This window comes from Streptomyces diastatochromogenes, from assembly GCF_002242805.1.
GTDB classification, from domain to species: domain Bacteria; phylum Actinomycetota; class Actinomycetes; order Streptomycetales; family Streptomycetaceae; genus Streptomyces; species Streptomyces diastatochromogenes.
In genome coordinates this window covers 1-115343 of record NZ_MCGQ01000027.1, presented here as the reverse complement: position 1 = coordinate 115343, position 115343 = coordinate 1, and the positions used below count along the sequence as shown (strand labels likewise).

General features: G+C 71.4%; 97 protein-coding genes, 4 pseudogenes and 2 riboswitches (1 of these 103 running past the window's edge). Of the genes and pseudogenes, 48 read left to right on the top strand and 53 right to left on the bottom strand.

All coding sequences use genetic code 11. The features are described 5' to 3' along the window. Positions 1–852: the 5' portion of a serine hydrolase gene (locus tag BEK98_RS29595; protein ID WP_094219750.1), read on the bottom strand. It extends 84 nt beyond the left edge of the window; the window shows 852 of its 936 coding nt (coding positions 1–852); it begins with the start codon at positions 850–852; its stop codon lies beyond the left edge, outside the window. Continuing rightward, positions 849–1847, bottom strand: a complete 999-nt coding sequence (locus BEK98_RS29590; protein WP_094219749.1) for a LysR family transcriptional regulator — start codon at positions 1845–1847, stop codon at positions 849–851. Before BEK98_RS29590 ends, BEK98_RS29595 begins: the two co-directional genes overlap by 4 nt. Before the next feature lie 131 nt (positions 1848–1978). On the opposite strand from BEK98_RS29590, the gene bla reads away from it, so the two are divergent. Together bla and BEK98_RS29580 are read left to right on the top strand one after the other, a co-directional pair. Next, entirely contained in the window at positions 1979–2902 is a 924-nt protein-coding gene (bla, locus tag BEK98_RS29585) for a class A beta-lactamase (protein WP_094219748.1), read from the top strand. A gap of 211 nt (positions 2903–3113) precedes the next feature. Next, a complete protein-coding gene (locus tag BEK98_RS29580) occupies positions 3114–4682 on the top strand; it encodes a carbohydrate-binding protein (protein ID WP_094219747.1) in 1569 nt (522 codons plus the stop codon). Between the two features lie 53 nt (positions 4683–4735). Here BEK98_RS29580 and BEK98_RS29575 read toward each other — a convergent pair whose 3' ends face one another. The 3 genes from BEK98_RS29575 to ppk2 all read right to left on the bottom strand — a co-directional run bounded on the left by BEK98_RS29575 (position 4736) and on the right by ppk2 (position 8561). Then, positions 4736–6733: a glycoside hydrolase gene (locus BEK98_RS29575; RefSeq protein ID WP_094219746.1), complete on the bottom strand. Its 1998-nt coding sequence runs from the start codon at positions 6731–6733 to the stop codon at positions 4736–4738. A 208-nt stretch (positions 6734–6941) separates the two neighbouring features. Further along, on the bottom strand, positions 6942–7670 hold the full coding sequence (locus BEK98_RS29570; RefSeq protein ID WP_244202058.1) for a hypothetical protein: 729 nt from the start codon (positions 7668–7670) through the stop codon (positions 6942–6944). A gap of 87 nt (positions 7671–7757) precedes the next feature. Further along, complete coding sequence (gene ppk2, locus BEK98_RS29565; RefSeq protein ID WP_094219745.1) at positions 7758–8561, bottom strand: polyphosphate kinase 2; 804 nt, start codon at positions 8559–8561, stop codon at positions 7758–7760. Between the two features lie 164 nt (positions 8562–8725). Here ppk2 and BEK98_RS51155 point away from each other — a divergent pair, with 164 nt between their 5' ends. Next, positions 8726–9067 carry a helix-turn-helix domain-containing protein gene (locus tag BEK98_RS51155; RefSeq protein WP_094219744.1) on the top strand — a complete coding sequence of 114 codons (342 nt, stop codon included), beginning with the start codon at positions 8726–8728 and terminating at the stop codon, positions 9065–9067. 39 nt (positions 9068–9106) lie between these two features. Here the strand turns inward: BEK98_RS51155 and BEK98_RS49130 are convergent. The 3 genes and pseudogenes from BEK98_RS49130 to BEK98_RS29550 form a co-directional block, all read right to left on the bottom strand. Beyond that, a pseudogene (locus BEK98_RS49130) lies at positions 9107–9200 on the bottom strand. 94 nt (positions 9201–9294) lie between these two features. After that, positions 9295–10866, bottom strand: coding sequence for an amidohydrolase (locus tag BEK98_RS29555; RefSeq protein ID WP_094219743.1), 1572 nt, complete (start codon positions 10864–10866; stop codon positions 9295–9297). 26 nt (positions 10867–10892) lie between these two features. Then, positions 10893–12353 carry an APC family permease gene (locus BEK98_RS29550; RefSeq protein ID WP_094219742.1) on the bottom strand — a complete coding sequence of 487 codons (1461 nt, stop codon included), beginning with the start codon at positions 12351–12353 and terminating at the stop codon, positions 10893–10895. Positions 12354–12575: 222 nt separating this feature from the next. Between BEK98_RS29550 and BEK98_RS29545 the strand changes: the two genes are divergently transcribed. From BEK98_RS29545 to BEK98_RS29535, 3 genes are all read left to right on the top strand, one after another. Continuing rightward, the gene (locus BEK98_RS29545; protein WP_094219741.1) at positions 12576–13199 is read left to right on the top strand and encodes a TetR/AcrR family transcriptional regulator; all 624 of its coding nucleotides are present in this window, start codon (positions 12576–12578) and stop codon (positions 13197–13199) included. Positions 13200–13284: 85 nt separating this feature from the next. Continuing rightward, entirely contained in the window at positions 13285–13884 is a 600-nt protein-coding gene (locus BEK98_RS50220; protein ID WP_244202057.1) for a hypothetical protein, read from the top strand. A gap of 140 nt (positions 13885–14024) precedes the next feature. Then, positions 14025–14213, top strand: coding sequence for a hypothetical protein (locus BEK98_RS29535; protein ID WP_094219805.1), 189 nt, complete (start codon positions 14025–14027; stop codon positions 14211–14213). A gap of 22 nt (positions 14214–14235) precedes the next feature. Here the strand turns inward: BEK98_RS29535 and BEK98_RS29530 are convergent, their stop codons facing one another. Together BEK98_RS29530 and BEK98_RS29525 are read right to left on the bottom strand one after the other, a co-directional pair. Next, a complete protein-coding gene (locus tag BEK98_RS29530) occupies positions 14236–15783 on the bottom strand; it encodes a N,N-dimethylformamidase beta subunit family domain-containing protein (protein ID WP_425276631.1) in 1548 nt (515 codons plus the stop codon). A gap of 197 nt (positions 15784–15980) precedes the next feature. Beyond that, complete coding sequence (locus tag BEK98_RS29525; protein ID WP_094219740.1) at positions 15981–16982, bottom strand: aminoglycoside phosphotransferase family protein; 1002 nt, start codon at positions 16980–16982, stop codon at positions 15981–15983. Between the two features lie 219 nt (positions 16983–17201). Between BEK98_RS29525 and BEK98_RS29520 the strand changes: the two genes are divergently transcribed. Continuing rightward, a complete protein-coding gene (locus tag BEK98_RS29520; protein WP_094219739.1) occupies positions 17202–20252 on the top strand; it encodes an FG-GAP-like repeat-containing protein in 3051 nt (1016 codons plus the stop codon). Positions 20253–20293: 41 nt separating this feature from the next. Beyond that, positions 20294–21541, top strand: a complete 1248-nt coding sequence (locus BEK98_RS29515) for a cation:proton antiporter (protein WP_094219738.1) — start codon at positions 20294–20296, stop codon at positions 21539–21541. 55 nt (positions 21542–21596) lie between these two features. On the opposite strand, the gene BEK98_RS29510 is transcribed toward BEK98_RS29515, so the two are convergent. Then, positions 21597–23414 carry a phospholipase C gene (locus BEK98_RS29510; protein WP_094219737.1) on the bottom strand — a complete coding sequence of 606 codons (1818 nt, stop codon included), beginning with the start codon at positions 23412–23414 and terminating at the stop codon, positions 21597–21599. Positions 23415–24346: 932 nt separating this feature from the next. Next, positions 24347–25078, bottom strand: a complete 732-nt coding sequence (locus BEK98_RS29505) for a dienelactone hydrolase family protein (RefSeq protein WP_094219736.1) — start codon at positions 25076–25078, stop codon at positions 24347–24349. Between the two features lie 298 nt (positions 25079–25376). Between BEK98_RS29505 and BEK98_RS29500 the strand changes: the two genes are divergently transcribed. Then, positions 25377–26075, top strand: coding sequence for a hypothetical protein (locus tag BEK98_RS29500; protein ID WP_143684176.1), 699 nt, complete (start codon positions 25377–25379; stop codon positions 26073–26075). Between the two features lie 285 nt (positions 26076–26360). Here BEK98_RS29500 and BEK98_RS29495 read toward each other — a convergent pair whose 3' ends face one another. Further along, a complete protein-coding gene (locus BEK98_RS29495) occupies positions 26361–27233 on the bottom strand; it encodes a sigma-70 family RNA polymerase sigma factor (RefSeq protein WP_143684175.1) in 873 nt (290 codons plus the stop codon). Continuing rightward, a complete protein-coding gene (locus BEK98_RS29490) occupies positions 27226–27417 on the bottom strand; it encodes a hypothetical protein (protein WP_094219733.1) in 192 nt (63 codons plus the stop codon). Before BEK98_RS29490 ends, BEK98_RS29495 begins: the two co-directional genes overlap by 8 nt. Before the next feature lie 384 nt (positions 27418–27801). Between BEK98_RS29490 and BEK98_RS29485 the strand changes: the two are divergent. After that, a pseudogene (locus BEK98_RS29485) lies at positions 27802–29498 on the top strand (ISAzo13 family transposase). 628 nt (positions 29499–30126) lie between these two features. Here the strand turns inward: BEK98_RS29485 and BEK98_RS29475 are convergent. Then, the gene (locus BEK98_RS29475) at positions 30127–30663 is read right to left on the bottom strand and encodes a hypothetical protein (RefSeq protein ID WP_143684174.1); all 537 of its coding nucleotides are present in this window, start codon (positions 30661–30663) and stop codon (positions 30127–30129) included. A 281-nt stretch (positions 30664–30944) separates the two neighbouring features. Next, positions 30945–31067, bottom strand: a pseudogene (locus BEK98_RS48670) (IS5/IS1182 family transposase); the annotation flags it as partial. Between BEK98_RS48670 and BEK98_RS51350 the strand changes: the two are divergent. Beyond that, positions 31012–31320, top strand: a pseudogene (locus BEK98_RS51350) (transposase family protein); the annotation flags it as partial. The pseudogenes BEK98_RS48670 and BEK98_RS51350 overlap by 56 nt on opposite strands. Before the next feature lie 807 nt (positions 31321–32127). Here BEK98_RS51350 and BEK98_RS29460 read toward each other — a convergent pair. From BEK98_RS29460 to BEK98_RS29445, 4 genes are all read right to left on the bottom strand, one after another. Then, positions 32128–32547 carry a Fic family protein gene (locus BEK98_RS29460; protein ID WP_107428300.1) on the bottom strand — a complete coding sequence of 140 codons (420 nt, stop codon included), beginning with the start codon at positions 32545–32547 and terminating at the stop codon, positions 32128–32130. A gap of 140 nt (positions 32548–32687) precedes the next feature. Next, positions 32688–33893, bottom strand: coding sequence for an iron uptake transporter deferrochelatase/peroxidase subunit (efeB, locus tag BEK98_RS29455; RefSeq protein WP_094219801.1), 1206 nt, complete (start codon positions 33891–33893; stop codon positions 32688–32690). Continuing rightward, positions 33890–35086 (bottom strand): EfeM/EfeO family lipoprotein, encoded by a 1197-nt coding sequence (locus BEK98_RS29450; protein ID WP_094219730.1) that lies wholly within the window; start codon positions 35084–35086, stop codon positions 33890–33892. The genes efeB and BEK98_RS29450 overlap by 4 nt, the downstream gene beginning before the upstream one ends. A gap of 102 nt (positions 35087–35188) precedes the next feature. Beyond that, on the bottom strand, positions 35189–36484 hold the full coding sequence (locus BEK98_RS29445; protein WP_094219729.1) for a ThuA domain-containing protein: 1296 nt from the start codon (positions 36482–36484) through the stop codon (positions 35189–35191). A gap of 229 nt (positions 36485–36713) precedes the next feature. Here BEK98_RS29445 and BEK98_RS29440 point away from each other — a divergent pair, with 229 nt between their 5' ends. Together BEK98_RS29440 and BEK98_RS29435 are read left to right on the top strand one after the other, a co-directional pair. Continuing rightward, complete coding sequence (locus tag BEK98_RS29440) at positions 36714–37100, top strand: hypothetical protein (protein ID WP_143684172.1); 387 nt, start codon at positions 36714–36716, stop codon at positions 37098–37100. Between the two features lie 7 nt (positions 37101–37107). Then, entirely contained in the window at positions 37108–37758 is a 651-nt protein-coding gene (locus BEK98_RS29435) for an alpha/beta hydrolase (RefSeq protein ID WP_094219727.1), read from the top strand. A gap of 29 nt (positions 37759–37787) precedes the next feature. On the opposite strand, the gene BEK98_RS29430 is transcribed toward BEK98_RS29435, so the two are convergent. Continuing rightward, positions 37788–38546 carry a polysaccharide deacetylase family protein gene (locus tag BEK98_RS29430; RefSeq protein WP_094219726.1) on the bottom strand — a complete coding sequence of 253 codons (759 nt, stop codon included), beginning with the start codon at positions 38544–38546 and terminating at the stop codon, positions 37788–37790. Between the two features lie 284 nt (positions 38547–38830). Here BEK98_RS29430 and BEK98_RS29425 point away from each other — a divergent pair, with 284 nt between their 5' ends. The 3 genes from BEK98_RS29425 (at position 38831) to BEK98_RS49125 (ending at position 41367) form a co-directional block, all read left to right on the top strand. Beyond that, positions 38831–40057 carry a glycoside hydrolase family protein gene (locus BEK98_RS29425; RefSeq protein ID WP_094219725.1) on the top strand — a complete coding sequence of 409 codons (1227 nt, stop codon included), beginning with the start codon at positions 38831–38833 and terminating at the stop codon, positions 40055–40057. A 37-nt stretch (positions 40058–40094) separates the two neighbouring features. Beyond that, positions 40095–41054, top strand: coding sequence for a prolyl aminopeptidase (pip, locus tag BEK98_RS29420; protein WP_094219724.1), 960 nt, complete (start codon positions 40095–40097; stop codon positions 41052–41054). Between the two features lie 136 nt (positions 41055–41190). Continuing rightward, complete coding sequence (locus BEK98_RS49125; protein WP_167444285.1) at positions 41191–41367, top strand: cold-shock protein; 177 nt, start codon at positions 41191–41193, stop codon at positions 41365–41367. 17 nt (positions 41368–41384) lie between these two features. Here the strand turns inward: BEK98_RS49125 and BEK98_RS29415 are convergent, their stop codons facing one another. Beyond that, the gene (locus BEK98_RS29415) at positions 41385–41774 is read right to left on the bottom strand and encodes a RidA family protein (RefSeq protein ID WP_094219723.1); all 390 of its coding nucleotides are present in this window, start codon (positions 41772–41774) and stop codon (positions 41385–41387) included. A 72-nt stretch (positions 41775–41846) separates the two neighbouring features. Here BEK98_RS29415 and BEK98_RS29410 point away from each other — a divergent pair, with 72 nt between their 5' ends. Next, on the top strand, positions 41847–42740 hold the full coding sequence (locus tag BEK98_RS29410) for a LysR family transcriptional regulator (RefSeq protein ID WP_094219722.1): 894 nt from the start codon (positions 41847–41849) through the stop codon (positions 42738–42740). Positions 42741–42767: 27 nt separating this feature from the next. Here the strand turns inward: BEK98_RS29410 and BEK98_RS29405 are convergent, their stop codons facing one another. Continuing rightward, positions 42768–43538 carry an isoprenyl transferase gene (locus tag BEK98_RS29405; protein ID WP_094219721.1) on the bottom strand — a complete coding sequence of 257 codons (771 nt, stop codon included), beginning with the start codon at positions 43536–43538 and terminating at the stop codon, positions 42768–42770. Between the two features lie 120 nt (positions 43539–43658). Here BEK98_RS29405 and BEK98_RS29400 point away from each other — a divergent pair, with 120 nt between their 5' ends. Then, positions 43659–44627, top strand: coding sequence for a TAXI family TRAP transporter solute-binding subunit (locus BEK98_RS29400; RefSeq protein WP_244202056.1), 969 nt, complete (start codon positions 43659–43661; stop codon positions 44625–44627). Here BEK98_RS29400 and BEK98_RS29395 read toward each other — a convergent pair. From BEK98_RS29395 to BEK98_RS29360, 8 genes are all read right to left on the bottom strand, one after another. Beyond that, positions 44618–46000, bottom strand: a complete 1383-nt coding sequence (locus BEK98_RS29395; protein WP_244202055.1) for a sensor histidine kinase — start codon at positions 45998–46000, stop codon at positions 44618–44620. The two genes, BEK98_RS29400 and BEK98_RS29395, sit on opposite strands and share 10 nt — an antisense overlap. Further along, positions 45997–46689, bottom strand: coding sequence for a response regulator transcription factor (locus BEK98_RS29390; protein ID WP_094219719.1), 693 nt, complete (start codon positions 46687–46689; stop codon positions 45997–45999). Before BEK98_RS29390 ends, BEK98_RS29395 begins: the two co-directional genes overlap by 4 nt. Before the next feature lie 70 nt (positions 46690–46759). Next, positions 46760–48124 carry an MFS transporter gene (locus BEK98_RS29385; RefSeq protein WP_208643267.1) on the bottom strand — a complete coding sequence of 455 codons (1365 nt, stop codon included), beginning with the start codon at positions 48122–48124 and terminating at the stop codon, positions 46760–46762. Between the two features lie 151 nt (positions 48125–48275). Next, the gene (locus tag BEK98_RS29380; protein WP_425276633.1) at positions 48276–48608 is read right to left on the bottom strand and encodes an LmrA/YxaF family transcription factor; all 333 of its coding nucleotides are present in this window, start codon (positions 48606–48608) and stop codon (positions 48276–48278) included. 85 nt (positions 48609–48693) lie between these two features. Further along, positions 48694–49443 carry a GNAT family N-acetyltransferase gene (locus BEK98_RS29375; RefSeq protein ID WP_094219717.1) on the bottom strand — a complete coding sequence of 250 codons (750 nt, stop codon included), beginning with the start codon at positions 49441–49443 and terminating at the stop codon, positions 48694–48696. Positions 49444–49721: 278 nt separating this feature from the next. After that, positions 49722–50942: an FAD-dependent oxidoreductase gene (locus BEK98_RS29370; RefSeq protein WP_167444284.1), complete on the bottom strand. Its 1221-nt coding sequence runs from the start codon at positions 50940–50942 to the stop codon at positions 49722–49724. 215 nt (positions 50943–51157) lie between these two features. After that, positions 51158–52069: a hypothetical protein gene (locus tag BEK98_RS29365; RefSeq protein ID WP_094219716.1), complete on the bottom strand. Its 912-nt coding sequence runs from the start codon at positions 52067–52069 to the stop codon at positions 51158–51160. 109 nt (positions 52070–52178) lie between these two features. After that, positions 52179–52613, bottom strand: a complete 435-nt coding sequence (locus BEK98_RS29360; protein WP_094219715.1) for a hypothetical protein — start codon at positions 52611–52613, stop codon at positions 52179–52181. 187 nt (positions 52614–52800) lie between these two features. Here BEK98_RS29360 and rox point away from each other — a divergent pair, with 187 nt between their 5' ends. Next, on the top strand, positions 52801–54228 hold the full coding sequence (rox, locus tag BEK98_RS29355; RefSeq protein ID WP_094219714.1) for a rifampin monooxygenase: 1428 nt from the start codon (positions 52801–52803) through the stop codon (positions 54226–54228). Positions 54229–54243: 15 nt separating this feature from the next. Here rox and BEK98_RS29350 read toward each other — a convergent pair whose 3' ends face one another. From BEK98_RS29350 to BEK98_RS29330, 5 genes are all read right to left on the bottom strand, one after another. Further along, positions 54244–55392, bottom strand: coding sequence for a permease (locus BEK98_RS29350; protein ID WP_094219713.1), 1149 nt, complete (start codon positions 55390–55392; stop codon positions 54244–54246). 58 nt (positions 55393–55450) lie between these two features. Then, entirely contained in the window at positions 55451–56710 is a 1260-nt protein-coding gene (locus tag BEK98_RS29345) for an MFS transporter (RefSeq protein ID WP_094219712.1), read from the bottom strand. Continuing rightward, on the bottom strand, positions 56707–57789 hold the full coding sequence (locus BEK98_RS29340; protein WP_094219711.1) for a PLP-dependent cysteine synthase family protein: 1083 nt from the start codon (positions 57787–57789) through the stop codon (positions 56707–56709). The genes BEK98_RS29345 and BEK98_RS29340 overlap by 4 nt, the downstream gene beginning before the upstream one ends. A gap of 116 nt (positions 57790–57905) precedes the next feature. Then, positions 57906–58349, bottom strand: coding sequence for a hypothetical protein (locus tag BEK98_RS29335; RefSeq protein ID WP_143684171.1), 444 nt, complete (start codon positions 58347–58349; stop codon positions 57906–57908). A 39-nt stretch (positions 58350–58388) separates the two neighbouring features. Beyond that, entirely contained in the window at positions 58389–59663 is a 1275-nt protein-coding gene (locus BEK98_RS29330) for a hypothetical protein (RefSeq protein ID WP_094219709.1), read from the bottom strand. Between the two features lie 341 nt (positions 59664–60004). Between BEK98_RS29330 and BEK98_RS29325 the strand changes: the two genes are divergently transcribed. Together BEK98_RS29325 and BEK98_RS29320 are read left to right on the top strand one after the other, a co-directional pair. Further along, the gene (locus BEK98_RS29325) at positions 60005–61612 is read left to right on the top strand and encodes an MFS transporter (RefSeq protein WP_094219708.1); all 1608 of its coding nucleotides are present in this window, start codon (positions 60005–60007) and stop codon (positions 61610–61612) included. A gap of 207 nt (positions 61613–61819) precedes the next feature. Continuing rightward, positions 61820–62794 (top strand): Lrp/AsnC family transcriptional regulator, encoded by a 975-nt coding sequence (locus BEK98_RS29320; RefSeq protein WP_167444283.1) that lies wholly within the window; start codon positions 61820–61822, stop codon positions 62792–62794. A 36-nt stretch (positions 62795–62830) separates the two neighbouring features. On the opposite strand, the gene BEK98_RS29315 is transcribed toward BEK98_RS29320, so the two are convergent. From BEK98_RS29315 to BEK98_RS29290, 6 genes are all read right to left on the bottom strand, one after another. After that, complete coding sequence (locus BEK98_RS29315; RefSeq protein ID WP_094219706.1) at positions 62831–63754, bottom strand: RNA polymerase sigma-70 factor; 924 nt, start codon at positions 63752–63754, stop codon at positions 62831–62833. Further along, positions 63751–64683, bottom strand: coding sequence for an NAD-dependent epimerase/dehydratase family protein (locus BEK98_RS29310; protein WP_094219705.1), 933 nt, complete (start codon positions 64681–64683; stop codon positions 63751–63753). Before BEK98_RS29310 ends, BEK98_RS29315 begins: the two co-directional genes overlap by 4 nt. A 103-nt stretch (positions 64684–64786) precedes the next feature. After that, on the bottom strand, positions 64787–65281 hold the full coding sequence (locus BEK98_RS29305; RefSeq protein WP_094219704.1) for a MarR family winged helix-turn-helix transcriptional regulator: 495 nt from the start codon (positions 65279–65281) through the stop codon (positions 64787–64789). A 97-nt stretch (positions 65282–65378) separates the two neighbouring features. Then, on the bottom strand, positions 65379–66209 hold the full coding sequence (locus BEK98_RS29300) for an LLM class F420-dependent oxidoreductase (RefSeq protein WP_094219703.1): 831 nt from the start codon (positions 66207–66209) through the stop codon (positions 65379–65381). Next, positions 66206–67216: a zinc-dependent alcohol dehydrogenase family protein gene (locus BEK98_RS29295; protein WP_094219702.1), complete on the bottom strand. Its 1011-nt coding sequence runs from the start codon at positions 67214–67216 to the stop codon at positions 66206–66208. Before BEK98_RS29295 ends, BEK98_RS29300 begins: the two co-directional genes overlap by 4 nt. Positions 67217–67325: 109 nt before the next feature. Beyond that, positions 67326–67631 (bottom strand): ArsR/SmtB family transcription factor, encoded by a 306-nt coding sequence (locus tag BEK98_RS29290; RefSeq protein ID WP_094219701.1) that lies wholly within the window; start codon positions 67629–67631, stop codon positions 67326–67328. Between the two features lie 270 nt (positions 67632–67901). On the opposite strand from BEK98_RS29290, the gene BEK98_RS29285 reads away from it, so the two are divergent. The 10 genes from BEK98_RS29285 to BEK98_RS29240 all read left to right on the top strand — a co-directional run bounded on the left by BEK98_RS29285 (position 67902) and on the right by BEK98_RS29240 (position 79553). Beyond that, positions 67902–68900, top strand: coding sequence for a TIGR03571 family LLM class oxidoreductase (locus tag BEK98_RS29285; protein ID WP_094219700.1), 999 nt, complete (start codon positions 67902–67904; stop codon positions 68898–68900). Positions 68901–68953: 53 nt separating this feature from the next. Next, positions 68954–69967 carry a zinc-dependent alcohol dehydrogenase family protein gene (locus tag BEK98_RS29280; protein ID WP_094219699.1) on the top strand — a complete coding sequence of 338 codons (1014 nt, stop codon included), beginning with the start codon at positions 68954–68956 and terminating at the stop codon, positions 69965–69967. Between the two features lie 85 nt (positions 69968–70052). Next, complete coding sequence (locus tag BEK98_RS29275) at positions 70053–70976, top strand: LysR family transcriptional regulator (protein ID WP_094219698.1); 924 nt, start codon at positions 70053–70055, stop codon at positions 70974–70976. A 140-nt stretch (positions 70977–71116) separates the two neighbouring features. Then, the gene (locus tag BEK98_RS29270) at positions 71117–72490 is read left to right on the top strand and encodes an MFS transporter (RefSeq protein ID WP_094219697.1); all 1374 of its coding nucleotides are present in this window, start codon (positions 71117–71119) and stop codon (positions 72488–72490) included. Between the two features lie 46 nt (positions 72491–72536). Further along, entirely contained in the window at positions 72537–74183 is a 1647-nt protein-coding gene (locus BEK98_RS29265) for an acyl-CoA dehydrogenase family protein (RefSeq protein WP_094219696.1), read from the top strand. Continuing rightward, positions 74176–75363, top strand: coding sequence for a CaiB/BaiF CoA transferase family protein (locus tag BEK98_RS29260; protein ID WP_094219695.1), 1188 nt, complete (start codon positions 74176–74178; stop codon positions 75361–75363). Before BEK98_RS29265 ends, BEK98_RS29260 begins: the two co-directional genes overlap by 8 nt. Before the next feature lie 2 nt (positions 75364–75365). Then, complete coding sequence (locus BEK98_RS29255) at positions 75366–76544, top strand: acyl-CoA dehydrogenase family protein (protein WP_094219694.1); 1179 nt, start codon at positions 75366–75368, stop codon at positions 76542–76544. Positions 76545–76638: 94 nt separating this feature from the next. Further along, on the top strand, positions 76639–77436 hold the full coding sequence (locus BEK98_RS29250; protein WP_094219693.1) for an SGNH/GDSL hydrolase family protein: 798 nt from the start codon (positions 76639–76641) through the stop codon (positions 77434–77436). A 27-nt stretch (positions 77437–77463) separates the two neighbouring features. Continuing rightward, positions 77464–78873, top strand: coding sequence for a DUF3533 domain-containing protein (locus BEK98_RS29245; RefSeq protein ID WP_094219692.1), 1410 nt, complete (start codon positions 77464–77466; stop codon positions 78871–78873). A gap of 101 nt (positions 78874–78974) precedes the next feature. Then, positions 78975–79553, top strand: a complete 579-nt coding sequence (locus tag BEK98_RS29240) for a PadR family transcriptional regulator (protein ID WP_094219691.1) — start codon at positions 78975–78977, stop codon at positions 79551–79553. Positions 79554–79574: 21 nt separating this feature from the next. Here the strand turns inward: BEK98_RS29240 and BEK98_RS29235 are convergent, their stop codons facing one another. From BEK98_RS29235 to BEK98_RS29220, 4 genes are all read right to left on the bottom strand, one after another. Continuing rightward, a complete protein-coding gene (locus BEK98_RS29235; protein WP_094219690.1) occupies positions 79575–80444 on the bottom strand; it encodes an HTD2 family dehydratase in 870 nt (289 codons plus the stop codon). Positions 80445–80459: 15 nt separating this feature from the next. Beyond that, positions 80460–81053, bottom strand: a complete 594-nt coding sequence (locus BEK98_RS29230) for a thiamine pyrophosphate-dependent enzyme (protein WP_094219689.1) — start codon at positions 81051–81053, stop codon at positions 80460–80462. Further along, a complete protein-coding gene (locus BEK98_RS29225; RefSeq protein WP_094219688.1) occupies positions 81050–81592 on the bottom strand; it encodes a phosphonopyruvate decarboxylase in 543 nt (180 codons plus the stop codon). Before BEK98_RS29225 ends, BEK98_RS29230 begins: the two co-directional genes overlap by 4 nt. 75 nt (positions 81593–81667) lie before the next feature. Then, the gene (locus BEK98_RS29220) at positions 81668–82615 is read right to left on the bottom strand and encodes a LysR family transcriptional regulator (protein ID WP_094219798.1); all 948 of its coding nucleotides are present in this window, start codon (positions 82613–82615) and stop codon (positions 81668–81670) included. Positions 82616–82744: 129 nt separating this feature from the next. On the opposite strand from BEK98_RS29220, the gene BEK98_RS29215 reads away from it, so the two are divergent. From BEK98_RS29215 to BEK98_RS29195, 5 genes are all read left to right on the top strand, one after another. Next, a complete protein-coding gene (locus tag BEK98_RS29215; protein WP_094219687.1) occupies positions 82745–83944 on the top strand; it encodes a CaiB/BaiF CoA transferase family protein in 1200 nt (399 codons plus the stop codon). Positions 83945–83991: 47 nt separating this feature from the next. Beyond that, positions 83992–85158: an acyl-CoA dehydrogenase family protein gene (locus BEK98_RS29210; protein WP_094219686.1), complete on the top strand. Its 1167-nt coding sequence runs from the start codon at positions 83992–83994 to the stop codon at positions 85156–85158. Positions 85159–85313: 155 nt separating this feature from the next. Then, positions 85314–86315, top strand: a complete 1002-nt coding sequence (locus BEK98_RS29205; RefSeq protein ID WP_094219685.1) for a LacI family DNA-binding transcriptional regulator — start codon at positions 85314–85316, stop codon at positions 86313–86315. Between the two features lie 122 nt (positions 86316–86437). Further along, positions 86438–89287, top strand: a complete 2850-nt coding sequence (gene uvrA / locus BEK98_RS29200) for an excinuclease ABC subunit UvrA (RefSeq protein WP_094219684.1) — start codon at positions 86438–86440, stop codon at positions 89285–89287. Further along, complete coding sequence (locus BEK98_RS29195; RefSeq protein WP_244202054.1) at positions 89284–90303, top strand: RNA polymerase sigma factor; 1020 nt, start codon at positions 89284–89286, stop codon at positions 90301–90303. Before uvrA ends, BEK98_RS29195 begins: the two co-directional genes overlap by 4 nt. 17 nt (positions 90304–90320) lie before the next feature. Here the strand turns inward: BEK98_RS29195 and BEK98_RS29190 are convergent, their stop codons facing one another. Together BEK98_RS29190 and BEK98_RS29180 are read right to left on the bottom strand one after the other, a co-directional pair. Then, positions 90321–90917: a hypothetical protein gene (locus BEK98_RS29190; RefSeq protein WP_094219682.1), complete on the bottom strand. Its 597-nt coding sequence runs from the start codon at positions 90915–90917 to the stop codon at positions 90321–90323. A gap of 352 nt (positions 90918–91269) precedes the next feature. Then, positions 91270–96420, bottom strand: coding sequence for an HD domain-containing protein (locus BEK98_RS29180; RefSeq protein ID WP_244202053.1), 5151 nt, complete (start codon positions 96418–96420; stop codon positions 91270–91272). Between the two features lie 132 nt (positions 96421–96552). Between BEK98_RS29180 and BEK98_RS29175 the strand changes: the two genes are divergently transcribed. Next, on the top strand, positions 96553–97920 hold the full coding sequence (locus BEK98_RS29175; protein WP_094219680.1) for an MBL fold metallo-hydrolase: 1368 nt from the start codon (positions 96553–96555) through the stop codon (positions 97918–97920). A 182-nt stretch (positions 97921–98102) separates the two neighbouring features. After that, positions 98103–98849 carry a sulfite exporter TauE/SafE family protein gene (locus tag BEK98_RS29170; RefSeq protein WP_094219679.1) on the top strand — a complete coding sequence of 249 codons (747 nt, stop codon included), beginning with the start codon at positions 98103–98105 and terminating at the stop codon, positions 98847–98849. 34 nt (positions 98850–98883) lie between these two features. Here the strand turns inward: BEK98_RS29170 and BEK98_RS29165 are convergent, their stop codons facing one another. Then, positions 98884–99171: a metal-sensitive transcriptional regulator gene (locus BEK98_RS29165; protein WP_094219678.1), complete on the bottom strand. Its 288-nt coding sequence runs from the start codon at positions 99169–99171 to the stop codon at positions 98884–98886. Between the two features lie 82 nt (positions 99172–99253). Between BEK98_RS29165 and BEK98_RS29160 the strand changes: the two genes are divergently transcribed. The 5 genes from BEK98_RS29160 to BEK98_RS29140 all read left to right on the top strand — a co-directional run bounded on the left by BEK98_RS29160 (position 99254) and on the right by BEK98_RS29140 (position 104051). Then, entirely contained in the window at positions 99254–99841 is a 588-nt protein-coding gene (locus tag BEK98_RS29160; protein ID WP_094219677.1) for a rhodanese-like domain-containing protein, read from the top strand. A gap of 288 nt (positions 99842–100129) precedes the next feature. After that, the gene (locus BEK98_RS29155; protein WP_094219676.1) at positions 100130–102316 is read left to right on the top strand and encodes an MMPL family transporter; all 2187 of its coding nucleotides are present in this window, start codon (positions 100130–100132) and stop codon (positions 102314–102316) included. 113 nt (positions 102317–102429) lie between these two features. After that, positions 102430–102574, top strand: a riboswitch (cobalamin riboswitch). A 35-nt stretch (positions 102575–102609) separates the two neighbouring features. Continuing rightward, entirely contained in the window at positions 102610–102831 is a 222-nt protein-coding gene (locus BEK98_RS29150) for a CbtB domain-containing protein (protein ID WP_086692985.1), read from the top strand. Positions 102832–102852: 21 nt separating this feature from the next. Continuing rightward, a complete protein-coding gene (locus BEK98_RS29145; RefSeq protein WP_094219675.1) occupies positions 102853–103605 on the top strand; it encodes a CbtA family protein in 753 nt (250 codons plus the stop codon). Positions 103606–103697: 92 nt separating this feature from the next. Beyond that, a complete protein-coding gene (locus BEK98_RS29140) occupies positions 103698–104051 on the top strand; it encodes a hypothetical protein (protein ID WP_094219674.1) in 354 nt (117 codons plus the stop codon). A 6-nt stretch (positions 104052–104057) separates the two neighbouring features. Here BEK98_RS29140 and BEK98_RS29135 read toward each other — a convergent pair whose 3' ends face one another. The 3 genes from BEK98_RS29135 to BEK98_RS29125 form a co-directional block, all read right to left on the bottom strand. Next, positions 104058–104636 carry a histidine phosphatase family protein gene (locus tag BEK98_RS29135; protein ID WP_094219673.1) on the bottom strand — a complete coding sequence of 193 codons (579 nt, stop codon included), beginning with the start codon at positions 104634–104636 and terminating at the stop codon, positions 104058–104060. 128 nt (positions 104637–104764) lie between these two features. Then, entirely contained in the window at positions 104765–107074 is a 2310-nt protein-coding gene (metE, locus tag BEK98_RS29130; protein ID WP_094219672.1) for a 5-methyltetrahydropteroyltriglutamate--homocysteine S-methyltransferase, read from the bottom strand. A 168-nt stretch (positions 107075–107242) separates the two neighbouring features. Further along, positions 107243–107413, bottom strand: a riboswitch (cobalamin riboswitch). Positions 107414–107564: 151 nt separating this feature from the next. Next, positions 107565–108359 (bottom strand): IclR family transcriptional regulator, encoded by a 795-nt coding sequence (locus tag BEK98_RS29125; RefSeq protein WP_094219671.1) that lies wholly within the window; start codon positions 108357–108359, stop codon positions 107565–107567. Between the two features lie 355 nt (positions 108360–108714). On the opposite strand from BEK98_RS29125, the gene BEK98_RS48065 reads away from it, so the two are divergent. Continuing rightward, positions 108715–108888, top strand: coding sequence for a hypothetical protein (locus BEK98_RS48065; RefSeq protein WP_208643265.1), 174 nt, complete (start codon positions 108715–108717; stop codon positions 108886–108888). Continuing rightward, positions 108881–110659 carry a bifunctional sugar phosphate isomerase/epimerase/4-hydroxyphenylpyruvate dioxygenase family protein gene (locus BEK98_RS29120; RefSeq protein ID WP_094219796.1) on the top strand — a complete coding sequence of 593 codons (1779 nt, stop codon included), beginning with the start codon at positions 108881–108883 and terminating at the stop codon, positions 110657–110659. Before BEK98_RS48065 ends, BEK98_RS29120 begins: the two co-directional genes overlap by 8 nt. 275 nt (positions 110660–110934) lie before the next feature. Here the strand turns inward: BEK98_RS29120 and BEK98_RS29115 are convergent, their stop codons facing one another. After that, the gene (locus BEK98_RS29115; protein WP_167444282.1) at positions 110935–112242 is read right to left on the bottom strand and encodes an MFS transporter; all 1308 of its coding nucleotides are present in this window, start codon (positions 112240–112242) and stop codon (positions 110935–110937) included. A gap of 292 nt (positions 112243–112534) precedes the next feature. Between BEK98_RS29115 and BEK98_RS29110 the strand changes: the two genes are divergently transcribed. Genes BEK98_RS29110 through BEK98_RS29100 form a run of 3 tightly spaced genes read left to right on the top strand, consistent with a single transcriptional unit; the run spans position 112535 to position 115289 of the window. Then, on the top strand, positions 112535–113173 hold the full coding sequence (locus BEK98_RS29110; RefSeq protein ID WP_094219669.1) for a helix-turn-helix transcriptional regulator: 639 nt from the start codon (positions 112535–112537) through the stop codon (positions 113171–113173). 11 nt (positions 113174–113184) lie between these two features. After that, a complete protein-coding gene (locus BEK98_RS29105; protein WP_094219668.1) occupies positions 113185–114123 on the top strand; it encodes an ornithine cyclodeaminase family protein in 939 nt (312 codons plus the stop codon). Continuing rightward, positions 114120–115289 (top strand): DSD1 family PLP-dependent enzyme, encoded by a 1170-nt coding sequence (locus BEK98_RS29100; protein ID WP_094219667.1) that lies wholly within the window; start codon positions 114120–114122, stop codon positions 115287–115289. Before BEK98_RS29105 ends, BEK98_RS29100 begins: the two co-directional genes overlap by 4 nt. The last annotated feature ends 54 nt before the right edge of the window (positions 115290–115343 follow it).

Genomic DNA, 115343 nt, shown 5'->3' with positions numbered 1-115343 from the left:
CGCGCGGGTGAGCGCGGCCAGGGCGACCCGGTCTCCGGACTCGGCCTCCACGACCCCGATCTCGTGTCGTAGGTGGAGGAAGGTGCCCGTCTTGCCGCTCCACCGCAGCGTGTCCGCGCGCAGCTCGCTCGCCAGCCGCTGGGTGAATACCTGGAAGCCCATCAGGCGGCGCAGCTCGGCCGTCGCCAGGGGCTGGGAGATCTCGTCCGTCCACACGTGCTGCAGCAGGTCCACGAGCGCCGAGGCCGAGCCCAGGTTGGCATGGGCCGGGTCCAGGGTCTCGATGGTGTGCCGTCCGGCACGCTCGTCGCGGACGGCCAGTTCCAGCGCGAGCGAGAAGTCGTTGCCGGCAGCTCCGGCCGCGCACTCGTACATGTGGTTCATCCGGTGCCGTACCCGTATCCCCGCGCACCCCCACGCCCGCAGGCGGGTGTCGACCTCCGCCACCGGCACCAGGTCGAACAGGGCGTCGGCGGCGGCGTTGTCGCTCACCGAGAGCATCAGGAGGAGGAGGTCGCCGACGGCCACGGTGGCCGGGTGCCGGAACGCCGCGAGTCCGGTGGGACCGATGCTGCTGGTGGCCGGGTCGACGGTGACCGGGCGCGCCGGGTCGAGTTCCCCGGCCGCGATCCGGTCCAGCACGACCAGGGCGAGCGGCACCTTCACCACCGAGGCGAGGGGCATCGCCTCGTCGACGTCGAAGCCGAGTTGCTCGCCCGAGTCCAGGTTGCGGGCGAGGAACGAGCCACGGACTCCGAGCGCCGCCCAGTCCGCCGCGACCGCCTCGGCGACGTCGAGCAGGGCTCCGTCCCCGGCCACGCAGGCCGGGCGGTGCACCGGTTCCGCGCTCATCCGCGTGCCGCCAGCCGCGACGAGGCGTCCTCGGCCACCGGCCCGGGCAGCCGGAGCGTGTCCGGCGCTCCGGCCGGGGCACCGGCCGCCGCCGCGAGCAGCGCGGTCAGCCAATCGGGTACGTCCACTGCTGCGGGCCGACCTCGTGCCCCCTGCACGTCGTACCCCCGGTGCAGTGCGGTATCGGCCAGTGGCGCCCAACTCGCCCCGTGCTGCCGGGCGAACGGCTCGGCACACAGCAGAAGCGCTCCACCGGCCAGGGTCTCGGCGAGGGCCGTCGCCGCCGGTCCGGCCGGCCGGACCAGGCCCTCCGGCAGGCCGGCTCGGGCGGCGGCGCGAACCAACCTGTCGTGTGCGTACGGCACTTGGTCCTCGGTCAGGGTCAGAACGGGCAGCACGGCAGGAAGTTCACCGTGACGGCTCCGGCGTGGCCGCAGGTCCTCCAGATGGATCGCGCGCCGTCGCCCGCCGCTCGCTCCTACGGCCGCCGGCTCCGGCGCCTCGGACGGTGCGGCCGACGCCAGGCCGAGCGGTACCCGGACCCCGGCCTGCTCCCGGGGGACGCGCACCAGCGCGTACGTGAGCGAGCCGTCGGCGAGCCCGGAGACCCGTTCCGCCGGCGGCAGTTCGCGCATGCCGAGCGTGATCCCGCGTTCGGTGGCCGCGCGGATGACCCGCGCCAGCGCCACCGGTGCGCAGTCCATGGGCACGCCCACGGCACGCACCTGCGCCCGGCGGGCCGACCGGGCGACCTGCCCGAGCCGCTGAGCCCGGTCCAGCACGTCCTGCGCGTACGGAAGCAGGAGCAGGCCCAGCTCCGTCGTCGTGACCTGCCGCCGCGAACGGTCGAACAACAGGCCTCCGAAGTGGGCCTCCAGTGTCTTGATACGGCGGCTGAGGAGCGGCTGGGCGATCCCGAGCCGGTCGGCCGCGCGCGAGAAGCTCGACTCGTCGACGGTCGCGACGTACGCCTCCAGGTGCGCGAGGAGATCCATCCAGCAGTCATATCAATAAGTCATGAGGGGTTCAAAGATCTCTCTTGGACATGGGTGGAGTCCTGCTGTTTCGCTGGTCCCCGTCGAAGATCCACCAAACCGATGACGGATGACCAGGGAGAACTCCGCACATGACCAGTGCCAGCACCCCTCTGCCGCGCCGCCGCCTGTTCCAGGCCGGTCTCGCCCTCACCACCGCCGCCGTGATCGCCCCCGCCGCGGTCGCGCCGACCGCCTCGGCCGACCCGGGGAGCGGAACGGCCGACCCGCACACCGAGTTGGGCGATCTGGAGCAGCGGTACGGCGCGCGGCTCGGTGTGTACGCCCACAACGTGCGCACCGGCCGGACCGTGGCGTACCGCGCGGGGGAGCGGTTCGCGATGTGCTCGACGTTCAAGGCGTTCGCGGCGGCGGCCGTACTGCGTGACCACGGCGGCTGCGCGCCGCTGGACAGGGTGATCCACTACCCGCCGCGCGACATCCTGCCGAACTCGCCGAAGACCGAGGAGCACCTGGCCACCGGCATGTCGGTGGGCGACCTGTGCGCGGCCGCGATCCAGTACAGCGACAACGCGGCCGGCAACCTCCTGCTGCGCCAGATCGGCGGGCCGGAGGGCCTCACCCGCTTCTTCCGGTCGCTCGGCGACCGGGTGAGCCGGCTCGACCGCTGGGAGACCGACCTGAACACCGCCGTCCCCGGCGACCCGCGCGACACCACGACACCGGAGGCCATCGGGCGGAGCTTCGAACGGCTGACCCTGGGCCGGGCCCTGGACGGCACCGGCCGCGAGCAGCTCGTCACCTGGCTGAAGGGCAACACCACCAGCGCCGAACGCTTCGGTCGCGGGCTGCCGCAGGGCTGGGTCCTCGGCGACAAGACCGGGACCGGGGACTACGCCACCGCCAACGACATCGGCGTCGCCTGGACGACCCGGGGGACACCCGTCGTGCTGGCCGTGCTGTCCACGAAGGCCGCCAAGGACGCACCCGTGGACAACGCCTTGGTCGCCGACACGGCCCGCCTCCTGGCGCGCACCCTCGCCCCCGGAGAATAGCCACCTCCGGTTCATGTCACTGAATTCTGATCAAGCACAAGGCTATTGACGCGCTCATGGCACCTCCCTACGGTCGGAGAAAGCGCTTTCCACTGCCGGTTTCCCGCAAGCATCCGGCAGTGCAGTTCACGCTCTCGAACCACAGCATCGTCGCACCACGGCACCCCGGCACCGCACCCGCCCAGCCGAACCGACCCCTGGAGACAAGCCGATGCACCTCAGACCAGCCATCGCGTGCGCCAGCCTGATCGCCGGCACGCTCGTCGCGCTGTCCGGCACCACGGCACAGGCCGCGACCACCCGCTACGAGGCCGAGAGTTCCCCCTCGGTCTGCACCGGCACCATCGACTCCGACTGGACCGGCTACTCCGGCAGCGGATTCTGCAACGGCACCAACGCGAGCGGCGCCTACGCCCAGTTCACCGTGAACGCCGTCAGTGCGGGCACCGCGACCCTGCAGGTCCGTTTCGCCAACGGAACCACCGCCGCGCGGCCGGCCGACGTCACGGTGAACGGCTCGGCGGCCGGTTCGGCGTCGTTCGAGGCCACCGGCGCCTGGGGGACCTGGGTGACCAAGACGCTCACCGTGCCGGTCGGCGCGGGCAGCAACACCATCCGGTTCAACCCGACCTCCTCCGCCGGCCTGCCCAACATCGACTACGTGGACGCCGACGTCTCCGCGGCGGCGACGGGCACCGTGCTGTACGTGTCGCCGAGCGGTACCGACGGCGCGGCCGGCACGGAGTCCGCCCCGACGACGCTCACCTCGGCGATCAGCCACATCACCTCCGGCGGCACGATCTACCTGCGCGGCGGTACGTACAACTACTCGTCGACGGTCACCATCCCGGCCGGCAGTGACGGCACCTCCAGCGCCCGCACCACGCTGTCCGCCTACCCCGGCGAGACCCCGGTGCTGAACTTCTCGGCGCAGAGCGAGAGTTCGTCGAACCGTGGGATCCAGCTGAACGCCTCCTACTGGCACCTGTACGGGCTCACCGTCCAGCACGCCGGTGACAACGGGATCTACGTCGGCGGCAGCAACAACGTCGTCGAGCGCACGGTGACGGCGTACAACCGCGACACGGGACTGCAGCTCGGCCGGATCGCCTCCAGCACCCCGAGCAGCCAGTGGCCGTCCAACAACCTGATCGTCAGCTCCGAGTCGCACGACAACGCCGACTCCGACGGCGAGGACGCCGACGGCTTCGCCGCGAAGCTGACCACCGGCACCGGGAACGTCTTCCGGTACGACGTCTCCCACCACAACATCGACGACGGCTGGGACCTCTACACCAAGACCGACACGGGCGCCATCGGCCCGGTGACCATCGAGAACTCCCTCTCGTACGGCAACGGCACCCTCAGCGACGGCACCCAGAACAAGAACGGCGACCGCAACGGCTACAAGCTCGGCGGCGACGACATCGCGGTCAACCACGTCGTCCGGCACAGCATCGCCTACAAGAACGGCCATCACGGGTTCACCTACAACAGCAACCCCGGCACGATGGCGATCTCGAACAACGTCAGCGTCGACAACGCCGAGCGCAACTTCTCGTTCGACGCGGGGACGTCGGTGTTCCGGACCAACACCTCGTGCCGCTTCGCCGTCAGCGGCTCCAACGACAAGACCGTCGGTGACGCCGACAGCTCCAACCAGTTCTGGACCGGCACGAACGGCTCCCGGTGCGCCTCCTACTCCGGTGCCCTGGGCTGGTCCTTCGCCTCGGACGGCCACCTCGTGGTGACGTTCGGCGGCAGCGTCGTCACGCCCTAGCCGACGCGTGAGCCGGCCCCGCGCACGCACCCGCGCGGGGCCGGCACTCGCGTTCAGCAGGTCGAGTCGGTCTGGGTGAGCAGGCCCAGCCGCCATGGCAGGGTGTTGTAGTCGCCGGTCGCGTTCGGGTCCAACCCCTGGTAGAGGTACTGGAGTCTGCAGGCCGGGACGGTGAGCGTCTGGTCGTACCCGGCGCGGATCATCTCGCCGTGGCTGATGTCCCTGGTCCAGGCGCCCGACGGGAAGGTGACGTTGCTCGCCCGGGCGAACGGATTGCTCTCGGACGCGGCCAGCGGCGTCCAGGCACCGGCGAGGCCGGCGGAGGTCCAGGAACGGAAGTAGCGGCGCCCGTCGGAGCCGATGGCCTCGACGAGCAGCAGGTACTGGTTACTGCCCTGCACCTTGTACACGTTGCTCGCCTCGAACAGCGCGTACCTGTGGGAGTCCTGGGCGGCGATGACGGTGTCGGTGAAGCCGTTCGGGAACTGGGCGACGCCGGTCCGCGAGCGGTACAGGTGCCCGTTGTCGTCCGACGAGAACAGATAGCAGTTGCTGTTGTCGCAGATCACCCACATGTCGACCCAGTAGCCGTTGCCGATGTTCTGCTTGATGACGTCCGGCATGGACGCGTAGAAGGTGCGCGGTGCGCTCCACCCGTCGGGGTTGCTGATGTCCGGGTTGGTGGAGTACGACGCGTTCCCGGTCTGGTAGACGAGGTACCACAGCTTCTGCGGCGCGTAGTAGAAGACCTGGGGCGCGGCCCGGTAGCCGCTGCCGATCGCCGAGCGGTCCAGGTAGTGGTGGGTGGCCGAGCCGGCCTGGGACCAGTCGCCGAAGCTCAGGTACACCAGGTTGTACCCGGAGGAACTGGCGACACTGGCGAACACGTGCCACTTCCCCTTGTAGTGGACGACGGACGGGTCCTTGATGCCGGCGATGGTGTGGGTGGAGTCCGGCTTCGGGGAGATCAGCGGGCCGCTGGAACTCCAGCCGAAACCGGAGGGCAGCGCGGCGGGTGCCGTGGCCGCGGCCGTGCCGCCGAGGGCGGACAGCACCGAGCCGTACGCGGCCTTCTTGTTGCCCGAGCCGTCGAAGAGCAGCGGGTTCTCGCCGCTGCGCCAGGAGTCGCTGTCCCTGATGCCCCAGACCGTGATGCCGGTGCAGTGGGGGACGTTCCTGCAGGCCTTGACGGCGTTCGCGTACGCCGTCGGGGACGCCTGCGCGATGTCCAGCTCGGTGATCTGCACGTCCACACCGAGCGCGGCGAAGTTCGCCAGCGTGGTCTGGAAGCTCGAAGGCGGACCGGAGCTGCCGAAGTGGCTCTGGAAGCCTACGCAGTCGATGGGCACGCCCCGGGACCTGAAGTCACGGACCATGCGGTAGACGCCCTGGGTCTTGGCGTCCGTCCAGTTCTCGATGTTGTAGTCGTTGTAGCAGAGCTTGGCCGACGGGTCGGCCGACCGGGCGGTGCGGAACGCCTGCTCGATGAAGCCGTCCCCGAGCACGTTCTGGAAGACCGAGCTGCGGTGCTGCCCGCTGCCGCCGTCGGCGAAGGCCTCGTTGACCACGTCCCAGGCGTAGACCTTGCCCTTGAAGTGGTTCATCACGGTGGTGATGTGGTTGTTCATCACGGTGCGCAGAGTGTTCGCGTCCGTGATGCCGCTGACCCAGCTGGGCAGTTGGGAGTGCCAGACCAGTGTGTGGCCGCGCACACGCTGTCCGTGCGCGGTGGCGTGGCTCACGATCTGGTCGGCGGGAGCGAAATTGAACGAGCCGCGGGACCGTTCGGTGGTGTCCCACTTCATCTCGTTCTCGGGCGTGACCATGGTGAACTCGCGGTCCAGGATCGTCGAGTACGTTCCGTCGCCGAGCTTTCCGGCGGCCACGGCGGTCCCGAAGTACCGCCCCGACTGGGCGGCTTGAGCGCCGAGCGTGCTCGCCTTCACGGCCGTGGGTACGGCGCCGGCCGTCCCGGTCGCCACGAGCGCGCCGGCGACCAGCAGGCCTAAGAGGGAGGCCCGGCGTCGGCCGGGCCCGGTGGGGGACTTCATGGTTCTCCTCGTACGGTCGAATGATGCTGCGGGTGCATGACGGGGGCATGACATGCTTCAGCGCTCGATTCCGCGATGTCCAGAGATTCGAACGGTGACCGTAGCCCCGGACGCTCTGGATGATAGGAGGGGTGTCAGTGGCGTCAATACCCCTCGCATCATTCGGTGTTGGCGTCGAAATATTTCGCCGACGGCGGCGACGCGATGCTCAGCCGACCGGGTCGCCCGCGCCCACGGGACGGGCCTCCAGCTCCGGGTCGGACAGCAACTCGGCGATCAGCTCGGGGGATCCGCCGACGTATGTGCTGACCAGGTCCACGTCACCGCCCACGATCCAGGCGCGGTCCTCGGGCCACCACAGGTCGGGCAGCTCGGCGAACTCGTCCAGGGCCGTCGGGGAGACGGCATCGGCCAGGGGCCCGGCGAGCAGCACCTCGTCCCGGCCGGGCGTCGCGAACGTGGGGATCCCGTCGAACGCCCACCGGCCGTACCCGCACCACAGACCGAACCAGCAGTGCTCCGGGGTCCGGGTGTGCCGGCCCAGCACAGGGATCAGGGCCCGGGCGACCTCGGGCGGGGTCGGTCCCTCGCCCGGATGCTCGTCCCACACACCGGACAGCCCGTGGTCGGAGCGGTTGAGGTAGTCCTGGTCCTCCCCGATGACCTCGTGCCAGCGCACGGTCGGGGTCACCCGGGTGCCGTGCGCGGCGGCCACCGTCGACCAGCGCACCGGCCGCTCGTCCAGGGACGCCGGATGCAGAATCCTCGCGTAGGCCGCGAAGCCGGGCGCGGCGACCCCCGCCACCGTTCCCATGGCGGCGTACCCCGGGGTGGGGTCGGTGAGCCACGCGGCCGGAGAGAGGTCGGCGGTACGGACGTGCAGGCGTCCGTACCACTGCGGAGCAGGGTCGCGCAGGACTGGGCAGAAGTCGTTCACCTGCACAGTCTGCCCGGTACCCATGGTGGTCGGCGCACGGCCCGGCCCATGCCGGCGGAGTGGGCAGGATGCGGAACCCGCGTGGGTTCAGAGAGTCGCCGAGTGATCGGGGACGTAGGTCTGCAGATCGCGCGGCGGGCGCTCGTACCCGGTCGACGGTGGTGGCTCGGGCAGCTCCAGCACCGGCGGCGGCACGTTCTGGTAGGGCACGGACGCCAGCAGATGGGCGATCATGTTCAGCCGGGCGCGGCGCTTGTCGTCGCTCTCGACGACGTACCAGGGAGCCTCCGGGATGTCGGTGTGCACGAGCATCGTGTCCTTGGCCCGGGAGTACGCCTCCCAGTGAATGATCGACTCCAGGTCCATCGGCGACAGTTTCCAGCGTCGCAGCGGATCCTCCAGCCGGCGCCGGAACCGCTCCTGCTGCACCGCGTCGCTCACCGAGAACCAGTACTTGCGCAGCACGATCCCGTCCTCCACCAGCATCCGCTCGAAGATCGGGCACTGGCGCAGGAACCGCTGGTACTCCTCCTGGGTGCAGAAGCCCATGACGTGCTCCACGCCGGCCCGGTTGTACCAGGACCGGTCGAAGAGCACGATCTCCCCCGCCGCCGGCAGATGCTCGACGTACCGCTGGAAGTACCACTGGGTGCGCTCGCGGCCGGTGGGCTTCGGCAGCGCCACGATCCGGGCGAGGCGGGGGTTGAGGTACTGGGTGACCCGCTGGATGGTGCCGCCCTTGCCGGCCGCGTCCCGCCCCTCGAAGACGACGACCAGCCGGGCGCCCTCGGCCCGCACCCACTCCTGCAGCTTCACCAACTCCGTCTGCAGACGCAGCAGTTCCTTCTCGTACGTCCTGCGGGGCAGCTGATCCACCGTCTTGTCGGCCATGTCCCCAGTCTCTCCCGAGTCGAGCCGCACGGCCGCTCGGCGGGTGCCGAACGGCACGGGGAGGGGTCGAGCGGCCCATGGGGCGGACCCGGGCGTGTGCGACGGTGAGATCGACGGAACACGCTGGTGCCGGGCGGTCCGGCCCGGGCGAGGAGTGGGTGGCCATGACCGAACGGACGACCCCGCAGCACCACACGCAGGCTCCGGTGGCGACAGTCACGCAGGGCGACCTGGGACGCCGCATCGAGTGGCACCGCACGGAGCTGGGTCTCACCCGGGAGCAGGTGGCGTTTCGCGCAGGCGTGGCCGAGGAGTACGTCGCCCACCTGGTTGAGCCAGGGGTGGAGCCTCCTGGTCCACGGCACCGCCGCGCGGTGACCGACCCCGACGAGGCACGCCACCTGGCCGAACACGCCTACAGCACGCCGTGGGCCGGAGGAGAGCGCGACCTGTGGGTACGCATCGGGCCCACCGTGTTCACGGGGCGCCGCATCGACGTGTGGTGAGCCCGCCCGGCCCCGTTCCCGGTCCTCCTGCGCACCGAGCGGAGAGGGCAGGATTCGAACCTGCGTGGGCCCATGGGGCCCGACCTTGAGGCGTGCTCACTGGTCCCCGATCAACCACTCCGGGCACCTCTCCCTGTTCCCGGCTTCCGGTTTCCCGTGCCGTTCACATGAAAAGAGTGACAGGAGCCGCTGACCCGGGCCTGACGTACCGCTGACGGGGTGCCCCGTCACCCGCCCCGGTGCACCACACGGCCGCCCGTCACCGTCACCACGACCGGTGCGTCGACCAGTTCGTCGCCGGGCGCGAGCACGGGGTCCACGGACAGGGCGGTCAGGTCGGCGCGGTGGCCGGGTGCGATACGGCCGGCCACGCCGGACTCGCAGGCTGCGGCGGCCGCGTGGCTGGTGCAGCCCTCCAGCGCCTGCAACGGCGTGAGCCCCGGCCGCCGCGTCGCGGCACCCTTGGGGCGGTGGGCCGTCGCCAGTACGGCCCGTACGTCGTAGTGCGCGATGGGCCAGTCCGAGCCGAGCGCGACCGTGGCCCCGGCCTCGCGCAGGTCCCGCAGCCGCCAGGCGCGGGCGGCCCGGTCGGCGCCCAGACGGCGCGACCACTCGTCGGTGCCGTCGTCCCGGGTGTAGCCGGTGTGCGGCGGCTGCAGCGAAGCCGCGACGCCCAACTCCACGAAACGGGAGAGGAGTTCGTCGGGTGCGGTCTCGATGTGCTCGATCCGGTGCACCCCGCGCCCGCCGGGCCCGAGGGAGGCGACGGTGTCCAGCACGTGGCGCACGGCCGCGTCCCCGATGGCGTGCGTGGCCGTCCGCACGCCCGCCGCGTGCAGGGTGCGTACGGCGGTGGCGTACGCCTGCGGATCCGGCCAGAACGCGTCCGTGCCCTGGCCGTGGCAGTCGGCGTGCTCCAGCCAGGCCGTACCGCCCTCGACGGTGCCGTCCATGAAGAACTTGACCCCGCCGACCAGCCAGTGCCGGCCGCCTCTGCCCTGCAGCTCGATCAGTTCGCGCAGGGCGTCGTCGTCCGCGCCGGGCATGCACCAGGGCGCGAACCGCAGCCGCACGGGAAGCACGGTCTCCCGCGCCACCGCCGCCACCAGGTCCAGGTCGCCGCCGTCCATCACATGGGCGCCGGTCAGCCCCGTGGCGGCCATGGCCGACAGCAGCTCCAGCAGCCGGGTGCGCCGCTCGGCGTACGACGGCCGCGGTAGGACGTCCACCACGAGGTCCATCGCGGCATGCTCGACGAGGTGACCGGTGGGCCGGCCCTCGGCGTCGCACACCACCTCCGCACGCTGGGCGAAGGAGCGCGGCCCCGTCACCCCGGCGGCCGCCAGGGCCGCGCCGTTGACGAGCGCGGAGTGGCCGTCGTACAGGCGCAGGAAGGCCGGCGTGTCACCGAGGACGTCCGCCACGAGGTCGTGGTGGACGGGCCGGCCCTCGAAGGCGTTGTGGTCCAGGCCGAAGCCGACGACCCAGCCTGCCGCCCGCTCTGCCCCGGCCAGCGCCGCGCGCAGCCCGGCCAGGTCCGTCACGGCCGACAGGTCCGTGCCCGTCGCCATGTCCAGCCCCCACACCGGATGGCTGTGCGCGTCGACCAGGCCCGGCACGAGGTGTGCGCCGCCCATATCCACGACCTCGGTACCGGGGCCGCGCCAGTCGCGTACGTCCGCCGCCTCCCCGACCGCGGTGATCGTCCCGTCGTGCACGGCGACGGCCGAGGCGGTGGGCCGGGCGGGGTCGAGGGTGCGGACCTGGGCGCCGGTGAGGATGAGGTCGGCTGCGGGCATGGGGGCGACTCCTGTGCGGGAAAGGGTCATTCGGCAGGTTCGGTGGCGAAGGCGGCGTACACCTCGGGGCGTCTGCGGCGCAGCCACCACGCCAGCGGCAGTCCGAGGGCGAAGACGACGGGGGAGACGATGACGAGCAGGGTGTTCACGGCCGGGGACGCGCCGGTGAACAGGTCGATGTGACCCACCACCAGCACGATCGCGGTCGCCAGCAGGACGGCGGCGACGACGGGGGCCACCAGCGTGCGCAGACTGCCCTCCTGGTGGCTGACGCGCCGGAAGTAGCAGGGCACGGCGATCGCGGCGAGCAGCTGCAGCAGCAACAGGCCGATCATTCCCGGGGTGTTCACCCACAGCAGCAGCTGCTGGTACGGGTCGGCCTGCGCGGCCCAGAACGCGAGGACCACGACCGCGCCGAGGACCGTCTGGGCGATGCCCGCGACGTGGGGCGAGCGGTGGCGCGGGTGGATCCGGCCGAGCCGGCGGGGCAGTACGCCCTCTTCCGCCAGGGCGAGGGCGTAGCGGTTGATGGCGTTGTGGAAGGCGAGGAGGGAGGCGATGACACTGGTGATGATGAAGACGTGCATCAGGTCGGCCGCCCAGCCGCCGACGTACGTGGTGATGGCGGTGAAGAACAGCCCGGCCGGGTCCTTGCCGGCCGCCCGGACGACCTGGTCGTCGCCGAAGGCCTGGACGGCCACCCAGACGATGAACGCGTAGAACAGGCCGAGGAATCCGACGGCCAGGTAGGTGGCGCGCGGGACCGTGCGCTCGGGGTCGCGGGCCTCGCGGCGGTAGATGACGGTCGACTCGAAGCCGGTGAACGCGGCGAAGGCGAAGGCGAGGACCGCGGCGGTGCCGGGGACGAACACGTGCGCCGGGGCCAGGGATCCCAGGGACAGGCCGTGGGCGCCGCCCTTGACCAGGACCCCGCCCGCGAGCAGGACGAGTATCCCGGTCTCGGCGACGAGCAGGACGCCGAGCAGCTTGGCGCCGAAGTCGATCGAACGGAAGCCGCCGTAGCCGATCAGCACCAGCCCGGCCAGGGAGATCGGCAGCCAGGGGACGTCGGTGCCGAAGAGGGAGTGCAGGGTGTCCCGGGTGGTGGAGGCGAGGAGGCCGTAGACGCCGATCTCCATGCCGTTGTAGCCGATCAGGGCCAGCAGGGCGGCACCGATGCCGACCGGGCGGCCGAGGCCGCGGGTGATGAAGGCGTAGAAGGCACCGCCGCTGGTGATGTGGCGGCTCATGGTGGTGAAGCCGACGGCGAAGACCGCGAGGGTCAGGCCGGCGAGGAGATAGCCGACGGGCGCGCCGATGCCACCGAGCAGGATCGCGAGGGGAGCGACGCCGGCCATGACGGTCAGCGGTGCGGCGGCGGAGACGACGAAGAAGGCGATGTCGGCGGTGCCGAGGGAACCGGAGCGGAGCGTGGCCGTGTCGGACGACGCTCTCTCCTCCGGCAGCTCGGAGGTGGTCACGGACATACGGGGGAGCCCTTCTGGCGGCGGACGGGAGGGGGTCCCGGTGGTGGGGCGGCCGGGGTTCGCGGGCGTCGGCGGCCGGGGCTGGGGTGGGCGGGTCCATGCCGACGTCTCCGGGCGCACGGGGGGATGACGGTGCCCGGAGTCGTTAACCTAAAGGCTTTCGGTTTCCGCAATGTAACCTGCCGTTGGGCATCCGGGAAGACCTCAGGGAGAACGCTGACCATGGGACGGCCGCGCACACCGCTCCTCGACCGCGAGCGCATCACCACCACCGCGCTGCAACTGATCGACGAGAGCGGCGACTTCAGCGTGCCGCAGATCGCCCGGCGGCTCGGCGCCCAGACCGGCTCCGTGTACCACCACGTGGACGGCCGGGACGGCATCGTGGAACTGCTGCGCGAGCACGTCACCTCCGGGATCGACCCCGCCACCCTGGATCTGACGCCGTGGGACACGGCCGTCGAGGCCTGGGCCCGCTCCTACCGCGCCGCGTTCGCCGCCCACCCCCGGGCGATCCCGCTGCTGATGACTTCACCCGTACGAGCGCCGCGCGTGCTGGAGCAGTACGAGCGGGCCGTGAACGTCCTGCTCGCGGCCGGGTTCGACTGCGCCGGGATCATGCCCCTGATCATCGCGCTGGAGAACCTGGTGCTGGGCTCGGCCCTCGACCTCGCCGCGCCGGAGACGATGTGGGAGCTGACGGACCAGGTCCCGACACCCCGCCTCGCCGAGGCGCTCGCCGCGGTGGGCGAGGGCCGGGCCGACCGCGCCTTCGAGGTGGGCCTGACGGCCTTCATGAACCATGCCCGTGCGCTGCGGGAGAAGCGGGTCGACGTCGGCGGCTGACGCGGCTCGCCCTCCGAGCCGCTGAGCCCGCTTTCTGAGTACGAGAACTCATGACGGCGGCCCGGGCGGCGGCCAGGATCGGCGCATGACGAAGATCAGTTCGACGGGAACCCGGGCCGGGATGGTTCCACTGGTGTTACTGGCCGTACTGGCCGCCGGGTGCGGGACGCAGCGGGCCGGGGACGACGCCGGTGCGGGCGGGCCCTCGCGCAGCGCGGTGGCGACGCCGAGCACGCCCGCGGACTTTCCGTGCCCCGGCGAGAGCCCCACCCCCTCGCCGAAGCCGTCCACGGCCACCCCGAGCCCCACCGCACCGCCGACCGACCACTACGCCGAGAACCACGGCTTCATGGTGCCCTTCGAACTGCACGGCAAGCGCCGCTGCCAGGGCCTCGCGGTCGTCGGGCGCGTCCGGAAGGCACTCGAACCACTGCGCACGCGCGGGCAGTTCAACCCCGAGAGTGTCCGCAAGGCCCTCGTCGGCCTCGGCTACTCCGGCGGGCAGGTGCAGACGTACCAGAGCGGGGGCGGCGTCGGCTTCCTCGTCCAGGTCGACGACTACCCGGTGTGTGTGGAGGGGAGCCTGCAGGGGACCCCGACCCTGGACGGCGCCACGACCGAGGCGGACGCCTTCGGCGGCTACCCCGACCACGACGGCTGCGACCAGCCCTCGGGAGGCCACTGACCGTACGTCCCCGGCCGGTGGGACGGGCCTGGTTACCGGCCAGTTTCCCACTACCGTAAGTAACATGATGACCTTGGCTCCGGGTGTACCAGTCAGTCAACTCGGCGCGGTCCCAGGACGCGCCCTGCCCGGAGATGGCCATGTCTACTCTCAACGACGCGCACAACGATCCGTTGGAAAGCGCTCGCTTCGCCTATGAGCAGCACGTGCAGACGTGCCGCCAGTGCCGTGCCGACGCCGCGCCCTGCGCCGTGGCCAAGCACCTCCTGCGTCTCTACAACCTCGCCCGCAGGGACCGGCTCCGCGCCACGGGGCATCAGGCTCAGTGACGCCGGGGCCGGGTGGCCGCCGTCAGACCGTGCCGCCGCCGTACACCTGCTCCACGTTCGGACGGGGTGGCGGGCCGGTGCGGGTCGCCGGGCCCTGCGCGAAGGCGCGCAGCAGGTTCTCCGTGGTGCGCGTGACGAACGCGCGCGTGCGGCCGTCCATCCCGTGGTCGCGGCCCAGCTCACCGGTGCCGGCGAGCAGGCCCTCCACCCAGCGCATGGTGCCGGTCGCGAACACCCCCGCACCGCTGGGGGCCGTGTAGTACGCCGAGTCGCTGTGACTGGGGCGGCCGACGCAGACGACGGGGGAGTGCGCGGTGATCTCCAGGGGGCCGGGAACGGGGGAGACGGGCATGACCCGGTCGTACTCGACGCCCACCAGATGGGCGAAGGCGTCGCCGGGGCGTACGCCGGTGCCGTCGTACAGCCAGTGATCGGCGGCGTGCACGACATAGGGGGCGTCGACCGGATAGCCCTCGTACAGGACACCGGTGAGCGAGGACTCCGGGTCGGCGGCGGGCGGACTGCGGTAGTCGGTGGTGACCAGCGCCGGGGCGGACGCGTAGCTGGGGTCGGCGCGGTAGGACGTCTTGTAGCAGACCACCGTACGGTCGCCCGCCCCCTCCCCGTCCTCCAGACGGACCCGGCGGAAGCAGGTGTTCGCGCCCAGGAAGGCCACGTTCGTCCCGGCGTCCCGGGCCCGGGTGACGTACGCCCGCTGTTCGGGCGTCCAGTACTCGTCGTGCCCCAGACAGACGAGGGCGTGCGCGCCGCGCAGCACCGACGGGTCCCGGTGGACGTCGACGCCGGTGGTGTAGGCGAGCGGGATGCGCAGGCGTTCCGCCAGCACCACCAGGGCCCACTCGTAGACCAGGAACTTCTCGGCGCCGTTGCCGTCGTAGGGGCGGTCGAAGCTGACCGCGAGCGACCGGGTGGCGTAGGCGCCCGAGGAGCCCGCGTAGAGGCTGTAGCCGCCCCAGCGGTTGTACGCCTGCCAGGTGGCCGGAGCGTGCAGCAGGACCGTGCGGCCCGCGCCCTCGGCGGAGCGGACGATCAGCGGGATGTGGCGTTGGTGACCGGTGTCGGCCTCCAGCCGCAGCAGATACGCGCCTTCCGGCCACCCGGTGGTGTCCAGGCTCAGTGAGGCGGGCCAGTCGGCGCGCACGGTACGGGTGGCCGGCAGCAGGAGCGGGGGCGGCTGGGCGCTGCCGGGTATGCGCGGTGAGGCCCAAATGAGGCGGGCCTGCTTGCCGCCGTACCAGCCGACGCGGAACGCCGAGACCCGGAACGAGGCGGCGGTGGTCGACACGTGCAGGCCGCACTCCTCGCCGGGTGCGACGCTCACCTGGTCCGTGTAACCGGTCACGGCGTCCGGCGGGCCCGCCGAGCCGATCCGCCAGTCGGCGGTGCCCGCCGCGTCCCGTTCGGCCTCCGGCAGCGTCCGCAGGAGCGGGCGGGTGTTCGCGCGCGGGGGCACGGGCGTGCAGGCGGCCGCCGTGCCCAGGCCCGCGCCCGCGCACAGGGCCAGGAAGCGTCGGCGGTCGAGGGGTGGAATGCCGCGAGCTGGAATCACCACGCCTCCCGGATCCGGCCCGGTTCGTCCCTTGCCCAGCCTCCCGATCCGGCCCCGTTTCCCGCAACCGGACGAGGGCTCCGCGAGGGCGGCACCGGCGGCGGCCGGGCCCGGCGGGCCACCGGGGCGACGGCACCCGGGCGGGGGAGCGGGCGTTGTGCCGTACGAGTGGTGTGCTGACTACAACGGCCTGTCGCCTACAACGGAGGATCCTCGGCGAGTTCCAGCAGCGAGCGGGCGCTCTGTACGGCCAGGGGAGCGGCTCCGGACGCGGTCGGGAACAGGCGGCCCCAGGCGCGAGCACGCCCCAGGGCGCTCAACCGCCACGCGAGGCTCACGGCGCGCCGGAGTTCCGCCGCCGTGCGGCCTGATCCCGTCCACGGCTCCAGGTAGGCGTCGCGCAGGCGTGGCAGCACATCGGGACCGTACCGGCCGCAGGCTCGCCGGGCGGTGACCCGCAGGCTGCAGAACGGGTGGGAGACGGCGGCGTCGCCCCAGTCGAAGAAGGTGTACCGGCCCGGTTCCGGGTTGAACAGCTGGCCGTCGTGCAGATCCGAGTGGTCGAGGGAGTCGGCGATGCCCGAGCCCGCGAGTTCGGCGCACCAGTCCACGAGGCGGGGCCGGAGTGCGTCGAGCCGCGCGCGTTCGTCCGGCCGCAGCGCCGCGGTCTCGGCGAGCAACTCGTCGAAGATCTCGGGCAGTTCCACGGTCTGGGCGCTCGGGACACCCAGCCGTTCGATCTCCCGCGCGTGCGGGACCAGGGCGTGCTGCATGCTCGCGTACTGGCGGAGCAGGTCCTCCCAGGCGCGAGGCTCCACGGGCTCCCGCCCGAGCACGTTCCGGAAGAGGTCACCGCCGTCCGGCAGCAGGGACCAGCCGCGGTCGGCGTCGACCGCGAGCGGCTCCAGGACGTGCTCCGGCACCCAGCGGGCCAGGGCAGCGGTCAGCGGGCCCTCGAAGCTGCTGGCCGGCGGATTCGCCTTGAACCACACGGCCGCGCGCCCGGCCACGGGCACCCGTACCAGGACGGACCACGGCCGCAGCCGCACCTGCGGTCGGCCGGTCATCCGCAGCCCATGGGCGGCAAGCCCGGCCTCCACCCAGTCGAGGGCCGCGGCCCGCCAGGACTCCTGCTCCCAGGGAGTCACCGCGTCCGTGTAGCGGCCCCGGTCCACGGTCGGCGACGCATGATCTCGCATCGGGCCATCCCAGCATCCCGATGCGCGGTTGACCAGCGGTTTTCAAGGACCTCACCGTCCCTCCGCCCCTGGGACGCGGCCCACCGGACGAAGTGGCACCTCTGATAGCCCACCCGCTCAACCCACCAGCGTCATGGGCCACTTGTATGCTCACGAACACATGTCTGGGGAGACATGACAGACAAGCTCTGACACCAGAGCCGCATACAGGGGGGAACCGTGCCCGCACGGCACCATCGGCTGACGCGCGCGGGGAGCGCCGTCGCCACCGTCGCCACCGCGCTCGTCACGACAGCGGGACTTGCCGCGCCGCTGATCGCGCCCGCATACGCGGTCACCGCGGAAGTGAAGATCGCCGCGCCCGACGCCGACGTCGCCCGCCGGATCTCGGTGGTGGCCAGTGGCCGCCTCGGCGTGCTGTACCAGCAGGAGGGCACCGACGGTTACCTCTGGAGCAGCACCAGAAAGGCGGTACCGGCGCTCGACGGCGTACCGGCGCAGTCCTTCTTCGACACGTACGACTACGACAACCGGGTCTTCTACTCCACCACCGCGGACGACGGCAGCACCGCCATCACCGCGTACAACCTGGAAACCGGCTACACGTACTCCTTCAAGCTGCCGAGCGGCTACCGACACCCGCAGATGAGCGGCGGCTTCGCGCTCGCCTCGAACCAACTGGCCGACGGCACCTACGAGTACCGGGTCGTCAGACCCAACGGCTCGGGCGGCGTCTACGACACTCAGGTGCAACTGCCGGCGGACGCGACCGCGGAGGCCGAACCGCAGATCCTGGCGACCGCCGACGGAGGTGCGGACTTCGTCGTCCGCTACCAGAAGGACGGCCGAGCCGCCTACGGCATCGTCAACGCCCTCTCCGGCGCCGTCACCGCACTCCAGGTGACCGGACCGGCGAGCAGCTTCCGGCTCACCCGCTCCTGGGTGTCGTGGTACACCCGCGAGGACGGGGCCGGCATCCGGATCCGGGCGCGCGCCAGCGCGGGCGAGAGCCCCGGCGTACGGACCGTGCCGACCTCGTCCCCGGACAGCGACGTCACCTCGTTCGTCGTCGGCAGCAACTCGCTGTGGTACGAGGGTTCGGGCGGGGCGCTGCACAACCTGTCGCTCCCGGCGGACGCGGACCCGGTCCTCGCCGATGTCGAACAGGCCTGGCAGACCGGCGAGTCGGTGGCCGTCATCGGACGGGCCACCGCCGACGGCCCGCGCAGCCTGTACTTCCTCGCCGACGACGGCAACGGCGGCGTCTCCGTCACGCCCTGGCAGACGATCACGCCCGTCCACTACGACGGCTCGGTCGGCGCGCTCGGCCTCGACCGGGGCACCATACGCTTCCTCAACTCCCTGCGCGGCACCGGCACGCTCCACAGCCAGGACATCGGCACCGCCCTGGCGCCGGCTGGCGGGGCCCCGCTGACCCCGGCCGCCACCTCCGGCAGTGCCGGCGCGGGCCGCTTCGCCGACGGCGGCGACGAGGGCCTCGCCCAGCTCACCACCGACCCGGCCACCGGCAAGGACATCCTCACCACGGCCGACGATCCGAAGGGCGACATCGCCCTGCCGGCCACCGACGGCCGCATCCTTGACGTGTCCCCGCAGTACGTGCTGTACACGGGCGGCGGCAAGCAGTACGTCGTGGACATCACCGCCGGCAAGGTCGTGCGCGAACAGAACGCCCAGGCGGCCGTCCTCGACTACGGCACGCTGTGGACACCGTCCACCACCGCGGGACAGGTGGTCGCCACCAACCTGCGTACGGGCAAGGCGGTTCGCACCGTCGACACCGGCGGCGGCTGCACACCGGACGACCTGCGGACCAACGGCACGCTCCTGTACTGGAGTTGCGCCGCCCAGAAGAAGGCCGGGATCAAGAATCTCGCCTACATGGACAAGACGTACGACGCCCCGGTCGGGGGCGTGCTCCTCGGCGACGGCTTCTACGGCTCCTACGACCCCGTCAAGAAGTCGATCCGGCTGACCGAGGTCCGCAACGACGTCACCGACTCCCTCGGCGAGATCACCGGCGTCGCGTCCACCACGGCCGCCGACACCCGCGGGGTCACCTGGACCGTCGACCGCCGCTCCAACAAGGTCGCCTACTTGGACGCGGACAGTGCCGTCCATGTCGTCGGCGCCTACGACTACACCTGGCTGGCGTCCAGGCTGACCGCGCCCGACTCGATCGCACCCGCGTCGTTCGCGGCGGCCGGCGGTGCGGCACGGTGGGAGGGCCGCTGGTGGCTGTCCAAGCCGGCCGCCTCCTGGCAGGTGACCGTCAAGAGCAACACCACCGGAGCGGTCCTGCGCACCTGGCAGGGCAGCCCCACCCGCAGCGCCGTACGCGCGACCTGGGACGGGAAGACGCAGAGCGGAGCACTGGTGCCCAACGGCGCCTACACCTGGACCCTCACCGCCACCCCGGCCGACGGCAACGGCGCCGCGCTGTCCACCTCCGGCACGGTCCAGGTGACCGGCGCCGCGGCCGTACGGCGCGACCACGCGGGCTCCGACGGGATCGGCGACCTGCTGACGCTCAGCTCCTCGGGCGCCCTGAGCATCCAGAAGGGCGACGGCAAGGGCGGCTTCTCGGGCAAGGTGACCGGCTCGGGCTGGGCGACCTCCGTCAAGGCCGTCCCGTTCGGCGACCTCGACGGCGACCGCTGCAACGACCTCCTGGTCCGGTACGCGAACGGCACCCTGCGCGCCTACCGGCCCGGCTGCGGCAAGGCCGTGACGCCGTCCACCGCAAACACCGCGCTGGGCACGGGCTTCGACCAGTACGACGTCCTCACCTCGCCGGGCGATGTGACGGGGGACGGGCGCGCGGACCTCGTCGCGCGGAACGCGAAGACCGGTGCGCTGTACCTGTACAAGGCGACCAGCTCCGGGAAGCTGTCGGCGCGGGTGAAGCTGTACGCGGACTGGTCCGGCTACAAGAAGGTCGTCGGCGCCGGCGACCTCGACGGTGACGGCCGCGGTGACCTGCTGGTCCAGGACAAGTCGAACAAGCTGTGGCGCTACAGCGGCACCGGCTCGGGCACGTTCAAGGCCCGGGTGAAGCTCTTCGACAACTGGGGCTCCTCCTACAACGCCGTCATCGGCGTCGGCGACATCACCGGCGACGGCAAGGCGGACCTCGTCGCCCGAGACACTTCCGGCACGCTGTGGCGCGCCAACGGCAGCGGCAAGGGCTCCTTCGGCGCCCGTACGAAGATCGGCACGGGCTGGGGCACCTACAAGGGCCTGTTCTAGCGCACGGGTCTGTTCCGGCGCTCCGCGAGAGAGGTGTCCTCGTGAGTCATCTCTTAGCCACCGTTCTCGGTGACGTGGCCCTCGTCATCCTGGTCTCCTGGGTGTTCGGGGGCCTGGCCCGGCGGCTCGGGCAGCCGGCGGTGATCGGCCAGATCCTCGCCGGGATCGCCCTGGGACCGACCCTGCTGGGCCGGCTTCCCGGGGACCTGTCCGCGCGTCTGTTCCCCGCCGAGGCGAGGCCGTTCCTGTCGGTGCTGGCCCAGATCGCCGTGGTCCTGTTCCTGTTCGTGGCGGGCCACGAGATCGACTTCCGCACCTTCCGGGCGGGGCGCACCGCGGTGAGCGTCGCGGTGGCGGCCCTGCTGACCCCGATGGCGCTCGCCGTGGGGGCCGTGGAACTGTGCGGCGGACTGTTCTCCGCCGTGGATCCCGGGCACGCGGGCCACCACTCGTTCGCGCTGTTCATGGCGGTGGCGCTCTCGGTCACCGCCCTCCCGGTGCTGGCGGCCATCGTGCGGGAGCGCGGGGCCGCCGGCACTCCCGCGGGAACGGTGGCGATCACGGCGGCCGGCCTCATGGACGTGGCGGCCTGGCTGGTGCTGGCGGCGGTGCTCAGCGACTCCGGACAGGACACCCGGTGGCCCTGGCCGGTCGCCCTGGCCCTGCTGGCAGCCTTCGTCGCGTTCGTCCTCGGCCTGGTCCGGCCCGTGCTGCGCCGGTGGCTGAACCGGCCGGCCACGCTGCTCAGCAATCCCGTTCCGGTGGCGTTGGTCCTCGCCCTGGGCAGCGCCTGGGTCACCGAGTCGCTCGGCCTGCACGCCGTCTTCGGCGGGTTCCTCGCCGGGCTGGCCATGCCGCGCCGGGACGGTGCGCCGAACGCCGACGTGCTGCGACCGATGGAACAGACGTCGGGGATGCTGCTGCCGCTGTTCTTCGTGTCCACCGGCCTGTCGGTCGACATCGGCACACTGGGCGCGGACGGCCTCGGTCTGCTGGGCGTGCTCCTGGTGGCGGCGATCGCGGGCAAGGTCGTACCGGCCTACGGAGCTGCCCGGGTGCACGGCCTGGACACCCGGCAGTCGGCGCTGGTCGCCGTCATGGTGAACACCCGCGGGCTCACCGAGCTGATCGTGCTCGACGTCGGCAGGTCGGCGGGGCTCATCGGCCAGGACCTGTACGCCGTCCTCGTCCTCATGGCGCTGGTCACCACCTTCATGACCGGACCGCTGCTCCAACTGCTCGGGAGAGCGAGCGACGTGAGCGGAACGAAGGCATCGGTCAGAGCCTGAACGGAGTGCGCCCCCGGACGTCGGCCGGGGGCGCACTCGTGGGGAGCGGTGTCGGTCAGGCGTGCTGCCTGCGGCGCAGCGTGAGGTACGTGCCGGTGACACCGGCGGCCAGCAGGGCGCCCACGCCGAGGCCGACCGGAAGGGCCGGGACCCCCGAAGTGCCGGTGGCGGCCGCCGTGTTCTGCATCGCCGGGCCGGGCGTGATGCTCGTGGCCACCGGGGCGACGTGCTGGATCGGGCGCACGGACTTCACCGAGCCGTCCGAGTTCAGCAGCACCTGCTTGTTGTTCGGGTGCCGGAAGTCGAACATGCCCGCCAGGGAGCCGGCCGTCGCGTCGAAGGAATGGTCGCCGACGCGGCCGGTGTGCCAGTTGTCCTCGATGAACCGGGTGATGGACGCCTGGTTCGTCAGGGTGTGGTCGACCTTGTCGACCTTGCTGTACGGCGAGACGACGAGCAGCGGCTGGCGGGTGCCCGGGCCGCAGCGGTCGGCGTAACCGCCGGACGCCTTCGGGCCGTTCTGGCAGGCCGGGCTGTCGGTGGCCTTGCCGTTGGAGCCGAGCGAGGTGTCCTTCGAGCCGTTGCGCGGGGCGACGTACGCGTGGTCGTACCAGCCGTCGGAGTCGTCGTAGGCGATGACGACCGCGGTGGACTTCCACTGCGGTGAGCTCTGGATCGCGTTGATCTGCTTGACGAGGAAGTGCTGCTCGTCGAGCGGGTCGGAGTAGCCGGCGTGGCCGTCCTGGTACTCACCGGCCTTCACGAAGCTGACCGCCGGCAGCTTGCCCGCCTTGACGGCGGCGGTGAAGTCGGTCAGGTCGTAGTTGTGGTTGGCCTGTCCGCTGTGGCCGATCTCGGCGACGCTCTTCGGCGGCAGGTGGTGCGGGTTGGCCGTCGACCTGTAGTACGAGAACGGGTTGTGGTGCGGGCTGTAGTCCGCCACGGCCGCGCCGCCCACGTTGGTGTGGGTGGTGTCGCACTTGGCGTACGACCCGGACGTCCCGTTCCACGCGGCCGAGGGCCGGAAGCCGCCCTGGAACCAGCCCCAGGACACCTTCTTCGCGTTGAGCAGGTCACCGATGTTCCTGCCCTGCAGGGCAGCCAGCGCGTTGGTGCCGGTGTGGTCCTTGTCGGAGCAGTCGTCGAAGGCCGGGTCAGGGTCGTTGATCACCGTGCCCACGCCCTTTGCGTCGGGCGACTTCACGGCGTACGGGTCGGGCGTCGCCGTCCGCTTGCCGGTGGCCGGGTCGACGGAGACCACGCCGTGTGTCTGACCGGAGATCAGGTTCAGGGCACCGGGCGTGGAGGGGCCGTAGACCGAGCTGAAGGAGCGGTCGGACAGGGAGTAGTGCTGGGCGTAGTTCCACAGCCCGGTGACGGTGTTGCCGTCGTAGTAGTCCATGACCAGGCCGGGCTCGCCGAACAGGCCCCCGCTGCACTTGTCGACCTCGGTGTTCTGCACGTACTGGTCGGCCTTGCCACCGTTCGTGGCGTACTGCTCGGCCCCGTAGGAGTGGTTCTGGTCGCAGGTCATCGCCTGGGCGGGGGAGAGCCGCTTCGGCGTGTACTGGTTGGGGTTCGTCTTCAGCAGCCCGGCGTGGGCCAGCGTGTCGATGTTCTTGGGGGTGCTCCTCGACGCCTTGAACTTCGTGCCGTCCGTGTTGGCGGCCTTCGGGTAGGTGGCGAAGTAGTGGTCGAAGGAGATGTTCTCGTCGAAGAGCACGACGACGTGCTTGATGGGCGTCGTGGTCGCGGACTGACCGGAGGGCACCGCCGCCCAGCCCGGCGCGTTGCTGCCGAGCACCGTGAGTGCCGCCGCTCCGGCGAGCGCCCCGAGGCTCCGTATCGCCGCTCGTCTTCCTCTGCTGGCCATGCTGGTTCACCCTCCGGGCAGGAACGTCTGTGCGTCGTACGAGCACGGATGCTGCGCCCGCGGCGGGGCGCCTCGGCGGAGGGGCGGTGGCGCGGGAATGAACACCGGGTCAGGGATGCTGGGGCAAACCTTGACGCCGAATTGACCCACCTGCCCGCCGAGTTGTCCGGACAGGTTCGAAGAGTGTTTTGTCCCGGCAGGGATGTTTGAGAAGTGCGCCGCCGACTGCGGTTCGGGACTACAGCTGAGGTGGGGCAGCTCTGACAAGATGATGTGATGTTCGATTTCGGTATGGTGCGCAGGTCGAGATCAACCATCACAAGCTCGACGAGCTCTCCCTCACGTGGAACACGATCGACCTCACCCGTCCTGTCCGGTGGCCCGACTTCGACCTTCAGTGGCGTCCCGATCCGCTCTCCGAACTGCACGCTCTACGGGGGCAGGCCCTCGACAGCGCCGAACTGCTCGAGTGGACAGGCAAAGATGCCGCTCAGGGGAACATCGATGTCAGCTTCGCCTTCGCGACGGGCCGGGTGACCCTCTTCAACGCCCTCGACGAGAAGGGGCTGAGCTTCGAACCTCCCCGTCGGAGCCAGCGGTCTCATTTGTTCCACTGACGTACTCAGAGTTCAGGGCTGCCGCCAGTTCGGAGTGGCTTCGCGGGTGAGTCCCGGCTTATGAGGTCGATCATCGCGATGCGGATTACGGCTTCTGGCTTTGTCCACGAGAGCCGACAGCACCTGGACACGATATTGGGCAGCACCCGAAGCACTGCAGAAATCGAACAGTTCATGGCTTCGGGCAGCGCGGGCCCCTGCCGAGTTGGCAGGGGCCCGCGGCACACACAGCAGAGGAGCGCCGGGACCTGCCCTCGACGAGCAGCATCCTGGCCAACATGGCTTACCGTCTGCTGGTTGTCTGACGGCCCGGTCTCACTTCAGGTGCCGGGTGAAGAACTGGGCCGCGGCGTCCCCCGCGAACTGCGGGACGCCGGTGTGCCCGCCGAGATTGGCGTGCAGGGTCTTCTCCCTGGTGCCGAAGGCGTCGAACAGGTCCAGGGCCGCCTGCCGGTCGTTCCCTTCGTCGTCCCACTGCAGCAGGACGTGCAGCGGAATGGTGACCTGGCGGGCCTCCTCGAACATGGCGCGAGGCACGAAACTCCCGGCGAACAAAACGGCGGCCGAGATGCGGGGCTCGACCACCGCCAGCCGGATCCCGATGGAGATCACTCCCCCCGAGTACCCGACCGGGCCGCTGATCTCGGGCAGCGAAAGGAGGGCGTCCAGGGCGGTCTGCCATTCCGGGACCGCCTTTTCGACGAGCGGGAGGATGAGGGCGTCGATGATCGCGTCGTCGACCGGCTCGCCGGCCTCCAGCGCCCGGCGCAGGTCGGCGCGGGCCCGCCCGGCGGCGGCGGAACGGGGCCGTTCACCGCTCCCGGGGAGCTCGATGGTGGCCGCGGCGAAGCCCTCCGCCGCGGAGTGCCGGGCCCGGCCCGCCAGCCGGGGGTACATCTGGTGCAGTCCACCGGGGTGGCCGAGCAGGATCAGCGGCGCCGGTGCGGATCCGAGCGTCCACAGGATGCCGGGGATCTCGCCGAGGGTGAATGCGCGTTCAAGGACGCCGTCGTCGAGGCGCTGTTCGGAAGTGAATTGAAGGGCCATGGTCGTGCCTTTCGGGAGTGCTGTTGAACGGCGCTCCCGGACGACCTATCGCCCGACCGTGACCCCGGAGGAGAGCACCCATGTCGATACGTTCACGGGTACCACCTCCTCGTTCTCTCGCACGGCCTCCGCGAAAGTAGCAGGGGCCGCTGTGGTCCGCCAAACGGGTTCTTGCGCGGGCTCCGTGACCGGATGCCAAGGAGCCGGAACACTACGCAGAGCTGCTTGTGGCCTCATCGCGGCTTCCCGAGGCGAGGCCCTGCGACGGCGAAGCGCGCTGGGGGCGCTGTCGTTACTCATGAACATCGAACAGGACGCGCTGCCGACGCCTCGCCATCTCATGCACTGGTGCTGTCGGTTCTCGGGTTCTGGCTCGCTTTCCACGCTGCTGTTGGGCCCGGAACGCCCGGCCGACGTGCTCGACGCCCTGCGGCACGCCGCCGAGGCGGCATCGGACGTACTGCTGTTCTGGTACGCCGGGTGCGGCTTCACTCGCGAAGGGGGACTCGTCTTCGGTGTGATGGACACCGATCCGCGGCACCCGGCCGACACCGGCGTCGCCCTGGACGCCGTCGCCGAGATCATGAGCACCAGTCAGGCGGGCCGCCCCGCCGTCATCCTCGACTGCGACCACGCAGCCATAGCCACGACCCGGTTCACCGGCACTGCCCCCGCTCCATCCCTGATGGGCGCCGAAACGTCGAGTTTCCGGCCGATGGCGGATCCTTTCACCGAGACCCTCGTAGACGGGCTGACCGATGGCGTTCAAGAGGGCCCGGAGGCGTTGGACCTGGTGACACTCCACAACGCGATCGAGGCTGCCTACACCCGGACCCGCTACTACGTGGAGAACGAGTACATAGGCGGCCCCTCTCATGTGCTGCTCCGGGGCGGCCGGGAACTGGCCCTGGGCATCAATCCTGCCTTCGGCCTCCCGAACCGCTCCGGCGCGCTGCCCCCACATCCAGATGTCGTCGATGCGCAGGAGTCGTGGTGACACAGAGACCCCACGCCTTGATCTGTGATCTGTGATCTGTGGGCGTATGGAGGCGCTCAGAACGCGTGACCCGCCGTGATCGGATGCGCGAGCTCCCGCACGTGCTGCGGCGCATGAGTGGAGACAGGTGCTGCCCGTCCCGTGCGCCGTAGTGTGTGCGATGTCCTCCGCCGCGCTCCCCCCTGCGCCCAAGGGAAACGCCGCACGATGGACCTGCCGTTATCGGGGATTCCGCTGGTCAGAGGGGAGGCGGGCAGCCGTGCGAGTCGGCTGCCCCCGCGGGCGTCATGCCTGAGGCTCCCAGCTGATCCCGTCGGAGGACGACCAGCCGGAGGCCTGGTGGTCCGGCGGCTCTGTTCCGGCGGAGGAACTGGGGGGATTGATGTTCTCGCGGCCTGCCTGTGCGGGCTCAACGGCCTTGAGCAGCGCTTTCAGTACCTTCGCCCACCGTGGGCGGGTGTCTCCCGTTGCCCACATCACCAGCCACACCATCACCGTGAGCAGGACACCGACCGTGCCGGCGAAGCCCAGCGTCACCGCGCCGGCCGGCGACTGGAGGCCTGCGGCCGGGATGATCTCCCGCCTGCCGAACGTCATGAACCAGGTGGTCCACGCGACGAGGGCGACGCCCAGGCCGACGAGCGTCCTGCGCAGCGCGCGGATCGCACGGTGTGCGTGGACGCCCACCGTGCCCGGCGCGGACCCCAACACCTGAGCCGCCTCGGCTTGGGTCATTCCCAACTCCCGGGTCAGCAGCATCACCCTGCGCTGCTGCGGCGGCAGATCGCTCAGTGCCTCGCCGACTACGTGCCGCAGCTCGGTCTCGGCGATAGGGTGGACCGCCAGTTCGTCCTCCAGCCGCACGTCCGCGTCGCGCGAGGCGTAGCCCCTGCCCTCGGCGTGGCGCCCTGCCGCCCGTTTGATCTCGTGCTTCATGCACGTGTAGACGTACGCGCGCATGTTGCCGATCGACTCGGTGACTGCGAGCACGGACGTGAGGGCGTTCTGCACGACGTCCTCGGGATCCGCCGACGACTGCGGCACTCCGCGAGTGGCCAGCCGGCTCCCGGCCCAGTCGACCAGCTCGTGGTACCGCTCCTTCGCCAACATCGCCAACGCCTCGGCGTGCTGCGACCGCGGCCTGTCCTGATCAGCCACGCCGCCCCCGCTTCCCCGACCGGCACCCCGTGCGCGCCCGCATGTCCGACGTCCTCTCCGCACGCATCATCTCGGCCTTGCCCGCCGCGCGGAGGCGGAACGCGATGCTCTTCAGCATCCCCTGCAGTGCCGGCGCGAAGAGCAGCACCAGGAACACCACGACCCCAACACCCGTCGATTCCACCGGACCTCCTCCAGTCTGCGGCCCAGCGCCTCACGGTGACGCAGCGGCCGTACACATGCTGAGAGGCGTACGGCCGCCGGATCCTTTACACCGCACCAGAGAAATCTCCGAAAGCTTCCGTGCTCCTCGCCTCTGCTCCACCCTCCGGTCCGGCAGCCCGCCGGGAAGCAGTTGCGCCCCTGGGGCCCGCGGCTTAGGTCACGTGCACCGGCTCGACTCGGCCCTGGGAGCTTCGCGCAAGGGCGGCGTGCCCGGTCCGGTTGTGACTCCTGCTGAAGGCCTGCCAGTGCTGGCGGGATGCCGTGATGCTGATTCTGTGACGGCTCGTTAGGGCGTGCAGATCTTTAACTCGTGGCTTTCTGCTTGGTGGTTCGTTGGTCAGGCATGAGCGGGTTGGATAGGCAATGGACCACGCTGGCAGCCAAGTTCGAGGCGATTCTGCCGCATCTCGACGAGCGGCAGCGTCGCCTGCTGATAGGGGCGGAGGCGTAGTCCCTCGGCCACGGCGGGATCAGAGCGGTCGCTCGTGCTGCCGGTGTCCGTGAGGCCGCTGTGTCTGCCGGAGTGCGGGAACTCGGATCCGGAGAGGCGCCGTTGGGCCGCGTCCGTCGGTCCGGCGCCGGCCCCAAACGCGTCGTCGACCTGAACCCAGCCGTTCGGGAGGCACTCCTCACGCTGGTCGAGCCCGACGTTCGCGGAGATCCCATGTCGCCGCTGCGCTGGACCACCAAATCCACCCGCAAGCTGGCCGAGCAGCTGACCCGGCAGGGCCACAGGATCTCCGCGGACACGGTGGGCGACCTGCTGCGCGAGGAGGGCTTCAGCCTGCAGAGCAATGCCAAGACACTGAAAGGCAAGCAGCACCCCGACCGGGACGCACAGTTCCACTACCTCAACGAGCAGGCCCGCGACCACCAGGACGGCGGTGCTCCGGTGATCAGTGTGGACACGAAGAAGAAGGAGCTGGTCGGCCCGTTCAAGAACAACGGCCGTGAATGGGAGCCGAGGGGCGAGCCGGTGCGGGTCGACACCCACGACTTCCCGGACCGCGTGCTGGGCAGGGCGGTGCCCTACGACATCTACGACGTCGCCGCGAACACCGGCTGGGTCAACGTCGGCACCGACCATGACACCGCCGCGTTCGCCGTCGCGTCGAGTCGATCCGCCGTTGGTGGAACGGAGCCGGGCGGGCCACCTACCCGACGACCGGCCGGCTGCTGATCACCGCCGATGCCGGCGGCTCCAACGGGTATCGCACCCGCACGTGGAAGACCGAACTCGCCCGGTTCGCCACTGAGGTCGGCCTCACGATCACCGTCTGCCACCTGCCTCCCGGGACTTCGAAGTGGAACCGGATCGAGTACCGGCTGTTCTCCCACATCACCATGAACTGGCGCGGCAGGCCCCTGACCAGCCACGAAGTCGTCGTCGAGAGCATCGCGGCGACCACCACCAAGACCGGTCTGACCGTGCACGCGGAACTCGACACCAACCCCTACCCCACCGGCATCCAGGTCAGCGACGACGACATCGCCTCCCTGCCGATCACCCGCCACCGCTTCCACGGCGACTGGAACTACACCCTCCACCCCCAGCATCCGATGGACGCGGCCACGACCGACAGCACGTCGGACCAGGCCCCGGCGGGCAGACCGCCTCGCCTCACGCGGCGTTCGCTGCAGGACCCGGAACTGACCGGGATGACCCGTCAGCAGCTCAGCGAGCTCATCGACGCGCTGACTCCAGCGCTGGAGGTCCAACGCGAGCAAGTGCTCCGCACACGTCGTGGTCACGAGCGCCTGATGGCCCCTGGCACAGGTGCCAAAGCCAAACTCACCCCAGCCGACCGGATCCTGGTCACCGTGCTCCACCTGCGCAAACTCGCGACCGTGGACCTCCTCGGCCAACTCCTCGGCGTCACCGCCATGACCATCAGCCGCGCGAAACAGGAGGTCCGCCCGCTCCTGGAAGCACACGGCCACCACATCAACGCCTCTACCGCCCGCCTCCGCACACCAACCGACGTCGCGACGTTCCTCGCTCCCGACTCCACCCAGACCAAGGTCAAAACAACGAGTTAAAGATCTGCACGCCCTTAGCCACAGGAGTCGCAGATGCCTGTCGCCGGAAGCGGAACAAAGCACGTGGTGCACACGGGTGGTAGCGCGGACGCGTCGGCGCTCAATGGCTGCCTGGTACTTGGGGGCGAGAGCAGGGACCCCTCCGCCTGGGGGGAGAGTCGCTCCGAATCGCCGGTAGCAGTCGAGTCGTGCCTCGGCGGCGTGGTGTTCTCGCTCCAGTGCTTCGTTCAGCGCGCCTACTGCAAGCGATTGGGTTTGAGCACGTTCGTACCGAGGCGCCGTCGCACAGGCTCTCTGGGTGACTCGCTCAACGCCCTGCGGGTGAGTTGGCCTTGCCGTCACGCCTCTTGGCCGTGGGTTCCGTCAGTCGGTGTAGCGGCGACAATGCACGGATCGAAGTGCCGACCCACGCAGGCCGAAGCGCGACGTGACGTGCGCATTCATGCATGCCACCGCACAACGATGACCCCCACAGGGCTGAACCTGGTGGGGGTCGGTTGTGTTGGGTAAGTGGCCGTGACGCCAGCCTGGCTTCCCCTCACCTCCGCCATGCCCGAGAGCAACTACTACGCCGCTACCTGGCCCTGACTAACTGGCACACCCCGACCGCCCGCGCCGTCTGCGCCTCTCAGAACGTCGGAGCCGGTTTGGTCGGCGAGAATTTTGCATCAGGGGTGAGGTACGCCTTCATCAGGTCGAACTGGTTCGCCTGACTCGTATCCGTCGACTGCACATGGATATCGACGCCGTAGGAGACCCTGTGTATGTGCGATTGGAACGATGCGAGTTTCAACCTCAGGACGAGCACATGCGGACCTTCTGGAACCTGTTGCAGAGATGCTGCCATTTCGTCCACCGCGCAGATTCCGTTGGCCTTATCGTGGAATGATGAGATACCCGCCGTGACGGTCACTGCGTACCTTTCAAAGAGGTCGGGAAAGAACTTCTGCACCTTGCCGTCCGAACACGGAAGGTATGTGTAGGCGAACTCGGTGGTGAACTGGTTTGCGGCGCCCCAGTCGGTGATCAGGTTGCCGCTGTAGTGGAACACTAGATGTGTGTGCTTTTTCGGCGTACTGCCGTCCCACCTGGGCAGATAGCCTTCATAGGCAGTTGCAAAGTCGGCTGGAGAAGCAACTGCCTGCGGAGAAAATTGGAGAGCCATGGTTTCTTCCTGAACTCTTGGAGGCAGGACGGACGGCCGTCCCGAGTTCGTAGAATGCACAACCGTCACCAGATGATTCTGTGCGGTTAGCTGAGCCAGCCTGGTGGCTGCTCATGGTGCCTTCTTTTGGTCCTTGAGGCCAAATCCCTTCCAGTATGCGCCTTAGCTTTGAGCTGTGCTACTGGGCCAGCCTCGCGGACTAACAACGGTTAATATAGTGAGAGGGCTCTCCCCTGGCGCCTTTTCTGTGGCGGGAGTTGAGCGTTCGGCTCTCTCAACGGCTAACACAATGAACTGAGTTGTCGGTGCGTGATCAGGCAGCAGGCGATTTTGAGGAGCGCTTCGTGGATGTCGGCTCGCCGTTCCCAGCGGATCCGCAGGCGTCGGAAGCCGTGGAGCCAGGCGAAGGCCCCTGGCACAGGTGCCAAAGCCAAACTCACCCCAGCCGACCGGATCCTGGTCACCGTGCTCCACCTGCGCAAACTCGCGACCATGGACCTCCTCGGCCAACTCCTCGGCGTCACCGCCATGACCATCAGCCGCGCGAAACAGGAGGTCCGCCCGCTCCTGGAAGCACACGGCCACCACATCAACGCCTCTACCGCCCGCCTCCGCACACCAACCGACGTCGCGACGTTCCTCGCTCCCGACTCGTCCGGGACCACGATCGGCTGCTGGCTCGCCAACGGCCTGAAGGGGGGGCGCGCGCTCATCCGTCCCGCGCGCTCCCTTTGTGAGCTGCAGCACGCCACCCGTGGGAACTGGCACGCCGTACCCGACGTGCCGTCAGGAGCTGTCCCAGGTAGGAGGCCTGAGGTTCGCTGAACCGTCCGCCAGAGCGGCCTATGCGACCGCTTGGCGTGGCACGCGGTGCCCGACCACTCTGCGGTAGCGGGGAGTTGACATGGGAACGGATTCCGTGGCCTCGGGTATGGCGCCGCTACCTGTCATCCCAGGGGTTCACGCACGGGCGTGACTCCCCTGGGGAGGGGCTGCTACCGCTGCGGCAATCCAGGAGGAAGTGCAGACATCGAGCGCAACTCCGAGCCAGCCGCAGGCGTGCGGGGCTCGAAGAGGCCGGCTGAGGCGCCTGTGGCCATCACTGCGTCAAGTTGACTGCGTATGCTCGCGGCCGCGTCACGTACTCGCGCCGGTACGTCGCCGCGCTCCGCAACGAGCTGGTGATAGATCGGAGCATCCTGGAACATGTGGTCCTTCCGGCAGATGATCATCGAGTCATGCGGGCATCGAGTCTAGAGGGACAGCATGCATCGCACAGACCAGCGACGGCACACAACGATCAGCCGAGCTATCTGAACGGCGACTTCTCTGACATCTTGGCCCAGCCGCCCGCCCGCCGGTCGAAGCTCGGCCGGCCTTGTCAACGGTCGGCGCTTCAGGCACGCCGGCGCACGGCACGCCACGACGACTGGTGAGGGGGCCGACATCCTCACCATGAAGGCTTCAGTATCGGTGGCGGTTGAGTACGCCGATGAGAGTGGCGAGGTCGGCGGCGCCCGCCGCGTCGTCCGCGTAGCGGGTCGTCTGGAGAGGGCCGACCTCTGCAAGGACGATCTCCTCGCGAGCCAGGACGTGGACCAAGGTCAGCAGGGCCGCGCGGGCGTTGCCGTCGGTGAAAGGATGGAAGAACCCCACGTCGAGGTACACGCGGGCCGCCAGCGGGAGACCCGGATCGGTTGCCTCGCGCAGGCAGGCGGCGAAGTCAGCCTGGGTCCGTGAGGTCAGGCCGTAGCGTTCGCGGCCGGCCTTCGCACAGGCGTCTGCCGCACGGAACGGCGCCTCCGCCCCGCCGAGGACCTCGCGCTGCCGGCCGGCCAGCAGGGAGGAGCGAAGGGGCTGAAACGGGCTCCAGTCTGCCGTCACCCGTCACAGGCGCCACGGTAATGACCGGCCATCTCGGCAGGCCCAGGCCGGCCGACCACCCGGAACGCCATCAAACAACTGTGCTGGAACAGAACGCTCTTTTAGGGCCTGTCTGATAATTCCCGCCTGCCAGACAGGACCTAGCCCAGCAGCGCGCGCCCGTACCAGTCCGTCGCGCCCCGTACGCCGGGCAGGGCGAAGAAGTAGCCGCCGCCGAACGGGGAGATGTAGTCGGTGAGCGGCTCGCCCGCCAGCCGGTGCTGCACGGTCTCGAACTGCCGTACCGGATCCCGCTGGTAGCAGGAGAACAGCAGGCCCATGTCGAGGTTGCCGTTGCCGTCCATGCCCCGGTCGTAGTTGTAGGCGCGGCGCAGGATGCGCTGGTCGGCGGTGGCGGCCGTGCGGGGGTTGGCGAGGCGGATGTGGGCGTCCAGCGGGATGACGTCGCCCTTGGGGTCGTCGGCGTACTCCGGCGTGTCGTGCTCGTGGTCGCCGTCCAGCGGTGCGCCGGAGAAGCGGGCCCGGCCGAACATCCGCTCCTGCTCGGTCAGTGAGACCCGGTCCCAGAACTCCACCAGCATCCGGATCAGCCGGACGACCTGGTAGCTGCCGCCGGCCGTCCAGTCCGGCTCGCCCATGCCCTTGCCCACCCACACCAGGCGGTCCATCTCGCGGGCACTGTGCGCGTCCGGGTTGGCGGTGCCGTCCTTGAAACCCAGCAGATTGCGCGGGGTGCCGGAGGGCCGGGGCGGACTGGTGAAGCCGTCCAGGCGCCAGCGGACCTGCATCCCGCCCCGGGTGTGCCGGGCGATGTCGCGCAGCGCGTGCAGGGTGGTGTCCGGGTCGTCCGCGTGCAGTTGGAGACTGAGGTCGCCGTGGCACCACTCGGACCGCAGGTCGTCGTCCGGGAAGGCGGGCATGGCGGTCAGCCGCCGGGGCCGCAGCGGGGCCAGCCCGAACCGGTCGTCGAAGAGCGAGGCGCCGACCCCGACGGTCACGCCCAGCGCGCCGGAGGGGAGCCGGTCGCCGAGGATGCCCGAGTCGGCGGGCGGCCCGGTGATGCCCACCGGGGACGGCGTCCCGCCCGAGGTCAGCAAACGGGCCCGGTCGGTGAGCGTGTGCAGCAGGTCGGACAGGTCGGCGCGGTGCTCGGCGGTCACGTCGAACGACACGAACACGCTGGTCCGCCGCGAGGGCGCGAGCACGGCTGCCTGGTGGGCGCCATGGAAGGGGACGACAGTCGCCGCGGGTGCGGCGGCACCGGTGGCGAGCCCCACTCCCGTGAGGGCGGCACCACGCAGGAACCCGCGCCTGCCCACGCCATCGGGTCGGTCGACTCCGCTCACGCCGTCCTCCGCGGATCGCACACGGTCGCCACCGACGCGAGCCGCTCGACGAGATCGCCGAAGACCGAGTCGACGCGCTCCCGCCCGGCGCGGGGCAGGGCGGTCAGCGCGGTCCAGCGGCCGCCGTGCCGGTACCCGTCGAGCAGGTGCTGTGCGCGGTCCAGGTCCCGGTCGAGGCCGGGCAGGTCGGCGTACCGGGTCATGAGCAGCGGGCGCAGCCGGGACAGCACCTCGCGGGTGCCGTCCACGTTGGCGCGGGCGGTGGCGAGGTTGCTGCCGCTGCCGTAGTCCGTCCGGCCGGTCAGCTCGAACTGCACGGTGTTCTCCAGGATCTCGTGCGCCCGCAGACCGAGCTGGGCCGGATCCATGCGGGTCTGCGACCAGCCGTCCCGCAGCCCGGTCACCGCCTTGACCAGCGCCGCCGCCGGGGCGCGCAGACGGCTGGCGGACTGCCCGTGCCACAGCCCGTACTCGACGCGGTGGAACCCGGTGAAGCCCTGGTCGCGCACCCCGTCGGACAGTCCCGCGTCCGTGCCGTCGATCCGCCCGTCCGCGTCCCCGAAGGCGTCGTACGCCGCGCCCAGCCGCTCGTACTCCAGATGGGCCGGCAGCCAGGCCGACCGGGCGTCGGCGAGGTCGCCCCGGTCGATGGACCGGCCGAGTTTCGCCGTCAGCCGGACCACCTCGTCCAGACCGCCGCCGACCCACTTCTGGTAGGCGAGCGCCGGCGGGATCAGGTCGTGCTCGGTGACGGGGGCCGCCCCGGGCCCGCGCCGCCCCGACGTGACGCGGACGCTGGGACCGGTGACGGCGTCGGCGTCGTCGGGCACGCACTTGAAGGCGTACGTCCCCTCGCCCAGCTGGACGGTCAACTGCCGTGTCGTACCCGGGCCGATGCCCTCCACCTCGCCGTACACCGCCTGGCTGCCCGGGTCCTCCAGGTAGACCTCGGCGGCACCGCCGGAGGCGTTGTGCAGGTCGAAGGTCTGCACCCCGGGCGCCGGCCGGGTCCAGCCGCGGCCGCAGTGGCTCGGCGAGACCTCGACCGTGACGGGCCGCGCGGCCCGCGTGAGGCGCCCGCCGCGGAGGGAGAGCGCGAGCAGGGACCCTCCCACGGCGAGCGCGAGGACGAGGAGCAGCACTCCAGCCGTCCGGACGGGGAGCGGCCGCGTGCCGAGGCGGGGCAGCGGCATGGCCTCATGCTAGGCAGCCCTCCGTATCCGAACAGCCGTCCCAACGATTCATTGACCAGGAATTCCCTCCGGGTTCACCGGCGATCGTCCGGCCGCGTGCGGTCAGGGCTGCGCGGTGAGCCGGAAGCTCTGGGCGGGGGAGTCGTCGCAGGTGCGCTGGGTCAGCTGGACACTGTCGGCGGCCGTGGCAGCCGCGTTGAGGCATCTGCCGCTGTGCCGGGCCACGAAGTGGTAGCCGCCGTCGGCCTGCTGGACCGGGCGCCACTGCTGGTTCTGGCCGCCTCCGTACGACCACAGCTGGAGCGGGGCGCCGTCGGCGGTGGACCGGTCGGTGACGTCGACGACCTGCTGAGGGTTGCCACGGCTGGTGATGCGCAGGTATCCGCTGTCGGTGGACCGGAACTGATACTGCTGGGCGGCGGTGCCGTTGCAGGCGTACTGCTGGATCGCCGTGCCGTTGGCGGTGGCCGCGCCCCGGGCGTCCACGCAGGTGCCGTTGCCGGTGTTGCGCAGCGTGTACCAGGCGGTCTCGGAGATCGGGCCGGTCGGCGGCTGGGTGTCCGTCGCCCCGCCCAGCCACTTCAGGCCGTCGAGGACGAACCGGTTCTGCGTCTCACTGGCGAAGGTCGAGGAGAGCGGCGTGTTGGTGGAGTAGTCCATCGCGTTGTGGCCGAAGTTCGCGTACAGCATCCGGTACTTGGTGTTCGTCCACAGGATCGGGTAGTAGCCGCTGTACCAGGTCTGGTCGGGGTCGGTGCCGACCGGGAAGCTGATCTGGTCGATGGACGCCAGGATCTTGATGTCGGGGTTCTGGCGCAGGTCGTTGGACCAGCTGTACCACTCGCTCACGGACGAGGCGAACGTGGCCGGCAGGTTCTTCGTCGCGGGATGGGTACGGTCCTCCACGCGCAGCACGGCCGAGGTCGGGCCCCAGGTGTTGGACTTGAAGTTCCCCGACCCCAGGAACTGGTCGTGGTACCAGGACCAGCCCGAGGCGTTCGTCGTGAACGCCGAGACGTGGAAGCCCATCCAGGCGCCGCCGGAGCGCATGTACTGCTCGAACCCGGAGCGCTGGGCCGCCGTCTGCGGCAGGTCGTCGAGGAAGAGGACCACCTGGTACGCGTTCACCCCGCCGTTAGCCAGCAGATCCCAGTTGTTGCTGGCGGTGTAGGTGAACCCGTTGGCGGCGGCCTGTCGCGGGAACCACTCGTTCGCTTCTTTGACGAAGCTGATGTGCGCCGCGTCCCAGGTGCCGTTGTACAGGGCCAGCACCTTGAAGGGCCCCGCCACGGCCCGGTCCGCGGCCTGCGCGGGCACACCGGCCAGGCCCAGGAGGACGGCCAGCAGAAGAAGCAGCCGCAGGAGGAGAGAGGACGACGACGCTCTGACACCGTGCATGTGCCGCTCCTGTCGTGTGGGGGTTGCTGCAACGTAAAGGTCTGAACCAAGGCCGTCAAGAGGTGAAGTAACTGGCGAATGAGGCGTGTTGGAGCATCCACTGCTTGAACCGTCCGACCGCCGGTGTGTCCGCCGTTCGGATGTATTCCCGGCTCGCGATGCCGAGGTTGCGTGCCCGGGATGCCAAGGTCGTCTCGTTGTCGATCAATGCCGAACGGAGGCACATTTCGTGAGCGTGACGTCAGGGTGGATGCTGCGGGCGGGGCTGGGTCTGGTGAGCCTGGTGGCGCTCGTGCTGACCGCAACGCCCTCGGCGGAGGCGGGGGCCCGCGGCTGCAACGGCCGGACCTGTATCGACGTCCAAGGGTCGGGGCTGACCGTCGACCGGGTGTCGGCCTCGACCACCTGGAACGGCGACTTCACCGGGCACTTCCACGTCTGGGGCGGCGGCATCGACCAGAACAGCGCCACGGGCTTCTGGGGCTACCACCAGAAGTTCTCGGTGCCGCTGGGCCGCGACCTGCCGAACGGCTCGGTGCTCTGCGCCGAGGGCTGGGAGCACATCGACGGCCGCGTCGAGTCCCGGGGGCGGGCGTGCGCGGAGGTCCACTTCTAGGGTCCGCGTGTCCCGTGTCCAGGTCTCCTCATTCGCCCGGGCCTTGGCGGCACGGAGCGGCTGTGCGGTCGCCGGTGTCGAGTACCGCCGGGTGGGCGGCGGAGGGGGCCGGCCGGTCGCGTTGAGTGACACCGCGGAGGCCGTCGACCGGTTGTCCCACCTCGCCGCGCAGGCAGCGTCCGGCCATGTCGACCCGGCGCGAGTGGTGTGCGCCGGGCACTCGGCCGGCGGGCACCTCGCCCTGTGGGCCGTGCTCCTGCACCGGGTGCCCGACGGCGCATCTGGCCGGACCGGCACCCCGCCCGCTGTGCTCTCCCTGGCTCCCACCGCCGACCTGGCGTGGGCCGATGAACTCGGCAGCGGTCGGGGTGCCGTCGCCGTGTTCCTCGGTGGCGCAAGGGCGCAGGTCCCGGACCGGTACGCCGCGGCCGACCCGGCAGCCGTGGGCGCCCCCGCCGGTCGTACGGTCGTGGTCGACGGCACCCTCGACGAGGCGCTGCCCGTGGCCATGGCCCGCCGGTACGCCGAACGATCGGGAGTCACACTCCACGAGCTGCCCGGATGCGGCCACTTCGACGTGATCGACCCCGAATCGGCGGCGGCCCGGCCCGTGGTGACCGAGGCGTTGCGCACGATCGTCGGTGCGGCTGCGGCCTGAAGCGGCCCGCAGCCGCGCCCTGTTCGGCTTCAGCGCACGGGGAAACCGAAGGAGTAGCCCTGCTGCTTCAGCCAGGGCAGCAGGGTGCGCAGCGCGGCCACGGTCTGGGAGCGGTCGCCGCCGGCGTCGTGGAAGAGCAGGGTCGGGCCGTTGTGCAACTCGCCCTTGACGGTGGTGATGATGGCCTCCGTGCCGGGCCGCTCGAAGTCCTTGGAGTCGACGTTCCAGCCCAGCGGCCGCATCCCGTGCGAGGCCGCGAGGTGCCGGCTGTACGGGGTGAACGCGCCGCCCGGGGCCCGGTAGTACAGCGGACGCACGCCCCCGGAGGCCTTCGTGATCTGACGCTCGGCGTCCAGGATCTGCTGCGACTGGTAGGCCTGGGACTTCTTGTCCATCGTGGTGTCGTGCGACACGGTGTGGTCGCAGAGCCGGTGCCCGGCCGCCACCACCTGCTTGACCAGGTCCGGGTGGGCCTCTGCCTGGGGACCGACCATGCAGAACGTCGCCTTCACGCCGTTGTCCTTCAGTACCTGCAGCACCTGCGGGGTCCACTGCGGGTCCGGGCCGTCGTCGATGGTGATGTTGACCGCGTGGTCGCCGCCGTCGGAGGCGTGGACGATCGTGGCGGACACGGGCACCGCCTTCTTGGCGGCGGGGCGCGCCGCCACGTGCCCGCCGGTCTGGCCGGCCTGCGCGGTCCACACCGATGTGGCGGCGGCCACCGCCGTCACCCCGACCGCCGCCGCGACCACCCGGCCGTACCATCCCCGCCCGCCATGCCGTGCCATGTCCGCCCCGCTCCTCGCCGCTCTGGTGGTCCCCGTGCACCTGTCAGGACGGCACAAGAGGGCCACGGGATCCCTCTGTTACCGATCACGGACAATTCCGGGGTACTTCTGGGACAGGTGTCCGAACGGCCACGGCGGGCACCTGCGGCTGACGCGCTCCGGCGGCCCGCTCCCGTCACGTTCACCTATCTGAACATTGCTCATGTGGGTGTACATGACAGGGCGGGCTGTGCAAGGCTCGGGCAACTTCCTTTGTTGGATGCCGAGTTGGAGGTTGCGGGCCGATGGAGATCTCCCGACGTACCGTGCTGACCACGGCGGCCGGCGCCGCCGCGCTGTACGCGGCGCCGACGACACCGGCCCAGGCGGCCGAGCAGACCCCCGCCGCCGTCGTCCGCACGCTCCGGGGCGCCGCCGACTACGCGATCGGAAAACTCCGTACCGTCGCCCCGCGCGTGACGGGCTTTCCGGTCGGCACGAAGTCCGAGAAGTGGGTGTACTCGCAGAGCGGCGACTGGGTCGGCGGATTCTGGCCCGGCACGCTCTGGATGGCCTGGCTCCACAGCGGCGACGACACCTTCCGGACCCTGGCGCTCGACTCCGCGAAGAAGCTCGCCCCCCGCCAGACCGACACCACCACCCACGACCTCGGCTTCCTCTTCTACCCCTCCTGGGTCACCGCCTGGCGCCTGACCGGCGACGACACCTGGCGGGCCGGTGCCGTACGGGCGGCCGACTCGCTGAGCCGGCGCTACAACCCCACCGGCCGCTTCATCCGGGCCTGGGGCGCGCTGAACGATCCGAACAACGCGGGCCGCATCATCATGGACACGATGATGAACCTCGACCTGCTGGCCTTCGCGAGCGAGCAGACGGGCGACGGCAAGTACCTCGACATCGCCACGGAACACGCGAAGACCGCCCAGCGGGTGTTCCCACGCCCGGACGGCTCGACTCCCCACGTGTACGACTTCGACCCCGCCACCGGCGCGCCGATCGGCCCCGGCACCGTGCAGGGCTACAGCCCCACGTCCTGCTGGGCGCGCGGACAGGCCTGGGGAATCTACGGGTTCACCACGATCCACCGCCGCACCGGCGACCAGGAGTTCCTGACGACCGCGCGCCGACTCGCCGACTACGCGCTGGGCGCCCTCACCCCCGACCACGTCCCCGTGTGGGACTACCGGGCGCCCCAGCAGCCGTACGACGTCAAGGACGCCTCCGCCGGCGCGATCATGGCCTGCGGTCTGCTGGACCTGTCGGCGGCGACGGGCAGGCCCGAGTACCGGGAAGCCGCCCTGCGGCTGCTGACCGCGCTGGCGAAGACCTGCCTGACCGGGAACTCGACGCGCGCCGAGGCCGTCGTCGCCCGCTGCACCCGCAACCGCCCGGCCGAGGACGGGATCGAGATCTCCCTCCCGTACGCCGACTACTACCTCCTCGAAGGCATCCTGCGCGTGCTGCGGCCACAGGACGTCGACCGGGCGATCGACCTGTCCGGCGCGAAATGAGGGCGACCGGGCGCCGGGGAGACGCTACGGTGCCCGGATGCCCCTTTATCCGGAGATCGAGCCGTACGCACACGGCATGCTCGACGTAGGTGACCACAACCGCCTCTACTGGGAGACCTGCGGCAACCCCGAGGGCAAGCCGGCGGTCGTGCTGCACGGCGGTCCGGGATCCGGGTGCAGCCCTTACTTCCGGCGCCTGTTCGACCCGGCCGCCTACCGGATCGTCCAGCTCGACCAGCGCGGCAGCGGCCGTTCCACACCGCACGCGAGCGGCTACGACACCGACATGGGCGTCAACACGACCGCGCACGTCATGGCCGACCTGGAGCTGCTGCGGCAGCACCTCGGCATCGAGCGCTGGCTGGTGTGGGGCGTGTCGTGGGGCTCGGTGCTCGCCCTGCGGTACGCGCAGACGCATCCGGGGTCCGTCTCCGAGCTGGTGCTGACCGGAGTCGCGACGGGCTCCAACGCCGAGGTGGAGCTGCTCACCAGGGGACTCGGCAGGATCTTCCCGGAGGCCTTCGAGCGATTCCTGGCCGGACTGCCGCCCGCCGAGCGCGACGGGAACCTCGCCGCGGCCTACAACCGGCTGCTGGAGTCCCCCGACCCCGCCGTACGGGAGCGGGCGGCGCGGGCCTGGACCGACTGGGAGACGGCGACGATCCCCGCACCGCCGCGCTCCGTCGCCCGCTTCGAGGACCCCGAGTACCGCATGGGCTTCGCCCGCACCGTCACCCACTACTGGGGCAACGACCACTTCCTGGGCGAGGACAACGACGAGGGCGTGGTCCTGCGCGACGCCCACCTCCTCGCCGGCATCCCCGGCACCCTCGTCCAGGGATCCCTCGACTTCGGCAACCTCCTCGGCATCGTCTGGCGCCTCCGGCAGGCCTGGCCCGGCAGCGAGTTGGTCACGGTGCACGAGGCCGGCCACACCACGGGGGCACCCGGCGTGGCACAGGCACTGGTGGCGGCGACGGACAAGTACCGGAAGTGAGCGCAAAGCTCCGCTGACTTCCGGTCAAACCGTGGCCGACGTGCCGATGCACCCTTCCTCCATCGGGCACGGTGGGTGATGCTCTGATCACCGGGGGAGATCACTGGCTGCACGACCCGACGACGGAGGAGAGACGATGCCTCTCGGAACCATCGCTGTGTACAACAACGCGGACGGCGTGGGCGTCATCGCCGACGAGGACGGCGAACGGCGCCCGTTCTCCGGCATGGAGACGCAGACCACCCGCGAAGGAGAACGGGTCCTCTTCGACGTCGTCGGCGAGAAGGCCACGAACGTGGTCGCCGTCCGATGACCCGTACCGGAGCCGCATCACGCGAGCCGCCGCCGCGCGTACACCTCGATCTCGATCTTCATGCGAGGGTCGGAGAGGCCGCACACGAGCATCGTGGCGGCCGGGCGGACCTCGCCGAAGCGGCGGCGCAGGGCCGGCCAGCAGGGCTCGAAGTCCTCGCGGTCGGGCAGCAGGTAGCGGACCCGTACGACGTCGGCGAAGCCGCAGCCCGCCTCGGTCAGGGCCGCCTCGATGTTGCGCAGGCACTGCTCGGCCTGTTCCACCACGTCGTCGGAGATGGTCATGGTGGTGTAGTCGAACCCGGTGGTGCCGGACACATGGACCCAGTCGCCGTCCACCACGGCACGGGCGTACCCGATCTGCTCCTCGAAGGTCGAGCCGCTGAGGATCGCGCGTCGCTCTGTCATGGGCCGAACGCTAGGTGACCTGCACCGATACGTCTAATACCGGCTACGGCATGACCTGATATCTCTGGAGGTATGGAGCGCCCCGAACTTCCCCTCCCGCAGCTGCACGCCTTCGTCGTGCTCGCCGAGGAACTCCACTTCGGCCACGCGGCCGCCCGCCTCGGCATCGCCCAGCCGCCGCTGAGCCAGCAGATCCGCCGCCTGGAGGACAGGGTCGGACACGCGCTGTTCAGCCGCGAGCCGGGCCGGGTCGCGCTCACCGCGGCCGGCCGCGAACTGCTCCCGGCCGCCCGCCGGGCCCTCACCGACCTCACGGACGGCCTGGCCGCGGCCCGCGCCGTCGGCAGCGGCCGGGCCGGCCGGCTGCGCATCGGTTTCGCCGCCTCCCTCGCCCTGACCGTCCTGCCCGGACTGCTGCGCACCTTCCGCCAGCGATTCCCCGCTGTGCACCTGGACATCCGTGAGATGACCACGGCGCCGCAGATAGCAGCCCTGCACGACAAGGCCATCGACATCGGCCTGCTGCGCGAGCCGCCCGCCGACGAGCCGGAGATCGCCTTCAGGACGGTGCTCAGCGAACCCTTCGTGGCCGTGCTCCCGGCCGCGCACCCCCTGGCCGCCCAACGGACCGTCCACATCGCGCAGTTGGCCGACTCACCCTTCGTGCTCCTGCCCCGGGCGGCCGGCCCGGGGCTGTACGACCGGATCACCGGCCTGTGCACGGACGCGGGCTTCACACCCCGGACAGCCCAGCACGCGGTGGAGTGGCAGACCGTGTGCGCCCTCGTGGAAACCGGCCTCGGTGTCTCCCTGGCCCCGGCCGGCATCCGCCGCATCCGCCTCAAGGGCGTCGCGTTCCGCGGGATCGCCCCCGGTACCGCCCGCACCCGGGTCGCCGTGGCCTGGCGCGAGGCCGACCCGAACCCCCTGGTCGCCCACCTTCTCGCGACGGTCGGCGGGGAATGAGCGTGACCGAGGGGGTCTGGCACGGCGTCAGCGGCCGTAACGGCGCTCCCGGGCGGCGTACGACCGCAGGGCCCGCAGCAGGTCTATCTCACGGAACGCCGGCCACAGGACGTCGACGAAGTGCACCTCGGCGTAGGCGGACTGCCACAACAGGAAGCCGGACAGCCGCTGTTCGCCGGAGGTGCGGATGATGAAGTCGGTGTCGTGGCCGGCCGGCGAGTACAGGTTGTCGGTGATGTGCTCCAGGTCGAAGTCCGCGGCCAGCTCCACGGGGTCGCCCCCGGCGCCGATGTGCTTGTCGAAGGCCGCCTTGACGGCGTCGACGATCTCCCGGCGGCCGCCGTAGCCGACGGCGACGTCGACCTTCAGCCCGCCGCGGCCCTGGGTGAGGGCGGCGGCCTCCTTGAGGACGCGGGCGGTGTTCCCGGGCAGCAGGTCGAGAGCGCCGATGATCTCGATCTGCCCGGGCTCCCCGGGGGCGCAGATGCGCTGGACGGTCTCCTCGATTATGTCGAGCAGGGGGCCGAGTTCGTCGGCCGGCCGGTGGAGGTTGTCGTCGGAGAGCATCCACAGCGTGACGTGCTTGATCCCGGCGTCGGTGCACCAGTGCAGGAAGTCCGTGACCTTGGCCCCGCCGACGCGGTAGCCCTCGCGGACGTCCTGATGTCCCGCACCCCTGGCCCAGCGCCGGTTCCCGTCCAGCATGATCGCCACGTGCCGCGGCCGGGGCAGGCCCTCCAGCTTGCGGTTCAGGCGCCGTACGTAGATCGCTTCCAACGCCGAACGCAAGGCCTTCATTGCCACGCCGATATCCCTTCTCCTACCCGGGTTTGAGGGCGCAAGGATAGTGCCACGCGATCCGCCCGGGCCACGCGGGAGTGGCGCGTCCGGTGTGCGCGGAGCCGTTACGCTGCGGGCGTGACCGGTCGACCGATGAGCCGCCGCGGCCTGCTGGAGGCCGCGGTCCTCGGTGCCCCGGCACTCGCCCTGGCCGGCTGCTCCGGGGACGGCGGTCCCGGCTGGCGGCTCAGGCTCGCGACGGGAGCGCCCGGTGGGCCGTACAACGCCTTCGGCAAGGCACTGGCCGCCGAGGCCGCCCGCACCGACCCGAGGCTGCACATCACCCCGCTCGGCACCGCGGCCAGCGTGGACAATCTGCGCAGACTCGGCGCCGGTTCGGCGGACCTGGGGCTGGCGATGGCGGACGCCGCCGAGGACGCCGTGCGGGGGCGGGAGCCGTTCTCGACCCGGGCCGCCGTGACGGCCCTCGCCCGCGTCTACGTCAACTACACGCACCTGGTCGTACCGGCGCGCGGACCCGTGCGGTCCGTACGGGATCTCGCGGGCCGGTCGGTCGCCACCGGCGCGACCGGCTCCGGCGGGCAGGTGCTGGCCAACCGGCTGCTGCGGGTGACGGGACTCACCGGGAGGCGGTCGGTGCGGGAACGCCCGCTCGGCCTCGCCGCCTCGGTTCAGGCGCTGCGCACGGGCGCGGTCGACGCGCTGATCTGGGCCGGGGGAGTGCCGACCCCCGCCCTGTCGGCGCTGACCCGCGAACTGCCGTTGCGCTTCCTGCCGCTGGAGGAACAGGCCGCCGTCCTGCGCGACACGTACGGCCCCGTCTACACGGCGGTCACCCTCCCGGCCGGCGTGTACGGGCTCACCGAGCCGGTCGGCACCGTCGGCGTGGGCAACTATCTGCTGGCCCGCTCCCAGGTGCCGCAGCAGGCGGCGCGCGAGGTGCTCCGGGTGGTGTTCGACCGGTGGCGCGTGCTGCTCAGGGAGGTGACGGCGGGTGCCCGGCTGGAACCCAGGTTCGCCGTCGCCACGGGGGACGTACCCCTGCACCCCGGCGCGGTGGCCTACTACCGCTCGGTCTACGGCTGACCCGGCACCGGACACGGCAGCCGCAGCTCCACCACCAGGCCGTGGGGACGGTTGCCGGCGGTGGCGAGCCGGCCCCCGCTGAGGCGGGCGATCTCGTCGGCGATGGCCAGGCCCAGGCCGGTGCCGGGCACGTTCTGATGCTCGGGCGCCCGGGTGAAGCGTCGGGTGAGCAACGGGAGCTGGTCCTCCGGTACCCCCGGGCCGTCGTCGGCGACGCGCACCACGACCTCACCGTCCGCGAGCGCGGCCGCCACGGCGACCCGGCCCCCGGACGGGATGAACTTGACCGCGTTGTCGAGCACCGCGTCCAGGACCCGGCCGACGGCGTCCGGTACGGCCGCCGCCCGCAGCCCCTCGCGTACGGCAGCGGCGCTCAGCGTCAGCCCGGAGGCCTCGAACACCGGCTGCCACGCGGCCACCCGCTCCCGCACCCCACGGGACACGTCCTGCTCCGTCCGCTCCGCCGTACCCGACTCCACGCGCGCCAACGCGAGCAGACCGTCGAGCAGTTCCTCCAGGCGCTCCGCCTCGTCCAGGGCCCGCGCGTGCTCCTTCCGGCCGGGGCCGGGCACGAGATGCGGCTCGACGTTCTCCAGCTGGAGCACCAGGGTGGCCAGCGGGTTGCGCAGTTGGTGCGAGGCGTCCGCGACGAAGGCGCGCTGGCGCCCGAGGGAGTCGGCGACCGCCTCCGCCATGCCGTTGAAGTGCCGGCGCAGGCTGCGCAGTTCGGGCGGTCCGGTGTCGGAGTCGGCCCGCGTCCGAAGGCTGCCGGACGCCAGTGCGGCGACGGCCCGGTCGAGATCACGGACCGGGCGCATCAGCCAGCGGGTGATGCCGGCCGCGACCAGGGCCGCCGCCGCGAAGGCGGTGAGCGCCCCGCAGGCGATGAGCGCCCAGCGTACGGTCACGTCCCGCCGGGCCGCGGTGGTCGGGACGGCCAGCAGCACCGCCCCGCTGACCCGCTCGTCCCGGCCGACCGGCTCGGCGAGCACCACCCGGTCAGGACCCCACGGCCGTACGGTCGGCAGCCGCTCGGTGGACCGCCCGGTCAGCGCCCGGCCCAGGACGTCGGCCGCGGAGGACGGGGTGATGCCGGCGCCGGCCTGCGCGAGGACCCGTCCCGCGGAGTCCACCACGGTCACCGAGGCGCCGTACAGCTCGGTGTACCGGCGGATCTCCGTGGCCAGTTCGGCACGGTCGGCGGCGGTCCGTACCCGGTCGGCGAGGTCGGCGAACCGCACGGCGTCGGCGCGCCGCTGGAGCAGCAGATGCTCGGTCCGCCCGCTCGCGTACGAGCCGGCCAGCGGCACCGACAGCAGCAGGGTCGCGGCCCCCATGAGCACCATCAGCACGGCCAGCAGCCTGCGCCTCACCGCTGCCCGCCGTGGCTTTCGGTGCCGAGCTGGTACCCGAAGCCCCGTACCGTACGCACCAGTTCGGCGCGGCCCGTCTTCGCGCGGATGCCCGCCACATGCACGTCCAGGGACCGGGACGCGGCGAGGAAGGCGTCGCCCCAGATCCGGTCCAGGATCTCCTCACGGGAGTGCACCTCGTCGGGCCGGGCCGCGAGGAAGGCGAGGACGTCGAACTCGCGGCGGGTGAGCCGTACTTCCGCGCCGGCGACCGTGACCGTGCGGCCCGCGATGTCGATCTCCACATCGCCGGTGCGCACGGGCCGCCCGCCGCCGTCCGTGTCGCGGGCCGCCGCTGCCCCGGTGCGGCGGCGCACGGTGTCGATCCGGGCCATCAGCTCGTTCATCCGGAACGGCTTGACCACGTAGTCGTCGGCGCCGGCCCGCAGCCCCTGCACGATGTCGCGCTCCTCGCAGCGGGCCGTCACCACGATCAGCGGCGCGTCGCACACCGTGCGCAGCCGGCGCAGCAGCTCAAGACCGTCCAGGTCGGGCAGGCCGAGGTCGAGCAGCACGAACTCGGCCGCGTGGACGTACCGCAGGGCGTCCAGGGCCCGCCCGGCCCTGCGCACGGTGTGCCCGCGCTGGGCGAGAGCCGTGGTCAGGGCCTGGGCCATACGGTCGTCGTCCTCGACGAGCAGCGCGTGCATGCAGAGTCCTCGTGCCGTGGTGACCAGGGCGGCAGCTTACGGAAGCGGCACCGCCCGGGTCACCACCGCGTCAGCGGACGGCCCTCGCGGGACTGGGGTCGCGACCGGTGTCCGCCTCGACCTCGGCGCGGCTGAGGGCCGCGTTGCGGGTGTCCGGCATCAGCACGTAGGTGACCAGCGAGACGAGCGCGCACCCCGACACGTACCAGAAGAACACCTTCTCGTGACCGCTGTCCTTGAACCACAGGGCCACGTACTCCGCCGTTCCGCCGAACAGCGCGTTGGCGACGGCGTACGGCAGGGCCACACCGAGGGCGCGGACCCGGGTCGGGAACAGCTCCGCCTTCACGGCCGCGTTGATCGAGGTGTAGCCGGTGACGACGACCAGGGCCAGCAGGGACAGCCCCAGCGCCGACCAGTACGAGGACGCCGAGCCGAGCGCGGTCATGATGGGGTACGTGCCCACCGTGCAGCCGACCGCGAAGGTGATCAGCAACGGCCGGCGGCCGATCCGGTCGGAGAGCATCCCGGCGAAGGGCTGGAGCAGCGCGAAGACGGTCAGCGCGGTGAAACTCACCAGCGTGGCCGTGGACTTGGCCATGCCGGCGCTGCCGATCAGGTACTTCGTGAGATACGTGGTGTACGTGTAGTAAGCCACCGTGCCGCCCAGCGTGAGCGCCATGACGAGACCGGCCTCGCGGCGATACTCCCACAGCGCCTTGATCGTGCCGCGCGCGGAATCGGTGCGGTCGCCCGACTCCTCGGTGAACGCCTCCGTCTCGGTCAGCCGGCGCCGCAGCCAGAACACCACCACGGCGAACAGGGCACCCAGCGCGAACGGGATCCGCCAGCCCCAGCTCTCCAGCTGGTCCTTGGTCAGGGTGTGCTGCATGGTGATCAGGATGGCGAGGCCGAGGAGCTGGCCGCACGTCATCGACACGTACTGGAACGAGGAGCCGAGTCCGCGCCGGTCGCGGGCGGACGCCTCGGTCAGATAGGTGGCGCTGGCGGCGTACTCGCCGCCGATGCTCAGGCCCTGCAGCAGCCGGGCCAGGAGCAGCACCAGGGCGCCGAAGTAGCCGGCCTGGCCGTAGGTGGGCGCGACGGCGATGAGCAGGGCGGCCACCGACATCATGGTGACGGTGAGGGTGAGCGCGCTCTTGCGCCCGTGCCGGTCCGCCGCCCGCCCGAGGATCCAGCCGCCGACCGGCCGCATCAGGAAGCCGACGGCGAAGATGCCGGCCGTGTTCAGCAGCTTGGTGGTCGGGTTGTCGCCGGGGAAGAACGAGTCGGCGAAGTAGATCGCGAAGCTGGCGTAGACGAACCAGTCGTACCACTCGACGAGGTTGCCCAGGGACCCGCCGACGAGGGCGAGACGGCGGTTGCCGGGGGAGGCCGCTGGCGGCTTCCCGGGCACGGCGGCAGACGATGACATGGCGGCTCCAGGTGGGGAAATCCGGTGGGATCGGGGAGCGGGAGAGTGCCCCCGGAACCTGAGTGCGCCCGAGCATGCGGGCGCCCGCCACACCCGGACAAGGGCCGCCGCGCAGATCTAACATGCCGCTAAGAAAGCGGCGGTGACCCCGTCACTCGCCCGCCAGTGCCGCCCGTACGATCGCCGCTGCCGCCTTGGCCGCCCCGAGGACCGGTGCCGTGCTGCGCGCCGCGCGGCCGAGCATGAAGGCGCCCTCCAGCAGGGCGATGACCGAGCCGGCCGTCTCCCGGGCGGCGGGCTCGGCAATGCCTCCTGCGGCGTAGTACGCGGCGAGATGGTCGACCCAGCTCTCGAAGTCCTCAGAAGTGGCCTGCCGTAGTGGCTCGTTGGTGCCGGCGACCTCCATCGCGACCGTGGCGATGGGGCAGGGGTCGGCGAAGTGGAGTTCGGCGAGGGTGCCGTCCGCGACGGTGGAGGATGGCAGATCGACCCGAAGGGCGCACCGGCGGCCTCCGCGATCCCACTGCCCGGCGAGGGCTGAGCACGGCTCGGCCCCCGCCGGGGGTGGGTCACGCTTCGAGCGTCAGGTAGAGGCGGGTGCCCTGAGGCCGGAAGCCGACCCGCCCGTAGACCCGGCGCGACCCGTCGCCCGAGTACTCGAGCCAGACGGAGGACGCCCCGCCGCCGAACATGGCCTCGGCCAGGGCCGCCGTGACCGCGGCCGCGATGCCCCGACCGCGGTACGCGGGCCGGGTGCCCACACCCGCCAGCTCCGACGTGGCATGGGCGGGTGCCGAGCAGATGGCTCCACCGGCGCAGCCGCCGTCGACGGCCCGGACGAAGCGCACGGCCCCGCCGCTCTCCTGGGTGCGCCGCAGTCGGGCCGCGCCCTCCGCGGAGGGCGGGAACTCACCGCCGAACGCCTCGGAGAGGGCCGAGTCGATCGCCGTGTAGTCCTCGTCGGTGTCCGGTACCGCCACCTCGATCCTCCCGGGCGGCACCGCCAGTGTGGCGGGGGTGCAGACCATGTACTCATGGACCGCCTCCGTCGCGAACCCCGCCCGGCGCAGGGCCGGTTCGACGGCGGGCGCGGCGTCCGGGGCGAACTCCAGGCGGGGCTTGAGGCCGCGCTCGCGGAATGCCTCGATCAGGGCGCTGACGTCCCGGTCGGTCGGCTCGGCGCCGGGGACCGGGGTCGCGTAGTTGACGTACGGGCTGGTCGTCGTGGGATCGAAGCCCGCGACGAAGCCGGCGACTTCGACCGCCGCCGGACGGCGCAGCAGGTTGGCGACGGCGAAGTTCTGGACGTCGGTGTGCACGATGATGATGACCTCACGTGGGATGGCAGCCGAGTGGGCTGCGGGACCGGCCTGTCGGCCGGGAACAGGGGATGCACGTGGGGCCGCCGTGAGGAGACGCGAGGGCACCGATGGCCGCTGCCGGAGAGGCGGGCGGGGTCAGTGCCGACGGCGGCCGCTGGGGGACGCCGTGATCAATGGCTTCAGTCCTTCGTCGTGCAGGAGCGCTGCAGGTCAACTCGCCGAAGCCTGCCACACGTCGAACGAGTGCGGCAAGCCGTTTCAGGGCCGGCCGTGCTTCAGCGCTTCGACGCCGGCCGGGCAGCGTGCCGGGCGATGCGTGTGGCGGCGAACTCCGTGCCGGCCACGAACCGCATCATCGGACCGAACATCGGGGCGGCCAGCGATCCGGTGAAATACAGGCCGGACACCGACGACTCGAACATCGCGGTCAGCTCGGGGGCCTTCGAGCCGGGGACGCAGGCCACCGCGCCGCGTACGGCGGGCGACAGGAAGGGTACGGCGTCCAGGTCGAGGCGATAGCCGGTGGCTGCCAGCACGTGGTCGACGGCGAGCGTCACCCGCCGGCCGTCGGGCTCCGCCAGCTCCAGGTGAACGGCGGAGCCGGTTGCCTCGGCGCGCGTGACGCGGCACGACGTGCGCACCGGTACGACGCCCTCGACCCGGTCACGCAGCCACCAGCCGCCCGACGGGCCCAGCGCACGCCGGAACAGCAGCAGCCGCGCCGACGAGGGCAGCCGTCGTACGCCGCCCGGGGACTTGCAGACGGCGGCCAGGACCCAGCCCGTGCCCAGCGGGGAGGCGGGCCTGGCCAGCCGCTCGGTCCAGGGCCGGGCCAGGTCCGGTGTCAGGCCCCACCGCACGCGTTCGTCCCGGACCAGCACCTGAACCTCGGCACCGGCCTCGTGCAGCAGCGCGGCGCTCTCCAGCGCGGACTGGCCGCCGCCGACGACGGCGACGCGCTGACCGGCGTACCGCGACAGGTCCGTGTGGTGGCTGGTGTGCGACACCGGGGCTCCGATGCCGGGGCCTTCGGGTGCGAGGCGCCGTAACTCGTCCGGGACGTGCGCGAGTCCGTTCAGGCCGGTGGCCACGACGACGGCAGCGGCGGCGAGTTCCTGACCGTCGTCCAGCCGTACGGTGAAACCGGAACCGGTCGCCGCCCTGTCGACGGCCACGACCCGCGCGGGGTCGACCTCACCGACGTACCGCTTCTGGAACCACTGCCCATAGCGCACGAACACGTCGCACGGGATGGGTGTCAGCTCGGTCAGCTCCGGCTCACCGTGCAGCCGGCGGAAGTCCGCCAGGCGCCCGCCCGGCTCGGGCGCGGACAGGTCCGTGGCCGCCGGTGTGGACTTCAGGAACATGCCGGTCGCCATCGCATGGCGCCAACTGCCCATCACCTCACCGAAGATGCGAACGGGCGCGCCCGCGGCCCGCAGATGCGCGGCGACCGAGAGCCCGTACGGCCCGGCGCCGACCACGACGACCGGCATCCCTGTTTTCCCGGTCGACGCACGCTCATGGGCATGGCGTTGTTCCGGAAGCGACTGCGTCACGCATCCCCCCACTGCTCGACCCGCCCCCACTCCGCCGCTCAGTGTTACCCAGGCACCGACAAAGAGATGCGATATGGGGCATAGATTGCCGAAATGTGGTCGACTCGTTGGCGGACCATGGTCCGCCAACGAGTCGTATCGGTGCCGTGAGGTCAGCCCACGCGCAGGGTCAGGGCGGCCGTGTGGAGCTTGCCCCCGGTCTGGAACTGCAGGAAGAGCCGCCAATTGCCCGCGGTGGGCAGTTCGGCGTGGAAGGACAGGTCCGGGCCGCCGTGGTCGCCGTCGACCTTCGTCGTGGGGTGGAGGTGGGCAAAGGCGGCGTCGCCCTCGTGGAAGGCGGTCAGGTGGGCGTAGGTGTCCAGGTAGGGCTGGAGGTCGGTGACGGGCTTGCCGTCCTTGGTGATCCGTACGGTCAGCGGTTGCGCCATACCGGCCATGGGCTTGCCCGCCACGGTGACGGTGTATCCGTCGACCGCGGTGCTGTCGGCCGCGGCGGGCAGCCGGGTCCTGTCGGCCGGGCCCGGGACCGTGACCGTACGGCTGAGGACGAAGTCCCTGCCCCTGCCGCTCCCGCTGTCCGGCGTGAAGGAGGCGAACATCCGCCAGCGACCGGACGCGAGGGAGGAGAGGCCGGCGGTCCAGGTGCCGTTCGAGGCCATCGTCGGGTGGATGTGCTGGAAGCCGGTCAGGTCGGAGCGGATGGCGTAGAAGTGCATCCGCTTGGTCTGGTCGAGGGCGAAGCCGGTCACCGGCCTGCCGTCCGGGCCGGTGACGGCGAAGCGGTACGTGGTCTGCCTGCCGGCGGCCAGAGTGCTGTCGGAACTGGTGAGGCGGTAGCCGTCCTGGGCGTCGGCCAGGCCGTTGCCGTCACTCGCGTGGTCCATGCCGGGCATGCCGCTCATCGCGGAGCCGGAGGTCGCGGTCGGCGTGTTGCCGTGACGCATGCCCGGCATGGCGGAGTCGTCGGAGGACCCGCAGGCGGCCAGCGTCAGGGCGAGGGCGGCTGCGGTGCCGGCGGCCGCGAGGGCGCGGCGACGGACGGTGGAACGGGTGGAAGCGAACATCGCTGGGGAGTCTTTCCGGGTGGCGCACCACGCCGGGTGGCGCGCGGAACGAGCAGGACGCTGCTGCGGCCGGGCAGCCCGCATGGGGCCTGCTCCGGCGCGGTTCCTGTCACGTCCGCGCGATGCACACCTGGAGGAGGAGACCACGCCCGCCCGGTGGCCCGCGCCGACCGGTCCCGCCGGGCCGCCATGCCCGGTGAACGGCCCAGGCCGCCAGTGCGGCGAGCGCGAAGAGGGCGGTGAGCGGCGCGACGGGCAGCGGGATGCGCTGCTCGGCGGGAGTGGCGACGCACAGCGTGCCGTGCGCGGCCATGTCGTCCGTGGCCCGGAGTGTGCCGGGCTGGGTCGGTGCGGACTCCGCCGATGCCGTCGCGGAGGCGTGGCTGTCGTGGCTGTCGTGCAGGGCATGGGTCGAACCCGCCCGGCCGTGACAGCCGTCGACGGCGGCGGCCGGTGAGCCGTGCATGAGGAACAGACCGAGCAGGATCGCGCACAACGACAGCAACCGGGCGCTGCCCAGCCTGTGTGTGCGTTCGTCGACCATGGCCACGACGATACCTGATACCCGGTGGGGGTACCTGAGGGGTCGAGACAAAAAGAAAGGGCGAGGAGGTCAGACGCTCCTTGCCACTCTCAACGTATAGCGCACAGGGGGCCTTGCGGCAAGGCCCCGGTCGTACCGCAGAATCACCCGCCGAAGCCAGAATCTGCGGAGAAACATGGGGGCTGTGATGATCGACGTGATCGTCGTCGGCGGAGGACCGACCGGCTTGATGCTGGCCGGTGAGTTGCGGCTGCACGGCGTGCACGTGGTCGTGCTGGAGAAGCTGACCGAGCCGACCTCGCAGTCCCGCGGTCAGGGCCTGCACGCGCGCAGCGTCGAGATCATGGACCAGCGCGGCCTGCTGGACCGGTTCCTCGCGGTCAGTGAGAAGTTCCAGGCCGGCGGCTTGTTCGGCGGCGTCATCAAGCCGTGGCCGGACCGGCTGGACACGGCTCACCCGTACGGCGTCGCCACCCCGCAACCGGTCACCGAGCGGCTGCTCGACGAGCGTGCCCTCGAACTCGGCGCCGAGATCCGGCGCGGCTGCGAAGTGGTCGGGCTGAGCCAGGACGAGGACGGGGTGACCGTCGAGCTGGCGGACGGCACGCGGCTGCGCTCGCGCTACCTGGTCGGGTGCGACGGCGGCCGCAGTCCGGTGCGCAAGCAGATCGGCGTCGGTTTCCCGGGTGAGCCCGCCACGGTCGAGACGCTGCTGGGCGAGATGGAGTTGACCGAGGATCCGGCGACCATCGCCGCCGTCGTCGAGGAGGTCCGCAAGACCCAGCTGCGGTTCGGCGCCAGCCCCAGCGGGGACGGGGCGTACCGCGTCGTCGTGCCCGCCGAGGGCGTGGCCGAGGATCGTGCGACCGCGCCGACTCTGGAGGAGTTCCGGACGCAGCTGCGAGCCTTCGCGGGCACCGACTTCGGCGCGCACTCGCCGCGCTGGCTCTCTCGGTTCGGCGATGCCACCCGGCAGGCCGAGCGTTACCGGGTCGGCCGGGTGCTGCTGGCCGGCGACGCGGCGCACATCCACCCGCCGACCGGTGGGCAGGGGCTCAACCTCGGCGTGCAGGACGCCTTCAACCTCGGCTGGAAGCTGGCCGCCGCGGTGGACGGCTGGGCGCCGGAGGACCTGCTGGACAGCTACCACGCCGAACGGCACCCGGTGGGCGCCGCGGTGCTGGAGAACACCCGCGCGCAGATCACCCTGCTGGGGACCGATCCGGGAGCGACCGCGCTGCGGGAGCTGTTCTCGAAGCTGATGGACTTCGAGGAGGTGAACCGGTACGTGACGGGCATCATCACCGCGGTCGGCGTCCGCTACGACTTCGGCGAGGGGCATGAACTGCTCGGCCGGCGGATGCGGGACGTGGAGCTGAAGCGGGGGCGCCTCTACGAGCTGATGCACGGCGGCCGCGGACTGCTGCTCGACCAGACCGGCCGGCTCTCGGTGGCGGGCTGGGCCGACCGCGTCGACCACGTCGTCGACGTCAGCGAGGAGCTGGACGGCCCCGCGGTGCTGCTGCGCCCGGACGGCCACGTGGCCTGGGTCGGTGAGGATCAGCAGGATCTGCTCGGCCGGCTGCCCAGGTGGTTCGGCGCCGCCGCCGGCTGAGCGCGCGGCCCCGGGTCACGCGACTTCCGCGTGACCCGGGGAGCCGCCCATCATCCGGAGCATCGCGGGTCCGCCGGTGCGCAGGAAACGTACGACGAGGACTGCCGCGAGCAGCAGGAACGCGATGTTCAGCCAGGTCGTGTAGTCCCAGCTGACGCCTTCCTCCGGGATCCTCGCATCGGCCTGGTCGGGGATGAGGCCGAGCCCGCCGAAGGCGAACTCCACGGTGTACCCGGCGACCGCCATCGCCGCGTAGAACGTGGCGAAGAGGAAGACGGCCGTCCGCGCTCCGTAGTACTTCCGGTAGATGTTCAGGATCGGCAGGATCACCAGGTCCGCGTAGATGAAGGCGATCACGCCGCCGAAGCTGATGCCGCCCTTCCACAGCACCACGGCCAGCGGCACGTTCCCGATCGAGCAGACGAACGCCGCGATCGCCACCAGCGGGCCGACGAGCGGCCCGATCGCCTTCGCCACGGCCGGATCGTCGGCGAGGAAGAACGTGTGCCAGAACGCGTCCGGCACCCAGGCGGCGATCGCCCCGGCGATGAGCAGGCCCGCCACCAGGTCACGCAGAATCGCCGCCCACTCCATGACGAAGATGTGCGAGACGGAGGTGAACCCTTCGCGGGAGAACAGGCGCCGGGCGAAGCCGCCCTCGCCCCGCACGGACATGTCCATCGCCGCATGTCCCTCCATGGACCCCGCCAGCCCGCGGTCGGCCTGCTCCCGTGCCTCGTGGAGCAGGCGCTCACGCAGCAGGACGCGGAAGAGGACGGCGAGTACGACGATCATCACCGGGCCGCCGACGAACTCCGCGGCGGTGAACTGCCAGCCCATCAGCAGCGCCAGGATCACGCCCAGTTCCACCACCAGGTTGGTCGAGGCGATCTCGAACGCCATCGCCGCGGTGAAGTTCGCGCCCTTGCTGAACAGCGAGCGGGCGAGCGCGACGGCCGCGTACGAACAGGAGGACGAAGCCGTGCCGAGCCCCGCGGCCCGGGCGAGCGTACGCGGCCGGTCGTCCCCGAGCAGGCGTACGACCGTGGACCGGCGCACCACCGCCTGCACGACGGCGGACAGGGCGAAGCCCAGGATCAGCGCCCAGGTGATCGCCCAGGTCATCGAGCCGGCAATGGCCAGCGCGTGGCCGATCGCATCCATGTGCGTACCCTTCGTGGCGGCGGCCTGTCTCGGGTCGAGTCTGCCTGCGGGTGCGGTGTCACGCATGCTGTGCCGGGAGGGGCTGCGGCAGCCGTCGCGCCAGGTGTCCGGCGCGGGCGAGGCCGCTGACGGCGGCGGCGCAGACGAATCCGGTACCGGTCAGGGCCGCCCAGGTGAGCCAGAACGCGTCGTGCCGGGTGGCGAAGTCCAGCAGGGCTCCGGTGACGAGGTTGCCGAGGGTGATGCCCAGGCCGGAGACGGTGCTGTAGAGGCCGTAGTGCGTGGCGACCAGACGGCCTCCGGAGAGGGCGACGACCGTGTCCATCTCGAACGGATAGGTCACCGCCGCTCCCGCCGAGAGCAGCACCACGGCCACGAACAGCGCGGCCGGCACCCCGACCGGCGAGCCCTGCGGGGTGAGCGCCAGGGGAAGGAAGGCCAGCCCCATCGCGACCAGCCCCCGCACCAGCGCCTCGGCGGGCTCCCACCGCGCCTTCGCCCAACTGGTCAGACGGAGCTGTCCCGCGACGGCCACCGCGGCCGAGACCACGAAGAGCCCGCTGGTCACCGTCGTACCGCGTGCGCCGAGAGCGTGGGCCGCGGTGAGCGGAAGGGCCAGGTAGATCTGGAAGGTCAGCACGTTCGAGCCGATCATCGCCGTGGCGAAGAGCAGGAAGGGCCGGTTGGCGACGACCGTCCGCCACTGCGTCAGAACGCGGTCCCGCCCGGCGCCGCCCGGCTCGACGTGCCGGGCCGGCAGGGCCCTCCACTGGAGCAGCGTGAGCGCGCAGAACACGGCGGCGGCCACCACGCACACGAAGCGGAAGTCGGCCGCCAGCAGGACGAGTCCGACGACCGGGCCGAGCAGCATGCCCGCCTGGTAGTAGACGTTGAACGTCGCGAAGGCGTCGACGCGGCGGTCGCCCGCCTCGACGGCGAGACAGGCACGCACGGCCGGATTGAACAGGGCGCCGGCGAAACCGGTGGCCGCGGAGGCGGCGACCAGGGCGGGCAGGCTGTCGACCCAGCCGAGCAGGGCGAAACCCAGGGTGCGCAGGAGACACCCGGCCATGATCGGCGCCTTGTAGCCGAAGCGGTCGGCGATGGTGCCGCCGATCAGGAACATGCCCTGCTGGGAGAAGTTGCGCACGCCGAGCACGAGACCCACCGCCCAGGCGGCCAGGCCGAGTTCGCCGGAGAGATGGGCGGCCAGGTAGGGCATGAGCATGTAGAAGGCGAGGTTGATGCCGAACTGGTTGGCCATCAACACCCGTACGGCGGGCGGAAAGGAACGGATCTGCTGCCACAGCCGCTTCATCGGGCGACCCCGGTCGGCCTCGGGGTGTCGCCGCTGGCGAGCGGGTCGACGACACGGGTGCAGCGGGTCCAGCGGGTGACGGCCCGTACGCCGGGGTCGGCGATCTCGTCGGGGTCGTCGGCGGGCGGTCGGCCGAGCAGGTCGTGCGCGCGGCAGTAGGTGTCGTCGTAGACCGTGCCGACGTACCGCTGCGGGCCGTCGGGGAAGACCGCGACGATCCGCTCGCCGGCCGGCCGGGTGCGGGCCAGCCAGCGCGCGACGAGGGCGACGGCACCGACGCTCCAACCGCCGGTCGCGTAGTGGTCGCGGGCCAGGCGGCGGGCCGCCCAGACCGCTTCCGGGGCGGCGACCCAGTGGACCTCGTCGAAGAGGCCGTAGGCGACGTTGCGCGGGTGGATGCTGCTGCCCAGTCCGCGCATCAGGCGCGGCGCGGCGGGCTGCCCGAAGATCGTCGAACCGGTCGCGTCCACCCCGACGACACGCAGCCCGGGGCAGTGGCGGCGCAGCTCGGAGGCGATGCCGGCCGAGTGCCCGCCGGTGCCGACGGAGACCACGAGCGTGTCGACACGGCCCAGTTGGGCGGCCAGTTCACGGGCGAGCGGCGCGTAGGCGGCCACGTTGTCGGGGTTGTTGTACTGGTCCGGGCACCACGCGCCGGGGTGTGCGGCCAGGAGTTCGGCGACGCGGTGCCGCCGGGCCTGCTGCCAGCCGCCGGTGGGGTGCGGGGCCTCGACCACCTCGACCTCGGCGCCGTGGGCGGTGAGGAGGCCGGTCATCAGGGGCTCCATGCCGGTGTCGGAGACGACCGTGACGGGGTGTCCGAAGGTGGCGCCGGCCAGGGCCAGACCGAGGCCGAGGGTGCCGGAGGTGGACTCCACGATCCGCGCGCCGGGCCGCAGCTCTCCGCGTCCGCGGGCCGCGTGCACCATGTACAGGGCGGTGCGGTCCTTGATGCCGCCGGGGTTGTGTCCTTCGAGCTTGGCCCAGAAACCGCGTCCCGCGGCGGTGAAGGGTTCGCCGATCCACAGGACCGGGGTGTCTCCGACGAGTCCGGAGAGCGTGCTGGTGGGGTCGTTCATGGCGTGCTTCTCCTGCGGCCGGGCCGCGCACGGCTACCGGCCGTGGGTAGGGATACGGCGGTGATCGGCTGCCGCGCCCGGCGGAAGCGGGGGAGTCGGGCGCGGCCGAGCGACGATCAGGTCCGCCACACGCCCAGGCGAGCCGGTGAGGGTCCCACGGAGAAGTCGGCCGTCCCGGCAGCCGGTGGCTGCGCCGACGGCGGCACCTGTCCCGAACCGGAGGCGGGCACGATGACCGGCAGCGCCTCCTGAACCGTCGGCAGGGACCGGGCCACTCCCCGCGGTGCCTGGATCGTCGGTTCGTCTCCGCCGCAGCAGTGCGGTTCGTGGTCGTGGCCCGGGTCCTGGTCCGACGGCCGGCAGGCCGGGGCCGGCGAGAAGGCGCCGGGCTGGGCGAAGGCGACGCGGACGGTCGGTACGGCGTCCGATCGGGCCGAGGCCCGCGACTCCGGTCCGTGGGCGCAGGCCAGCAGGTGCATGAGAGCGGCCAGGAGCACCGCGACGGCCGCCACGGTGCGCGACACCGAGCGGCAGCTGGGGTGACCCGGGCAAGCCCTCATGGGTGCAAAGGGTAATCGCACCATCACCCCGAGTTGTCTTCAGAAGGGGTGTTTCGCTCCGCCCGTCGCGTTGCTCCCCCAGGGCGACGACCTCTGGTGAGGCACTCCCACGGCGTCCCCCTCGGACGGCCCCGGCGGTGGATTCTGCGGCCGCCGGCCCCCGCGCCTGGCGCGCGGTGTGCGCTGGGGCCACCACAGGACGTACGCGGCGGAGCCCAGCGCGAAGGCGAGGCGGATGAAGCCCTGCGCGGAATCGGAGGGGACCAGCAGGGCGCTGCCGTAGAGGGAGAGGAGGGCGATCCAGCTGACCCAGGGGACCAGACGGCGCTGGCCGATCGAGTCCCAGATCAGGGTTCCGAGGAGGACCGAGGCGTTGTAGTACGTGTACACGCTCGGGTCCAGGACGATACGGGCGTCGGCGGCGAGCAGCACGACCGCCGGCCAGCGGTGGCGGCGGACGGCCAGTGCGCCGAGGGCGATGCCCAGGGTCATCTGGGCCGGACGGTCCCACCAGGGGGTGGCGGCGTCGTGCACCCCGAACCAGCGCAGGGACGACGCCGGCTGGTTGGGAATGGTGAAGCGGGCCGCGGCCAGGGTCTCCATGTGGGTGAGATAGAAGGGCAGCCAGGCCGCGGCCACCAGGCCGAACGCCCAGGCGGCGGAGCGCAGCCGCGCGGGGCGTGGCAGTGCCAGGAGGAGGGGCAGGAAGCCGACCGCCCAGGGTTTGGAGTCGACCGCCAGCGCCAGCAGGACACCGACCGAGGTCGCCTTGCCACGGACCAGCGCCCGCACGGCCAGCGTGGTGAAGAACAGCGCCAGGACGTCGTCGAGATGCGCGAACCGCACCGCGACCTCCACCCACATGGGGATGAAGGCCGCCCCGGCGATCAGCACACGCTGCTGGAGACGCTTGTGGTTGAGCCCGGTGCCCCGGTAGTGGTCGGCGGCGGCGCGGCCGACCAGCACCAGGATGTACAGGCCAAGACCCGACATGAAGGCATCGGCGAGCTTCTCGCCCACCTCGACGGGGAACGGTTCGAACAGCGCGGCGACCAGGAAGCTGACCGGGCCGATCTGCAGCTCGGGGTGGTTGGCGTAGAGCGCGAGGCCACCGCCGGGGATCTGCCGGAAGAGCAGTTCCTGGCCGGTCCTCAGATAGTGCCAGGACACGGCCCCATGACGCTCGGCCACGACGAACCAGACGGCCGTCCACAGGGTCAGCAGCGCGTTGTGCCAGCGCACCGGAGAGCGCCCGATCCGGCCGATGCGCGTTCCGTCCCTGGGCACGGCCCGCGCCGTCTCCCGGTTCCGCACGTTCCGTCCTTCCCCTCCGCCCGCCTCCGGCGGGACGGCCGAGGACCCGGGCACTGCGCGCGGCGTCACCCCTCTAGAGGGGTCCCGAAGGCCGCGGGTTCCGCAGATGGTGGCTTCGGGTTCCGCACATCGCGGCTTCCGGCCGGTCTTCCTCGGCTTTTCCCGTCGGCAGCGCTCGTCGGAAATCCCCGGAACACCGGGCTCCGATGTCGGATGTCCGGGGTCCGGCAGGTGGTGGCTGGCTTCGGCCGGTGGCGGCACGGAGGGTGTCCGGAGTCAGCCAACCCCAGTGCCCAGCGCCTTCGGCGCCGCAAGGGAGTACTTCCGTGAATGCCACGACCATGGGGACCGCGCCACAGGAACGGCGGGCCGCCACGCTCGTCATGGCCTGCGTCGGCGTGTTCGTCGCCTACCTGCCGGTGACCACCGTCTCGGCGAGCCTGCCCGCCATCCAGCGGGCGCTCCACGCCTCGACCTCCCAGCTGTCCTGGGTCTCCGACGCGTTCGTCCTGCCCATGGCCGCCCTCATCCTGACCGCCGGCGTCTTCGGCGACGTCCACGGCCGCAAGAAGGTCTACCAGGCGGGCCTCGCCCTCAGCAGCCTGGGCGCCCTCGTCGCCCTGTGCGCCCAGTCCGTCCAGGCCGTCTGGGCCGGCCAGGCGCTGGCCGGACTGGGGTCGGCCGCGCTGCTTCCCACCACCCTCGCCCTGATCAGCCACGCCGTCCCGGACCCGCGCGAGCGCGGCAGGTTCATCGGTCTGTGGGCCACGTCCCTCACCGCCGCCCTGGCCCTGGGCCCGGTCATCGCGGGCACCGTCCTCGACCACTTCGCCTGGCGCTGGATCTACCTCCTCGCCCTCCCCGCCTCGCTGCTCGCCATGGCCTTCGCCGCGAAGCTCCTGACCGACTCCCGGGCCCCGGGCACCCGTCGGCTGGACTGGCCCGGCCAGATCACCGCCGCGCCGGCGATCACGGCACTCGTCTACGGGATCATCGAGGGCGGAGCCGAGTCCTTCACCGACGTCAAGGTCATGGTGGCGCTGTCCACCGCAGCCGTGGCCGCCGTCGGGTTCGTCCTGGTCGAACGCCGCAGCTCCAGCCCGATGCTGGACCTGACGCTGTTCCGCAGCCCGGCCTTCACCGCCACCACGCTGATCGCCATGATCAGCTTCCTGGGCCTGATCGGGTTCTTCTTCGCCCTCAGCCTCTACTTCGGCATGGTCCAGCGGCTGTCCACCCTGGACGCCGCCTGGCGCCTGCTGATGGTGACCAGTGTCCCGCTCCTGCTCGGCGCCCCCGTCGGCCGGCTCGTCCACCGCGTCTCGCCGCGCGTCCTCATACCGGGCGGCCTGCTGGTCACCACGGCCGCCCTGCTCACCCTCACCGACCTCGGTGCGCACACCTCGTTCGGCTCGATGGCCTGGCGGCTGGCCCTGCTCGGACTCGGTCTGGCCTTCGTCATCACGCCGATGACCGCCACAGCGGTGAGCGCCGTTCCGTTCCACCAGGCGAGCATGGCCGCCGCCGGCAACAACGCCTTCCGCCAGGTCGGCGCCGCGCTCGGCCCGGCCGTCCTGGGCGCCCTGCTGTCCACCAAGGCCGTCGACGCCCTGCCCGGCCACCTCACCGACGCCGGACTGACCGGGCGGACGGTCGAGCAGGTCCGGACGGTCGCCGAGCACGGCGGAATCGGGGCCGTCGCCGGGGTCGACCTCGGTGCGGACACGCCCCGCGTACTGGGGGCACTGTCCGAGGCCTTCCTGGACGGACTGCATCTCTGCCTGATCGTCTCCGCCGTACTGACCCTGCTCGCCGCCGCCCTCGGAGCACTCATGCTGCGCCGCCCCCGGCACACGGCACCGCCCGCGGGCGCCGGCCCCCGTCAGGAGGTGCCCGCGCCGCGACACGGGGGAGCGACCTCCCTGGCGGGCAACGCCGCGGAGAGGTGACATCACACGTGCCCGGTCGAGCGTGACGCAGGGGCAGTACGCCGACCAGGTACAGGCGCCGTCCGTGGGGACGGGTACGGCGCCCTCGGCGGGGCCCGGGACCGGTGCAATGGTCCCGGGCCCCGCCCGCACGGCAGCAGCCGACCCGCGCAGGGTCCCGCAGCGCCGCCCATGGACCGTTTTCCGCCCAGAACAAGGAGGGCCGCCTTGGATGTTCAGCCCCTCGACTCACTGGACCTCAAGCTGCTCCAGGCCCTGCAACTCGACGGACGGGCCGCGTTCAGCCGTATCGGGGACGTCCTGGGAGTGTCCGACCAGACCGTCGCACGGCGCTTCCGACGGCTGCGCACCACCGCCGGGCTGCGGGTGCTCGGGGTGGTCGACGAGGCCAGGCTCGGCCGTACCGCCTGGATCGTCCGGCTGGGCTGCACCCCCGACGTGGCCGAGCAGCTCGCGATCGCTCTGGCCCGCCGCTCCGACACCCGGTACGTCGACCTCATCGCCGGCGGCACCGAGGTCATGTGCGCGATGAAGCCCCGCAGCGAGAAGGACCGCGACGAACTCCTCTTCGACCGTCTGCGGCGCACACCCCGCGTCACCTCCGTCAGCGCCCACTGCCTGCTGCACATCTTCTACGGGGGACCGCTCGCCTGGCTCGACAAGATCCAGGCGCTCGACCCCGAGCAGGTGGCAGCGCTGCGCCCGCCCCGGGCCGAACCCCGCTCCGGGACCGTCACCCTCGACGCGGACGACGAGGCGCTGCTGGCCCTGCTCGGCCGCGACGGGCGGGCCACCTTCAGCGAACTCCAGTCCGCCACCGGTCAGTCGGAGTCGGCGGTCAAGAGACGCATCGAACGCCTGCGCTCTTCGGGCGTGCTCTACTTCGACGTTCAGCACGACACCGCGCCGCTGGGCCAGGGCGTCGGAGCGATGCTGTGGCTCACCGTGGCGCCCTCGGCCCTCGCCGAGGTCGGACGGGCGCTCGCGGAACACCGCGAGGTCCGCTTCGCCGCGGCCATCACGGGACAGGCCAACGTCGTCGCCTCCGTTCTCAGCTCCGACACCGGTGAGCTGTACCGGTACCTGAGCGAGAAGATCGGCGCACTCGCCGGAGTCCAGAGCGTCGAGACCGTCCTCAGCCTGCGCCAGATCAAGCAGCTCACCTACGAGCCGACCCGCTGAGCGGGCCGGACACCGGGGAGGCCGTCGAGATCCGTGTCAGTCCGTGGACCGGCGGGCCCGGTTCGCCTCGCGGGCGAGCGCCCAGGCGTCCGCCACCGGGCCCATGTGCCCGAGCTTGTCGGGGTTGACCACCGAGCGGATCGTCTGGATCTGTCCGTCGAGTACGTCGAGCGTCCAGGTGTTGAGGATCCTGCCGTCCCGGTCGCGGAAGACCGCACCCGGCCGGCCGTTCACCTCGTGCGGCTCGAACGTCACGCCGATCCGGACGAGTGCGGGGAAGATCCAGGCGAGCAGCCGGGTCACGTTCCCGGCGCCGAAGATGCCCCGACCCCACTGCGGTGCCTTGCCGCCGCTGTCGCCGACCATCGACACGTCGGCGGCCAGCAGCTTCTGCAGCGCGTCGACGTCCCCTTCCCGGAAGGCGTCGAAGAATCGCTCGGCGAGTTCCTCGCGCTCCTGCCGGTCGGCCTCGAAGCGGGGCCGGCCCGCGTCCATGTGGCGCCGCGCCCGTACCGCGAGCTGACGGCACGCCGCCTCCGATCTACCCACCGCCGAGGCGATCTCCGGGAAGCCGAAGGCGAACACCTCCCGCAGGACGAACACCGCGCGTTCCAGCGGGGTGAGCCGTTCGAGCAGCAACAGGGCGGCCATCGACAGGGAGTCGGCCAGCTCCGCCGAGCGCTCGGGGTCCTGGTAGGGGTCGGCCAGCAGCGGTTCGGGGAACCACGGGCCGACGTACTCCTCGCGCCTGACCCGGGCCGAGCGCAGCACGTCGATCGAGATCCGGCTCACCACGGCCGAGAGATAGGCCTTGGCCGACGTCGGTTGCACGGGGGAGGCCTCGTAGCGCAGCCAGGTCTCCTGGACCGCGTCCTCGGCCTCGCTCACGCTGCCCAGGATCCGGTAGGCGATCGAGAACAGCAGCGGCCGCAGCTGTTCGAACTCCTCGACCCGGCTCACGCCAGCCCCTCCTTGAATCCCTGCCGCCACGACGGATAGCGCAGCTGCCAGCCGAGTTCCCGCTTGGCCTTGGCATTGGAGAAGCCGCGCCCCTCGGTCATCATCGTCACCACCACGTCCCCGGCCAGCAGCCGGGCCAGCCACTTGGGGACCCGCATCGGCCGCTTCGCCCCCGCGCAGGCCGCGAGATGGGGCAACCACTCGCTCTCCGGGGCCGGTTCGTCGTCGACGATGTTGAACACCCCCCTCGCCTGCTGCTCCACGGCCAGGACGGTGGCGCTCGCAGCGTCGTCGAGATGTACCCACGAGGCGTAGCCGGTGCCGTCCCCGACCAGCGGGAACTGCCGCTTGCGCACGAGCACGAGCTGGTCGTCGGTGGCGCCCGGCCCGTAGAACCCGCCGTAGCGCAGCACCGCGCCGCCGGCCTTGCCGACCGCGTCCTCGACGTGGTGGACCGCCGCCATCGCCGGGTACGCAGGGGTTCCCTCGTGCAGGTCCAGCGGGTCCTCCTCGGTCTTCACCCAGCCGCCCTCGCGGATGCCGTTCCAGTTGGCGTAGCCCTGTGCGACGAAGTGCGGCACGCCGGTCGCCTCGGCCGCGGCCAGCAGGTGGTCCGTTCCCTCGGTGCGCAGCCGGATGGTGGGGACGGCCCACCGGTCGAAGTGCTTGAGGTCGGGCTTGCCGGCGTGAGCGAGACTGATCCCGGTCATCTGGTGCACGATCACGTCCGGCCGGGCGTTGGCCACGGCTTCACCGACCGATGCCGCATCCAGGCCGTCCATCACGACGCCGTCCGCGCCGAGCCGCTCGATCAGGCCCAGCTTGGCCCTGTTCGTCGTCGTGGCCGTCACCTGATGCCCCCGTGCCACCAGCTGCGGCACCAGCCGCTGTCCCAGAACCCCGGACCCGCCCGCAACGAACACCCGCATGACCCTCACCTTTCCCCTGCCGGAGCCTGTCTCCGAGACCTGGGACGAGACAGCCCGGCAGGCTGTGACATGGGGAGCGCGGACGGCGTGATCAGCGCTGTGGCTACCGGCGCCAGGGAAGATCCGCCGGAAGGGCCGGCCGCTCCGGGCCGGTGAGGCCGGCCAGGATGATCTCGCAGGCCTCGCCGAACGCCTGGGCCTGTTCGGGGGTGAGGCGGTCGAAGACGGCCGCGCGGACGATGGCGACGTGTCCGGGGGCGGCGTCTTCCAGGGCCGCCATGCCTGCGTAGGTCAACACCGCCAGCTGGCCCCGCTTGTCGCCCGGGGAGTCCTCCCGGCGGACCCAGCCGTCCTCCTCCATGCGACCGATGGTGTAGGAGAGCCGGGTGCGGGCGATCTTCAGCTGTTCGGCGAGGTCGGTCATGCGCAGCCGCCGCTCCGGCGCCTCGGAGAGGAACACCAGCACCGAGTAGTTCAGGTGGCTCAGCCCCGACTCGTGCCGCAGCTGCTGGTCGAGGGTGTCCTCGAGGACCAGGCTCAGGCCACGGTAGGCGCGCCAGGCCCGCAGTTCCTGGGCGGAGAGCCAACGGGGTTGCATGCGCCGCAGCCTAACAGTGCTTGCAATCTGCAATAACTGCCGAGGCGGCTGCCGATTCCGGCGACGGCAGCGCCATCGCCCAGGGCGTGTACGAGCCTCAACCCAGGCGACCGCCGAGGTGGAGGGCGATCTGGTCGACGGTTCTGGTCATCCGCGCGGTGTCCTGGGGACGTACCCAGAACAGCACACGGTCCACTCCCGCGGCCGCGTAGGCGTCGACGTCCTCCAGCTCGCCGCCGAAGAGGGTGACGGGAAGGGGCTCGTCGCTGCCGGGTCTGCGGGCGGTCTTCTTGAACTCGGCGATGTCGTCGAGGACGCCGGGGCGGAGCATGGGGATCCACTCGTCGCCGTACGCGATGACGCGCTTGGCTACGTTGGGTCCGTTGCCGGCCACCAGGATGGGCGGGTGGGGCTTCCGGACGGGCTTCGGCCAGGAGGTGACGTGGTCGAAGTTCACGAAGTCGCCGTGGTAGGAGGCGATGTCATGGGTCCAGATCTGCCGCATGGCCTCGACGCGCTCGCGCATGACGCGCCAGCGGTCGTCCGGGTTGGTGCCGTGGTTGCGCATCTCCTGGTTGATCCAGCCCGGGCCGACACCGAAGTGCATCCGGCCGCCCGACAGCACATCGACCGAGGCGACCTCCTTCGCCGTCACGATCGGGTCCCGCTCGGTGACCAGCAGCACGGCCGTGCCGATCTGGAGGGTCGTGGTGGCCTGCGCGATGGCGCCCAGGGCGACGAACGCGTCCATGCCGTTCTTGAACTCCGGCGCGAGGTTCAGGACGTCGTAGCGCTCGGGGGTGACGGCCGGGATGTGGGTGTGGTCGGGCATGAACAGCGACTCGAAGCCGCGGTCCTCCAGGAGCACGCCGAAGTCCCCCGGCGGAATGGCCTGTTGAGTGGGGAACATGATGAAGCCGAACTTCATGAGGCGCTCTCCTCGCGCGTGACGATGACGACGACCTTGCCGACCTGGGCGCCCGCTTCGAGGTACTGGTGGGCCTGGACGATGTCGGCGAGGTCGAAGATGCGGTCGATGACCGGGGTGAAGGCACCGGAGACCAGGCCGGTGGTGATGAAGTGCCGGGCCCGGTCCAGGCGCGCGGTGTCGCCGGTGAACTCGAAGAGGGTGTAGGGGCGGACGAAGACCGGGTGCATCCGGTCCAGTCCGGGCATCGGGGTGGGCCGGCCGGACAGGGAACCGTGGATCAGGATGACCCCGTCGGGGGCGGTGGCCCGCGCCAGATCCTCGACGGCCGGCCCGGCGACGGCGTCGAAGACCGCCTCGGCGCCCCGGCCGCCCGTCGCCTTCAGCACGGCGTCGGCGAGGTCGTCGCGGCTGGTGACGACGACGTGCGCGGCGCCCGCGTCGCGCAGCCGCGCCTCCTTCGCGGGGGAGTGCGTGGTGGCGATCGGGACCGCACCCAGGCGCAACGCCACCTGGATCGCGGCCAGCCCGACGCTGCTGGTCGCGGCGGTGATCACGATGTGGTCGCCGGGCCGGAGCCGGAGGACCTCGACGAGCGCCCCGTAGGCGGTCAGGAACGCCATCCAGGTGGCCGCGCCCGTGACCGCGTCCACCTGCGCCGGCCGGTGCACCAGCGCGGAGGCGGGTACGACGGCCTGCTCGCCGTACAGGTGGTGGCGGGACCGGGCGAAGACGGGCAGGACGCTGACCGGGTCGCCCGGCGCGAAGCCGGTGACGCCCTCGCCGACGGCCCGGACGCGCCCGGAGCCCTCGTAACCGAGCCCCGAGGGCAGGGCGCGGACCCGGTCGAGATACCGGTCCTGCCGGAAGTTGGCCTCCGACCTGTTCAGGCCGATCGCCTCGACGTCCAGGAGGACCTCACCCGGGCCCGGGGCTCCGAGGTTGTGGTCCTCCAACCGCAGGACCTCGGGCCCGCCCAGTTCATGAAACCGCACCACCTTGGCCACAGCCGACGCCCTTCTCGCTCACGCAGCACTATTTCGACAGCCATGGTATTACGACCGTCATCGAAATTGCGAGGGCGGAGCCCCGAGGGGTGGCGTGCGGGGGTGGGTGTCAGTGCGTGGGTGCGTCCGCTTCCAGGGCGGAGGCGGTCACCAGTGCCGACAGCAGGCCGGGGAAGCGCTCTTCCATCTCGTCGGTGCGCAGCGAGTTCATCTTCGTCGTCCCCACGTAGTACTGCCGGATCACCCCGGCCTCCCGCAGGACGTTGAAGTGGTGCGTCAGGGTCGACCTCGAGACCTCTACGTCGAACGTCCCGCAGCTGATGTCCTCTCCGGCCGTGGCCAGCTGGGACACCACGGTGCGCCGCACGGGTTCGGCCAGCGCCTCCAGTACCTGTTGCAGTGAGACCTCCGCCATGGAGGGGTGCTCGACGGTCCGTGCAGAGGTTCGGGGGCGGGCCACGATGACTCCTTGAGACTTGAATGGGGCACGTCCATCGTACGACCCCTGTCGAATAATCGACGGCTTCTCGTTCCGGGGTATATGTCGACGACGGTCAAAGTTTGACGCTCGTCGAAACATGTGTTTGAGTGGATCCACAGCGGCGGACGCCCGATGCGTGGATTCCGGGGTTCTGCGGCTGACCGGCTCCTCCCTCTCCGCCTCCGATCAGTACGTGGACCCACCATGAGCACTGCACTGGATCACCTTCTGAACCCTGCGGGCACCCTCACCGTCGGACTCGAGCTGCCCCTCGACAACGACTGGGGACCCTCCCGGCTGCAACGCGATCACGCTGCCGGGCGCCCGTTCGGGGTCGCCGATCTGGCCGCGCACGCGGAGACGGCACAGCTGGCCGACCGGCTGGGCTTCGCCGCCCTGTGGGTACGGGACGTGCCGCTGCACGACCCCGTGGAGTTCGGCGACGCCGGCTCGGTGTTCGAGACCTTCACCCACCTCGGGTACCTGGCGGCCGTGACGCGGCGCATCGTGCTGGGCACCGCGGCCGTCGTGCTCCCGCTGCGCGAACCGCTGCTGGTGGCGAAGGCGGCGGCGACCGTCGACCACCTCTCGGGCAGCCGTTTCGTGCTGGGCCTGGCGGGCGGGGACCGCCCCATCGAATACCCGCTCTTCGGCGAGGACTTCGGCAAGCGCGCGGCCACCTTCCGGGACAACCTGGCGATCCTCCGGCAGGCATGGGCCGCTCCGCCCCCAGGCAGCGGCATCACGGTGCCCGCCCTCGGGCTGAAGGCGGAGCGCCGGCTGGACGTCCTGCCCAAGCCGGCCGGAGGCAGCGTGCCGGTGGTCGTCGCAGGGCGCGCGGGGCAGGATCTCGACTGGCTCGGCGCCCACGTCGACGGCTGGTTCAACTACCCGCGCGACCTGGCGGCCGCGGCCCGGCATCTCGACGGCTGGCGTGCCCGCACCCATGCGCTCGGTACGCCGAAGCCGTACTTGACACCCATGCTGCTGGACCTCACCGAGGACCCCGACGCCCCGCGCAGCCCGATCCGTCTCGGCCTGCGCACGGGTCGCAAGGCCCTCGTCGAACACCTCCACGCCATGAGCGAGCTGGGCGTCGCGCATCTGTCCCTGAGCCTGCGCCCCGGCGAGCGCCCCGTGGCGGAGGTCCTGCACGAACTCGCGGACGACGTCCTGCCGCACTTCCCGACCCCCACCCGCTGACAGACCACAAGTCCGTTCCCCTCCACACCCCCCACCGAAAGGAACCCTGTCCGATGCGTGCATGGCAGCTTGAGGACTTCGGCCTCGACAACCTGGTCCTGAAGGAGACGCCCACCCCGAAGCCCGGACCGGGCGAGATCCTGGTCAAGGTCACCGCCGTCTCCCTCAACTACCGCGACAAGGCGATCGTCGACGGTGCCTACGACCCCGACAAGATGCCCAAGAACCTCATCCCGGTGAGCGACGCGGCCGGCGTGGTCGCCGAAGTCGGCCCCGGGGTCACGGAGTTCAAGCCGGGCGACCGTGTGATGTCGCACCTCTACTCGCACTGGCTGGACGGCGCGCCCGCCCGTGACGAGCCCGACTACTGCCTGGGCCTGCCCCTCAACGGCGGCCTCGCCGAGTACATGATCCTGGAGGCGTCCTCGGCGGTACCCACCCCCGCCCACCTCACCGACGAGCAGGCGTCCACCCTGCCCATCGCCGCCCTCACCGCATGGTTCGCGCTGGTCGAGTACGGCAGGCTGGAGGCCGGCCAGACCGTCCTGGTCCAGGGCACCGGCGGTGTCTCGCTGTTCGCCGTGCAGCTCGCCAACGCCCTGGGCGCGCGGGTCATCGCCACGTCCAGCAGCGACGAGAAGCTGCAGCGGGTCGCCGAGATGGGCGCGCAGGAGCTGATCAACTACCGCACCACCCCCGACTGGGCCGAGCGCGCCCGCGAACTCACCGACGGCCAGGGCGTCGACCAGGTCATCGAGGTCGTCGGCGGCGACGGCATCAACCAGTCCGTCCACGCGACCCGGGCCGCCGGACACATCTCCCTGATCGGCTTCCTCGGCGGGCAGGTCGCCCCGCTGGACGTACTGCCCCTGCTGTTCAGCCAGGTCCAGATCCGCGGCATCGCCGTCGGCCACCGGCGCGCCTTCCTGGAGATGAACGAGTTCATCGAGAAGCAGGGCATCGAACCGGTCATCGACACCGTGTACGGCTTCGAGGACGCCCACCAGGCCTACGAGCACCTCGCCCGCGGGGCCTTCGGGAAGATCGTCATCCGCGTCACCGACTGATCACGGACATCGGCGGGCGGGCAGTACGGCGCCCCGGCCCGCCCGCCGGTCACCCCGCCCGCCGACCCCTGGCATTGTCTGTGGGGTGGAGCTACGTCACCTTTCCGGATTCGTCGCCGTTGCCGAGGAACTGCACTTCGGGCGGGCCGCCGAGCGGCTGCACATCGCCCAGTCACCGCTCAGCCAGCAGATCCGGCTGCTCGAACGGGACCTCGGGGTCAAGCTCTTCGAGCGCACCACCCGTTCCGTGCGGCTCACCGCCGCCGGGCAGGCGCTGCTGGAGCCGGCCAGGCACCTGCTGGCCGAGGCGTCCGCGGTGCGCCGTACCGTGCGGGCCGCCCATCTGGGCGAGGTCGGCCGGGTCACGATCGGCTTCGCGGGCGCCAGCAGCTACTCGGCGCTGCCCCTGCTCACCCGGGCCGTCACCTCCGAACTGCCCGGCATCGAGCTGGTCCTGGAGGGACAGACGTACACCGGTGAGGCTCTCGGCCGGATCGCGGACGGCTCACTGGACGTCGGTTTCGTGGCCCTGCCGGTGCGGCGTGGGATCAGCACCCGGGTCGTACGGATGGAGCGGCTGGTGCTCGCCCTGCCGGACAGCCATCCGCTGGCGCAGCGCCCGGACGTCACGTTCGCCGACCTGGCGCACGAACCCTTCGTGACCTTCCCCGTCTCCCGCGGGTCCGCGGTGCGCGAAGCCATGGTGCAGGCCTGCCACGAGGCCGGGTTCGCACCGCGGATCGTCCAGGAGGCCCCCGACTCGTACAACATGCTGGCTCTGGTGGGCGCCGGGGTGGGCCTCGCCGTCGTGGTCGCGTCGGCACGCGCCATCCGCCTGGAGCATGTGGTGTTCCGGCCGCTGACCGGGGACGACGTGCCGGTGCTGCCGATCGCCCTCGGGTGGCGCACGGGCAATCCCTCGGCGGCTCTCCAGGCGGTGCTGCGGGTCGCGGAGCGTGTGTTGCCCACTCCGCCGACTGTGACGGATGACGGAGATTATGACGGATGACGTCTCATCGGAGGGTCTTTTTGGTCTTGGACATGTCCTAATCCCGGGGTGCACAGTGGCCTGCATCCCGCCCAGGACCGGGGACGGCCGCTCGGCCCCGACGTAGCGGCGGGATCTGCCGCTACGAGAGGACGCTCGTCATGCAGCAAGACACCCCTGTCCCCAGAACCCCCGCCCCCGGAACCCCAACCGCCGGGCCCTCCGCCGCTCGCCCCTCCACCCGTGCCGCGCGTCGCGCCGGGATCAGCGCGTTCATCGGCACCACCATCGAGTGGTTCGACTTCTACATCTACGGATCGGCCGCCGCGCTGGTCCTCGGCAAGGTCTACTTCGCCGACGCCTCGCCCGCCGTCGGCACCCTCGCCGCCTTCGCCACCTTCTGGATCGGCTTCCTCGCCCGCCCCCTCGGCGGCCTGGTCTTCGGGCACTTCGGCGACCGCCGCGGCCGTAAGAAGGCCCTCGTCGTCACCCTGACCATGATGGGTGGCGCCACCTTCTGCGTCGGGCTGCTCCCCGGATACGCGCAGATCGGCGCCGCCGCCCCGATCCTGCTGGTGCTGCTGCGGCTGATCCAGGGCATCGCCATGGGCGGCGAGTGGGGCGGTGCCGTGCTCATCGCCACCGAATTCGCCCCGCCCGGACGGAAGTTGCTCTACGGCGCCTTCGCCCAGCAGGGATCCCCCGTCGGCAACCTCCTCGCCACGCTCGCCTTCCTCGGCATCGTCCAGCTCCCCGACGCCGCCTTCGAGTCCTGGGGCTGGCGCGTCCCCTTCCTCGCCTCCGCCGTTCTCGTCGCCGTCGGCCTGTTCATCCGGCTGCGGCTCGCCGAGACCCCCGAGATGGCCGCCGTCCTGGAGCGGAAGCGGACCTCCCGACTCCCCGTCAAGGACGTGCTCTCCAGTTACCCGTTGCTCGTCCTGCTCGGTGTGTTCGCGGGCACGGCCGGAGTCGCGATCACCTACGTCAAGACGACGTTCGCGCTGTCCTGGGCGACCGCCGATCTGGGCTTCGACAAGTCCACCTTCCTCACCGTCATCTCGCTCGCCCTCGTCGTCCAGGTACTGGTGCAGCCCTTCGGCGCGGTCCTCGCCGCGAGATGGCCGCTGCGCAAGGCCGTGCTGTGGATGCTGCTGCCCGAATTCGTGCTGCTGCCGCTGATGTTCGTCCTTGTCGGCACCGGCAACTTCTGGCTCGCCGTCCTCGGCATGGCCCTCGCCACCTTCCCGCACGCCATGTACTACGCGGCGCTCGCCGGCATCCTCGCCCGCGTCTACCCCGTCGAGGTCCGCTACACCGGCATGTCCCTCTCGTACCAGGCGTGCACGGCCCTGTTCGCCGGGACCGCCCCGATCGTCTCCCAGTACCTGCTCACCGCCACCGGCTCCATCTGGTCCGTCGTCGCCCTCGGCCTCGGATACGTCGTGATCACGGTCGCGGGCGTGCTCCCGCTGCTCGCCCGCACCGGACAGACGGCTCCGGCGCTCTCCCCGGAACCCGCCACAACCGTGGCCTGAGCAGGCCCTTCTCTCTCAGGCCCATCTCTCCAGGAGAACCACCGCGATGAACTTCGCTGATCAGGACCCGGCCCTGCGTCCCCTGCTGGACCGGGTCCTCGACCCCGACGACCGTGCCCGCGTCGAACCGCTCCTCGTCGAACTCGGTGCGCTCGCGGCCGGCGAGATCGACCGGCAGGCCAGGATCGCCGACGCCAACCCGCCGCGCCTGCGCCCGTACGCGCCGGACGGCGAGCGCATCGACGCGATCGACTTCCACCCGGCCCACGACCGGCTGGCCGAGATCGCCTACGAACGCTTCGGACTCGCCGCCATGTCCCACCGCCCCGGCGTGCACGGCTGGCCCGCGAAGACCCCGCACACCGTCAAGTACGCGCTGTCGTACCTCTATGTCCAGTCCGAGTTCGGCATGGCCTGTCCGCTGTCGATGACCGACTCCGCCGCGCGCGTGCTGCGTCTCTTCGACCCCGAGCGGTACGCCGCCGAGATCACGGCACTCACCTCCACCGACCCCGGACGACGTGCCACCGGGGCGATGTTCATGACCGAACGGGAGGGCGGCACCGATGTCGGCCTGACGGCGACCGCCGCCACCGACCACGGCACGCACTGGACCCTGAACGGCCGCAAGTGGTTCGCCTCCAACCCGGGCGCGGACGTCGTCCTCACCCTGGCGCGCGTGCCCGGCCAGGGTGAGGGCACCCGAGGGCTCGGCATGTTCCTGGTGCCGCGGCTGCGCCCGGACGGCTCCCGCAACGCGATCCGTATCGACCGGCTCAAGGACAAGCTCGGCTCGCGGTCCATCCCGAGCGGCGAGGTCACCCTGGAGGACGCGTACGCGACTCCCGTCGGTGAACTCACCCGAGGCTTCGCGCAGATGGCCGAGATGCTCAACGTCTCCCGGCTGTCCAACGCGATGCGGGCCACCGCCCTCATGCGCCGCGCCGTACGCGAAGCCGTGCACCACACCCGCCGGCGCGAGGTCTTCGGCCGGCCGCTGTTCGAGCAGCCGCTGATGCGGGCCACCCTGCTGCCCCTGCTGCTCGACGCGGAGGCCGCGCTGGGATTCGTACTCGAGGCCGCGGCCCGCCTCGACGCCGCGGACGGGGGCGACGGCGCCGCCCGCGAGCTGGTGCGGATCCTCACACCGCTCGCCAAGTACACCCTGTGCAAGCGGGCCCGCTCCGTCACCGGCGAGACGATGGAGATCCGCGGCGGCAACGGCTACATCGAGGACTGGGTCGACCCCAGGCTGCTGCGCGACGCCCACCTCGGCTCGATCTGGGAGGGCTCCTCGAACGTCATCGCGCTCGACGTCCTGCGCTGCATGCGACGCACCGACGCCCACCACACCCTCGCCGACACCTACGGCACCCGGCTCGGCGACCTGTGGCACGCCCTGCGCACCAAGGGCGACGCGATCCTCGAACTCCCCGCGGACGAACAGGAGATGCGCATCGGACGGTACGCGGACGAGCTGAGCCGCGCCGTCATGGCGACGCTGCTCCTGGAGCAGGGCGACCACGAGTGGTGGGCCACCGGCAACGCCCGCAAGCTGCTCGTCGCCCACACCTACCGCGCGCTCCTCGACGACCCCGACGCGCTGCCCCGGCCCGCCCTGGACCGCCTCGCCGAGGTGGCCGACGGTGGACAGGTGCCGCTGACCGACGCCAAGGAGGCCGCAGATGCCTGAGCCCCTGTCCGGAACCCGTGTCGTGGATCTGTCGAAGATCCTCGCCGGACCGTACGTCACGATGTCACTCGCCGACCTCGGTGCCGACGTCATCAAGGTCGAACACCCCGACGGCGGTGACCCGACGCGTGGCTGGGGCCCGCCGTTCCAGGGCCCCGACGCCACGTACTTCCTGGCCGCCAACCGCAACAAGCGCTCCGTCACCCTCGACCTCAAGTCCCCCGAAGGGCAGGAGGCCGCGCACCGGCTGATCGCCACCGCGGACGTTGTCGTCGAGAACTTCCGCCCCGGCAGCTCGCTGGCCCGCAGCTTCGACCACCGCGAGCTGAGCGAGCGCTACCCGCGCCTGGTCGTGCTGCACATCTCCGCCTTCGGCGAGAGCGGTCCGCTGCGCGACGAACCCGGCTACGACATGGTGGCGCAGGCCGCCGCCGGCCTGATGTCCCTGACCGGCGAGCCCGACGGACCGCCCGTACGAGCCGGCTACGCGATGGGCGACCTCGGCGCGGCTCTCTTCGGGATCATCGGCGTCACCTCGGCGCTCGTGGAGCGCGAGCGGACGGGCCGCGGGCAGTACGTCACGACCTCGCTGTACGAGTCGCTGCTCGCCCTGCACGCCAACTGGGCCACCGGATACTTCGCCACCGGTGAGCGGCCCGTACGGCTCGGCTCCGGGCATCCGAGCCTGGTGCCGTACCAGGCGTATCCCGCCGACGACGGGCACTTCGTGATCGCGGTCGGCAACGACGCCCAGTTCCGCGAGCTGTCCGCGGTCCTCGGCCACCCCGAGTGGGCCGACGACCCGCGGTTCGCCACCAACCGGGACCGGGTCGACAACCGCCGCGCCCTCAACACCGAACTCGACGCGGTGCTGGCCGGCGCCGGCGTGGCCCACTGGTGCGGCCTGCTGAAGGCGGCGGGCGTGCCCGTCACCCCCATCCGCACGCTCGACGAGGTCTACGACTGCCCGCAGACCGAGGCGCTCGGCATCGTCCAGAAGGCGGACCACCCTGTCGTCGGCCCGCTCCGGCAGGTCGCCTTCCCGGTGAACTTCGGCGGCGAGCGCCCGCCCGTGCGGACCGCGCCGCCCACGTTGGGCCAGCACAGCCAGGACGTGCTGGCCGAACTCGGCTACGACGAGGCGGAGATCGCCCGCCTCCTGCACCCCCAGGGAGACTGACGATGCCCTTCCCCGTGCTGGATCCCGCCGACCCGCTCGGTCTGGAAGCCCTCCTGGGCGACGAGGAGCGGGCCGTACGCGACACCGTCCGCCGGTACTGCGCCGAGCGGACCGAGCCGCACATCGCCGACTGGTTCGAGCGCGGCGAGCTGCCCGACCTGCCGGAACTCGCCCGGGGTTTCGGCAAGCTCGGCCTGCTCGGCATGCACCTGGAGGGATACGGCTGCGCGGGCATGTCCGCCCTCGCGTACGGCGTCGCCTGCCGCGAACTGGAGGCCTGTGACTCGGGGCTGCGGTCGTTCGTCTCCGTGCAGGGGTCCCTCGCGATGTTCGCCGTCCACCGGTTCGGGAGCGAGGAACAGAAGCGGGAGTGGCTGCCGCGGATGGCGGCGGGTGAGGCCATCGGCTGCTTCGGTCTGACCGAGCCCGACCACGGCTCGGACCCGTCGTCCCTGCGGACCCGGGCCCGCCGCGACGGCGGCGACTGGATCCTCGACGGCCGCAAGATGTGGATCACCAACGGTTCGGTGGCCGAGATGGCGATCGTCTGGGCGCGCACCGACGACGGCATCCGCGGCTTCCTCGTCCCCACCGCCACGCCCGGCTTCTCCGCGCCCGAGATCAAGCACAAGATGTCGCTGCGGGCGAGCGTCACCAGCGAACTGGTCCTGGACGGCGTACGGCTCCCCGCGAGCGCGCAGCTGCCCGGTGCGCGCGGCGTGTCCGCGCCTCTGACCTGCCTGAACGAGGCTCGCTACGGGATCGTGTGGGGCGTCACGGGCGCGGCACGCTCGGCCTGGCAGGCGGCCGCCCGGTACGCGGCCCAGCGCGAGCAGTTCGGCAAGCCGCTCGCCGCCTTCCAGCTCACCCAGCAGAAGCTCGTCGACATGGCCCTGGAACTGCACAAGGCCACGCTCACGGCCCTGCACCTGGCGCGCCTCAAGGACGGGCCGGGCATCCAGCCCGCGCAGATCAGCTTCGGCAAGCTCAACAACGTGCGCGAGGCCCTGGAGATCTGCCGCACCGCCCGCACGATCCTCGGCGCCAACGGCATCTCGCTGGAGTACCCGGTGATCCGGCACATGAACAACCTGGAGTCCGTCCTCACCTACGAAGGCACCACCGAGATGCACACCCTCGCGCTGGGCCAGGCGCTGACGGGTCACGCGGCCTTCCGCTGACGGTCCGCCCACGGCGACGCTCGCGCTCCACTGTATAGTCAACAATGCACATAGGTCATTCGTTGGCTAATCGCGTGGTGAGAGGTGGTCGACCGTGTCGGACGGCGCATATCTGCGGTACGTCGCGCTCGGCGACAGCCAGACGGAGGGGGTGGGCGACGGCGACGACGCGACAGCTCTGCGCGGCTGGGCCGACCGGCTTGCCGAAACGGTCGCGCGGAGCAGTCCGGGTCTTCGGTACGCCAACCTCGCGGTACGCGGACGGCTCGCCGGGCAGGTCCATGCCGAGCAGCTCGCGCCCGCACTGGCGCTGCGGCCCGACCTCGCCACGGTCGTCGCCGGCGTCAATGACCTGCTGCGCCCCCGCGTCGACGTGGACGCGGTGGCCGGGCATCTGGAGTCGATGTTCGCCGCGCTCGGCGCCCAGGGCGCCCGTGTCGCGACGCTGACCTTCCCCGATCCCGCCCGCATCGCCCCGCTCGCCCGACCGGTCAGCCACCGGGTCGTCGCGCTCAACGACCGGATCAAGGAGGCCGCTCGGCGTCACGACGTCGTCGTGGTCGACGCCTCCCACCACCCCGTGGTGACAGATCCGCGCATGTGGAGCGCGGACCGGCTGCACGCCAGTCCCCGGGGGCACGCGCTCATCGCCGCCGCTGTCGCGCACGCGCTCGGCGTGCCCGGCAGTGACGACAGCTGGACGCGCCCCCCGCTCCCCGCTCCGGCAGCGCGCGCGGGACGGCGCGCCGTCGGTGGGGAAGTGCGCTGGGTCGGCTCCTTCCTGGGGCCATGGATCCTGCGCCGGGTGCGCGGCCGGTCCTCCGGTGACGGACGGCAGGCCAAGCGACCCGACCTGCTCCCGGTGGCCGTGCCCACCGAGGGAATTCGCTGATTTCTTGTTGACTACCGGAGTTGAGTCATGACCTCTACCGCACGTCCCTTCCGGGTGCTGCGTTCCAAACCCTTGTGGATGTCCAACGGCGTGATCGTGGGGGTCCTGGCGATCCTGTTCGCCGTGTTCTACGTCGGCGCCAACATCGATCCGCCCGGCCACATGCACCACCTGCCCGTGGGACTGGTCAACGCCGACAAGGGCGCGACCGTCGGCGGCAAAGAGGTCAACCTCGGTGCGCGGATAACCGGTTCGATCGAGAAGTCCAGGGCGAGCGGGGACAAGATCGAGTGGAAGGTGATGGACGAGAAGGAGGTGAAGAAGGAACTCGGCAAGGGCAAGCTGTACGGCGCCCTCGTCGTTCCCCGTGACTTCAGTGCCTCCGTGGCGGCGCTCACCACCACCTCGCACGGGACACCGGTCCGCCCCGCGCTGACCGTGCTGACCAACCAGTCCGCGGGCAGCCTGGGCTCCAGTCTGGCCCGACAGGCGACGACGACCGCCGCCCAGAGTGCCTCCGTCTCCGTGGGCAAGGACCTCACCAGGCAGGTCGAGGCCGCGCAGGCCAAGGCCGTCAAGGCGGCGCAGGCCAAGGCTGCGAAGGCTGCGCATGCCAAGGGCGCCAAGGCCCCGAGGGCCCAGGGTGCGACCTCCAAGGCGGCTGCCGCGCAGACCCAGCTGCCCACCGCGGCGCGCCTCCTGCTGGCTGATCCCGCCGCCGTGCACATCGAGGACGGTCACCCGCTCGACTCCCACTCGGGTCTGGGCCTGACGGCGTTCTACTACTCACTCGTCCTCGTCGTGTGCGGCATGCTCTCCGCCAACGTCATCGGCGGCCAGGTGGATCACGCCCTCGGCTACACCCACAACGACATGGGCCCGCTGCGCAAGCACAACCCTCTGGTGCGCGCGACGCGCGTGCAGACGCTGGCCATCAGCAGCACCCTCATGATCGGCCTCTCGATCGTCATGGCCAGTCTCGTCATGGCGGGAGCCATCGGACTCATGGGGATGGACGCATCCCACCTGCCGCTGCTGTGGCTGTACTCCGTGGCGGCGATCGCGGTCTGCGGGATCGGTGCCCTGAGCCTGATCGCGGTGTTCGGCACCCCCGGCATGCTCCTGGTCACGCTGTTCTACATCGCGATGGCGGTCCCGACGGCCGGAGCCACGACCCCGGTCCAGGCGCTCCCCGGCTTCTACCGCTTCCTCGCGGAGTTCGAGCCCCTGCGGCAGATCACCGGCGGCGTCCGGTCGATCCTGTACTACGGCGCCCAGGGCGACGCGGGCCTGACCCGCGGCTGGATCATGCTGGGCGTCGGTCTCCTGGCCGCCGGCCTCTTCGGATTCGGCATGACCCGCCTCTACGACCGCAAGGGCCTGCACCGCATCCCGCACGAGGCCGGTGAACCGGAGAGGGCCGCGGTTCCGGCCTGATGCCGCTGAACCCCCGCTGAACCCCGGCTGAACCCCCCCTCGGCACCGGATGGGAATATGCAACTTTTTGAATATTCCCATCCGGTGCTAAATTGGCGGTCATGGCTCTGCGCAATGCGGTGATGGCCGCGCTCTTGGAGGGTGAGGCGTCCGGGTACGACCTCGCGAAGGGGTTCCAGTCCTCGGTCGCCAACTTCTGGATGGCCACCCCGCAGCAGATCTACCGGGAGCTGGAGCGCATGGAGAGCGAGGGCCTCGTCGCCGCTCGCTTCGTCCAGCAGGAGCGCAGGCCCAACAAGCGGCTCTTCTCGCTCACCGAGGCCGGGTATGCGGCCGTGCACGCCTACACCACCGAGCCTCCCGCCAAGCCGACCGCGATCAGGGACGAACTGCTGGTCAAGGTCCAGTGCGTCGACGTCGGCGATCTCCAGGCCGTGCGTGCGGCGATCGCCCAGCGCATGGAACTGGCCGCCGCCAAGGTCGTCCGCTTCGAGCGAGCCCGCGAGCGCCTGCTCGCCGGACGTACCGAGGACGAGTACTTCGGCACCGCCGAACGCATCGGCCCCTACCTCACCTTGCTGCGCGGCCTGTCCCTGGAGCAGGACAATCTCCGGTGGGGCGAGGTCGCTCTGAAGCGGCTCGATCAGCGCACCGCGGCACTCGCCGCACGGGCCGAGTGATCAGGTCGCCGCGCCGCTGCTTCAGGTGAACGTCACCTCGGCGGATGCGTGCCGGGCCTCCCGGTGTGTCGCGACGCACAGCTGCGCCTGTCGGGCGGAGGGCGTGCCGACGGCCAGGAGGTGCTCGCCGGCGAACGCCGGCCGGTGCAGCCGGTAGGACAGGGACCGGATCCGGCGCTCCGGGGCGTTCCTGCGGACCGACTCCAGCATCAGCAGCGCCAGCAGGGGGCCGTGGACCACGAGACCGGGATAGCCCTCCGTGTCGTGGCAGTACGGGGCGTCGTAATGGATGCGGTGTGCGTTGGCGGTGAGGGCGCTGAACCGGAACAGCAGCGTCGGATCCGGCCGCAGGCGCAACTGCCACGGGCCCTCGGCCAGGGGGACGGCCCGGTCGTCCAGCGCGGCCGGATGCTGCCCGGCGCCGCGCCCCGACCGGTAGACGATGTCCTGTTCCTCGACCAGGCAGGTGCGGCCGTACTGCCGGAACTCCTGGCGTTCCGTGACGAACAGCAGCTCTCCGGTGCGCCCGCGCTTGGCCGTCACCGCGGTCAGGCTGCTGACACGAGCGGCCGGTTCGCCGAGGCGCAGCGGCTCGGTGATCTCGCAGCGGCCGCCGGCGAACATCCGCTGCCGATCCGGGATGGGCGGCAGGAACCGCGCGTCGCGCAGATGGCCGTCGGGGCCGAGCTGCCGCTGGGCGGGCCAGTGCAGGAAGTAGAACCACTGCCACAGGGGCGGCAGGGGGTCCCCGGACGTGGCGACGGAGTCGGGCAGGTCCAGGAGCGCGGACACGGCCGCTGCCGGACCCGGGTGCAGGGCGTCCTCGTCCGTGAGCGGACCGGGATTCCACGACTCCACGTAGGAGCCGAGCGGGAGGGATGCGGAAGGCATGCTCGCACCGCCGGATCAGAAGCTGCTCAGGCCGAGCGCCGCGCGGAAGGAGTTCTTGTTCGCGACGCCGTCGCGCGGGGGGAGGGCACGCGGCGGCTCGCTGGTGCTGATCAGCACCTGCGCGTACGTGGTCGCGGCGCGCGCCTTGATCCGGGTGGCGAGGTCCTCGGTCTGCGCCGGGTCGGTGATCCGTACGGCTCCGCGGATGCCGAAGCCCTGGGCGACGGCGACGAGATCGGTGCCGAGGCCGGTGTGGCTGGGCTGCATGCCGGTCTCGCCGAAGTGGGCGTTGTCCAGCACCACGAGGGTCAGGTTGGGCGGCAGCTTGGCGCCGATCGTGGCCAACGTGCCGATGCCCATGAGGTGTTCGCCGTCGCCGGTGACCGCCACGACCGGGCGGCCCGGCTGGGCGAGGGCGAGACCGAGGGCGAGCGGGGCGGCGCCGCCCATGGCGCCCCAGAGGTAGAAGGTGCCCGGCCGGTCTCCGGCGGCGAACACGTCGTAGCTGGGCGAGCCGAGCCCGGTGACGACGAGGGCGTCCTCGGGGAGGCGGGCGATCAGGTCGGCGACGAACCTGCGCCGATCGAGTCGTACAGGCGTGGCGGTCATCCGTTGCGCTCCCACTTCTTGCGGCCGATCAGCTTCTGTCCGAGCAGTACGGCGACGCGCTCACCGGCCCCGAACACCGAGTCCAGGGCCGCCTCGACGGTGTCCCCGACCTCGTCCGGGTAGTCGGCGCGCAGGACGGTGACGCCCATCAGCTCCAGCGCCTGCCCGGTGGTCCGGCCCATGGGCCCCTGCCAGGGGTTGAACTCGGCGTACTCGCCGCGCATCGTCACCAGCGTCAGGAAGGGGAACCGGCCCATCTCCAGCAGGGAGAACATGTTGACGCAGTTGCCGACCCCGCTGCTCTGCATGAGCAGCACCGCCCGCTGCCCGCCCAGCCAGGCGCCGCTCACGACGGCGACGCCCTCCTCCTCCGTGGTCAGCACCACGTCGTGGATGCCGGGGTCCCGCCGCGCCTCGTCGATCACATGGGAGTGGCCGGCGTCCGGCACGTAGGCGATCTGCTGGATCCCGCGGTTCTTCAGGGCGGCGAACACGTCCTCCTGCCAGGAGGGCGGGGCGGGAACGGGTGTCTCGTTCATGCCGCCCATCATGAGTGCTGATGGATGGCGCGGAACAATAGAAAACCGTGATCGCGGTATGCGCTGCCCGTATGACTACTGCTCGGTGGCGTCGGTTTCCTGGAGCCGGGCGGAGAGCCAGCGGCCGCCGGTCACCTCCGTGCGGATCCGCTGCACCAGCTCGCGCGCGACGACCTGCACGGCGGGCGGCGTCCGCCCGGATCTCGGCGTGGCGAGGACGATCGAGCGCCACACGTCCGGCTCGGACAGCGGCGCGGCGCTGAGCGTGCCGGCGGCGACGTCCTCGGCGATCCCGACGCCGGGCAGTACGGTCCAGCCGTGCCCGGCCAGCACGAGCTGCTTCTGCACCCGCATGGAGTTGGTCTGGACGGCGACGTCCAGCTCGGCCCCGGCCCGTCCCGCGGCGGCGTCGATCAGGGCGCGCAGCGCGTGACCGGAGGCGGGCATCACGAGCGGGTGGGCGGCGGCCTCGGCGAACGGGACGGGCCGGTCCGCCCGCAGACCGGCCGCCGCGGGAGCGACCACCCACAGGTGTTCCCGTACCAGCGGACGGGCGTTGAGCGACGGCGTGCTGTCCAGGTTGTACAGCAGGCTCAGATCGAGGTCCCCGTCGTCGAGCCACTGCTGCAGATGCCCGGAGTAGGCGGTCATCAGGCGCAGTTCGATGCCCGGGTGGTCGCGGGCCACGGCACGTACGAGCGGTTCGGCCAGCAGCTCGGCGGTGCTCTCGAGCAGGCCGACCGTGACGATGCCGGTCACCACACCGGGAGCCGGCCGCACCTCGGCACGGGCCCGCTCCAGTTCGTTCAGGGCGCGGCGGGCGCGGTCCACCATGATCGCGCCGGCCTCCGTCGGCCGCATGCCCTGGCGGGTGCGCTCGAAGAGGGGGACGCCCAGCTCCTGCTCCAGCGTGCGGATCTGCCGGGTGACCGCGGGCTGCACCAGGTGCAGCAGCTCGGCGGCCCGCGTGACACTGCCCACCTCGGCGACGGTGACCAGGGCCTTGAGCTGTCTGACGTCCACGGTCGCTTCCTCCGGAGCCATCCGCGGTGCGCATGGCTCGATCACGTATTGCTATTTCACTCCGCCTGCCATGAGTCTTCATGATGGTACTGCCTGGTCAGGGACAGAAACCCGCCTGGAGGTCACCGCATGACCGAACCCCCGGAAGACCTGCCGCTCCACGGCATCACCGTCGTCAGCGTCGAGCAGGCGGTGGCGGCCCCCTTCGCCACCCGGCAGCTGGCCGACCTCGGCGCCCGGGTCATCAAGGTGGAGCGCCCCTCAGGAGGCGACTTCGCCCGCCGCTACGACACGACCGTGCACGGCGACTCCAGCTACTTCTTCTGGCTCAACCGCTCGAAGGAGTCCCTGACACTCGACCTGAAGTCGGACGCCGGGCGGCAGATCCTAGAGCAACTCCTCACCCGGGCCGACGTGTTCGTGCAGAACCTGGCCCCGGGCGCGGCCGCCGGGATGGGCTTCGGAGCGGCGGCGCTCGCCGGGCGCTTCCCGTCCCTCGTTCCCTGCTCCGTGACGGGCTACGGATCCAGCGGGCCGTGGGCCGGCCGCAAGGCCTACGACCTGCTGGTGCAGTGCCAGACCGGCCTGGTCTCCCTCACCGGAGGCCCCGACGGGCCCGCCCGCGTCGGCATCTCGATCGCCGACATCGCCGCCGGCATGTACGCGTTCTCCGGCATCCTCACCGCCCTGTTCACCCGGGCCACCACGGGCGTCGCCCGCGCGGTCGAGGTGTCGCTGTTCGAGGCGCTGGCGGAGTGGATGAGCCAGCCGGCCCACTACACCCGCTTCGGCGGCACCCAGCCTCCGCGGCTCGGCACCCGGCACGCCACCATCGCCCCCTACGGCACCCACACCGCCGCCGACGGCAAGGACGTCCTGTTCTCCGTCCAGAACGAACACGAATGGGCCGCCCTGTGCGAACGGTTCCTCGAAGCTCCCGGCCTTGTCGACGACCCGCGCTTCGCCACCAACGCCGACCGCGTGACCCATCGGGCGGAGCTGGACGCCCTGCTGGCCGAGCGGTTCGCGCGGTCGAGCAGCGCCGAGGCGATGAAGGCGCTGGACGAGGCCGGCATCGCCAACTCCGGAGTCAACGACGTAGAGGGCTTCCTCGCCCACCCCGTGCTCGCCGGCCGCGAGCGCTGGCGGGACGTGCGGACCTCCGGGGGAGCGACGGCCCCGGCGCTGCTGCCGCCGGTGGACCTGGCCGGCACCAGTCCCCGGATGGACGCCGTCCCCGCCGTGGGCGAGCACACCGAGCGGATCCTGGCTGAACTGGGGTACAGCGCGGCCGACACGGCGGACCTGCGCACCGACGGCGTCATCTGAACCGGCCGGGCACGGACGGAACTTCCCGCAAGGAGCGTCATCACACCATGAGCACCCTCGACATCCTCTCCGAGGACGAACAGTTCATCGTCAGGACGGTGCGCGACTTCGTCGACAAGGACGTCAGGCCGGTCGTCCGGGAACTGGAGCACACCGACACCTACCCCGAAGCCCTCATCGACCGGATGAAGGAACTCGGCGTCTTCGGCCTCGCCGTCCCGCAGGAGTACGGCGGCACACCCGTCTCCACGCCCTGCTACGTCCTGATCACCGAGGAGCTGGCGCGCGGCTGGATGAGCCTGGCCGGCGCGATGGGCGGGCACACGGTGGTCGCCAAGCTGCTGCTGCACTTCGGCACCGAGGAGCAGAAGCGCCGCTACCTGCCGAGGATGGCCACCGGTGAGGTCCGGGCGACGATGGCCCTGACCGAGCCGGGCGGCGGCTCCGACCTCCAGGCCATCCGCACGGTCGCCCGCAAGGACGCCGACGGCTACGTGGTCGACGGGGCGAAGACATGGATCACCAACTCCCGCCGCTCCCGGCTGATCGCCCTGCTGTGCAAGACGGATCCGGAGGCGAGCCCCGCCCACCGGGGCATCTCCGTCCTCCTCGCCGAGCACGGCCCCGGACTCACCGTCTCGCGCGACCTGCCCAAGCTCGGCTACAAGGGCGTGGAGAGCTGCGAGCTGTCCTTCGAGGACTACCGGGTGCCGGCCGACGCCGTACTCGGCGGGGTCGAGGGCAAGGGGTTCGCCCAGATGATGAAGGGCCTGGAGACGGGCCGGCTCCAGGTCGCCGCCCGCGCCCTCGGGGTGGGCCGGGCGGCGCTGGAGGACTCGCTCGCCTACGCCCAGGAGCGCGAGTCGTTCGGCAAGCCGATCTGGCAGCACCAGTCCATCGGCAACCACCTCGCCGACATGGCCACTTCACTGACCGCGGCCCGCCAGCTGACCCTGTACGCGGCCCGCGAGGCCGATGCGGGCCGACGGGTGGACATGGAGGCGGGCATGGCCAAGCTGTTCGCGTCCGAGACGGCCATGCAGATCGCCCTCAACGCCGTCCGTATTCACGGCGCTTACGGCTACTCGACCGAGTTCGACGTGGAGCGCTACTTCCGCGACGCCCCGCTGATGATCGTCGGCGAGGGCACGAACGAGATCCAGCGCAACGTCATCGCGGCCCAGCTGGTGAAGCGGGGAGGACTCGACGCCTGAACCTCGTGCAGGTGCCGGGGTGCTCCCACGCGCTGTCCGCATGTGTGCTGCCGCGCTCTACTAGTGCGCTCTAGGACGAGTACGATGACCTCTGTCAAGGGCGCCGTCGGAGGGTGGGATCACTGGTGGATACGTCGGGCAGGCAGCGGCCCACGATGGCGGACGTCGCCGAGAAGGCGGGCGTCTCCCGGGCGCTCGTCTCGATCGTGTTCCGCAACCAGCCGGGGGCGAGCGAGGAGACCCGGCAGCGGGTCCTGCGCGTCGCCGACGAGATCGGTTACCGGCCCGACAGCGCGGCCCGGCTGCTGGCGCGCGGGCGGAGCCGCACGCTCGGCGTCATGTTCACGGTGCACCAGACGTTCCAGACGGACCTCATCGAGGGGATCTATCCGGAGGCCGAGCGGCTCGGCTACGACGTCCTGCTCTCCGCCACCGCACCCGGCCGCAACGAGGCCAAGGCGGTGGAGGCGCTGCTCAGTCACCGGTGTGAGGCACTGATCCTGCTCGGCCCGGATGCCGAGGCCGGGTACCTCGACGACATCGGGCACCGCGCGGTCACCGTCTCGGTCAGCCGCCGTGTGCCCGGTGCCCGCGTGGACTTCGTGCACAGCGCCGAGGGCAAGGGTGTGCGGCAGGCCATGGAGCATCTCGTGGAGCTGGGCCACCGCCGGATCGTGCACGTCGACGGCGGTCGCGGCCCCGGCTCGGCCGAGCGGCGGCGTGCCTACCGGGCGGCGATGCGCCGGCACGGCCTGGAGTCCGAACAGCGGGTGATCCCCGGCGACCACACCGAGCAGGCCGGCATCGAGACCGGCCGCCTCCTCCTGGCGGAACGCGACCGCGGGCTCGCCCTGCCGACGGCGATTCTCGCCGGCAACGACCGTTGCGCGATGGGCGTGTTGATGGCGCTCACGCGGGCCGGGGTCGAGGTCCCGCGCGACGTGTCGGTCGTCGGCTACGACGACAGCCACCTCTCCCACCTGATGCCGATCGGCCTGACCACCGTGCGCCAGGACGCGACGCTCATGGCGGAGCACGCGGTGCGGTTCGCCGTGGAGCGGCTGGAGAACCCCGGACTCGAACCCAGGGAAGCCGTGCTGGACCCCAAGCTGGTGGTGCGGGGGACGAGCGGCCCGCCGCCGGACGGGGCGGCCTGACGCCCTCGCCCGGGTTTGTTGCACAGACGTCCACCTATTGCGTCAAGGGCGATATTTATCACGCAAGAAATGCGTGAAACACGCGGCGCTCCTGCCGTCCACGAGCTGTTACCGTTCATTCGGTGAGAGACCGGATCATTGTCAAGGGCGCTCGGCAGCATAATCTCAAGGGTGTTTCCGTCGAATTGCCCCGGAACTCGCTCGTGGTATTCACAGGGGTCTCGGGATCGGGAAAATCGAGCCTTGCCTTCTATGCGATTTTCGCGGAGGGGCAACGCCGTTATGTCGAATCACTGTCGGCGTATGCCAGGCAATTCCTGGGGCAGCTCGACAAGCCGGATGTCGACGTCATCGAGGGATTGTCCCCGGCGATCGCCATCGATCAGAAGACGACCGGACGCAATCCGCGCTCCACGGTGGGCACGATCACCGAGGTGTACGACCATCTGCGGCTGCTTTATGCGCGGATCGGAAGGCCGCATTGTCCGGAGTGCGGGGAGGCCGTCAGCCGGCAGACTCCCCAGCGGATCGTGGACCAGTTGCTCTCGGCGGAAGAAGGCACACGGCTCCTGATTCTCGCGCCGGTCGTCCGTGACCGGAAAGGCGAACACGGCGATGTTTTCCGGCAGCTGAGCGCCGACGGATTCAGCCGCGTCCGTGTCGACGGCCAGGTTTTCTCGCTCTCCTCGCCGCCTGCCCTGGACGGACGGAGAAAACACGTCGTCGACGTGGTGGTGGACCGGATCCCGGTCCGGCCCGGCATCCGGCAGCGGCTGACCGAGTCCGTGGAGACCGCGCTCGGACTCGCGGGCGGCGCGCTGCGGGTGGAGTTCGTGGACCGGGACCCGGATGACGCCGGCCGTGAGGTGGTGTTCTCCGAGAAGATGGCCTGCCCGCGCTCCCACCCGCTCGGGCTGGAGGCGCTGGAGCCCCGGCTGTTCTCCTTCAACGCCCCCTGGGCAGCCTGCCCCGCCTGCACGGGCCTCGGAGCACGCACCGAGGTGGATCCCGCCCTCGTCGTTCCGGACGACGGCAAGTCCCTGGCCGAGGGAGCCATCGCGCCCTGGACCAACACCAGCGGCGCCGACTACTTCACCCTGCTGCTCACCGCCCTGGCCGCCGACGCCGGGTTCAGCATGGACACACCCTGGCGCGACCTGCCCGCAGCCGCACGTCACACGCTGCTGCACGGGTCCGACCGGCGGCTCCACCTGGCCTACCGCAACCGCTACGGCCGGGAGCGCGCGCACCTCACGCGCTACGAGGGCGTCATCCCGCACATCGAACGCCGTCATGCCGAGGCCACCGAGTCCGGCACCGTCCAGGAGCGGTTCGCCGGCTACCTGCGCGCCGTGCCCTGCTCGGCCTGCGGGGGCGCGCGGCTCGCCCCGAGCGTGCTGGCCGTGACGGTCGGCGGGCGGAACATCGCCGAGGTGGCCGCGCTGCCCCTCGACGAACTGGCCCGTTTCGTCGACGGCCTGGAGCTGTCGGAGAGCGAGCGGCGGATCGCCGAGGCGGTCGTGGCCGAGATCGGCGAGCGGCTGCGGTTTCTGCTGGATGTGGGCCTGGACTATCTCTCCCTGGACCGGCCGGCCGCCTCCCTCTCCGGCGGCGAGGCCCAGCGCATCCGGCTCGCCACCCAGATCGGCGCCGGGCTGACGGGCGTGCTCTACGTGCTGGACGAACCGTCCATCGGACTGCACCAGCGCGACAACCAACGCCTCATCGGAACGCTGAAAAGGCTGCGCGACCGGGGCAACACGGTGATCGTCGTCGAGCACGACGAGGAGACGCTCCGGGTCGCCGACTGGGTCGTGGACATCGGCCCCGGCGCCGGCGAGCACGGCGGCGAGATCGTCCACGCGGGCACCGTCGACGAACTCCTGGGGCACCCCCGCTCGTTGACCGGCGCCTACCTGTCCGGACGGCGCGCCGTACCCGTGCCCGCACAGCGCCGCCCGCCGACCGAGGGCCGTACCCTCACCGTGCACGACGCGTCCGAGCACAACCTGAAGCACACCACCGTCGCCTTCCCGCTGGGGCTGTTCACCGCCGTCACCGGCGTCTCCGGGTCCGGGAAGTCGACGCTCGTCAACGACATCCTCCATGCCTCCCTGGCCCAGCGCCTGCTGCGGGCGCACAGGGTCCCAGGCCGGCATCGCACGATCACCGGCATCGAACACCTCGACAAGGTGATCCGCGTCGACCAGGACCCGATCGGCCGCAGCCCCCGCTCCAACCCCGCGACCTACACCGGGGTCTTCGACCACCTGCGCCGGCTGTTCGCGCAGACCCCGGAGGCGAAAGTACGCGGCTACCAGCCCGGCCGGTTCTCCTTCAACGTCAAGGGCGGCCGGTGCGAGCACTGCCACGGCGACGGCACCATCAGGGTGGAGATGAACTTCCTGCCCGACGTGTACGTACCGTGCGAGGTCTGCGGCGGCGCGCAGTACAACCGCGAGACGCTCGACGTGCACTACAAGGGCCGGTCGATCGCGGACGTCCTCGCCCTGACGATCGAGGAGAGCCTGGCCTTCTTCGACGGGCACCGGATCATCTCCCGGCACCTCCAGGCCCTGTACGACGTCGGGCTGGGCTATGTGAAGCTCGGCCAGCCGGCCACCACCCTGTCCGGGGGCGAGGCACAGCGCGTCAAACTCGCCGCCGAACTCCAGCGCCGTACCCGGGGACGCACCCTCTACGTCCTCGACGAGCCCACCACCGGCCTCCATGTCGCCGATGTCGACCGGCTGCTGAGTGTGCTGCACCGGCTGGTCGACGGCGGCGACTCGGTCGTGGTGATCGAGCACAACCTGGACGTGATCAAGACGGCCGACTGGGTCGTCGACCTGGGCCCGGAGGGCGGCCACCGGGGCGGTGAGGTGATCGCCGAGGGCACGCCGGAGCAGGTAGCCGCCCATCCACGGTCGTACACCGGCCGTTTCCTGAGCACACTGCTGGAGGCGCGATGAGCATGACCGCCACCGAGACGTGGATGGACGATCCCGAGGAACTCGTACGGGCCGAGGAACAGGAGACCGACACCCCCGACCCACTCCGCGCGGCCGAGGGCGGCACGGTCGACCAGGTCAGGGACTATCTGCGGCTCATCGCCCGGGTCAGGCTGCTGACCGCCGAACAGGAGGTGGACCTGGCCAGGCGGATCGAGGCCGGCCTGTACGCCGAACGCCTGATGTCCGAGACACCGGATCTCGACCCGCGCCACCGGCGTGAGCTGGCGGTGCTGGCCGAGGACGGCCGACGGGCCAGGACCCACATGATCGAGGCCAACCTGCGGCTGGTGGTGGCCATGGCCAAGCGGTACACCGGGCGCGGACTGCAGTTCCTGGACCTGATCCAGGAAGGCAACGGCGGGCTGATCAGGGCGGTGGAGAAGTTCGACTACGCCAAGGGCTTCAAGTTCTCGACCTACGCGACCTGGTGGATCCGGCAGGCGATCTCCCGCGCCCTGGCCGACCAGAGCCGGACCATCCGCCTCCCCGTGCACCTGGTGGAGGTCATCAACCGCGTGGCGCGCGTCCGCCGCGAACACCTCCACGCGACGGGGCGCGAGCCCACCCCCGAGGAACTGGCCGACAAGGCGGACGTGCCGGTGGAACGCCTGCCGGAACTGGAGAGCTACACCAGGGAACCCGTCTCGCTGCACACGGCGCTCAGCGACGACGGCGACGCCGAGTTCGGCGACCTCATCATGGACAGCGACGCGCCGACCCCCTGGGACATGGTGACCTTCGGCCTGCTGCAGGAGGCCATCCGCCACCTGCTCTCAGGGATGACCGCACGCGAGGCCGGGATCATCGCCCGCCGCTACGGCCTGTACGGCGGCCGGCCCTGCACGCTGGAGGAGATCGGCCAGGTCTACGGCGTCAGCCGCGAACGCATCCGCCAGATCGAGGCGAAGACCATGAGCAAACTACGCCACCCCGCACGCTCCCAGACCCTGAGGGACTTCCTGGACGCGATCTGATCCCGACCGGCAGCCTGCTAGCAGGCCCTGGCCGGTCCCACGCTCAGGACGGTCGCCCGTGGCAGCGTGACCCTGCCGTCCGTCTCCGTACGGATCGCCACCCGCTGCCGGTCGACCACGATCAACTCGCCGCACAGCACGCCACTGTTCGTCCTCACCACGACCGGATGCGTGGCCGGATCGCTCGTCGTCGTCACCCATGCGACGACGAGCGCCCCGACCACCAGGACCACCCCCAGGACACAACACAGAGAGGCCCAGGCCAGCGCCCGGGTCACCCGTGCCACCTCCTGCTCGGTCCAACGGCGCAGGGCCTGCCCGCCCAGGAGGATCTCGCGTTCCGGAGCCCCGTGCGCCGCCCGTACGGCCAGGAGCGAACCCGTGGTCAGCAGCAGGAAGGCCGCCAGCAGCAGACCGGTGGCGCTGTCGCGGGCCCAGGCGGGCAGGCCGGCGAGGTCGTCGCGGCCCTTCAGCAGCACGAGCACCGCGAGAAGTGCCGTCAGCCCCGTCAGTCCGGTCCGCCAGCCTTCGGCCTGTCTGCGCAGTTCCGGAAGTCTGGTGAATTCGACTTCACGGGCGAGTTCGGCCCAGCGGCGGTCGGAACGGGCGCTCATCGACGGATCCGCCAGCTCGCGCCACACCCGACGTACGACGTGTCCGGCGGGCACTGCGGATGGGCGTGGCCGCATTCGCACAGGTGGACTTCCGTCAGCAGGGGGTCCGGTTCACCCTCGGCTCTCGGTGTGTCCCCACGCGCGAACAGCAGGCTCAGCACCCCCTTCGACCCTGTTCCTGGCCGGGCCCACGGAAACAGCGTCCTGGTGGGACCGTGACACCGTGGACACGTCCCGGCGACGATCACTCCCCGCCCGTCCGGGGATGGCCCTTGGGTGAACAGGGCGGCATCGATCTCGCCGAGATCCTCGTCGGCGTACGGCTTGCCGTGATCGTGCCGGACGGCCCGTGTCATCGCCTCTCCTCCCGCTCGCCGGGCTCCGCGCCCGGCTCGCCGACGCTCTCCAGCCGGAGCCCGAACATGCCCGCGTACACCCCCAGACGCTCCCGCACCCACTCGGGCGAGGCATCCACCGCCCGGGCACACCGCTCGACACGCTCTCGGCCCACCGATCCGGTCAGCGCGGGCAGTCTGCCGTCGAGGCCGTCGGAGAGGATCGCCAGATCCCGCCAGCCGGGCACGACGTCGGGTACGTCGGCGATCGACGGGGGAGCCGCCTCCAGGGCGAGGTACGGGACGATCCGCCGCTGCCAGGTGTGCCGCACCGACTCGCCGAGACGACCCGCGAGGGAGACCAGGTCGAGGGGCACCAGAGGCGATCCCGGCTCGGAGACGCGGAAGGCGGGGTCGACGGCCACGGCGTCGTGGGCGTCGGGTACGTCGTCCGGCAGTGCGGCCACCGCGTCGCCGGACAGGTCCGGCACGAGGGCACCGATGGCACGCACGGGTGCCAGTCTCCGGTACGCCTCCCGCGAGCCGACGCCGGCGCTACAGGCATAGTCCACCAGGCGCTGTGCCGTCAGCGGGGCCCAGCGCGGGGTCTCGAACCACTCGCCCGTCTCGTCGTCCATGCCCTGGTCGGTCAGCGCCGCGGTCTCGCCCCACGTCGGGCGGAGCGCGCTCAGCCCCTCGGGCAGGTGCGGTGCGACCAGGTCGGCGCCCAATCCCAGCCTTCGGGCCTCCTCGTGCGCTGTGTGCCACATGAACGACAGCTCCTGCCGGAGCCGTTGGCTCGCGGTGAACAGCACGGCCGAGCTGGCCGGTACGGGATAGTCGGCGCCGTCCCAGCTCGGATCCTCCCCGGAGAAGGCGTACCGGCTGGGCGTGGGGAGATCGTCCCAGGCCCGGAACAGGCGCGCGGCGTCCGGGAGTGCCACGCCGGCCTCCCGCAACTCGTCGGCGAAACAGGACATCTCGTCCCACGTCATCGTGTGCGGTCGCACGAACGCGAGGTCCCGGAGCGACACGCCGTCCTCCAGACGAACGTCCGCGTCGTGCAGCCACCGTACGAGGGAGCCGGTCTCGGGCGAGGGGAGCACGTCCCGTCCGGCCGAGCGCCTCGTGTAGCGCCGGCGGTGGACCAGCCCGAGGGCCTCCGCCTCGCGGGCGAGCACGCGCTCCGCCTCCCCTACCGAGATCTCGTGCTGCGCGGCCAGTGCGACGGCGGCGGCCCACGGCAGCACCGTGCGGCCGTCGGCGCCGTGGACCACGTAGTGGCGCAGGAGGCCGGTCACGTCGACCGGCACGGCAGCCCAGCGGGCGACCAGCGCGGCGTCGGGCACGGGACGGCCCAGCCAGGCGAACTCGGCCATCCGCCGCTGCGCCTCGCCTGCGTCGAGGCCCGCCGCGCGGGCCACCACCGGCACGTCCCAGGGGTGGGTGGCGGGCCGCCAGTGCTGCTCGTCCTCCCGGAGGTAGAGCAGCTTCAGCTCGGTGTCGGTGCAGACATGGTCGCGATGGTGGTCCGGCACAGGGGGCAGCCGCCTGCTCACGAACGGCGCGTACCGGGCGCAGGCCTCGGCCAGCTCGCCGAGCGCCGTACGGAATCTGGCGGAGGCGCGCACAATGCCGGAGAGGTCCTCGGGCACGTGCTGGTAGTGGATCTGGGTGGCAATGTTCCGCTTCGACGTGCGGTGCCCCCTGATGGAGTCCGGGAGGCCGTCCAGCGGGTCGTACTCGCTGCCCAGGAGCCCGCTGATGACACACCAGTCGGTGAACGTCGGCTCCCAGTCCAGGTCGCCGCCGCCCCGGACGGCCGGACCCGCCAGCCGCGGGTGGACGATGCGCAGGCCCCGCGTCGCGCGGAGCACGTCGGCCACGGTCGTCGACTGCTGGTAGGCGGCGAGGACCGCGTGCCGCCAGTCGCCCTGGACGTCTGCCGCGATGTCCGACCAACCCGGGCGGGGCACGGGATGGCCCGACAGGGACAGCGGCGCCGCCGCCCGCCGGGCCGCGTGGTCGGGCCCGAGGACGGCCAGCCGCCAGGGCCGGAAAGCCTCCAGGTGCCGGTCGTTCGGCCCGCTGGACCGCTCACCCAAGTGGTCGTCCAGTTTGAACCAGCCGACCTCGTCGAGGTTCACCGGCCGGCCGCGGCCGTCCTGTGCGCGAACCCCCAGTCCCTGCCACGCCCGCCACAGGGTGCGGGCGATCGCGGGCTCACGGGACTCCATGGCGCGTAGCCACGTGAGGCTCAACCAGCCCCGGATCTCAGGGACTTGGTCGCTTCCCAGTCGGAACTGCTCCTGGGCCCATAGCTCGTCGTAGCGCTCCAACGTCTTGCGATTCACGCTGAGTTCGCCCGCGTGCGCGCCCGACAGATTGAGCACGTACCCGAAGGGCCGTTTGTCGGTGGTGACCCCGTCGCACACGATCGCCCCCTCGCCCCGCACCCACCACAGGGTGCCCGGCACCGCCTCGACGGCCGACTCCGCGGACACCGAGCGCGGACCCTCCCCGGACTTGAGGATCCGCGGCAGCCAGGCCTCCTCGGTGCCGTCCTCGCCCCGGACCTCCAGCCGGAACTCGGTGACCCTGATCAGCGCCCGCAGCACCGACACGGCGGAATCCTCGGCCAGCGCCCCCGCGCGGCGCAGATACAGCCGGACCCGTGTGCCCCCCTCGGGCAGGGCCGTGCCGTCGTGCCCGTCGTCCTCCCGCACACGGAAGAGGCTGCCGCTGACCGGGATCTCGACGCGCAGCGCCTTCCCGGCCGGGTGGCCGTCCGTGCCGACCGGCCTGGTCACGATCGTCATCTGGTCGGCGAGCATGAAGTAGCTGAAGACACCGATGCCGAAACGGCTGTTGGGGTACAGCCGCAGCGATCTGTCGTGGCGCAGCCACGCGGCCTGTTCCCGGCGGAAGGCGTGGGACTGGTCGAAGCGGCGACCGGCCCGGGTGAAGGTGTTCTTCAACTGGTCGACGGTCATGCCGACCCCGTTGTCCACGCACTCGACGTAACGCCCCTGGCTGTCCTCGCCCACCTCGATGCGGATCCGGCCGGCCCACTCGGCGGGTTCCTTGCCGAGACCGCGCAGGTAGCGGACGCGCATCTCCCGGTACCGGCAGGCGTCCATGGCGTTCTGGTACAGCTCCCGCAGGGCGAGTTCGGGCTCCCCGTCGTACAGCTTCTCGCCCATCAGCAGACGGCGGATCTCCGTCTGCGCCAGCGAGAAGCCGGCGAGCGGGACGTCGTACGCGTCCGTCCCCCGCGCGTTGTCCGGCCGGAGCCGGTGGTCGGTCACCCGCGCGGGCAGTCCCCTGAGCAGCGCGGCCTCGTCCTCCGGCAGGTGGCGGCCCGACTCGCGCAGCACGTGTCCGACGTCGTCGGCCTCCTCGGCGACCGAGGCGAGCGCCGCGTGGATCGCCGGATGCGGGCAGACCGCGTCCAGATGCAGATACGACGGCGTGGTCCCGTCCTGGTCGAGGTCCCACAGGGCGTCCCGGAGCACGGTGATCACCTCGCGCGGCACCACCGGATCGGAGATGGCGAGATGCTCGGCGAGGACCTCCGGCAGGCACCGGGCGTCGAAGGCGAGCAGCCCCGCGAGCCGCAGCAGGGCCGCAAGGGGCCGTACCCGCAGTCGCCACGGGGTCCTGCGTACGACGTGACGGTCCGGCAGGGGCAGCCGCTGGTCGTCGGGCGGAGCGCCGAGGACCAGGCCCGCGGCGACCGTGCGCAGGGCCGCGGACAGCGCCCCCGCCCGACCGCCGAGCCGCTCGCCCGCTGCCGGCGCTGCCACCTCCAGGAGCCGTGCCACGAAGTCGTCGGCCAGGGCCGCGGGCACGGCCTCCTCGTCGGTCGCGAACCGCTCCGCGATCCACCGGTGCACCAGCCACAGGGTGACGGCGTGCCGCTCGTCCGTGGGTGTGTGCGCCCACAGGTACCAGTCCTCGAGCTTTTCGGTGATCTGGGGATAGTGCTCGGTGATCTGCTCGTAGTGCCGTCGCAGGTCGTCGGCCTCGTGGTCACGCCGGACGCGCTGCGGATGGAACTCGGAGGCCTGGCTGAGCCGTTCGGCCCAGGCCGCCTCGTGCAGCAGGACGCCGGCGACGAGTGCGGTGACCTCCAGGGCGGACAGTTCGACGCCCTTGGGCAGGAGCAGGGGGAGCCGGTCGGTCAGCAGCCGTACCGGATACTCGTCGTCGGCCCATGGATCGGGCAGGCGTTCCTGGGCGCGGTGGACGTGGCGGGCCGCCTGTACTGCCAGGGAGGCCAGGCAGTCCTGCATGCGGGCGACGGCTTCCGTGTCGCAGGCCGGCACGCGTTCCCAGAGCGCCGGTGTGCGCACGGCGTCCTGCCACGCCTCCAGCAGCCGTCTGCCCTTGGCGACCTCCAGGGACCTGGTCCGCTCCGCCAGGTCGACTCCGTAGTGGATCAGCACCGCCTGCGGCTCGGCTCGCGCACGTAACGCCAGCGCCTGTGTCTCGCGCCTGGCCGTCTCGTACACCTGCTCCACGGTCGTGGTCTCGGTCAACGGGTCGAAGGCCCGGGCCAGCGCCGACGTGAAGAAGCTGCCCGTCTCCGCGAAGCCGCTGCGCTCACCGGGGCCGCAGCTCGTCATCATGGCGAAACCGCTGTGCGGCGGACCCTTGACGACGTTGCTGCCGAAGGCGGTGTCCGGTCCGGCCTCCGCCCCGCGACAGGCGTCGATCAGCCACAGCACGGTGCCGGCACGGCAGCTGCCCAGGTACCGGCTGATGTCGGCCTCCAGGAGGGACTCCCGTACGTGGGGCTGGTCCCAGCCGGCCGGATCGCCTCCCTCGTCGGCAGGGGCCCGGGCATCGGCGGGCACCAGGTAGTCGGTGGTGCCGATCCGCACGCCGTGCCCCGTGAAGTAGAGCAGCAGCGTGCTCCCGGCCGGTGTGCTTCCCGAGAGGTCGGAGACGCGCTCGGTGATTTCGTTGCGGGTCGGATTGCGCAGCGTCTGCACCGCGTAGCCGCTGCCCCGCAGGGCGGCACCCATGACCCGCAGATCCGCGTCGACCGTCGCCCCCAGCGACGGAAGGCGGTGTTCCGCCCCTGGATTGTCGCCCACGCCGATCAGCAGGGCTGTACGTCCGTCGCTCTCCACCCGGCCCCCGTTCCCGTCGGACGCCGCCATGGTCGCACCCGGCCCTGCCCGGATGGGGGCGGATCGTCCAAGTCCGCCTCCCCCACAGATACCCCCCGGGGTAATCGTGTACTGTCGAACACATACCCCCGGGGGTAATTCTTCGATGGAAGGGATGGGCACGTGTTCTTCGTCGACACGATCGAGGTGCCGGGGCTCGGCAACCGGAGCTATCTGGCGGGTGGCGGGCGGACGGCGGTGGCGGTCGACCCGCCGCGCGACATCGACCAGGTGATCGCCGCGGCGGCCCGGCGCGGGGTGCGGATCTCGCACGTCGTCGAGACGCACGTCCACAACGACTACGTCACCGGCGGCCTGGAGCTGGCCCGGGTCACGGGCGCCGCCTATCTCGTCCCCGCCGGGGCCGCCGTCTCCTTCGAGCGCCTGCCGGTCGGCGACGGCGACCGTACGGTGATCGACGCCGACTCGGGGCTGACCCTGCGCGCCGTGGCCACGCCCGGGCACACTCCGCACCACACTTCCTACGTGCTGGAGGAGAGCGGAACGGCGGTCTCGGTGTTCACCGGCGGTTCCCTGCTGATCGGCACCGTCGGCCGCCCCGACCTGGTGGAGCCGCGTCTGACCGAGCGCCTCGCCCGGGCGCAGTACGCCTCCGCGCACCGCCTGGCCACCGAGCTGCCCGACGACACGGCGGTGCTGCCCACGCACGGTTTCGGCAGCTTCTGCGCGTCGTCCCAGGCGGCGGGGGAGTCCAGCACCATCGGCAAGGAGAAGGCGTCCAACGGAGCCCTCACCCGGGACGTGGACACCTTCGTCGCCGACCTGCTGGCCGGTCTCGGCGACATCCCCGCGTACTACGCGCACATGGGGCCGGCCAACGCCGCCGGGCCCGCGCCGGTCGACCTGACCCCGCCCGCCGTGGCGGACGCGGACGAGATCGCCGCCCGGCTGGCAGCGGGGGAGTGGGTGGTGGACCTGCGCAACCGGGTCGCGTTCGCCGCCGGGCATGTGGCGGGCTCGGTCAACTTCGAGGCCGGGGGACAGCTCGCCACCTATCTCGCCTGGCTGATCCCGTGGGGCAAGCCGGTCACGCTGCTCGCGGAGTCCGCCGAGCAACTCGCCGCGGCGCAGCGGGAGCTGGTCCGCGTGGGCATCGACCGCCCGGCCGCCGCGGCCACCGGGGAAGCGGGCCGCTGGGTCCGCGAGAACGAAGCCCTGGCCTCCTTCCCCCGGGCCACCTTCGCGGACCTCGCCGGCCGGTACCCGGCGGACGGTGTCGTCGTCCTCGACGTGCGGCGGACCGCGGAGCGGGCGGGCGGGTTCATCGAGGGCTCGGTCCACATACCGGTGCACACCCTGCACCGCCGCCTCGACGAGATCCCCGAGGGCACGGTGTGGGTGCACTGCGCGGGCGGCATGCGCGCCGCCATCGCCGCCTCCCTGCTGGACGCGGCCGGCCGTGCCGTCGTCGCCGTGGACGACGGCTTCGACGCGGCCGGGAACGCCGGGCTCACGGTCCGCGCCGCCTGATCGCATCGCCGGACCGCATCGGATGCCGAAGACGTCTGTGACGACCTTGGGCATCGGCCTTCCGTGCCGATCTTCCACACCGATCTTCCGTACCGACAGGGAAGACAGGAGCGACAAGCCAAGATGATCAATTTCCGACGAGACCGGCGCCTGATCGGCGGCATGCGGAACGGGACCGTCGCGTGAACGCTGTCGTACTCGCCCTGGCCGCAGGGGCCGTCATCGGCCTGGCGCTCGGCGCGCTCGGGGGCGGTGGCAGCGTCCTGGCCGTCCCCGCGCTGATCTACCTGCTCGACTTCACGCCGGTCGCGGCCACCACCGCCAGCCTCGTCATCGTCACCGTCACCTCGGCCACGGCGCTGTCCGCGCACGCCCGGGACGGCCATGTGCGGTGGCGGACCGGGCTGTTGTTCGCGGCGGCCGGGATCGTCCCCGCGATGCTCGGCGGTGCGCTCGCCGGACGAGTGCCCGGCGCCGCCCTGACGGCCGCCTTCGCCGTGGTGGCGGGAACGGCCGCGGTGCGGATGCTACGACCCCGTGCCGCGTCGGACACCGCGGTGCCGGTACGCCCGGACCGGGCGGCGGCCGCGGGTGCCGGGCTCGGCGCGGTGACCGGCGTCCTCGGCGTCGGCGGCGGCTTCCTGGCCGTACCCGCACTGGTGAGCGTGCTCGGCCTGCGGATGCGCGACGCGGTGGGCACCAGCCTCCTGGTGATCACCGCCAACTCCCTGGCCGCGCTGGCGATGCGGGCCGGTACGGCCGACGGTCTCGACTGGGCCGTCATCGGGCCCTTCGCCGGGGCCGCGGTGCTCGGTGCGTGGGACGGGAAGCGGCTCGCGGCGAAGGTGTCCGGGCGCGCGCTGCAGCGGACCTTCGCCCTGGTGCTCCTGGCCGTGGCCGCGTTCATGATGATCGACGCGCTGGTGTGATGCGCCGACACCCACCGCCCCGCGCCGGCCCGCCTCACGCCAGCGACAGGAAGAGCTTCTCCAGACGGGCCCGCATCTGCTCCGGGTCCTCGCCGTTCTTACGGCCGGACTCCATGTCGGTGATGCACTGCTGAAGGCCGGTGGCGATGATCGCGAAACCGGCGCGATCGAGCGCCCGCGACGCGGCGGCGAGCTGCGTGACGACCTCCTCGCAGTCGCGCCCCTCCTCGATCATCCGGATGACGCCGGAGATCTGGCCCTGCGCGCGGCGCAGCCGGTTCAGGACGGACTTCAGCTCCGCACCCGCGAGTTCCAGTTCCACGATCACTCCTCGAAAAATACCCCTAGGGGTACTGTACGTCCCGGTACGGGACGGCGTCGAACACCTAAGGATCACACCTGCCATGACCGCCCCCCTCGCCCCCGTCACCCTGCGCACCGACCAGGCCCGCACCCGGCTGCACGAGCTGACCGTCATCGACGTACGCACCCCCGGCGAGTACGCCTCGGGTCACCTGCCCGGCGCCCTCAACGTCCCGCTGGACCGGATCCGGCGCGCCCTGCCCGAGATCAGGCACGCCGCCGAGCGCGGCGAGGTCCTGGTGGTGTGCGCCTCCGGAGCCCGCTCCGAGAAGGCCTGCGGGCTGCTCGCGGAGCAGGGCATCCCCGCCGCCACCCTGGCCGGGGGCACCAGCGCCTGGGCCGCGGCAGGCCACGACCTGGAGCAGCCCGCTGCCCGCGACACCCGGGCCGGCTGGAGCATGGAGCGGCAGGTCCGGTTCACGGCGGGTGCGCTGGTCCTGGTGGGGATCGTCCTCGGGCTGCTCGTACACCCGGCCTTCCAGATCCTGTCGGCGGGCGTCGCGGGCGGTCTGGTCTTCTCGGCGCTCACCGACACCTGCGGCATGGCGATCCTGCTCGGCAAGCTGCCGCACAACCGTCCCGGCGCGGCCGACTTCGACGCGGCACTCAGCGCTCTCCGCAGTCGCTGATTCCCCGACAGCCCCGCGGAGCGAGCACCGGGCCCGCAAGTAGCTCCAACGCCCGCCAGTCAGCCGGGAGTTCACTCCTCAAACAGCGAGTGAACAGCCCTGACTGAAAAGAGAAGGGTTTTCGGCGGCCGGACGTCGCACGATGGAATGATCGCGGCATGCGGTCACTACGATCGCATCTCAAGACAACCATTCGACCGGCCCAAGAGTGACGGCCGGTCGGGGTCGCCGATGCCAGGGTCCGCTCCCCGGGCTGCGGTGATCTTCCTGCCCAGGAGGACCTTCCGCATGTTCCGACGCATTGGGAATGCCGTCGTCCGTCATCCCGTCTGGACGATCGTGGCATGGCTCATCGCGGCGGTGGCGATCGTCGCCACCGCGCCGAGCCTGCCCTCGAACAGCGACGAGAGCAGTTTCCTGCCCAAAAGTTACGAGTCGATCAAAGCGGCGGATCTGCAGGAGAGGGCGTTCCCCAGCGCCTTCACTCCGTCCGCGATCGCGCTGTACCAGCGCACCGACGGCGGCAAGCTCACCGCCGCCGACAAGCAGGACATCGCCCGGATCACTTCAGAACTGGGCAAGAAGCACATCGACCAGGTGCAGAAGGTCGTCCCCGGCCAGCCGTCCAAGGACGGCAGGTATGACCTGACCCTGGTACAGATGGACAGCAAGAACGCCGGTCAGCCCAAACAGGCCGACGCGGCCAAGGTGTTGCGCGAGGACGTCAAGGACCTGGCCAAGGGCACGAACCTGGACGTCAAACTCGGCGGCTCCGCCGCGCAGGTCCTCGACCAGCAGGACTCCTCCCAGCGCGGCCAGGCACTGATCGGCATCGGAACCTTCCTGATCATCCTGGTGACCCTGCTGATCATCTTCCGTGCGCCGATCCTGGCGATCCTGCCCCTGGTCCTGATCGGTCTGGTGTCCGCCGTGGCCAACGGGCTGATCGCCTACGCCACCAAGCTGTTCGACCTGCAGGCCAACAGCTCGATCTCGTCGATCCTGATCGTCGTGCTCTTCGGCGTCGGCACGGACTACTTCCTCTTCCTGATGTTCCGCTACCGCGAGCGCCTGCGCGCCGGCGACGAGCCGAAACAGGCCATGGTCAACGCGGTCGACCGGGTCGGTGAGGCCATCGCCTCGGCCGCCGGAGCGGTCATCATCGCCTTCCTCGCGCTGGTGCTGTCCACGCTCGGCTTCCTCAAGCAGATGGGACCGGCCCTCGCCATCGCGGTCGCCGCGACTCTGGTCGCGGGCCTGACCCTGATCCCGGCCGTGGTCTCGCTCATCGGACCGAAGGTCTTCTGGCCCTCCAAGTCCTGGCAGCGGGAGCCGGAGAACGCCCGGTTCGCCGCCCTCGGCCGGGGCGTGCAGCGCCGCCCGGCGCTGACCGCCGCGGTGTCCGGCCTCGTCCTGGTCGCCCTGTCGCTGGGCACCCTCGGCTTCAACGCCACGTTCGACCTGGCGGCGGGCTCCATGCCCAAGACCAAGGAGTCCATGGTCGTCCAGGACGAGATGCAGAAGGCGTACTCGGCGGGCGCCGCCGCACCCACCGACGTCTACCTGTCGAGCACCGACGGCAAGCCGCTGGACGAGGCCGCCTTCGACGCGTACGCGCGGAAGCTCGGTGCCGTGGACGGCGTCGCGAGCGCGCGCATGACCCAGGTGAACAAGGCCGGTACGACCGCGGACTTCACCGTCACGCTCAAGTACGAGGCCTCGACGGACAAGGCGATCGATGTCGTGGGCGAGGTGCGCGACGTCGCGCACTCCGACGCCCCCGACGGCACCGAGGCCGTCGTCGGCGGCATGTCCTCGATCTACAAGGACATCAAGACCGCGGTCAACCACGACTACCGGACGGTCTTCCCCGTCGCCGCCCTCCTCATCATGGTCATCCTGGGGCTGCTGCTGCGCAGTGTGGTCGCCCCCTGGTACCTGATGGCCTCGGTGGGCCTCGGCTTCGGTGCCACCCTCGGCGCCACGGTCTGGATCTTCCAGGAGGGACAGGGACACTCGGGTCTGATGTTCATGCTCCCGGTGATCATGTACCTGTTCGTGGTCGCCATCGGCACCGACTACAACATCCTCATGATCGCCCGGCTCCGCGAGGAGGCCCGCGAGGGCCGCGAGCCGCGCGAGGCGGCCGGCATGGCGCTCCGGCACGCCGGGCCGACCGTGGCGGCGGCCGGCTTCATCCTGGCGGCGACCTTCGCCACGATGATGCTGGCGGGCAACGCGCTGCTGACGGAGATGGGTTTCGCGGTCTCCTTCGGTATCGCGGTCGCGGCCTTCGTGATGGCGATGTTCTTCACGCCGAGCCTCACCGCGCTGATCGGCCACGCCGCGTGGTGGCCGGGCCACGGTGACCGGGCGCGGGAAGCGCCGGCCGGCGCCGGGTCTCCTGACGCCGGTTCGGTCCCCGGCCAGAACCGGGACACGGTCGCGCCCGATCCGTCGGGCCGCCGCGGCTGAGGGCAGTGTGACGGGGCAGGTCTGCCGGGCCGCACGGCCCGGCAGACCGCACCCCCGGCCTCGCCCGGCCGACGCGAGAGGAAGATCACGACGGACCAGGCGGTCTTGGCCATGCACGCGCCACGCGGTACGGTCTGTCCGATATCGACGACGGCGAGACGGAAGCCGGTGAAAATCCGGCACGGTCGCGCCACTGTATGCGGAACACCCCTCGGGGGACCGTGAGTCAGACCCGTGGCCGTCGTCATGTGCACCACCGAGATGGGACGCGAACTCCCAGAGGAGGTCCTGCCATGGCGCAGACCGTCGCCCAGCCGACAGCCACCACCCCCGCCGTTCCCGCCACGCTGCCGCTGAAGGCGATAGCACCCTGGGCGGTCTTCTTCGGCATCCTGATGCTCGTCCTGCTCTACTTCGTCGGCGCCGAGCAGGGCGCCACCTCCGTGTTCAACGGCACGGACGTCCACGAGTGGGTGCACGACGCCCGCCACCTGCTCGGTTTCCCCTGCCACTGACGCGAGGGACACCGCGCACCCATGAACTCCACCACGGTAAGAAACCTCCTCGTGCGAGGCATGCTCGCCGGCCTCGCCGCCGGCGTGCTCGCCCTGGTCGTCGCCTACTTCCTCGGTGAGCCGAGCGTCGACAACGCGATCAGCTTCGAGGACGCCCACTCCCACGAGCACGAGATGGAGGTCGTCTCCCGCTCCCTGCAGTCCACCGCGGGCCTGGCCACCGGTGTTCTCGTCTACGGGGTCGCCTTCGGCGGTATCGCGGCGCTCGCCTTCTGCGTCGCGCTCGGCCGCGTCGGCCGCTTCGGCCCGCGGGCGACCGCGCTGCTGCTGTCCGGCTGCGCACTGCTCGCCGTCTACGTCGTCCCGTTCCTGAAGTACCCGGCCAACCCGCCGTCGGTCGGCGATCCCGACACCATCGGCAAGCGGACGACCCTGTACTTCCTGATGATGCTGCTCGGCGTGCTCCTGGCGGTCGCCGCCACCATCCTGGGCAAGCGCCTCGCACCCACCCTGGGCACCTGGTACGCGACCGTCCTCGCGGTCGCCGCCTTCGCCGTCGCGATCGGCCTGGCCTACGCCTTCCTGCCGGCCGTCAACGAGGTGCCGAAGGACTTCCCGGCCACCCTGCTGTGGCGGTTCCGCCTCTCCGCACTGGCCATCCAGGCCGTTCTGTGGGGCGGATTCGGCCTGCTCTTCGGCGAGTTGGCCGAGCGGCAGCTGAACCCGAAGCCCGCGACCGCCGGGTCCGGGCGGAGAGTTCCCGCCACGCACTGATCCCTTCAGGACACGAGAGGGCCTTCCGGAACCGTCCGGGGGCCCTCTCGCGTTTCCCGGACACCGGAGGAGGCGACGAGCGGAGGAGCCGAGTGGCCAGACAACGTCCCGAACCGCGCCACATCACTCTCGGCGGACGGGAGGCGGTCGCCCTGACCGTGGAGGAGTACGCACAACTCATCGCCAGCCGACGCCAGATCGGCGGCCAGAGCGCGCGGGTACGGGTGCTCGCCCAGCAGGTCAAGCGGACCGAGAGACTCCTCGAAGAACTCGAAGCCCTGGTCGATGGCCCAACGGCGGCCTGCCGTACGACGGATGAGGGCGCGGGCCGACAGGCGGCGGCCGACTGCCCTGGCCACCACGACACGACCGGGGACACGGACACCGACTGCCTGCGGTGCGCGATCGCGGCGCTGCTGCGCCGCCACCGGGACGCGACCGCCTGACCGGCGTCAGTCGCCCGGCCCGGCGAGGACGTGTCCGAGCCGCACGTTCCAGCGCCCGGAGCGGCCGGTGACCTCCGTCGCCGTGAGCGGCGGGACGTCGGCGCGCCAGAAAGCAGCCTCGGGCGCGCCCAACGCGTGCACCACCACGGCCCGTACGACCTCCGGCTCCACCACGGCGATCGTCCTGCCGTCAGCCGCACCACTCGTGTCCAGCCAGCGCGCGACCCGGGCACACAGCGCCCGTACCGACTCCCCGCCGTGCGGTGCGGCACCCGGATCGGCCAGCCAGCCGGCCACCGCTTCCGGCTCCACGGCACCGACGTCGTCCAGCGTCCGCCCCCGCCACCGGCCCACGTCCAGGCCCGAGAGTTCCGGCTCCAGCCAGGCGTCGAGGCCGAGCGCCGAGGCCGTCTCCCGGCAGCGCACGCTGGGAGAGACGAGGACACGCACCGCAGCGGGCAGGGACCCGGCCGCCGACCTGGCCCGCGCCGCCGCGCCGTCCTCGATCGAGTCGCCGTCGTCGAAGCGGGCCCGCCGCAGTGACGGCGTGGTCGCCGGTGAGATGAGAGTGACACGGCTGGTCACGCGGCTGCTCCTCTGCTTCCGCCGCGGGGCGGGGTGTTCCGGACCGGGTGCGTACGACGGTACGGGCATGCCGGGCGGCCGCGCAGACCGCCCCGGTCAGTTGGACCGGGGCGCGCCCGGCTCGGTGGCTAGATCTCCCTGCGCACGGTCCGCGCCGCAGCCACCAGGTTCTCCAGGGAGGCCCGTACCTCGGGCCAGCCGCGGGTCTTGAGACCGCAGTCCGGGTTGACCCACAGGCGTTCGGCGGGGATGGCCTTCAGCCCGAGGCGCAGGAGATCGGCAGACTCCTCCGCGCCAGGTACCCGCGGGGAGTGGATGTCGTAGACACCCGGTCCGGCCTCGCGCGGGTAGCCGTAGGCGGCGAGTTCCCGGGCCACCTGCATGTGGGAGCGGGCGGCTTCCAGGCTGATGACATCGGCGTCGAGGTCGTCGATGGCCCGGACGACGTCGCCGAACTCGGCGTAGCACATGTGCGTGTGGATCTGGGTGTCCGGGCGCACGCCGCTGGTGGTGAGCCGGAACGCCTCCGTGGCCCACTCCAGGTAGGCCGGGCGGTCGGCGGACCGCAGCGGCAGGGTCTCGCGCAGCGCGGGCTCGTCGACCTGGATCACCGAAGTGCCCGCCGCCTCCAGGTCGTTCACCTCGTCGCGCAGGGCGAGGGCGACCTGACGTGCGGTCTCGGCGACCGGCTGGTCGTCACGGACGAACGACCAGGCGAGCATGGTGACCGGGCCGGTGAGCATGCCCTTGACCGGGCGGTCGGTGAGGGACTGGGCGTACGACGTCCAGCGCACCGTCATCGGTTCGGGGCGGGAGATGTCGCCGGCCAGGATCGGCGGGCGGACGCAGCGGGTGCCGTAGGACTGGACCCAGCCGTGCTGGGTGGCGAGATAGCCGGTGAGCTGTTCGGCGAAGTACTGGACCATGTCGTTGCGTTCGGCCTCGCCGTGCACCAGGACGTCCAGGCCCGCCTGCTCCTGGAAGGCGATCACCTCCTGGATCTCGGCCCTGACGCGCTCCTCGTAGCCTGCCGTGTCGATCCGCCCCGCACGCAGGTCGGCCCGTGCGGTGCGCAGGTCGCCGGTCTGCGGGAAGGAGCCGATGGTCGTCGTCGGCAGCAACGGCAGACGCAGATGGGCGCGCTGGGCCGCGGCCCGCTCCGGGTACGGCTGACGGCGGCGGGCGTCCGCGGCGGTGACGGCGGCGGTGCGGGCGCGGACGGCCGGGTCGCGGGTGATGGGGGAGGTTGCCCGGGAGGCGAGGTCGGCGCGGTTGGCGGACAGTTCGGCGGCGATCGCGTCCGGGCCGTGGGAGAGCCCGCGGGCCAGGGTGACGATCTCGGCGGTCTTCTGCCGCGCGAAGGCGAGCCAGCGCCGGATCTGCGGTGCGATGTCCCGCTCCGCCGAGGCGTCGAGGGGGACGTGCAGCAGCGAGCAGGAGGCCGACACATCGACCCGGTCGGCCAGACCGAGCAGGGTGCCGAGGGTGGCCAGGGACTTCCCGAGGTCGTCGACCCAGACGTTGCGGCCGTTGACGACCCCCGCGACCAGGCGCTTGCCGGGCAGCCCGCCGACGGCCGCGAGCGCGTCCAGGTTGGCGGCCGCGGCCTCGGTGAAGTCCAGGGCGAGTCCGTCCACCGGCGCCTTGGCCAGCAGCGGCAGGGCCGCACCGAGCCGGCCGAAGTAGGAGGCGACCAGCAGCTTGGGCCGGTCGGTGAGGGCGCCGAGGCCGCGGTAGGCGCGGGCCGCGGCGCTCAGTTCGGCCGGGGTGCGGTCCTCGACCAGGGCGGGCTCGTCCAGCTGCACCCACTCCGCACCGGCCGCGCGCAGGTCGGCGAGGACCTCGGCGTACACCGGCAGCAGCCGGTCGAGGAGGGTGAGCGGGTCGAAGCCGGGGGCCACGCCGGGCGCGGGCTTGGCGAGCAGCAGGTAGGTGACGGGGCCGACGAGAACGGGCCGGGCCGTGAGTCCGAGGGCGCGGGCCTCCGCGTGCTCGGCGACCTGCTTGGCCGAGTGGGCCGTGAACACCGTGTCCGGGCCCAGTTCCGGGACCAGGTAGTGGTAGTTGGTGTCGAACCACTTGGTCATCTCCAGCGGGGCCGCGTCCTGGGTGCCGCGGGCCATGGCGAAGTACCCGTCGAGCGGATCGGCGGCGACGGCGGCCCGGTGCCGGTCGGGGATCGCGCCGACCATGACGGTGGTGTCGAGTACGTGGTCGTAGTACGAGAAGTCGCCGGTCGGCACCTCGTCGATGCCGGCCGCGGCGAGCTGCCGCCAGGTGGTGCGGCGCAGTTCGGCGGCGGTGGCCCGCAGGGCGTCCGCGGTGTTGCGGCCCTTCCAGTAGCCCTCGATCGCCTTCTTCAGTTCCCGGTGCTGTCCCTGGCGGGGGTAGCCGTACACGGTGGCCCGTGCTGCCGCGGCTGCGGGCTTGGTGGTCACGGAGATCTCCTTCGCGAGACTGATCCCTGAGATCCCGGGGACGGGACGAGAGCGCGAAGGGGTGACGGACCGGACGGCAGTGGCCGCAGCCGTCCGCTCGGTGTGTACGCCGACCCGCCCTCGAGGTCACCGGGATGTCCGCGCACGAGTGCTTCGCACGCGGGCAGTTGGCAGGTCTTCGGACTCGCGGGCACGCCCTCACCAAGGAGGACACCTACTGGCCGTCGCTTCCCAGACCCTGTTCGTGGGCCCAGTGCGTATGACGGCGGTCGTTCCCGCTCACCGCTGCGGGGCAGTCCCGGATTCCCACCGGGTTCCCTCTTACGACGCATCCCGCCATGGGGGTCCCCCCATGCCTTTAGGGCTATGGGGGAGGACGGGGCGAACCAGCTGCACCGGCAAGCCTAGAGGGTCGCGTGCGCCGCCGGAACCACAGGTGTACGAACTCGGCCTGCGCCCCCGTGTGACTCTCCCGCGGGAGCCCGTCGGCTCAGCCCTCGCTGCCCAGTGGGTGGGTGAAGCCCTGGTCGGAGATGAGGCGGGCGCCCTGGGTGAGTTCTGTGGCGAAGCGCTCGACGGCCTCGTAGGGGAAGCGGTGGCTGGGGCCGCTCAGGGAGAGGGACGCGACGACCCGGCCGGTGCGGCCGGTCACGGGCACCGCCACGGCGGTCAGCCCCTCGTCCCACTCGCTGCTGCTGACCGCGTAGCCCCGCTCGGCCGCCTCGGCCGCCCAGGTCCGCAGCTGATCGGTGTACGCCTCACCGCGGGGGGAGGCGGCGGCCACGCGCTGCAGCAGCGCCTCGGGGGCGTCGCGCAGGAGGATCTTGGAGGAGGCGCCGGCCCACAGGGGCTGCTCGTCGCCGACGTCGACGACATGCCGCAACGGGTGCGGGCTCTCCTCGTGGGCGACGCAGATGCGGTGGACGTCACGCGCGACGAAGAGATTGACGGTCTCGCCGAGCCGGTCGGCGAGGTCGCGCATGACCTTGCGGGTCTCCTGGGGTACTTCCCACTGGCTGCGGGCGAGATAGGCCCAGCGCCACAGCGCCGGCCCCGCGGTGTAGCCGGCCGGGTGCGACCACAGCAGACCGCTCTCCTCCAGGGTCTGCACCAGCCGCAGCGCGGTGGTCTTCGCCAGCCCGGTCGCCTCGGTGATCTCCCGCAGCGTGATCACGGGCCGTTGCTCGCTGAGCAGGTTGAGGATGTCGAAGGCCCGCCGGACACTGCGCACCCCGGTGGGCTGCTGATCCCGGTCGCCCCCCGCCGGCGTCTCTTCCTCGCTCACCTGCTGCCTCTCCGCTGTGGCCGACCCGTCTCCGTGTCGCACCCACCCGTCCCTGACACCCCCGACCGTAGTCCGCTGCGCGGACCAGGGAAACCGCAGCGCCGGGCCATCCTGGCGTAGCCCGGGATGACTCCGTAGCTCGCCCCTGAGGTGCCGCTGAACGGTCTGCCGGATCCGTACCGTGGACCTAGCCATGCCAAGGCTGCTGCCGCACCGTAGTGGCGTGCCGCGGCATCTGACCGCCGCCTCCGGTCGGGCACCGGCTCGATGCACCCTTGTCCAGAAGACCTCCGCCTGCTTACTCTGACCGCACAGCGGAACGAATGGACCGTCTAGTGGTCGGCTTGGAGTTTCAGTGAAAGCAGCAGTCCTCACGGCGCCGGAGCGGATCGAGACGGTCGACGAGTGGCCGGAGCCCGTCCGGGTCATCGAGGCGGGCTTCCCTCTGGGTGAGGCGCGGGAGGCCTTCGCCGGTGCCGCCGGGCGGGCCGGGAAGACCTGGATCGGCGTGGGTGGCGGCCATGCGTAAGTCGATCGCCACCGTGTGCCTCAGCGGCACCCTGACCGAGAAGCTCACGGCAGCCACGCGCGCCGGCTTCGACGGCGTCGAGATCTTCGAGAACGACCTGCTCGCGAGCCCCCTGACGCCCGAGGAGATCGCCGCCCGCACCGCGGACCTGGGTCTGACCATCGACCTCTACCAGCCGATGCGGGACATCGAGGCCGTGTCCGCCGACGACTTCGCCCGCAATCTCCGCCGCGCCCGGCACAAGTTCGACCTGATGACACGGCTCGGCGTGGACACCGTCCTCGTCTGCTCCAACGTCTCCCCGCAGACGGTGGACGACGACGCGCTCGCCGCGCGACAGCTGAGCCAACTGGCCGATCTGGCCCAGGAGTTCGGCATCCGCGTCGCCTACGAGGCGCTCGCCTGGGGGCGGCACGTGAACACGTACGTCCATGCCTGGCGCATCGTCGAGACCGCCGGACACCCGGCGCTGGGCACCTGCCTGGACAGCTTCCACATCCTCTCCCGCGGCTCGGACCCCAAGGGCATCGAGGACATCCCCGGCGAGAAGATCTTCTTCCTCCAGCTGGCCGACGCCCCCCTGCTCGCCATGGACGTCCTGCAGTGGAGCCGCCACTACCGCTGCTTCCCCGGCCAGGGCGGCTTCGACGTCGCCGGGCTGGTCCGGCACGTGCTCGCCACCGGCTACCAGGGGCCGCTGTCGCTGGAGGTCTTCAACGACGTGTTCCGCCAGGCGGACGCGGGCCGCACGGCCGTGGACGGTCTTCGGTCCCTGCTCGCTCTTGAGGAGAGCGCCGGCGTGTCCGCCCTGCCGGCCCCGGCCGCACCCTCCGGCGTGGCCTTCGCCGAACTCGCCGCCGGCGACCCCCAGCCCGTCGGCGAACTGCTGGCCGCGCTCGGCTTCACCCGCACCGCCCGGCACCGCGGAAAGCCCGTCGACCTGTGGGAGCAGGGCGAGGCCCGCGTCCTGGTCAACGCCGGAGCCGCCACGCGCCGCGCCGACACGAGGCTGGCCGCCATCGGTCTGGAGTCACCGGATCCGCAGGCCTCCGCGCGCCGCGCCGAGGCCCTGCTCGCCCCCACCTTGCCCCGGCGCCGGGCCGAGCAGGACGTCCCTCTGGAGTCGGTCGTGGCACCCGACGGCACCGAAGTGCTGTTCTGCGCCACCCGCCGACCTCAATTCCCCACCTGGACGGACGACTTCGAGCACCGGGCGGCGAGCCGGTCCACCGGCGTCACCGGCATCGACCATCTCGCGCTCACCCAACCCTGGCACCACTTCGACGAGGCGGTGCTCTTCCACCGCGCCGTGCTGGGCCTCAGCCCGCACGACACCGTCGAACTCGCCGACCCCTACGGCCTCTTCCGCAGCCGCGCCCTGTCCGCCCCGCCCGACGGACCACGGCTGGTCCTCAACCTCGCCCCGAGCCCGACGGACGAGGCCGGCACCCGGGCTCAGCACGTGGCCTTCGCCGTCGACGACATCGTCGCGGCGGTGGGCCGCTTCCGTGCGGCGGGCGCCAACCTGCTGCGGGTACCCGCCAACTACTACGACGACCTGCGGGCGCGGTACGCGTTTCCCGAGGGCGAGTGGGAGACGTACCGCGAACTCGGCATCCTCTACGACCGGGACGAGCACGGCGGCGAGTTCCGGCACTGCTACACGGAGACGGTCGGCCACGTCTTCTTCGAGTTCGTGCAGCGGTCCGGCGGCTACCGCGGCTACGGCGCCGCCAACGCCCCCATACGCCTCGCCGCCCAACGGAGGTAGCCCGTCGGGCGGCGAGGGCCCTGGGAACGGCACGCTGCCCTGGGTGCTGGGCGGGGGCCTAGGGGAGGTCCTTCGCGACCTCTGCTTGCGTGGTGGCCCGGGCGGGGGTCGCGACCCCCGCAGCTGTGAGGACGACCACGGCCGCGGCGGCTGCGGCCAGGGCCCGCCGGAGGCGTCCTGCGGGTAACCGGGTACGCGGGAACATCGTGCCGACTCCTTGTCGAGTGGGGGGCATTGAGTGAGGGGACACCGAGCAGGCGGTTCCGGGCCGGACGTCAGCCCTTCGAGGGGCTAGCGCCGGCTGCGAGGGCAACGGTCGCCGGGGCGCCGCTCCGGCCGATCCGCCGGGCGAGCGGCACGAGGGCGATGGCGACCGCGCCCACCAGTCCGGCGAGGGCGAAGGTGGTGAAGCCCCAGCTCTCGTTGCCGCTGTCGGCCAGCGCACCGATCAGCCAGGGGCCCACGACGGCGCCGGTGCGGCCGACACCGGTGACCCAGCCCAGGCCCGCCGCACGCTCGCTGCCGCGATAGACGGTGTCGGTGGCGGCGTAGACCATGACCTGCGCGCTGAACAGCCAGACACCGGTGACGGCGACGACGGCGTACGTTGCGCCGAGCGGGAGGTGGGCCTTGAGCAGCAGCGCTCCGGCGGCGGTCAGCACGAACCAGATCGCCGACACCCGGACCGCGCCGAACCGGTCGGCGGTGCGGCCCGCGATCAGCAGGCCGACGATGCCGCCCGCGTTGATGACGAGCAGGAAGCTGACGGAGGAGTTCAGGCCGTAGCCGGAGGCGCGCATCATCTGCGGCAGCCAGGTGCTCACGCCGTAGACCAGCAGCAGGCCGCAGAAGGAGGCCAGCCACAGCAGGGGAGTCGCCCAGCGCGAGTCCGGGCGGAACAGTGCGCGCACGGCGGCCAGACGGCCCTTGGCCCCGGCGGCCGGCGCGGCGACGGCGGTGGGCCGGGGAAGCCCGTAGCGGTCCGCGACGGCGTCGGCCTGCTCCCGCTCGCCGCGCGCCAGCAGTACGCCGGGCGACTCGGGCAGCAGGGCGAGCAGCAGCGGCACGGCGACCACGGCCGGCAGGACGCCCGCCCAGAACACCCAGCGCCAGCCCGCCGCCGGGGCCAGGGTCAGGCCGAGGCCGGTCGCCGCCATGCCGCCCGCGTGGTACGAGGTCATCAGCAGGCCGGTGGTCAGGGCGGCCCGGCGCGGCGGTGCGAACTCCATGACCAAGGCCAGACAGAGCGGCATGAGCCCGCCGAGACCGAGACCGGAGACGAACCGGCCGACCCCGAACGGGCCGATGCCCCCGGCCAGGGCGCAGACCGCCGAGCCGACGGAGAAGACCGACACGCTGGCGACGAGCATCAGCCGGCGGCCGAGCCAGTCGGTGAGGTTTCCGGCCGTGAGCGCGCCGATGAGCATGCCGAACGTGGTCCAGCTGCCGATGGTGCCCGCGTCGGCCGGGGTCAGGCCGAGACCGGAGTCGTCGAGCATGTGCGGCATCACGGCGCCGTAGATGGTGACGTCCATGCCGTCGAAGAAGACGGCGAGCCAGCACAGGGCGACGACCGGGAGCACCGTGCGGAGCGTGTGTGGGGGACGGGGTGCGGGGGATGTGGGGGAGGGGGTCATCTTCGTCCTCGGAGATGAGTGGGCTCGGGAACAGGAGCGGTCTGTTCGCCAGGTGAAATTTGATTCACTTTGAGCTGGCCATGAGTCTCGGGTCGGTGCGGGCGAGTGTCAATGGTCGTGCGTCAGGTACGGATCCCCGTGAGGAGCGAGGCTGCTGGACGGCGACGACGTAACCGATTAGCCTTGCTGTCCAGAGTTGGAAAAAGAGTCGAACTCTGTCGAGCGGGAGGGTCACGTCATGCGTACCGCCGAGGCCGAAGCGGACGAGCACCTCATCCGCGAATCGGAGAAGATCGCCGTTGCCCTGGGCCGGATGTTCCCGGGGCTGTGCGAGGTGGTTCTGCACGACCTGCGTGATCCCCAGCACGCGATCCGGGCCATCGAGAACAACCTCTCCGGTCGTCAGGTCGGGGACTCCGCGACCGAGTTGGGGCTGGCGCGGATCGCCGACCCGCAGTACCCGAGCGTCATCCAGAACTACCCCAACCGGTTCCCCGACGGCCGCCCGGCCAAGAGCACGTCGATCGGCATCAAGAACAGCGCCGGCGAGTACATCGCGGCCCTGTGCCTGAACCTCGACGTCTCCGTGCTGTCGCCGGTCACGCTCGCCCTGTCCAACCTCGTCGCCACCGACACCGAGCACCGCGAACAGCCGCTGGAGACCCTGCGCGACCGCAACGCCCGCGAACTGCGCCAGGCGGTCGAGGCGTCGGCCGCGGAACGTGGGGGGACCCCGAGGTCGCTGGGCCGGGAGGCCAAGAGGGCGCTCGTACGGCAGCTGCACGCGGACGGCTACTTCGACTCGCGTGACGCCGCCCAGGCCATCGCGGACCTGCTCGGCGTGTCCCGCGCGACCGTCTACAACTACACCAAGTGAAGGGCCGCTCAATGAGTCGCCGTCTGCTGCACATCACCGAGGAGGAGACCGCCGCGGTCGTCGACGAGGACCTCGCGCTGCAGGCGGCCCGCGAGGCCTTCGCCGCGACCGTGGACGGCGCGGTCTTCCCCAGCCTGGCCGTGCACGGATCCGACCCGCGGAACCGGTTCACGCTCAAGCCGTCGGCCTCCGCCACGCACGCCGGGGTGAAGATCGGCAGCTACTGGCCGGGCAACCCGGAGCAGGGGCTGCCGCGCCACCACTCCACCCTGTTGCTCCTGGACCAGACGATCGGCAGGATCGCCGCCGTTCTGGAGGTCGGCGAGGCCAACGCCTACCGGACGGCGGCCGCCGACGCCCTCGCCGTCGATCTGCTGGCCCGCCCCGGCGCCTCCACCCTGGCCGTTTTCGGCACCGGGCACCAGGCCGCCTACGAGGTACGGGCCGTCAGCCGGGTCCGGCCCATCGACGAGGTCCTGATCGTGGGCCGCGACAAGGACCGCGCCGCACGGATGGCGGCCGACCTCGCGGCGGAGGGCCGTACCGCGACGGTCGCCGGCGCCGAGGAGGCCTGCGCCCGGGCCGACGTGATCGTCACCGCCACCAACGCCCGTGCCGACGACCCGCCCCTGTTCCGGGCCCGGTGGGTCCGACCCGGTACCCACGTCTCCTCCATGGGCGCGGACGCCCCCGGCAAGCGGGAACTGGACCCCGGGCTGTTCTCCGTGGCGCACGTCTTCTGCGATCTGCCCGAGCAGGCCCGCCGCATGGGCGACAGCCAGCACGCTCCCGAGGAGACCGTGCTCACCCCGCTCGGCGAGGTCCTCACCGGCCGGGCCACGGGACGCGGCGACGACGCCGACATCACGGTCTTCGACAGCTCCGGCATCGGCCTGCAGGACCTCTACCTGGGCCTGGCCCTTCTGAAGAGGATGGACATAACTCTGTGAGCACCACCGCACCTGCAACGCCCGTCCGGGACCTGGCAGACCCCGGCACCCCCTTCGCCGTCGTCGACGTGCACAGGGCACGACGCAACATCGCACGGCTCGCCCAGCGCGCGGACCGGCTCGGGGTCACCCTGCGCCCGCACGTCAAGACGGCCAAGAGCCTCGACGTCGCCGCCCTCCTGCACGACGGCACCCCCTGCCCCGTCACCGTCTCCACCCTCGCCGAGGCCGAGGCGTTCGCCGACGCCGGCTACACCGACATCACCTACGCCGTCGGCATCGACCCCCACAAGCTGCCCCGTGTGATCGCCCTGCTCCGTCGCGGCGTCACCCTGCGCGTCCTGCTCGACAGCACCGAACAGGCGACGTCCGTCGCCGACGCCGCGCGGGAGGCGGGCATCGCCGTCCCCGCCCAGATCGAGATCGACTGCGACGGCCACCGCGGCGGACTCAGGCCCGACGCGCCCGGGCTCGTCGGCATCGGACGCATCCTGCACGAGGCGGGCTGCCTCGACGGCGTCCTGACCCACGCGGGCGAGTCCTACTTCGCCCACACCGCCGAGGAACAGCGCCTGGCGGCGAAGAACGAACGCGACGCCGCCGTCGCCGCGGCCGACACACTGCGGGCCGCCGGGCTGCCCGTGCACATCGTCAGCGTCGGCTCCACCCCCACCGCCCACGCGGCGGACGACCTCACGGGCGTCACCGAACTCCGCGCCGGGAACTACGTCTTCTTCGACCTGGTCATGGCCGGCCTGGGCGTCTGCGACCTCGACGACCTGGCCCTGTCGGTGGTCGTCACCGTCATCGGTCACCGCCCCGAGTACGGGTGGATCATCACCGACGGCGGCTGGATGGCCATGTCCCGCGACCGCGGCACCTCCGCCCAGCCCCAGGACCAGGGCTACGGCCTCGTCGCCGACCTGACCGGCCGGCTGATCCCCGGGCTCGTGATGACCGGCGCGAGCCAGGAGCACGGCACCCTCAGCGCACGCGACGGAGCCCTCCTGCCCGACCTGCCCGTCGGCACCCGCCTGCGCATCCTGCCCAACCACGCCTGCGCCACGGCGGCCCAGCACCACGGCTACCACGTCGTCGACGGCGGCCGGCCCGATGGTCCCACACCCGCGATCCAGGGAGTCTGGAACCGGGTCAGCGGCTGGTAGCCCGCCCCCGAGGCTGCCGCCGACCGAGGGTTCTGCCCACGAGGGCTCCTGCCC

Bases quoted from the DNA above. Each gene is read 5' to 3' on its own strand.
- BEK98_RS29590 (WP_094219749.1), bottom strand. From the start codon at position 1,847: ATGGATCTCCTCGCGCACCTGGAGGCGTACGTCGCGACCGTCGACGAG.
- bla (WP_094219748.1), top strand. From the start codon at position 1,979: ATGACCAGTGCCAGCACCCCTCTGCCGCGCCGCCGCCTGTTCCAGGCC.
- BEK98_RS29580 (WP_094219747.1), top strand. From the start codon at position 3,114: ATGCACCTCAGACCAGCCATCGCGTGCGCCAGCCTGATCGCCGGCACG.
- BEK98_RS29575 (WP_094219746.1), bottom strand. From the start codon at position 6,733: ATGAAGTCCCCCACCGGGCCCGGCCGACGCCGGGCCTCCCTCTTAGGC.
- ppk2 (WP_094219745.1), bottom strand. From the start codon at position 8,561: ATGGCCGACAAGACGGTGGATCAGCTGCCCCGCAGGACGTACGAGAAG.
- BEK98_RS51155 (WP_094219744.1), top strand. From the start codon at position 8,726: ATGACCGAACGGACGACCCCGCAGCACCACACGCAGGCTCCGGTGGCG.
- BEK98_RS29555 (WP_094219743.1), bottom strand. From the start codon at position 10,866: ATGCCCGCAGCCGACCTCATCCTCACCGGCGCCCAGGTCCGCACCCTC.
- BEK98_RS29550 (WP_094219742.1), bottom strand. From the start codon at position 12,353: ATGTCCGTGACCACCTCCGAGCTGCCGGAGGAGAGAGCGTCGTCCGAC.
- BEK98_RS29545 (WP_094219741.1), top strand. From the start codon at position 12,576: ATGGGACGGCCGCGCACACCGCTCCTCGACCGCGAGCGCATCACCACC.
- BEK98_RS50220 (WP_244202057.1), top strand. From the start codon at position 13,285: ATGACGAAGATCAGTTCGACGGGAACCCGGGCCGGGATGGTTCCACTG.
- BEK98_RS29535 (WP_094219805.1), top strand. From the start codon at position 14,025: ATGTCTACTCTCAACGACGCGCACAACGATCCGTTGGAAAGCGCTCGC.
- BEK98_RS29525 (WP_094219740.1), bottom strand. From the start codon at position 16,982: ATGCGAGATCATGCGTCGCCGACCGTGGACCGGGGCCGCTACACGGAC.
- BEK98_RS29510 (WP_094219737.1), bottom strand. From the start codon at position 23,414: ATGGCCAGCAGAGGAAGACGAGCGGCGATACGGAGCCTCGGGGCGCTC.
- BEK98_RS29505 (WP_094219736.1), bottom strand. From the start codon at position 25,078: ATGGCCCTTCAATTCACTTCCGAACAGCGCCTCGACGACGGCGTCCTT.
- BEK98_RS29500 (WP_143684176.1), top strand. From the start codon at position 25,377: ATGAACATCGAACAGGACGCGCTGCCGACGCCTCGCCATCTCATGCAC.
- BEK98_RS29475 (WP_143684174.1), bottom strand. From the start codon at position 30,663: ATGGCTCTCCAATTTTCTCCGCAGGCAGTTGCTTCTCCAGCCGACTTT.
- BEK98_RS29450 (WP_094219730.1), bottom strand. From the start codon at position 35,086: ATGCCGCTGCCCCGCCTCGGCACGCGGCCGCTCCCCGTCCGGACGGCT.
- BEK98_RS29445 (WP_094219729.1), bottom strand. From the start codon at position 36,484: ATGCACGGTGTCAGAGCGTCGTCGTCCTCTCTCCTCCTGCGGCTGCTT.
- BEK98_RS29430 (WP_094219726.1), bottom strand. From the start codon at position 38,546: ATGGCACGGCATGGCGGGCGGGGATGGTACGGCCGGGTGGTCGCGGCG.
- BEK98_RS29425 (WP_094219725.1), top strand. From the start codon at position 38,831: ATGGAGATCTCCCGACGTACCGTGCTGACCACGGCGGCCGGCGCCGCC.
- pip (WP_094219724.1), top strand. From the start codon at position 40,095: ATGCCCCTTTATCCGGAGATCGAGCCGTACGCACACGGCATGCTCGAC.
- BEK98_RS49125 (WP_167444285.1), top strand. From the start codon at position 41,191: ATGCCTCTCGGAACCATCGCTGTGTACAACAACGCGGACGGCGTGGGC.
- BEK98_RS29415 (WP_094219723.1), bottom strand. From the start codon at position 41,774: ATGACAGAGCGACGCGCGATCCTCAGCGGCTCGACCTTCGAGGAGCAG.
- BEK98_RS29410 (WP_094219722.1), top strand. From the start codon at position 41,847: ATGGAGCGCCCCGAACTTCCCCTCCCGCAGCTGCACGCCTTCGTCGTG.
- BEK98_RS29405 (WP_094219721.1), bottom strand. From the start codon at position 43,538: ATGAAGGCCTTGCGTTCGGCGTTGGAAGCGATCTACGTACGGCGCCTG.
- BEK98_RS29390 (WP_094219719.1), bottom strand. From the start codon at position 46,689: ATGCACGCGCTGCTCGTCGAGGACGACGACCGTATGGCCCAGGCCCTG.
- BEK98_RS29385 (WP_208643267.1), bottom strand. From the start codon at position 48,124: ATGTCATCGTCTGCCGCCGTGCCCGGGAAGCCGCCAGCGGCCTCCCCC.
- BEK98_RS29370 (WP_167444284.1), bottom strand. From the start codon at position 50,942: ATGCCGGTCGTCGTGGTCGGCGCCGGGCCGTACGGGCTCTCGGTCGCC.
- BEK98_RS29365 (WP_094219716.1), bottom strand. From the start codon at position 52,069: ATGTTCGCTTCCACCCGTTCCACCGTCCGTCGCCGCGCCCTCGCGGCC.
- BEK98_RS29360 (WP_094219715.1), bottom strand. From the start codon at position 52,613: ATGGTCGACGAACGCACACACAGGCTGGGCAGCGCCCGGTTGCTGTCG.
- rox (WP_094219714.1), top strand. From the start codon at position 52,801: ATGATCGACGTGATCGTCGTCGGCGGAGGACCGACCGGCTTGATGCTG.
- BEK98_RS29350 (WP_094219713.1), bottom strand. From the start codon at position 55,392: ATGGATGCGATCGGCCACGCGCTGGCCATTGCCGGCTCGATGACCTGG.
- BEK98_RS29345 (WP_094219712.1), bottom strand. From the start codon at position 56,710: ATGAAGCGGCTGTGGCAGCAGATCCGTTCCTTTCCGCCCGCCGTACGG.
- BEK98_RS29340 (WP_094219711.1), bottom strand. From the start codon at position 57,789: ATGAACGACCCCACCAGCACGCTCTCCGGACTCGTCGGAGACACCCCG.
- BEK98_RS29335 (WP_143684171.1), bottom strand. From the start codon at position 58,349: ATGAGGGCTTGCCCGGGTCACCCCAGCTGCCGCTCGGTGTCGCGCACC.
- BEK98_RS29325 (WP_094219708.1), top strand. From the start codon at position 60,005: ATGGGGACCGCGCCACAGGAACGGCGGGCCGCCACGCTCGTCATGGCC.
- BEK98_RS29310 (WP_094219705.1), bottom strand. From the start codon at position 64,683: ATGCGGGTGTTCGTTGCGGGCGGGTCCGGGGTTCTGGGACAGCGGCTG.
- BEK98_RS29305 (WP_094219704.1), bottom strand. From the start codon at position 65,281: ATGCAACCCCGTTGGCTCTCCGCCCAGGAACTGCGGGCCTGGCGCGCC.
- BEK98_RS29300 (WP_094219703.1), bottom strand. From the start codon at position 66,209: ATGAAGTTCGGCTTCATCATGTTCCCCACTCAACAGGCCATTCCGCCG.
- BEK98_RS29290 (WP_094219701.1), bottom strand. From the start codon at position 67,631: ATGGCGGAGGTCTCACTGCAACAGGTACTGGAGGCGCTGGCCGAACCC.
- BEK98_RS29285 (WP_094219700.1), top strand. From the start codon at position 67,902: ATGAGCACTGCACTGGATCACCTTCTGAACCCTGCGGGCACCCTCACC.
- BEK98_RS29280 (WP_094219699.1), top strand. From the start codon at position 68,954: ATGCGTGCATGGCAGCTTGAGGACTTCGGCCTCGACAACCTGGTCCTG.
- BEK98_RS29270 (WP_094219697.1), top strand. From the start codon at position 71,117: ATGCAGCAAGACACCCCTGTCCCCAGAACCCCCGCCCCCGGAACCCCA.
- BEK98_RS29265 (WP_094219696.1), top strand. From the start codon at position 72,537: ATGAACTTCGCTGATCAGGACCCGGCCCTGCGTCCCCTGCTGGACCGG.
- BEK98_RS29260 (WP_094219695.1), top strand. From the start codon at position 74,176: ATGCCTGAGCCCCTGTCCGGAACCCGTGTCGTGGATCTGTCGAAGATC.
- BEK98_RS29255 (WP_094219694.1), top strand. From the start codon at position 75,366: ATGCCCTTCCCCGTGCTGGATCCCGCCGACCCGCTCGGTCTGGAAGCC.
- BEK98_RS29245 (WP_094219692.1), top strand. From the start codon at position 77,464: ATGACCTCTACCGCACGTCCCTTCCGGGTGCTGCGTTCCAAACCCTTG.
- BEK98_RS29240 (WP_094219691.1), top strand. From the start codon at position 78,975: ATGGCTCTGCGCAATGCGGTGATGGCCGCGCTCTTGGAGGGTGAGGCG.
- BEK98_RS29235 (WP_094219690.1), bottom strand. From the start codon at position 80,444: ATGCCTTCCGCATCCCTCCCGCTCGGCTCCTACGTGGAGTCGTGGAAT.
- BEK98_RS29230 (WP_094219689.1), bottom strand. From the start codon at position 81,053: ATGACCGCCACGCCTGTACGACTCGATCGGCGCAGGTTCGTCGCCGAC.
- BEK98_RS29225 (WP_094219688.1), bottom strand. From the start codon at position 81,592: ATGAACGAGACACCCGTTCCCGCCCCGCCCTCCTGGCAGGAGGACGTG.
- BEK98_RS29215 (WP_094219687.1), top strand. From the start codon at position 82,745: ATGACCGAACCCCCGGAAGACCTGCCGCTCCACGGCATCACCGTCGTC.
- BEK98_RS29210 (WP_094219686.1), top strand. From the start codon at position 83,992: ATGAGCACCCTCGACATCCTCTCCGAGGACGAACAGTTCATCGTCAGG.
- BEK98_RS29205 (WP_094219685.1), top strand. From the start codon at position 85,314: ATGGCGGACGTCGCCGAGAAGGCGGGCGTCTCCCGGGCGCTCGTCTCG.
- BEK98_RS29195 (WP_244202054.1), top strand. From the start codon at position 89,284: ATGAGCATGACCGCCACCGAGACGTGGATGGACGATCCCGAGGAACTC.
- BEK98_RS29190 (WP_094219682.1), bottom strand. From the start codon at position 90,917: ATGAGCGCCCGTTCCGACCGCCGCTGGGCCGAACTCGCCCGTGAAGTC.
- BEK98_RS29180 (WP_244202053.1), bottom strand. From the start codon at position 96,420: ATGGCGGCGTCCGACGGGAACGGGGGCCGGGTGGAGAGCGACGGACGT.
- BEK98_RS29160 (WP_094219677.1), top strand. From the start codon at position 99,254: ATGACCGCCCCCCTCGCCCCCGTCACCCTGCGCACCGACCAGGCCCGC.
- BEK98_RS29155 (WP_094219676.1), top strand. From the start codon at position 100,130: ATGTTCCGACGCATTGGGAATGCCGTCGTCCGTCATCCCGTCTGGACG.
- BEK98_RS29150 (WP_086692985.1), top strand. From the start codon at position 102,610: ATGGCGCAGACCGTCGCCCAGCCGACAGCCACCACCCCCGCCGTTCCC.
- BEK98_RS29145 (WP_094219675.1), top strand. From the start codon at position 102,853: ATGAACTCCACCACGGTAAGAAACCTCCTCGTGCGAGGCATGCTCGCC.
- BEK98_RS29120 (WP_094219796.1), top strand. From the start codon at position 108,881: ATGCGTAAGTCGATCGCCACCGTGTGCCTCAGCGGCACCCTGACCGAG.
- BEK98_RS29110 (WP_094219669.1), top strand. From the start codon at position 112,535: ATGCGTACCGCCGAGGCCGAAGCGGACGAGCACCTCATCCGCGAATCG.
- BEK98_RS29105 (WP_094219668.1), top strand. From the start codon at position 113,185: ATGAGTCGCCGTCTGCTGCACATCACCGAGGAGGAGACCGCCGCGGTC.